Here is a 113100-nt window from a genome sequence, read left to right as displayed (position 1 = left end):
CACACCCACCCGTCGGCGGCGGCCGGGGGCTCGGCGATGAGCCTGGGCGACTCGGTCTACGAGTCGTTGCTGCGCGACCGCATCCTCTTCCTGGGCAGCCAGGTCGACGACGTGGTGGCCAACCAGCTCGCCGCGCAGATGCTGCTGCTGACCGCGGCTGACCCACACCGGGACATCCACCTCTACATCAACTCACCGGGTGGCTCGGTGACCGCGGGGATGGCCGTCTACGACACGATGCAGTTCATCCCGTGCGACGTCGCCACGTACGCCATGGGCATGGCCGCCTCGATGGGGCAGTTCCTGCTCGCCGCGGGCCACCCCGGCAAGCGGTACGCCCTGCCCAACGCGCAGATCATGATGCACCAGCCGTCGGCCGGCGTCGGTGGCACCGCGGCCGACATCGCCATCCAGGCGGCGATGCTGCGGGCGCTGAAGCAGCGGATGACCGAGATGCAGGCCCACCACTCGGGCCAGACCGTCGAGCGGATCCGCCAGGACGCCGAGCGCGACCGGTTCTTCACCGCCGAGCAGGCCCGCGAGTACGGCTTCGTGGACCACGTGCTCGGCGGGAGCAGCCCGGCGCCGGGCGGGCCGGACGCCTTCTCCCGTCCCTGACAGGTCTGCCCGCCGGGTGACGCCGTCACCGGGCATGCTGCCGGGCATGCGGATCGTCATCGCCCCGGACAAGTTCAAGGGCAGCCTGGACGCCGACGGGGTCGCCGGGGCCATCGCCGCCGGCATCGCCTCGGTGCTGCCGGACGCCGAGTTGCTGCTGCGGCCGATCGCCGACGGCGGCGATGGCACGGTGGCCGCCGCCGTCCGGGCCGGGCACCGCCCGCAGGTGGTCGCCACGACCGGCCCGGACGGCGCCCCGGTGCAGGCCACGATCGCGGTCGACGGCGCCACCGCGGTGGTCGAGCTCGCCACCGCCGCCGGGCTGGCCCAGGCCCCGCCGGCACCGCTGACCGCGACCACGTACGGGGTGGGGCGGCTGCTGGTGGCCGCGGTGGACGCCGGGGCGCGACGCATCGTGCTGGGCATCGGCGGCAGCGCCAGCACCGACGGTGGCGCCGGCATGCTGCAGGCCCTCGGCGTCCGGCTGCTGGACGACACCGGAGCCGAGCTGCCGCACGGTGGGGCGGCCCTGGCCCGGCTGGACCGGGTGGACGTCGGCGGCCTGGACGCCCGGTTCGCCGGCGTCGAGCTGGTGGTGGCCTCCGACGTGGACAACCCGCTGACCGGCCCGCACGGTGCCGCCCACGTCTTCGCACCGCAGAAGGGCGCCGACCCCGACCAGGTGCGGCAGCTGGACGCCGCGCTGGTCCGGTACGCGGCCGTGCTGCGGCGCGACCTCGGTGTCGACGTGGCCGGCCGGCCGGGCGCCGGGGGAGCGGGCGGCACCGCGGCCGGGGCGATGGCGGTGCTCGGGGCGTCGGTCGTGTCCGGGGCGGACCTGGTGTGCGAGCTGGTCGGGCTCGCCGACGCGCTGGCCGGTGCGTCGCTGGCGGTCACCGGGGAGGGCGCGCTGGACGCCCAGACCCTGCACGGCAAGGGGCCGGCCGGCGTCGCCGCCCGGGCCCGGGACGCCGGCGTCCCGTGCCTGGGGCTGGCCGGGGTGCTGCGGCTGGACCCGGCGCAGCTGGCGTCGGCCGGCTTCACCGCGGCCCACGCGCTGGCCGAGGTGGAGCCCGACGTCGCGGTCTGCCTGGCCGAGCCTGCCCGGCTGCTGACCCGGCTCGCTGCCCGGACGGTGCCCGCCCTGCTCTGACTCCTCACCCGCCCGCGATCGACTGCAGGACCTGGACCTCGGCGCCCGCCGGCACCGCGGTGTCCAGCCCGCCGGTGCGCCGCACGTCCTCCCCGTCGACGTAGACGTTGACGTGCCGGCGCAGCTCACCGGCCTCGGTGCGCACCCGGCGGTCGAGGCCCGGGTGCGCACCGGTGAGCGCGTCCAGCACCCCGCGCACGGTCGCGTCCGCCGGCAGCGGCAGCCGTACCTCGGTGGCGTCGCCCAGGTGCGCCGCCAGCGACCGGGGCACCCGCAGGCACACCTCGCCGGGGCTCACGGCAGCACGGCCGCCCGCACGGAGAGCACGTCGGGCAGGTGGTCGGCGACCAGGGCGAAGGTGCGGCCCTCGTCGGCGGAGGCGTACACGTCGCCGGCGCGGCTGCCCAGGTAGACGCCCACCGGGTCGCCGGCGTCGACCGTGGCGGCGTCCCGCAGCACCGCGTTGTAGAAGCCCTCGGGCAGGCCGGACTCCTGCCGCGTCCAGGTGCCGCCGGCGTCGTCGCCGCGGTGCACCGCCAGCCGGCCGCCGGGCGGCACCCGCTCGCCGTCGCTCTGCAGCGGCACCACCCAGATCGTGCCGCTGCGCCGGGGGTGGGCCAGCATCACGAAGCCGAAGTCGGTGGGCAGCCCGTCGGCGATGGACACCCAGGTGTCGCCGTCGTCGTCGGAGCGGTAGACGCCGTGGTGGTTCTGGGCGTACAGCCGGGTGGGGGCCACGGCGTCCCGGGCGACCTTGTGCACGCACTGGCCGAACTCCGGCTCCGGGCCGGGCAGGAAGTAGGCCGAGATGCCGGTGTTGCGGGCCCGCCAGCTGGTGCCGCCGTCGGTCGAGCGGTAGACCCCGCCGCTGCTCATCGCCACGTGCAGCTCGTCGTCGTCGGTGGGGTGCGGCACCACGGTGTGCGCGGCCGGCCCGCCGTAGCCGGCACCCCAGTCGCTGCGGTGCGGGTGGTCCCACAGGCCGCGCACCAGCTCGAAGTGCTCGCCGCCGTCGTCCGAGCGCCACAGCGAGATCGGCTCGCAGCCGGCCCACACCCGCCCCGGCCGGTCCTCGGTGTCCGGGTGCAGCTGCCAGACCCGCTCCAGCACCGCGCCGTCGTCGGCCCCGAACCGGACGGCGCCGTGTTCAGAGTCGCTCCAGGTGGCGCCCAGGTCGTCGGAGCGGGCCACCGTGGGGCCCCAGTGCTCCGAGCGGATGCCCGCCAGCAGCCGGGTGCGGCCCGCCCGGGTGTCCAGGGCGACGCTGGCCACCTCCTGGTTCAGGAAGTGCGGCGGGGACAGCGTCCAGCCGACCCGGTCGGGACTGGTGGCGAGCCAGAGGCCCTTCTTGGTGCCGATGGCGAGGACGGTGCTGCCGGACGTGACCACGGCCACATCGGACCACCGGGGTCCGACAGGATCGACGCCCGCCCGCACCGTCAGCTGATCGGGGGGCCCTCGGGCTCGCTCTGCCGCTCCAGGTCGTCGGCCAGCTCGGGGGTCTCCTGCTCCAGGGCGATGTCGCGCGGCTGCGGGTCGTCCTGCGGGGTGTCGGACGTCGGCGTCGTCATGCCGCCACCCTGCCGCAGCGGGCCGGGCGGGGCGAGTCCGTCGCGCGGCCGAGCCGCGTCATCTCTGGCGGCTGAGGCGGAGGATCTCGTCGACGACGTCCTGGAGCGGCAGGGTCGCATCGACGGCGATGCCCTCCGGGAGCCCTCGCCCGTCCGGTGCAGCCGGAGGACCAGGTCGCGTTCCGCCGGCCGCCCGCCGAACTCGTCGGCCGGCCGCCGGTCCAGCCGTTCCTGCAGTGTCGCGACGTTGACGTGCAGCACGAACACCGTGTCGAACAGGTGGAGGAACTGCGAGGAGTTCCGCGCCCCACCGCAGAAGTACGTTGCCCGATGACGGCGATCGGCCACGATCGACTCCACGCGCGCCACGTCCCAGGTGTGGTTGTCGTGCGTGGCGGTCTCCGTCGGGTGCCCGGTGACCGGGTCGCCCTGGTAGGCCAGCTCGGTGTCGCCGTTGATCGCGTGGAGGCCGCGCCGCTGCAGCTCCCGGCAGACCGACGTCTTGCCGGAACAGGAGACGCCGTCGACCAGGTGGTTGCGCAGGGCCATCGTCGAGGACTCCCGTCGCGGGGCAGGGGAGGGGTGTGGGGCGGGTGGGGCTCGAACCCACGACCCAGGGATTATGAGTCCCATGCTCTGACCGGCTGAGCTACCGCCCCGTGTGCTGCCGCGACAGCTTCTCAGACCGCTCGTCAGAGGTGCCCGCGCCGCCGCTCGATCGCGGCCAGCACCGTCTTCCGGCCCGAGCCGAGGTCGCGCTCCGCCTTCTCCGCCCGGTCCAGCTGGTCGGTGCTGTCCATCGAGGCCACCCGCTTCGTGGCCTCGGCCGCGGTCAGGTCGAGCAGCTCCGCGGTGTGCACGGCGTCGGTGGCTGCACCGGTGTTGGGCACGTGCTGCCCGGAGCCGGACTTCTTGGCCCGGTCGGTCGCCTGCTGCTCCTCGGGGCTCAGCAGTGCCCACGCGGCGTCGGGCAGGTAGCGCTCGGTGCCTTCGCCGTCCCGGGCGTCGGCCGAGCCGTCCCGGGTGTGCCAGTCCTGCTCGGTCCAGGTGTGCAGGTGCTGCTGGGCCTCGGTGCGCTCGCCCTCGTGCACGTAGCCGCCGCCCCGCGCCTCGTACTCGGAGGCGAGCAGCTGGCTCTTGCGGGCACTCCACTGCCCGGCTCGCCCGCCCCTGTCCCCGGCCTTGATCTCCTCCTTGAGCCGGGCGCGCAGCTCCGGCTCGGTGTAGTCGTCCTGGTAGTCCGCTGCCGACTTGCCGCTCATGCGGCAGGTCTACCCGCCCCGGACGCCGGCCACCCACCCGTCGGGCTCCGGCGGGTGGGTGGGGCACGCTGTGGGTGGGGCGGTCAGAGGTCGGCGAGCAGCTCGCACTCGTGGCAGATGCCGTTCGGGTCCTCGAACTCCGGCGGCCAGGTCGTGTCGTCGTCCTCGGCCACGTAGGCGCCGCAGAGGGACTTCTTGCCACCGCCGTTGGTGACGCGGGTGATGGTGGCGTGCGCAGGGCCGATGCGTCGCGGGGTCAGGCCGCCCGGCGCGCTGACCGAGCCGACCATCATCACCGCGTGGGCGGTCCGGTAGCGGAAGGCAGTCGTCATGGGCCCCAGCATGCTGTGAGCACGCGGCAACGATGCGTCACTGGATGGATCGTGTCCCGTGTCGTTCCCCAACAGCCCCGCCCGTCCCACCAGAACTGCCGGGCCGTGGTGGTGCGGAAGCCGAGCTGACAACGGAACCAGCTGGCCCCGGGGCGGATCCGGTGCAGTTCCTGCTCGCCGGGGAGGTGAGCGCTCACGATTTCCACCACTCTGTTCCCAGCGGGCGCAGCGGCCACAGGCCCACTGGCGTAAATGGGTGTCCGTCGGGCACACTGAACCGGCAAGCTCCTGAGTTGTCGTTCACGAGTCCACTGCATCGCGACACCGATCCGTTGGGGAAGACGAGATCAGTCGAGTCGATGGAGGTGCCCCGTGTCACGACGTTCAACCCAGGGTGTCGTCTTCGTGCACGCGTGCCCGAAGGCGCTCTGCCAGCATGTCGAATGGGCGCTCGAACGCGTCGTCGGCGCGCCGGTGTCCTTGACGTGGGCTGACCAGCCCGCGGCTCACGGTTCCTACCGTGCTGAGATCGCCTGGACGGGCGGGACCGGCACCGGGAGCCGGCTCGTCGCTGCTCTCCGGCAGTGGCCCATGCTGCGCTTCGAGGTGACCGAGGAGGCCAGCCACGGCAACGACGGAGAGCGGATGGCGTACGTCCCGGGTCACGGAGTGTTCCGTGCACCCATGAGCGCCAACGGTGACCTCATCATCACCGAGCAGCAGTTGCGGCACCTCGCCGCGACCGCGACCTCGGTGGAGGCGTTCCGCCACGGTGTCGACGAGCTCCTCGGCGCACCCTGGGACGCCGACCTCGAGGTCTACCGGCACGCCGGCGACAGCAGCCCGATCACCTGGCTGCACCAGGTCGTCTGAACCACCCGTCCTCCCTCGTGCGTCCACCACCCTGGCGGCCGACGGCGAGGAAGGTCATCGGTGACCCCCGGTGGGGGTCACCGACCCGAGCACGCAGTGGCCCGGCACCCGGGGAAGGTGCCGGGCCACTGTGTCGTGCACACGGACGTGTCGGGCACACGGACGCCGAGGGGCCCGGGACACGTGTCCCGGGCCCCTCGACGTCCGCCTGCGGTGCCTCCCCGCGGGGAGGCGCCGGCCGTCACAGCGGGATGTTGCCGTGCGCTCCGCGTCCGGGCGGGGCCGAGGCCAGGGCGGCGACCAGGCGGCGCCTGGTCTGCTCCGGCGCGACGACCTCGTCGACCACGCCGATCTCCTGCGCCCGGGCCACACCGCCGGCGATCCGCTCGTGCTCCGCGGCCAGCTGGGCGTGCAACGCCTCGCGCTCACCGGGCAGTGCCGCGGCGAGCTTCTTGCGGTGCAGGATGCCCACCGCCGCCTTGGCGCCCATGACGGCGACCTCGGCGCCGGGCCAGGCGAACACGCTCGTCGCCCCCAGGGAGCGGGCGTTCATGGCGATGTAGGCGCCGCCGTAGGACTTCCGGGTCACCAGCGTCACCCGCGGCACCACCGCCTCGGCGAAGGCGTGCAGCAGCTTGGCCCCCCGGCGCACCACGCCGTCCCACTCCTGGCCCACTCCGGGCAGGTAGCCGGGCACGTCCACCAGCACGACCAGCGGGATCCCGAAGGCGTCGCACATCCGCACGAAGCGGGCCGCCTTCTCCGCCGAGATGGAGTCCAGGCAGCCACCCAGGCGCAGCGGGTTGTTGGCCACGACCCCGACGGTGCGTCCGGCCAGCCGGCCCAGCACGGTCACCACGTTGGGGGCCCACCGCGCGTGCAGCTCCAGCATCGGGCCGTCCAGGACGGCGGCGACCAGCGGCTTGACGTCGTAGGCGCGCTTCGGGTTCTCCGGCAGCAGGGCCCGCAGGTCGACGTCCGGCTCGTGCTCGGCGGGGGAGAAGGTGCCCTGCGCGGCCAGCAGGTCGACGGCCTGCCGCGCGGTGTCCAGCGCGGCCTGCTCGGAGTCGGTGACCACGTGCACCACCCCGGAGCGGCGCCCGTGCGTGTCCGGCCCGCCGAGGCTCTCCATGTCGACGTCCTCCCCGGTGACCGAGCGGACGACGTCGGGTCCGGTGACGAACACCCGGCCCAGCGGGCCCATCACGACCAGGTCGGTCAGCGCCGGACCGTAGGCGGCTCCACCGGCGGCCGGGCCGAGCACCACCGACACCTGGGGGATGCGCCCGGAGGCGCGCACCATGGCGGCGAAGACCTCGCCGACGGCGTGCAGCGCCTCCACGCCCTCGGCCAGCCGGGCGCCACCGGAGTGCCAGATGCCGACCACGGGCACCCGCTCGCGCAGCGCGGCGTCGATGGCGTCGACGATGTGCCGGCAGCCGGCCAGCCCCATCGCCCCGCCCATGACGGTGGCGTCGGTGCAGTAGGCGATCGCCGGCGACCCGTGCACCGTCCCCCGCCCGGCCAGCACCCCGCTGGTGTCCCGGGAGGCGAGCGTGCGCAGCGACCCCGGGTCGAAGAAGGCGGCGAGCCGGGCTTCCGGGTCACGCGGGTCGACGGCGGGGGGAGCGGGCGCGGCGTGCACGGTCGTCACGAATGCCTCCGGGTGAGTGGCTGGAACGGCCTCCTTGCAGGGGCCCCGCGCCGAGCTTGCGAGGTGTGGGGGGGCAAGGGGGTCCTCTTTCAGGCGGTGGTGAAGACCAGGGCCATGTTGTGCCCGCCGAACCCGAACGAGTCGTTCAGGGCCGCGGTGAGCGGGGTGCGCCGCGCCTCGCGGCGGACGATGTCCAGCGCCTGGACGGCGGCGTCGTCGTCCGGGTCGTCGAGGTTGGCGGTGGCCGGCACGACCTGCTCGCGCAGCGCCAGGATCGTGAACACCGACTCCAGCGCACCGGCGGCGCCCAGCAGGTGCCCGGTCTGGCTCTTCGTCGCCGTCACCAGGGTGTGGTCGCCGACCGCGCCGAGGATGGCGGCGGCCTCGGCGGTGTCGCCCACCGGGGTGGAGGTGGCGTGCGCGTTGACGTGGCCGATGTCGGCGGCGGTCAGGCCGGCGTCCCGGATGGCGGCGGTGATCGCCCGGCCGGCGCCCTCGCCCTCGGGGTGCGGGGCGACCAGGTCGTAGCCGTCGGAGGTGGCACCGGCGCCGGCGAGCCGGGCGTGGATGCGCGCCCCGCGGGCGCGGGCGGCGTCGCCGCGCTCGAGGACCAGGCAGGCGGCGCCCTCGCCGAGCACGAAGCCGTCGCGGCCCTTGTCGAAGGGCCGGGAGGCCCGGTGCGGCTCGTCGTTGCGGGTGCTCATCGCGCGCATGGCGGCGAAACCGGCCATCGGCAGCGGGTGCACGCAGGCCTCGGTGCCGCCGACGATCACGATGTCGGCGCGGTCGAAGCGCAGCAGGTCCAGGCCCCAGCGGATCGCCTCGGCACCGGAGGCGCAGGCGCTGACCGGTGCGTGCACGCCGCCCTGGGCGCCGACCGCGAGACCCACGGCCGCGGCCGGGCCGTTGGGCATGAGCATGGGGATGGTGAAGGGGGAGACGCGCTTGGGGCCCTTGGCCTCCAGCACGTCGTCCTGCCCGAGCAGGGTGAGCGCACCGCCGATGCCGGTGCCGATGACCACGGCGATCCGCAGCGGGTCGACGCCGGACTCGGCGCCCTTGGCGTCGCGCCAGGCCTCCTCGGCGGCGACGACGGCGACCTGCTGGCTGCGGTCCAGCCGGCGGGCCCGGACCCGGTCGATCTGGTCGGCCGGGTCGACGGCGAGGCGGGCGACGAGCTGGGCGGGGAACTCCTGCACCCAGTCGTCGGTGATGCGGCTGACCCCCGACCGTCCGGCCAGCAGCGCGTCCCAGGTGGAGGCGACGTCACCGCCGAGCGGCGTGGTGGCCCCGAGGCCGGTGACGACGACGTCGGTCGACGACGTGCTCATGTTCTTCCTCCTGGAGGTGCTGGCCGGACGGCGTGAGGCGATGGAACGGCCCCGTCGCAGGGTCCCGGGCCGCGCGGAGCGTGGTCTGGGGGGCGGTGAGGGGCTGGAACGGCCCCGTCGCAGGGTCCCGGGCCGCGCGGAGCGTGGCCCGGGGGGCGACGGTGTCCTTCTACTGGTTCTTCTCGATGAAGCTGATCGCGTCGCCGACGGTCTTGATGCCGCCGAGTTCGTCGTCGGGGATGGCGACGCCGAACTTGTCCTCGACGGCGGTGGCGATCTCCACCATGGACAGCGAATCGACGTCGAGGTCGTCGGTGAAGGACTTCTCCGGGGTGGCGTCGGCAGGGGTGACCCCGGCGACCTCTTCCAGGATCTCTGCAAGGCCGGCCTGGATCTCGTCGCGAGTGCTCACGCAGGGTCCTCTCTCTGTGGGTACGTGCGGCGGGTGCCGCGGGCTCCGGGACGCGGTGTCCCGGAAGACTGGAGGGCCGGTCAGGGCAGGACGACGACCTGGCCGGCGAAGGTCAGCCCGGCGCCGTAGCCCAGCAGCAGGGCGGTGTCGCCGCTGCGGGCCTCACCGCTCTCCAGCAGGGCGTCGAGCGCCAGCGGGACCGATGCCGAGGACGTGTTGCCGGACCGGACGATGTCGCGCGCGATGACGGTGCTCTCCGGCAGGCCGAGCCGCTTGGCCATCAGCTCGATGATGCGCAGGTTGGCCTGGTGGGGGGCGAACACGTCGATGTCCTGGGGTGTCACGCCGGCGCGGTCCATCGCCTCGGCCAGCGTGGCGGTGAGCTTGGTCGTGGCCCAGCGGTACACGGACTGGCCGGCCATGCTCATCACCCGCTCGCCCTCCGGGATCGCGATGGCGGCGTGCAGGTCACCGTCGCTGCCCCACACGACCGGCCCGATGCCGGGGGTCTCGGCACCGGTGACGACGGCGGCGCCCGCGCCGTCGGCGAAGATCACGGCCGTCCCGCGGTCGGTGAGGTCGATGTGGTCGGTCAGCTTCTCCCCGCCGATCACCAGGGCGTTGCGTGCCGAGCCGGTGCGGATCGCGTCGGCGGCCGAGCTCAGCGCGTAGCACCACCCGGCGCAGCCGGCGTTGAGGTCGAAGGCACCCGGGCGGGGGACGCCGAGCTCGTGGGCGATGCGTGCGGCCAGCCCCGGGATGGCCGTCGGCGGGGTGGTGGTGGCGAGCACGACGAGGTCGATGTCGGCGGCGTCGAGGCCGCTGGCCGCCAGTGCCTTGCCGCCGGCGGCGACCGACATGTCGACCAGGGACTCGTCGGGGCCCGCCCACCGGCGCTCGGCGATGCCGACCCGGGACTGGATCCAGTCGTCGCTGGTGTCCATGGTGGCGGCGAGGTCGTCGTTGGTCACCCGGCGGCGGGGCCGGTAGCTGCCGAAGCCGCTGATCCGGGCGGCCGGGGAGCCGGTGGTCGTCTGCAGGCCGGTCATCGCGGTGCTCCCGGGTGGTGGGCGTGGTCGTGGGCGCTCATGCGGACTCCTCCGGGTAGAGACGGGCCAGCGGGTCCCCGGCGTCGACCAGGTCGCCGTCCTGCACGAGCCACTCGGCGAGCACGCCGTCGTAGCCGGCAGAGACGTTGACCTCCTCCCGGCGGCTGCTCACGCAGCCCAGCGGGGTGCCGGCCGGCAGCCGGGTGCCCTCGGCGACGTCGGCCGGCCGGACGGTGCCGCGCACCGGGGAGACCACCACCCGCCAGTCGGGCAGGTGCTCGGCCTCCGCGCGGCCGCGCTCGGCGGCGATCAGCTCGCGGGCCCGGTCCAGGTCGGCGGGGCCGGTCAGTGCCAGGTGCTCGACGTCGCCGCCGGCGGTGCCCTTCCAGTGCCGCTTGGCCAGACCCACCAGCGCGCCTGCCGGGGGCAGCTCGATGACGGCGCTCACGCCGAGCCCGCGCATGGTGTCCAGGCAGGCGTCGAAGCGGACGGGGCTGGTGACCTGGCTGACCAGCCGGGCCAGCGCGGTGGCGCCCGAGTCGACCGCGGCGCCGTCGGCGTTGGACAGCAGCAGGCGGCTCGGGTCCTCCGGGCGCAGGCCGCCGGCGAGGCCCTCCAGGTGCTCGCGGGCCGAGGCCATGTAGGGGGTGTGGAACGCCCCGGCCACGGGCAGCGGCATGACCCGCGCCTTGGCCGGCGGGTCGGCCCTGAGTGCGGCCAGGGCCTCGGTGGAGCCCGCCGCGACCACCTGGCCGCCGCCGTTGCGGTTGGCCGGCACCAGCCCGCGCGACTCGATCGCGGCCAGCACCTCGTCCGGGTCGCCGCCCAGCACCGCGGACATGCCGGTGGGGGTCTGCGCGCAGGCCTCGGCCATCGCCCGCCCGCGTACCGAGGCCAGCGCGATCGCGGCCTCCACCGACAGCACCCCGGCCAGCGCGGCGGCGGTCAGCTCGCCCACGCTGTGCCCGGCGATGACGACGTCGCGGCCGGTCTGCGGGGTGTGCGGCGTGCGGCCGGGCAGCCCGCCCAGCTCGCGGGCCACGAACAGCGACATCGCGACCACCAGCGGCTGGGTGACCGCGGTGTCGGTGATCGCCTCGGCGTCCCCGGTGGTGCCCAGCTCGACCAGGTCGGCGCCGGCGAAGGCACCCGCCCAGCGGAAGAACGACTCGGCTCCGGGGAGCTCGAGCCACTCGGTCAGCATCCCGGGCTTCTGGGCGCCCTGTCCGGGAGCGAGGATGGCCAGCACGGGTCCAACCGTGCCAGTACCCGGTCGCCCCCGGGGTGGCGTCTGGGACGAAAGACCGGGGCGGTCCTTTGGAGGATCCCTCCAAACGAGACGCCGGCAACTCGCCTCCATGCGGCGTGTTGGTGGTGGTCGCCACAGCCCGGGCACAGATCCCGGTGCCACTCAGTGCCAGAGCGAGCGCTCACCGCCCAGGTGGGTGAGGGCGAGCGCCACCTGCAGGGTCCAGCTGCCGCGCGGGTCGGTCAGCGAGCAGCCGGTGAGCTCGGCGGCCCGTTTGAGCCGGTACCGCACCGTGTTGGGGTGCACGAACAGCGCCCGGGCGCTGGCCTCCAGGTTGCCCCCGTTGGCCAGCACCGTCTGCACCGTCTCCAGCACCTCGCCGCCGGCGGCCTGCAGCGGCAGGGCCACCCGCTCGGACAGCGTGGTCCGGGCGAGCGGGTCGCCGTCCAGGGCGCGTTCGGGCAGCAGCTCGTCGGTGCCGACCGGCCGCGGCACCCCGGGCCAGGCGGGTGCGGCCCGCAGACCCGCCAGCGCCGCGGTCGCGGAGTCCCCGGCGCGGGAGAGGTCCTCCACGGCGGGCCCGGTGACCACCGGCCCGGGGCCGAACTCGACCGCGATCCGCGCGGTGGCCACCTCGAGGTCCTGCACGCCGCCCAGCACCACCACCAGCTGCTCGGCGTGCACCCCGAGCAGCACCTCGCAGCGCAGGGCCCGGGCCGCCCGGGTCACCGACTGGTGCAGGTCGCCGGGGCCCTCCGGGGTGGCGCCGACGACCACCACCACCGGGCTCACCCCGCCCCAGCCCAGGGCCGCGGCGCGACCGGGCAGCTCGTCGTCCCGCTCGCCGCGCACCAGCGCGTCCAGCACCAGGGCCTCCAGCCGGGCGTCCCACGCGCCCCGCTCCTCGGCGAACGTCGCGTAGACCCGGGCGCTGGCGAAGGCGACCTCCCGGCTGAAGTGCAGCACCGCCAGCCGCAGCGCCTCGGCGTCGCCGGGCTCGGCCAGGCTCTCCACGTGGGACTCGACGACGTCGACGGCGACGGTGATCAGGTCGACGGTCTGCTTGAGCCGCACGACGCGCACCAGGTCCCGGGGGGCGGCGCCGAACACCTCACCGGTCAGCCGGGGCGGCCGGCCCGGCTCGCGGCACCACTCCACCAGCGAGGCGACGCCGGCCTGCACCACCAGCGTCACCCAGGAGCGCTGGTCGGCCGGCATGGCCCGGAACCAGCTGAGCTCCTCGTCCATCCGGCTCACCGCGCGGGTCGCCAGCGAACCCGACGCGCGCTCCAGCCGGCGCAGCGTCGCCTCGGTCGGCGGCTGGGTGATCACCCGGCCAGCGTGTCACGACAGCGGGCGGCAGGGAGAGTGGAGCGGTGACCTCCTCCCCGTCGTCGACGACGACGCGCGGCCGCGCCGCCCCCGCCCCGGCGGTGGCGGCGACCGGCGTCGCACTGCTCGTGCTGGCCCTGCTGACCCTCGCCGTGGCCACCGGGTGGGCGCCGCTGGCCCGCCTGGACCGGTCGCTGAGCCTCGCCGCCTACGCCGGGGACGACCGCTCGCACCTGCACTCCGTGGTGCTGGAGGTGCTGACGGCACCCGGCCTGACCGCGATCCGGGCGCTGGTGCTGCTGCCGGTCGTGGTCTGGCTGCTGCTGCGCGCGGCGCGGGTGGCGGCGCTGTGGGTGGCCGTGGCCGGCACGCTGGTCGGGCCGCTCACCGCCGTGGGCAAGGAGGCGGTCGGCCGGGTCCGCCCGGACTTCCTGCGGGGCGGGGACCGTTACGACTCGTTCAGCTTCCCCAGCGGGCACTCCTCCGGGATCGCCACGCTGGTCGTCGTCGTCCTGGTGCTGGCGTGGCCGCGGCTGTCCCCGGCCGCCCGCCGGCCGGCGCTCGCCGCCGGCGTCGCGCTGGCGGTGCTGGTCGCCGCCACCCGGATGTGGCTGGGGGTGCACTACCTGTCCGACGTGGTGGCGGGCCTCGCGCTCGGGACGGCGTGGGCGCTGCTCACCGCCGCCGTCGCGGGCACCCTGCCGGGCGGGCGGACGCCGCTGCCGGGTGGGCCCGCCCCGCGGGCGGGTGGACCTGCGCCGCTGCCGGGTGGGCGGGCCCGGTGACCGCGGGGCTGGTGTCCCGGGTGCTGCACGAGGTCGCCGACGGCTCGCTCGGCCCGCTGCTGCGGGTCACCGAGGACAGTCTGGCGCCCGGTGCCGGCTACGGCCGGCACGCCCACCGCGACGTCGACGTGGTGGCGGTGGTGCTGGCCGGCGGGCTGACCCACGCCTGGTCCGGGGGCGCGGAGCTGCGTGCCGGCGACGTCGGCGTGCTGCGCGCCGGGACCGGCCTGGAGCACGACGAGGTGGCCGGCCCGGACGGTGCGCTGGTGGTGCAGACGTACCTGCGAGCGGCGGCCGCCGGACGTCCGCCGGCGCACGAGGTGCGCGCCGCGCCGTCCGGCTGGGTCGACCTCGACCGGGACGACGCCCGGCTCTGGCTGGGCCCGGCGGCGGACGCGCCGGGCGGGGTGCTGGTGCCGGCCGGCCCGGGCCGCGCGCTGGTCTGGCAGCTCGACCCGGCACGCCCCTCGTGGGCGTGCTGACCGTCCCGGGGTGGGCATCGGGCGCCGGGTGTTGAGCACTGCTACAGACTGTGCCCATGCCCGACGCCGCTGAGCTGTTGACCGCCGCCCGTGCCGACGCCGACGCCACCGTCGACCTGCGACGCCGGCTGCACCGCCGTCCCGAGATCGGGCTGCAGCTCCCCGCAACGCAGGCGATCGTGCTGGACGCCTTCGCCGACCTGCCGGTCGAGGTGACCACCGGCCGGGACACCAGCTCGGTGGTCGGCGTGCTGCGCGGCGCGCGCCCGGGCCCGACGTACCTGCTGCGCGGGGACATGGACGCGCTGCCCGTGCACGAGGACACCGGCCTGGACTTCGCCTCGGAGATCCCCGGCCAGATGCACGCCTGCGGGCACGACACGCACATGGCGATGCTGCTCGGTGCCGCGCGGCTGCTCTGCGAGCGCCGCGACCAGCTGACCGGGCAGGTCGTGTTCATGGTGCAGCCCGGGGAGGAGGGCTTCCACGGCGCGCGGTACATGCTGGACGAGGGCGTGCTCCAGGCCGTGCCGAACGCCCCGGTGAGCGGTGCGTTCGCGCTGCACATCAGCTCCAGCTTCACCAGCGGCTCGATCAACGTGCGCCCCGGGCCGCTGATGGCCGCCGCGGACCACTTCCGGATCACCATCCGCGGGCGCGGCGCGCACGCCTCCACCCCGCACCGCGGCGCCGACCCGGTGCCGGTCGCGGCCGAGATCGTGCTCGCCCTGCAGGCCATGGTGACCCGCCGGGTCGACGTGTTCGACCCGGCCGTGGTCACCGTCGGGCACATCGAGGCCGGCGCGGCCAACAACGTCATCCCCGACAGCGCCTTCATGCAGGGCACCGTGCGCACCCTGTCCGCCGAGCGGCGGGCCGACGTGGTCGCCGCCGTGGAGCGGGTCGCCACCCACGTCGCCGCCGCGCACGACCTGGTCGCCGAGTTCACCCGGGTCGAGGGCTACCCGGTGACCGTCAACGACGCCGGCGTCGCCGAGCAGGTGGCCCGCACCGCCGCGACGCTGCTCGGCGAGCAGGCCAGCCAGCACATGGCCGACCCCCTCATGGGCGCCGAGGACTTCTCCTACGTGCTCGAGCGGGTGCCCGGCGCCATGGCCTTCCTCGGCGCCTGCCCGCCCGGCGAGGACCCCGAGCTCGTGCCCGGCAACCACTCCAACCTCGTCGTCTTCGACGAGGGCGCCCTGCCCGCCGGGGTCGCCATGTACGCCCAGATGGCCCTCCACGCCCTCACCTGACCCCTTCCTCCCCCTCTGCCCTCAGCGGTGATCAGCTCAGCTGATCACCGTCCCGCCGAGCTCACCAGCGTTGCCGATCCTGGCCGGACGTTCGTGAGCCCGGCCGCCCGGCCGACGCGCGCTCAACCGCACGCGTCGGTCAGCTGGCGGCCGGTTGCCGACCCATCCGCACGCCGCCGCGCCACTGCTCCACCCGGTAGTGCGGCCGCGCGATCGGGCGCGGGGCGGCGAGCAGGGTCCGCAGGCGGGCGAGTTTGCCCGGCAACGGAGAGAAGAGGTCGGCCGGTGCGATCCGGACACCGCGCAAGTCCAGGTCCATCAGGTCGTCCTGGCGTCGTTTCTCGGCCCAGGCGACCTCGGCCGGTGAGCGGCCACGCCAGGGCTCGTCGTACTTGATCCTGCCGTCGCACTCCGCGAAGACGCCCTCGTCGGGCCACAGCATGTCCAGGACGGCGAGCAGCCGGTTGCCCACCAGGACGGCAGCCTGGAGCACGGGCTCAGGCAGGCCGGCTGCGTGGAACGCCAGTCTGGTGCGGGTCTCGTGCGGGGAGTGCGCGCCGACCCGGGCGAGCGAGAACGCTCGGGCGGCTCGACCCGCACCCACCCAGTGCGTCTGCCCCAGGGCCGCCGCAGTCAGGTCCGCCGTCGACAGACGCCCATCGGCGAGTGCGTCGTCCGCGGCCACGACCGTGTCCACGACGTCCCACTCACGGCCGACGTCGGCCAGGGTCCGGGGGACCGCCGTGGCACTCAGCCGGTCCAGCAGGACCACCTCGTGCTGCGGGACAGGGGCACGCCTGATCCGGTAGCCACGTCCCGATCGGAACTGGACCGGATCGGTGAGCCAGACACCCTGTCCCGCGCTCTCGGGCACCACGAGACCGTGCAGTCGGGCAGCCGAGGCGTGGCTGACGACCGACTGCCTGCGCCCGAGCCGGCGGATGACGGCCGCGCACTCGAGCAGGTGCAGCGAACCGGCCATCGCGTGCTCCTGCCACAGCGCCCGGGTCGTGTAGACCCCGTACCGCACGCGTCTCCAGTCGCCGGAGTGCACGAGCGCAGCGATCGCATTGCGGTCCATGCCGGCCGCCAGGGCGTCTGCAGCCGCAAAGACGCCGGAATGGCGGCGGAGCGCGGTCTCGATCACGGGATCCACACCGGAAGGGTGCGCTCGTCATAGCGCGTGGATCGGGTCGTCCAGGCAGATGTGGACGGCGACGTCCGTTGGGGACGACCGTTGGCGCCGTCCGGGTGGAGACGCTAGAACCCCTCAGCTCGCCCAGGATCAGCAACGTCCTGCCGGGCTCACCAACGCTGGTGAGCCCGGCAGGACGGTGATCAGCTCAGCTGATCAACGCTGGGTGCGCGCGCTGAGGGCAGGGTGGGCGAGGGCGGTCAGGTGGCGGGGTTGTCCTGCTCCATGTCGACCGGGGCCTTGCGGACGTCGGTCACCTGGTACTTCTCCACCGCCGCCCGGACGACGTCGCGGTCGACGTCGCCGCGCTGGGCGAGCTCGCTCAGCGTGCGGACGACGATCGACTCGGCGTCCACCCGGAAGTGCCGGCGCAGGGCCGGGCGGGTGTCGGAGAGGCCGAAGCCGTCGGTGCCCAGGCTGGCCAGGCCACCCGGGACGTAGGGCGCGATGAGGTCGGGGACCGCACGCATCCAGTCCGACACCGCCACGAACGGGCCCGGGGCGTCGCTCAGCGCCCGCGTCACGTAGGGCACGCGGCGCTCCTCGGCAGGGTTGTCCAGGTTCCAGCGGTCGGCCTCCAGGGCGTCGCGCCGCAGCTCGGTCCACGAGGTGACCGACCACAGGTCGGCCGACACGCCCCAGTCCTGGGCGAGCAGCTCCTGGGCCCGCATCGCCCACGGCACCGCGACACCGGAGGCCAGGATCTGCGCCTTGGTGCCGCTGTCGGTGGCCGGGCCCTCGTCGAGCCGGTACATCCCGGCCAGCAGCCCGGCGACGTCGACGCCCTCGGGCTCGGCCGGCTGCTGGTAGGCCTCGTTGTAGACGGTGAGGTAGTAGTACACGTCGGGCGAGCGCTCCCCGCCCAGCGGCGCGCCCGGGTCCTCGCCGTACATGCGGGCCAGGCCGTCGCGGACGATGTGGCCCAGTTCGTAGGAGAACGCCGGGTCGTAGGTGACCACGGCCGGGTTGGTCGCGGCCAGCAGCAGCGAGTGCCCGTCCTCGTGCTGCAGGCCCTCCCCGTTCAGCGTGGTGCGGCCGGCGGTGGCGCCGAGGGCGAACCCGCGGACCATCTGGTCGCTGGCCGCCCAGAAGGAGTCGCCGGTGCGCTGGAAGCCGAACATCGAGTAGAAGATGTAGATCGGGATCATCGGCTCGCCGTGGGTGGCGTAGGAGGACCCGACGGCGGTGAACGACGCCGTGGAGCCGGCCTCGTTGATGCCCTCGTGCAGGATCTGGCCCTGCGCGGACTCCTTGTAGGTGAGCATCAGCTCGCGGTCCACCGACGTGTAGTGCTGCCCGTGCGGGTTGTAGATCTTCGCCGTCGGGAAGATCGAGTCCAGCCCGAACGTGCGGGCCTCGTCCGGGATGATCGGCACGAAGCGCGGGCCGAGCTCCTTGTCCTTGAGCAGCTCCTTGAACAGCCGGACGAACGCCATCGTGGTGGCGACCTCCTGCTTGCCCGACCCCCGCCGGACGACGTCGAAGGCCTTGTCCTCCGGGGTCTTCAGCGGCGGGGCGGAGCTGCGCCGGCGCGGGACGGCGCCGCCGAGCTGGCGGCGGCGCTCCATCATGTACTGCATCTCGTCGGAGTCGTCGGCCGGCTTGTAGTACGGCGGCAGGGTCTTGTCCAGCGCCTCGTCCGGGATCGGCAGGTAGAGCCGGTCGCGGAAGGTGGCGAGGTCCTCGGCGGTCAGCTTCTTCATCTGGTGCGTGGAGTTGCGGCCCTCGAAGTGGTTGCCGAGCGTCCAGCCCTTGATGGTCTTGGCCAGGATCACCGTGGGCTGGCCCTTGTGCTCCATCGCGGCCTTGTAGGCGGCGTAGACCTTGCGGTAGTCGTGGCCACCGCGCTGCAGCTGCCAGACCTCGTCGTCGCTCATGCCCTCGACCAGCTTGCGGGTGCGCGGGTCGCGGCCGAAGAAGTTCTCCCGGACGTAGGCGCCGTCCTCGGACTTGTAGGTCTGGTAGTCCCCGTCCGGGGTCTGGTTCATCAGGTTCACCAGCGCGCCGTCGCGGTCGGCGGCGAGCAGCTTGTCCCAGCCGCGGCCCCACACCACCTTGACGACGTTCCAGCCGGCGCCGCGGAAGAAGGACTCCAGCTCCTGGATGACCTTGCCGTTGCCGCGCACCGGGCCGTCGAGGCGCTGCAGGTTGCAGTTGATGACGAAGGTGAGGTTGTCCAGCTCCTCGCGGGCGGCGATGCCGATCGCGCCGAGGGACTCCGGCTCGTCCATCTCGCCGTCACCCAGGAACGCCCAGACGTGCTGGTCGGAGGTGTCGGTGATGCCGCGGTCGTGCAGGTAGCGGTTGAACCGCGCCTGGTAGATCGCGTTGAGCGGGCCCAGGCCCATGGAGACGGTGGGGAACTCCCAGAAGTCCGGCATCAGCCGCGGGTGCGGGTAGGAGGACAGGCCGCCGCCGGGGTGGCTGACCTCCTGCCGGAAGCCGTCCAGCTGCTGCTCGGTGAGCCGGCCCTCGAGGTAGCCGCGGGCGTAGATGCCGGGGGAGGCGTGGCCCTGGAACCAGATCTGGTCACCGCCGCCGGGGTGGTCCTTGCCGCGGAAGAAGTGGTTGAAGCCGACCTCGTACAGCGAGGCGGACGACGCGTACGACGAGATGTGCCCGCCGACGCCGACACCGGGACGCTGCGCCCGGTGCACCATGATCGCTGCGTTCCAGCGGATGTAGGCGCGGATGCGGCGCTCGACGTCCTCGTCGCCGGGGAACCACGGCTCGCGCTCGGGCGGGATGGTGTTGATGTAGTCGGTGCTGCGCAGACCCGGCACGCCGACCTGCTGCTCGCGGCTGCGCTCGAGCATGCGGAGCATCAGGTAGCGCGCGCGGCCGCGGCCGGCGTGCCCGACGACGGCGTCGAGCGAGTCGAGCCACTCCTGCGTCTCGTCGGGGTCGGTGTCGGGGAGTTGGCTGGGCAACCCGTCGGTGATGACCGCTCGGGGGCTTCCTGCGTCGCGGGCGGGGTCGCCGTCCGACTGCTGCGGTGCGCTCATGCCCTCATCGTCTCCCGTCGGGGGCCTCGGCGTCACGTGGGCCCCGTCCGCGTCGGCGGCAGTCGTCTCACAGCGGGTGGTCGCCCGGTGTACGCACAGGCACTTGCACCTGCGCGCCCATGCCCTACGCTCTCGCCAACGGTGGCCCGGCGCGGCGTACCCGACCCGGCGACCACGGCGGCGAGGGCACGGCGGTCCACCCGGCGAGGGGGGTGGGATGGTCGGGCCGAGGCGGTACCCGCTGGTCACAGCGGTGTCCACGCCCCCCGAGCGTGCCGTCCCGGGTGCCCGCCCGCCGGGCCTCGCCGTGCGCCGCCAGGCCCCCGCGGCGCGCGCCGGGGCGCCGCGCCGCACCCCTGTCCGGACGGCCGGGTGCACCCGCCGTCGGTCGACCGGGCACGATGCCGTCGTGCAGCATCCACACAGGCCCACCAGCAACGACCACACGGAGGACGAGCAGGGATGAGCGTCGACTCGGGCAGCGCCAGCATGGCGGCCCGGCTGGGTGTCAAGCCGGGCATGGTCGTGCAGGAGCTCGGCTGGGACTCCGACGCCGACGAGGACCTGCGTGACTCCGTCGTCGACGTCTCCGGCGGTGAGATGGTCGACGAGGACTCCGACGAGGTCGCCGACATCGTCCTGCTGTGGTGGCGCGAGGACGACGGCGACCTGATCGACGCCCTCGTCGACTCCCTCGGGGCGCTCGCCGACGACGGCGTCGTGTGGCTGCTGGTGCCGAAGTCCGGACGGGCCGGCCACGTGGAGCCCGGTGAGGTCACCGAGGCGGCGCCCACCGCCGGTCTGCAGCAGACCAGCAGCATCTCCGCCGCCAAGGACTGGTCCGGCATCCGCCTGGTCACCCCGAAGGCAGCCCGCTCCAAGCGCTGAGGAACGATCTGCGGCATGAGTCTCTCCGTCGGCGACGTCGCGCCCGATTTCAGCCTGCCCGACCAGGACAAGCAGGTCGTCTCCCTCTCCGCCATGCGGGGCCGGCCGGTCCTGGTGGTCTTCTACCCCTTCGCGTTCTCCGGCACCTGCACCGGCGAGCTGTGCCAGCTCCGCGACGAGCTGAGCACCTACACCGACGCCGGTGTCCAGGTCGTGGCCATCTCCACCGACCCGGTGTTCAGCCTCAAGGAGTGGCGCACGCAGCAGGGCTTCGAGTTCTCGCTGCTGAGCGACTTCTGGCCGCACGGCGAGACCGCCAAGGCCTACGGCTCCTTCTTCGAGGCCGCCGGCATGCCCAACCGGGGCACGTTCCTCGTCGACGCCGAGGGGAAGATCGCCTTCGCCGAGGTCAACGGCCCCGGTGAGGCCCGCGAGCAGTCCGGCTGGAAGGCCGCCGTCGCCGAGCTCTAGGAGGACCTCCCCTCCCCCCACCACTCGCAGGCTCGCGGCGGGACCCTGAGGGGAGGCCGAGTCGGCCCGGGGTCGTGCGGTGCGAGCCGCACGTACCCTGGGCCACCGCCGGGCGCGTAGCTCAGTGGTAGAGCTCTCGCCTTACAAGCGAGCGGTCGCAGGTTCGATACCTGTCGCGCCCACCCCCGTCCGGCCCCGGACCCGGCAGCCGTGGCCGCCGGCGCCGCTGCCCGGGAGTGACCAGTCCGACCACGCTCGTGGCGGGGCCGGCACCCCGGCGCCGGTAACGTCGTCCAGATGACCCCTGCACCCGTCCCCGCCAGTGGGGCACCACGACGTACCGGGCTCTGCCGATGAAGGTCGTCTACCAGAGCTTCGAGGGCCGTTACTCCGACAACCCGCGCGCGCTGTTCGAGGCGTGGCAGCGCGAGCGCCCCGGTGACGAGCACGTCTGGTTCGCCGACCCCGCGCACCTGCACGGCTTCCCGGCCGGCACCACCACGGTGCCGCCGACGGGGCCCGAGGCGGTCGCTGCGCTGGAGTCCGCCGACCTGCTCGTCGCCAACACCCACACCGACATGGAGTGGCAGAAGCGACCCGGCGCCGTCTACCTGCAGACCTGGCACGGCACACCGCTCAAGCGCATCCACCACGACGTCCTGTGGGCACCCGAGGGCCGGCTGGCCCGGCTGGACCTCGACGTCGCCCGCTGGGACCTGCTGATCTCGCCCAACGCCGAGAGCACCCCGCGGATGCAGCGGGCCTTCGGCTTCACCGGCGAGGTGCTCGAGACCGGCTACCCCCGCAACGACCTGCTGAGCAGCCCCGACCGGGACGCCGTGCGTGCCCGGGTGCGCCGCGAGCTCGGCATCGAGGACGGCACGACCGCGGTGCTGTACGCCCCGACCTGGCGCGACGACGCCTACTTCGCCGAGGGCCGGCCGGACATGGTGCTGGGTCTGGACCTGCCGGGGTTGACTTCGGCCCTGGGTGGGAACCACGTGGTGATGTTGCGACTCCACTACCTCGCCTCCGACCGGCTGCCGCCACAGGAGGGGCCGGCGGTGCGCGACGTCTCCCAGCACCCGGACATCGCCGAGCTGTACCTCGCCGCGGACGTGCTGGTGACCGACTACTCCTCGACGATGTTCGACTTCGCGGTGACCGGCAAGCCGCTGGTCTTCTACACCTACGACCACGCCCGCTTCCGGGACGAGGTGCGCGGCTTCTACTTCGACCTGGAGGACGACGCGCCCGGTCCGGTGCTCGCCGACCAGGGTGCCCTGGCCGACGTGCTGCTCGACCTGCCGGCGCTGCAGCAGAGCCACGGCGACGCCTACGCGCGGTTCGCCGAACGCTGGTGCCATCTCGAGGACGGCGCCGCGACCTCCCGCGTGCTCGAGTGGTTGTGGGCGTCGTGAGGCCGCTGATGGACCGCTCCGGCCCGGCCGGGCTGCTGGCCACGGCGCAGGCCGCGTCGTCCCCGGCGCTGCCCACCACCGTGGTGATCCTGGCCGCGGGTCTGGGCACCCGGCTCAACCGGCCGCACCCCAAGCCGCTGACCCGGCTGCGCGACGGCCGGACGATCATGCGCCAGCAGCTGGACCACGTCGCGTCCGCCTTCGCCCGGCCGCCGGTGGTCTCCGTCGTCGTCGGGTTCGGCAAGGACCTGGTGATGGAGGCCGCCGGGGACGAGGCCACGTTCGTCTACAACGAGCGCTTCGCCCGCACCAACACCGCCAAGAGCCTGCTCAAGGCGCTGCGGCTCAGCGCGCCGGGCGGGGTGCTGTGGATGAACGGCGACGTCGTCTTCGTGCCCGGCCTGCTGGCCGAGCTGCTGGACCACTGCGCCGAGGGCTCCTTCGTGGCCGTGAACACCGAGCGGGTCGCCGACGAGGAGGTCAAGTACACCCTGGACGAGACCGGGCACGTCGCCGAGCTGTCCAAGGTCGTCGTGGGCGGGCTGGGCGAGGCCGTGGGGATCAACTACGTGGCCCCGGGCGACCGGGCGGTGCTGGAACGGCAGCTGGCCGCGGTCGGCGACCAGGACTACTTCGAGAAGGGCATCGAGGAGGCCATCCGGCTCGACGGCCTGCGGGTGCGGGCGGTCGACATCTCCCGGTTCGGCGTGGTCGAGGTCGACTTCGACGAGGACCTGGCGCGCGCCAACCTGCTCTGACCGGTCCGCCCGCCGGCGGGCGCCCGTTCCCTCAGCAGTGGGGTCACGGGGTCCGGTCGGCGGGGTCGGCCACCTGCCAGCGGCCGGGGGCCGACTCGCGCACCAGCCGGCGGGTGGTGTCCACCTCCCGGGCCACCGCGGCCAGCACGCCCTCGGCCAGCAGCTCGGCGTCGTCGGGCACGCGGTGGGCGCGCACGTCCTCCTCCAGCTGCCGCACCGCCCGGCGCACGACCTCCACCTGCGCCGGGTCCGGCGCCGGCTCCCCGGCCCGCAGGGCGATCACCGCCTCGGTGACGGCGTCGGCGGTGCGCTCCAGCTGCACGATCACCGGCCACCACGCGGCCGCGCGGGTGCTGATCGGCGGGGGCTCGGCCAGCCGGCGCTGCAGCTGGGTCTGCACCGCGGTCAGCGCCCGGTAGGTGGCCCGCCGGGCACGCCGGGTGTCCTCGGCGGAGCCGGTGAAGGCGCGGTCCAGGAAGGTGTCCAGGGCGGCGGTGACCTGGCGCAGCGCGTCGTCCAGCGGGGCGCGCCAGGTCTGCGGCCACAGCAGGTAGCCGAACACCAGCACGATGGCGCACCCGATGAGGGTGTCGACCAGGCGGGCGCCGACCAGGTCGGCCCCGCCCGGTGCCGCCAGGTCCAGCAGCATGATCACCACCGGGGTCTGGAACACCGAGAACAGCCCGAAGTTGGCGCTGCGGCCCCACGGCATCAGCCCGGCGGCGACGGCCATCGCCAGCAGGATCCAGCCGCCGCGGGGCACCACCGCCAGCAGGGCCGAGCCGATCAGCACCCCGAGCAGGGTGCCCGCGCCGCGGTGCACGGCCCGGGTGAACACCGAGCCGAAGTCCGGCTTGAGCACGATCGCCACGGTGAGCAGCACCCAGTAGGGCCGCTCGATCGGCAGCACCTGCCGGGCCACCTCGGCGATGCCCGTGCACAGCGCCAGCCGGACGGCGAACGCGCGGGTGTCCGGGTCGGCCACGGTGCGGTCCAGCAGCAGGCGCAGCCGGGTCCGCGGGCCGGGTCGGGGCAGCGGCACGGCGGCCAGGGCCCGTTCCTCCGGGTCGCCGACCACGTTCCACACCAGCCGGACGCCGTGCCGCACCGCGCGCCGCTGGGTGGCGCCGGTGCCCAGCGGGGGCGGGCGCTCCCAGCCGAGCTCGGTGCTGCCGTCGATCGCGGCGGCCAGCGAGCGGGCGGCGGTGACGTCGGCAGGGTCGGGCCGGACGCCGGCCCGGGCGGCGGCCACGGTGCCCTCGACCAGCGGGGCGGCGGCGTTGAGCACGCCGGCCAGCTCCGAGAGCTCCCGGCTGCGCCCGGCCAGGCGGCTGCGGGTGTGGATCACCCGGTCGTAGGCGTCGTTGAGTGCCCCGGTCAGCGCCCGCCGGGCCGCCTCGGTGCGCTCGTCGGGGTTGCCGTCGGGGCCCAGGTGGTCCGGCCCGCTGCGGTCCAGCAGGTCGGCGATCGCGATGAAGACGGCCGCCACCGCGGAGCGGTCGGGGTCCAGCTGCTCGGTGCGCGCCTGAACCAGGACCAGCAGCGTGGCCCAGGCGGCCCCGGCGAGGAAGAACGACACCTCGGCGACCGGGCCCAGCGTGGTGACCAGGCCGGAGGAGAGCGCGGTGTAGATCAGCAGCTGCAGGGCCCCGAAGGAGGCCACCGCACTGATCGAGCTGACCAGCGCGGCGACCGCGGACAGCGCGGCGACCACCAGCACCGGCACCCAGCCCGAGCCGCCGGCTGCCTGGCCGACGACCAGCCCGGTGGCACCGAGACCCACGCCGGCTGCGACCCGCCGCAGCCGGGTGCGCAGCGGCCCGCCCTGCGGCGCCAGCGTGGCGGCCAGCGCACCGGTCGTGCCGAACACGCCGGCGCCCAGCGCGGTGCTGGCGCCGTCGACCCCGCCGTCGACCAGCACGGCCAGTGCGAGCGGGGCGGGGAGGGACACGGCGAAGCGGGCGACGTCCCGCCACGGCACCGCCGGCGGGGTGGTGCGGACCAGGTCGACCAGCCAGGCCGGCGCACGGAGAGCGACGGCGGACACGACGTCCACCCTCCCATCCGCCGCCCCCGCGGACCCGCCACGGTGCGGAGTCGCACACTGGACGTCGTGCCCCGCCGCCTGCCCTGCCGTCCGACCCGGTGAGCGCGGACACCGGGCTGGCGGCGACGGACCGGACCGCGGGCACCCACGACCGTCAGCCGGGCGCCCCGGACGGGGGCACACCGCCGCAGGGCGGGTGGCTGCGCCGGCTGGTCGGCTACTGCCTGCGGCACCGCGGCGACCTGGTCGGCGCCTTCGCCGCGGCGCTGGTCGGGTCGGTGCTGGCCGCCGTCGTCCCGCTGCTGGTGCGCAGCGTCGTGGACGACGTGAACGGCGGTGGGGAGCGCTCGGTCACCCCGTTCGTCGTCGCGCTGGTGGCCGCCGGGGTGCTGCGGTTCGCGGCCGGCTTCGTGCGCCGCTACCTGGCCGGGCGGCTGTCGCTGGACGTCCAGTACGACCTGCGCAACGACGTCGCCGCGGCGCTGAGCCGGCTGGACGGGCCCGCCCAGGACAGGCTGCAGACCGGGCAGGTGGTCAGCCGCTCGATCAGCGACGTCACCCTGGTGCAGGGCCTGCTCGCCTTCCTGCCGAACCTGGCCGGCAACGCGCTGCTGTTCGTCGTCTCGCTGGCGATCATGGCGTGGCTGTCCCCGCTGCTCACCCTGGTCGCCCTCGCCGTCGGGCCGGCGCTGTGGTTCGTGGCGCTGCGCTCGCGCCGGGACCTGTTCCCGGCGAACTGGGCCGCCCAGCAGCAGGCCGGGGCGGTGGCCGGGGACGTGGAGGCCGCCGTCACCGGGGTGCGGGTGGTGAAGGGCTTCGGCCAGGAGGACCGCGAGCTGGACCGGCTCGACGCCGGTGCCCGCCGGCTGTTCGGCACCCGGATGCGGGTCGTGCGCTTCACCTCCCGCTACAACCCGGCGTTGCAGTCGATCCCGGCGCTGGGCCAGGTCGGGGTGCTGGCGTTCGGTGGCTGGCTGGCCCTGGACGGCGCGATCACCCTGGGCACGTTCCTGGCCTTCGCCACCTACCTGGCCGCGCTGGTGAGCCCGGTGCGCCAGCTGGCCGCGGTGCTCACCATCGGCCAGCAGGCCCGGGCCGGGGTGGAGCGGGTGCTGGAGGTCATCGACACCGAGCCGGTGCTGCGCCCGGGCACCGACCCGCTGCCGGCCGGGCCGCTGGCCCTGGAGCTGGACGACGTCACCTTCGCCTACGGCGGGGAGACGGGTGGGATCCGGGGGCAGGGCGGGGCGACCGCCGGGGACACCGGGCGCCCGGTGCTCACCGGCGTCTCGCTGCGGGTCGAGCCGGGGGAGACGCTGGCGCTGATCGGCACGGCGGGGTCGGGCAAGTCCAGCGTGGTGCTGCTGCTGCCCCGCTTCTACGACGTGACCAGCGGCGCGGTGCGGGTCGGCGGCGCCGACGTGCGCGACCTGGACACCGAGTCGCTGCGCGGGTCGATGGGCGTGGTCTTCGAGGACAGCTTCCTGTTCTCCGACACCGTGCGCGCCAACATCGCCTTCGGCCGCCCGGACGCCACCGACGACGAGGTCCGGGCGGCGGCGGTCGCGGCGCAGGCCGACGGGTTCATCAGGGCCCTGCCGGCCGGCTACGACACCGTGGTCGGCGAGCAGGGCCTCACGCTCTCCGGTGGGCAGCGCCAGCGGGTGGCGCTGGCCCGGGCGCTGCTGCCCCGGCCCCGCGTGCTGGTGCTGGACGACGCGACGTCCGCCGTGGACGCCGCGGTCGAGGCACGCATCCACGCCGCGCTGCGGGAGCAGGTGCAGGGCCGCACCACGCTGCTGGTCGCCCACCGCGGCTCCACCCTGGCGCTGGCCGACCGGGTGGCGGTGCTGGACGCCGGGCGGGTGGTCGACGTCGGCACGCCCGCCGAGCTGCAGCATCGCTCGCCGCTGTACCGGCTGCTGCTGTCCGGGGTGACCGAGGGCGTCCAGGCCGACGTCGAGCCCGCCCCGCCCGGCGGCACCACCCCGGCCGCCTGGCCCGAGCCGCCGGCGCCCGGCGGCGACGCCCCGGGGCAGGCCGTGATCGCCCGCGCCGCCGCCGGCTCGATCGGCGGACCCGGCTCCTCGATGACCGGGGCTCCGCCGACCGCGGCGCTGCGCGAGCTGGTCGCCGCGCTGCCGCCCACCGTGGACGAGCCGCAGGTGCCCGGCGAGCAGGCCCGCGCCGCCGACCCGGGGTTCGGGCTCCGGTCGCTGGTCCGGCCGTTCCGCTGGGCGCTGGCCGCGGCCCTGGTGCTGGTGGCGCTGGACGCCGGCGCGCAGCTGGCCATCCCGGCGCTGGTGCGCACCGGCATCGACGCCGGGGTGTCCGCCGGCTCGCTGTCGGTGCTGCTGGGCATCTCGGCGCTGGCGCTCGGGGTGGTGCTCGCCGACTGGGGCGTGTCGATCGCCGCCACCCGGCTGACCGGGCGCACCGGCGAGCGGCTGCTCTACACGCTGCGGGTCAAGACGTTCGCGCAGCTGCAGCGACTGGGCATCGACTACTACGAGCGCGAGCTCGGGGGCCGGGTCATGACCCGGATGACCACCGACGTCGACGCGCTGTCGGCCTTCCTGCAGACCGGGCTGACCACCGCGGTGGTCAGCGCGCTGACGCTGGTCGGGGTGCTGGTGGCGCTGCTGCTGCTGGACCTCACCCTCGCGCTGGTGCTGCTGACCACGGTGCCGGTGCTGGTGGCGGCCACGGTGTGGTTCCGGGCGCGCTCGGTGCCGGCGTACACCGAGGCGCGGGAGCGGGTCAGCGCCGTCAACGCCCGGCTGCAGGAGGACGTCGCCGGGGTCCGGGTCACCCAGGCCTTCGGCCGCTCGGAGCACTCCACGCAGGTGTTCCGGCAGTACGCCCGCGCCTACCGGGACGTGCGGCTGCGGGCCCAGCGCTACATCGCCACCTACTTCCCGTTCGTGGAGTTCCTGTCCGAGGTCGCGGCGGCCGCGGTGCTCGCGGTCGGCGCGGCCCGGCTGGGCGACGGCGCGATCACCGCCGGGGTGCTGATCGCCTTCCTGCTCTACGTGGACACGTTCTTCTCACCCGTGCAGAGCCTGTCCCAGGTGTTCGACGGCTACCAGCAGGCCGCGGTGGGCCTGCGCCGGCTGGCCGACCTGCTGCGGCTGCGCACGTCGACGCCCGCCGCCGCCAGCCCCCGCCCGGTGGGCCGGCTGCGCGGGGAGGTGCGGCTGGCCGAGGTGACCTTCGGGTACGCCGGGGCGCCGACCCCGGCGCTGCGGGACGTGTCGCTGGTGGTGGCGCCGGGGGAGACCGTGGCGCTGGTGGGCGAGACCGGTGCCGGCAAGTCGACCGTGGTCAAGCTGGTGGCCCGGTTCTACGACCCGACGTCCGGGGCGGTGTGCGTGGACGGCACCGACCTGCGCGAGCTGGACCTGCTGGGCTACCGGGCCCGGCTCGGGGTCGTGCCGCAGGAGGCGTACCTGTTCGCCGGCTCCGTGCGCGACGCGATCGCCTACGGCCGCCCCGACGCCTCCGACGTCGAGGTGGAGGCGGCCGCGCGGGCGGTGGGTGCGCACGCGATGGTCGCCGAGCTGCCCGAGGGCTACCGCACGCTGGTCGGGGAGCGCGGCCGCTCGCTGTCCGCCGGTCAGCGCCAGCTGATCGCCCTGGCCCGGGCGGAGCTGGTCGACCCGGACGTGCTGCTGCTCGACGAGGCCACCGCATCCCTGGACCTGGCGACGGAGGCGGCGGTGACGCGGGCCGCGGACGTCGTGTCCCGCCGGCGTACGACCCTGGTCGTGGCGCACCGGCTGACCACCGCGGCCCGCGCGGACCGGGTGGCCGTGCTGGACCACGGCCGGGTGGTCGAGGTGGGCACCCACGCCGAGCTGCTCGCCGCCGGCGGGGCCTACGCCCGGCTGTGGGCGGCGTTCACCGCCGACGAGGACGCCGACCCGCTGATGGACTGAGGGCGCAGGTGACGCCGATCACCCTGCTCACAGCTCGGTGGGGTGTCGTCCGGGCCGCGGGCGGGCAGGGTGGGGTGATGGGACACCTGAGCTCACCGCGCGCGACCGCACCGGGTGCCTGCCGGTCGGGCGCCGGGGCGCTCCGGTGACGGCCACGACACCACGCCCCGGCAGCCGCGGCCCGTCCGATCGGGCAGCTCGGCGCGAACGCCTGTCGATGTCCACGTCCGCGCACGATGCCGATGGCGCGGCGGTGCCGGTCGAGTCGCCGGGGACCTCGCCGGGGCACCCCCGTGGGCCCGCCGCGCAGTCGGCGGTCGTGGCACTCCCGGCGCACGACGACGTGCCGGCCGGGATCGTGCCCGACCCGATCGCCACCGTCCGCGAGCTGCCCCGGGCCGGCACCCGGCTGCGGGACGTCATCGCCGCGCTGGACGCCCGCTACGACCCGGCGCTGGCCGAGGACTGGGACGCCGTCGGGCTGGTCTGCGGTGACCCCGACGACGACGTCGTCCGGCGGGTGGTCTTCGCCGTCGACCCCACCGCGGCCGTCGTGGACGAGGCGATCGAGCTGGGGGCCGACCTGCTCGTCACGCACCACCCGCTGCTGCTCACGCCGGTGCACGGGGTGCCGGCCGACGACCCCAAGGGCCGGATCGTGCACCGGCTCATCCGGGCCGGCATCGGCCTGTTCGTGGCGCACACCAACGCCGACCGGGCCGCCGGGCACGGGGTCAACGACGCGCTGGCCGCCGTCCTGGGAGTGGGTGGGGTGAGCCCGCTGGAGCCGGTCGCGGCACCGCAGACCGACACGCTGGTCGTGTTCGCCCCGGTCGCGGACAGCGACCGGCTGGTCGACGCGCTCTCCGCCGCCGGCGCCGGGGTGATCGGCGACTACACGCACTGCGCCTGGCAGACCGACGGCACGGGCACCTTCATCCCGGGCGAGGACACCAACCCGGCGATCGGCTCCCGGGGCACGCTGGAGCACGTGCCGGAGACGCGCCTGGAGATGGTGGTGCACCGCGACCAGCGTGACGAGGTGCTCCGCGCGCTGCACCGCTGGCACCCCTACGAGGACCCCGGTTACGCGATCTTCGAGAACTCCGCGACGCCGTCCCGGGCCGGGCTCGGGCGGGTGGGCCGGCTCGCCGCGCCGCTGACCCTGCGCCAGTTCGCCGAGCGGGTGGCCGAGGTGCTGCCGGTGACCGCCGGGGGCGTGCGGGTGGCCGGCGACCCCGACCGGCTGGTGCGCACGGTGGCGGTGTGCGGCGGCAGCGGCGGGGGACTGCTGGGTGCCGCGGCCGCGGCCGGTGCAGACGTGCTGCTCACCGCCGACCTCGGGCACCACTTCGCCAGTGAGTCCCAGGAGGCCTCGGGCCCGGCCCTGTGTGAGGTGGCACACTACGCGTCCGAGTGGCCGTGGCTGTCCGTCGCCGCCGACGTCCTGCACCGGGACCTCGGGGGCATGGTGGACACTGTCGTCTCGGAACGGCGCACGGACCCGTGGACGTGGCACGTGGGCCAGGCCGAGAGAGCGGCCGACACAGCAGGGTGAACCCGGGGTCCGCCCCGGAGGGGGAGGACCCAGTGGCCAGCCCGATCGCACGACCCGGGGACGGCGGCGCGGACGCCCGGCGGGCCGTGCCGCTCGCGCCCCGGCGCAGTGACCGCAGCCCGTGGAACTGGCTGCTGGCCGTGCCGATCGTGCTGCCGCTGCTGGTCCCGCTGTACAACCGCGAGGACCCCACCCTGTTCGGCTGGCCGTTCTTCTACTGGTTCCAGCTGAGCCTGGTCGCCCTCGGCGTGCTCACCACCTCGCTGGTCTACCGGGCCGGCCGGCGCGGCTCCGCGGCCACGCACCCCAGCCCCGCCCCCGGACCCCACCCGCGCGACGAGCACGACGGGGGGCGCTGAGGCGTGGACGGCATCAACGCGGTCGAGCTCGGCGTCTTCGGCGCCCTGTTCCTGCTGGTCACCGTGCTGGGCTTCGCCGCCTCGCGCTGGCGCAGGGCGCAGGACCTCATGCACCTGGACGAGTGGGGCCTGGGCGGGCGCAGCTTCGGCACCTGGATCACCTGGTTCCTGATCGGCGGGGACATCTACACCGCCTACACGTTCGTCGCCGTCCCGGCGCTGGTGTTCGGGGCCGGCGCCGCCGGCTTCTTCGCCGTGCCGTACACCGTCGTGGTCTACCCGCTGATCTTCCTGGTGGTCATCCGGCTCTGGTCGGTCAGCCACGTGCGCGGCTTCGTCACCCCGGCGGACTTCGTGCGCTCCCGGTTCGACTCCCCGACGATGGCGCTGCTGGTGGCGATCACCGGCATCGTCGCGACGATGCCCTACATCGCCCTCCAGCTGGTCGGCATCGAGGCGGTGCTGAAGACCATGGGCGTCACCGGTGAGCTGCCGATCATCGTGGCGTTCGTGATCCTGGCGGTCTACACGTACAACTCCGGGCTGCGGGCGCCGGCGCTGATCGCCTTCGTCAAGGACGTCCTGATCTACCTGACGATCATCGTGGCGGTCATCGTCATCCCCACCAAGCTGGGCGGCTGGGACGTCGTCTTCGGCGCCGCGGAGGAGAAGTTCGACGTCGCCGGCACCGGCTCGGTGCTGCTGCCGGGCACCGGCCAGCTGCAGTACGCGACGCTCGCGCTGGGCTCGGCGCTGGCGCTGTTCCTCTACCCGCACTCGATCACCGGCGTGCTCGCGTCCAAGAGCCGGGACACGCTGAAGAAGAACATGAGCCTGCTGCCGATCTACAGCCTGGCGCTGGGCTTCATCGCGCTGCTGGGCTACATGGCGATCGCTGCCGGCACCACCCCGGTGGACGGCGACGGCAACACGATCGTGCCGGCCCTGTTCCAGCAGATGTTCCCCAGCTGGTTCGCCGGCGTCGCGTTCGCGGCGATCGGCATCGGTGCGCTGGTGCCCGCGGCGATCATGAGCATCGCGGCGGCCAACCTGTTCACCCGCAACATCTACAAGGAGTACCTGAAGAAGGACGCCACCCCCGGCCAGGAGGCGAAGGTCGCCAAGCTGGCCTCGCTGGTGGTGAAGTTCGGCGCGGTCGCGGCGATCGTCTTCATCGACCCGCAGTTCTCCATCGACCTGCAGCTGATCGGCGGCGTGATCATCCTGCAGACGCTGCCGGCGGTGGCGATCGGCCTCTACACCCGCTGGTTCCACCGCTCGGCGCTGGTCGCCGGCTGGTGCGCGGGCATGGCCATCGGCTTCCTGATGCTCTACAGCGTGCAGCGCGTCGGCCCCGACGGCACCGTGGTCAAGGAGCACTTCGGCGGGTCGGCGTTCTCCCTGGGCAAGCTCGGACTGGACACCACCACCACCGTCTACGCCGGTTTCCTGGCCGTGCTGGCCAACCTGCTGGTGGTCGTGCTGGTCACCCTGGTGCTGCGGGCGATCAAGGTGGACGACGGGGTCGACGGCACGGCGGACACCGACTACACCGCCGAGCGAGAGGACCCCTCGGTGCGCGACCTGCCCGACCCGCTGGACGGCCCGGGCCCCGCGGGCGGGGCGGGGGAGGCGTCGCCACCGTCGGTCGGGGACCCTGCCGCGCGCAGGTAGGTTGACCCGGTGAAGGCCGACCACTTCGACCAGCAGAAGCTGCTGGCACTGGCTGCCGAGGACATCGCCCTCGCGCAGCTCGCCCACCGCCGTCGCACGCTGCCCGAGGGCGCCGCCGTGACGGCGGCGGAGGACGCCGAGCGGGAACTGGCCGGGGACGTGGTGCGGGCCGAGACCGTGGTCCGCGACCTCGACCGGGAGCAGAAGCGGCTGGAGGCCGACGTCGACGTCGTCGCCCAGCGGGTGGCCCGGGACCGGCAGCGGCTCGACGGGGGCACGGCCTCGCCCAAGGAGATGACCGGGCTGCAGCACGAGCTGGAGTCCCTCGCCCGCCGGCAGTCCGACCTGGAGGACCAGGTGCTCGAGCTGATGGAGCGCCGGGAGACCGCGGACGCCGCGCTCGCCGAGGCCGAGGGTGGGCTGGCCACGGCGCGCGCGGCGCTGCAGCGTGCGGTGGAGGCACGCGACGCCGCCCTGGCCGACATCACCGAGGGCACCACCCGGCACGAGGCGGCCCGGGCCGAGGTGGCGGCCACCGTGCCGGCCCCGCTGCTGGCGCTGTACGACCGGGTGCGGGTGCAGACCGGCACGTCCGGTGCGGCCCGGCTGCACGCCCGCCGCTGCGAGGGCTGCCGGATCGAGCTGTACGGCAACGAGCTGTCCACGGCGCGCAACGCCGACCCGCACGAGGTGCTGCGCTGCGAGAACTGCAACCGCATCCTGGTGCGCACCGCGGACTCCGGCCTGTGAGCCGCCCCGCCCTCACCCTGCACTCGAGGTCGACAGTGGGGTGCCGGTGACCCGCCGGCTGGTCGTGGAGGCCGACGGTGGGTCACGGGGCAACCCGGGTCCGGCCGGCTACGGCGCGCTGGTCAAGGACGCCGACACCGGGCAGCTGCTCGCCGAGCGGGCGGAGTCGATCGGCCGGGCCACCAACAACGTCGCCGAGTACGGCGGCCTGGTCGCCGGGCTGCAGGCCGCGCTGGACATCGACCCGACTGCCGAGGTCGAGGTGCGGATGGACTCCAAGCTGGTGGTCGAGCAGATGTCCGGCCGCTGGCAGGTCAAGCACCCGGACATGAAGAAGCTCGCCGTACAGGCGCGCGAGGTGTCCCGGCAGCTGGGCCGGGTGCGCTACACCTGGATCCCGCGGGCGCAGAACAGCGCCGCCGACGCCCTGGCCAACAGCGCGATGGACGGCCGGCCGGTGCGCCGCGACGCCGGTGTCGACCCGGTCGAGCTGGTCGACGCCGCCCCGGCGGTCGAGGGCGGTCCCGCCCCGGCGGGGGAGCGGGTGGCCCGGCAGGACACCGCCATCGTGCCGCGCACCTCGACCACCACGCACCTGCTCCGGCACGGCCGCACGGTGCACACCGGGGAACGCCGGTTCAGTGGCCGTAACGACCTGCCGCTGTCACCCGAGGGTCGCGCCGAGGCCGAGGCGGCTGCCGCACGGCTCGCCGGCCTGGGCATCGAGGTGGTGATCTCCTCGCCGCTGCGCCGCACCCGGGAGACCGCGGAGATCGTGGCCGCCGCGCTCGGGCTGCCGGTCGAGCTGGACGACGGCCTGGTGGAGATGGACTTCGGGCTCTTCGAGGGGCTCAGTGGCGCCGAGGCGCGGGCCGCGCACCCGGAGGAGCACCGGCGGTGGGCCGGGGACGTCACGGTCGCGCCGCCCGGCGGGGAGAGCATCGCCGCCGTCGCCGACCGGGTGCGCGCGGCCCGGCAGCGCATCGTCGCCGCGCACGAGGGGCGCACGGTGCTGCTGGTCAGCCACGTCACCCCGATCAAGGTGCTGCTCACCGAGGCCCTGGGCGTGCCGCTGGACGTCGTGCACCGGGTGTTCCTGGAGGCCGCGTCGCTGTGCACGGCGAGCTGGACCCGCGAGGGCGGCAGCTGGGTGCAGCTGGTGAACGACACCTCGCACCTGCGCTGAGCCGCCGCCCTGCCGGGCGTGCTCGGCTCGTCGGTGCGGCCGGCCGCTGGTACGGTCGTGATCCGGAAGTGCACCTCCGGTTGACCGGGCGATGATGCCCACCGGGGGTGCGGGTGAGGTGAGGACGTGGCAGCACACCCCGGGGACGCCGGCCCCCGGACCCGGTCGGGAGCCGCCGCACCCACCGGGCAGGACGACGGGTGTGCCTCGGCGCGCCCGCTGCGGGCCGACGCGGAGCGCAACCGCAGGCGAGTCCTGGCGGTGGCGATGGACGTGTTCGCCGAGCGCGGGCTGGACGCCGGCTTCGACGAGATCGCCCGCCGCGCCGGCGTCGGCGTGGGCACCGTGTACCGGCGGTTCCCCCGCCGGGAGGACCTCGTGGTCGCGCTGTTCGAGGACCGGCTGCAGGCGGTGATCGGCATCGGCCAGGCGGCCGCGCTGGACCCGGACCCGTGGACCGGGTTGCTGGGCTTCGTGACCGGGATGGTCGAGCTGCAGGTGTCCGACCGCGGCCTGCGCGAGGTGATCTCCCAGACGGCGCCCCTGCCCTCGGCGTTCCGGGAGTCGATCGACCGGGTGCACGCGGTGGCCGGGGACCTGCTCGAGCGGGCCCAGCGCGCCGGGGTGGTCCGCTCGGACGTCGCGGTGTCCGACCTCGTGGCGCTCACCGGGATGCTGACCGCGGTCGCCGGCCCCGACGTGCCGGAGCTGTGGCGCCGCTACGCGGCACTCGTCGCGGCCGGCCTGCGCGCCGACGGCGCGCCCCGGGCCCCGCTCCCGCTGGCGCCCCCCGACCCGGACGAGCTGGACCACCTCATGCGGCTGGCCTGCGGGCGCCGTCCGCAGCCCTGACCGGTCCGGTCACAGCCGCCCGGCGTCGATGACCCGGGCGAGGAACTGCCGCGTCCGCGGCTGCACGGGGTCGCCCAGCACCTGGGCGGGCGGGCCGTGCTCCAGCACCACGCCGCCGTCGAGGAAGCAGACGGTGTCGGCGACCTGCTTGGCGAACCCCATCTCGTGGGTGGCCATCACGATGGTCATCCCACCGGCGGCCACCTCGCGCACCACCCGGAGGACCTCGCCGACCAGCTCGGGGTCCAGGGCGCTGGTGATCTCGTCCAGCAGCAGCAGCCGGGGCCGCACCGCCAGCGCGCGGGCGATGGCGACCCGCTGCTGCTGCCCGCCGGAGAGCCGGTCCGGGTACTCGGTGGCCTTCTCCGCCAGACCGATCCGGGCCAGGAGCGCGTGCGCCTCCTCCCGGGCCTCGGCGGCGGACCGGCCGTGCACCACGGTCGGTGCCAGGGTCACGTTCTCGAGCACCGACAGGTGCGGGAACAGGTTGTAGGCCTGGAACACCACGCCCATCCGGCGGCGCACCCGGTCGGCGTCCACCCGCGGGTCGGTGACGTCCTCGCCGTCGAGGAGCACCTGCCCGTCGTCCACGGTCTCCAGCAGGCTGGCGCAGCGCAGCATCGTCGACTTGCCCGACCCGGACCCGCCGATCAGCGCCACCACGCGGTGCTCCTCGACGGACAGGTCGACCCCGCGCAGCACCACGTTCGACCCGAACGCCTTGACCACGCCCCGGACGTCGAGCACCGGGCCCGCGCCCGGTGGGGTGTCGTTCACAGCAGGCTGCCGCTCTGCTGGCGCCGGCGGGCCCGGGCGCTGACGGCGTCGGCGATCCGCGCCGAGGGCACGGCGAGCAGCACGAACAGCAGCCCGGCGACGACGTAGGGCGTGAAGTTGAAGGTCTGCCCGACCACGATCTGCGCTGCCCGCACCGCGTCCACCACGCTGAGCACCGAGATCAGCCCGACGTCCTTCTGCAGGGCCACGAAGTCGTTGAGCAGCGCCGGGGTCACCGTGCGCAGCGCCTGCGGCAGCACCACGATCCGCATGCTCTGCCGGTGGGTGAGCCCCAGCGAGCGGGCGGCGGCCCGCTGGCTGGGGTGCACCGACTCGATCCCGGCCCGGAACACCTCGGCGACGTACGCCGAGTAGGTGAGCACGATCGCCGTCGTCCCCAGGACGAAGGGCGACGTCGGCGCACCCTGCAGCCCGAGCGCCGGGAACCCGAAGCCGACCAGGTACAGCACGATGATCAGCGGGACGCCGCGGAACAGGTCGACGTAGACGGTGACCAGCAGCCGGAGCGGGGCGAAGGCCGGGCCGCGCAGCGTGCGCAGCACCGCCAGCAGGAGGCCCAACGCGAGCACCAGCAGCCCACCGACCACCAGCACCTGCAGGTTGAGCCACAGGCCGGTGAGGATCTGCGGGAACGACCGGCGGGCGACGTCCAGGGAGAAGAACGTCGCCTGGACCCGTGGCCAGCCCGGCGCGCTGGTGACCACGAGATAGGCGACCACGAAGAAGGCCAGCGTCGAGGCCAGCGCCACCGCGGTGGAGCGCTGGGACCGCCGGGCCCGCCAGCGGCGGCGGTCGAGTTCCAGCGCGCTGGGCTCCGGCAGCCCGGGGCCCGGCGCGGCGGGACGGGGGGTCAGGAGAGGACCGGGGCGTCGGCAACCTCGGCCAGCCACTGCTGCTGCAGCGCGTCCAGCGTGCCGTCCTCGCGCAGCGCGTCGACGGCCCGGGTCACGCAGTCGGTGAGCGGGCTGTCCTTGGCCAGCAGCAGGCCGAACTGGTCGCCGGACTCCCCGGAGTCCGCGATCTGGCCGACGATCACGCCGTCGTCCAGCTCGGCCGAGGTGATGTAGAAGGCGGTCGGCAGGTCGACGACGATCCCGTCCACCTGACCGTTCTGCAGCGCCAGCTTGGCGTCGTCGTTGGTGTTGAAGACCGCCGGGTCGCTGTCCGGGGCGATGACGTCGGTGAGCACGTCGAGGCTGGTGGTGGCCACCTGGGCGCCGAGACGCAGGCCCTTCAGGTCGGCGATGCTGGTCGCCCCGTCGGCCGCGGAGCCCGCGGTCGTGATCACGGCCTGCGTGGCGGTGTAGTACGGCGAGGAGAAGTCGACGGCCTGCCGGCGCTCGTCGGTGATCGTGAACTGGTTGACGTCGAAGTCGAACGGCTTCGTACCCGGGGTGATCGCCGCGTTGAACTGCACCCGGGTCCAGGTGACCTGGTCCTCGGTGTACCCGAGCTGCTCGGCGACCGCGTAGGCGACGGCCGACTCGTAGCCCTCGCCGTTGGCCGGGTCGTCGTCGACGAACCAGGGGCCGTAGGCCGGCTGGTCGGTGGCGACCGTCAGCGTGTCCGCCTCCACCGTGTCCAGGTCGGCCGGCGCGCAGGACCCGCCGCCCGAGGGCGTCCCGGAGGCACCGGCACCGTCGGACGCGGAGTCCTCGGTGGCGCAGGCGCCGGCCGCGAGCAGGGCGGCGGTGAGCACGGCGAGAGCGAGCGGGGATGAGCGCATGAGGTCCTCAGGAGTCCTTGAGAGTCGAACGACCTGGGGATCGTAGGTGCTCAGGCGGCCGCTGACCGCACCGGGCGGGACGCAGTGACCGGACCGTTGTCAACGGCGGCTCAGCCTCCGTCGACCGGGCCAGCGTCCGGGCCGCCGTCGGGGCCACCGTCGGAGCCGCCGTCGGGGCCCAGCCGGCGCAGCACCGACTCGCTCTCCCGGCGGAGTACGATCTGGGCCAGCTCCCGCACCGCGGCCTCGGCCTGCCGGCCGACCAGCGGGGCGTCCACGGTGGCCTCCGCGGTGGTGGTGGACAGCGTCGAGCCGCCCGAGGCGGTGAGCACCGTCTGCCCGCGCAGGGCGGCCTCCCGGCCCATCACCGACGTGCTCACCGTCAGCTCCCCGCGGTGGCCGCCGGCGCCGTCCGGGCGCCAGGTGCGGGTGTCCAGCACCGTCACCTGCCCGCCCAGGAACCGGGTGAACACCGACGGCACGCCCGCGGTGGAGGCGCGCAGCCGTGCGGTGGTGCGCACCGTGTCGCCGTCCCGGGTGGTCGCCACGTCCTCCACGGTCGTGCCCAGCCCGGCGGCGTACTCCCGCAGGAACGACTCGTCGGTGAGCACCGCGAGCACCCGGTCGGGGTCGGCGGGGTAGCTGGCCGAGTGCTGCACGGGCACGGGGTCCTCCTGGGGTGGCGGGTACGGCGGTGGGTCCCCGGCGGGGACGGGGATGATGGGCGGTCCCGGGTGCGCCGCGCACGCCGCCCCGACCAGACGTCAGCCCCCGACCGCGGGAGACCCAGTGACCACCACCATCCCACCCGTCCAGCTCGTCGGCTCCGAGCGGACGATGACACCCGGCGAGTACGACGCCTGGGCGGTGCAGGTGCGCCGGCTGGCCGACGAGCGCGGCGCCGTCGTGCTGGCGCACAACTACCAGGTGCCCGAGATCCAGGACGTCGCCCACCACACCGGCGACTCGCTGTACCTGTCCCGGGTGGCCGCGGAGACCGACGCCCGCGAGATCGTGTTCTGCGGCGTGCACTTCATGGCCGAGACGGCGAAGATCCTCAGCCCGGACAAGACGGTGCTGCTGCCCGACCACGCCGCCGGCTGCTCGCTGGCCGACAGCATCACCGCCCAGCAGCTGCGGGAGTGGAAGGCCGAGCACCCCGGCGCCGTCGTGGTCAGCTACGTCAACACCACCGCCGCGGTGAAGGCCGAGACCGACGTCTGCTGCACGTCGTCCAACGCCGCCGACGTCGTCCGGTCGATCCCGGCCGACCGGGAGGTGCTGTTCTGCCCCGACCAGTTCCTCGGCGCGCACGTGCGCCGGGTGACCGGCCGGACGAACATGCACATCTGGGCGGGGGAGTGCCACGTGCACGCCGGCATCAGCCCCGCCGACGTGCGCTCCCAGATCGCCGCCCACCCGGACGCCGAGATCCTGGTGCACCCCGAGTGCGGCTGCACCACGTCCGTGCTGGACCTGGTCAGCAACGGCGACCTGCCCGCCGACCGCACCCGGGTGCTGTCCACCGGCGGCATGGTCGACGCCGCCGTCGCCACCCGCGCCGGGCAGGTCCTGGTGGCCACCGAGGTCGGCATCCTGCACCAGCTGCGCTCGCTCAACACCGGCACCGACTTCATCCCGATGAACGCCCGCGCCGCCTGCCGGTACATGAAGATGATCACGCCCGCCAAGCTGCTGCGCACCCTGCAGACCGGGGAGGGCGCCGTGGACGTCGACCCGGACACCGCCGCCCGCGCCCGCCGCGCCGTCGAGGCCATGATCGCGATCGGTGACCCCGGGCGCGGGGGCGAGTGAACGGAAGGACCCCCGTGCCCCCCACGCCACGCTCCGCGCGGCGCGGGGCCCTGCACGGGGGCCGAGGGCGGGCGGTGGGGCGGCGCTAGAGCTCCAGGGCCAGCCAGAGGGCGGTGGTGGCGGTGAGGAGGGTGAGGGGCACCGTGGCCAGGCCGACCAGGGAGTACCGGGTCGGGGTCGGGGCGTCGGGGCCCATGACGCGGCGCCACAGCAGGTTGGCCAGTGACCCGGCGTAGCTGAGGTTCGGGCCCACGTTCACCCCGATCAGCACCGCCAGCAGGGTGGGCGTGCCCCCGGCCGCGGCGACCGGCAGCAGGGCCAGGGTGGCCGGCAGGTTGTTCACCAGGTTCGCCGTCACCGCGGCCACCGCGGCGACGGCGAGCAGCGCCGGCAGCGAGCCGCCCACCGGCAGCAGGTCGGCCAGCAGCTCCTCCAGCCCCGCCCGCCGCAGCGCCAGGACCACGACGGCCAGGCCGAACACGAACAGCGCCAGCGGCACGTTCGCCGCCTCGACCAGCTCGGCGAGGCGGGTCCGCCGGCTGCGCAGCTGCTTCGCGGCGAGCACCAGCACACCGGCCAGCGCCGGCCACACCGGGGACACCCCGACCAGCGAGGCGGCCCCGAACCCCAGCACCGTGAGCCCCACAACCGCCAGCGCCAGCCGCGGCGCCGGCGGGACGTCGTCGACCGGCACGGGCACCGGGACGGCGAGCTCGGCGCGGAACACCCGGCGCAGGGTCAGGTGCTCCACGACCACCGCGGCCAGCCACGGACCGGCCATCAGCGCGGTGAAGTGCAGGAACGACAGCCCGGTCGCGGTGAACGCCAGCAGGTTCGTCAGGTTGCTCACCGGCATCAGCAGCGAGCCGCTGTTGGCCAGGTGACCGGTCACCCAGCCGTGCGGCCCGGCCGGCACCCGCATGCGCCGGGCCGCGGCCAGCACCACCGGGGTGAGCAGCACCACCGTGGCGTCCAGGCTGAGCACCGCGGTGACCAGGGCGGCGAGCCCGGTGACGGCGAGGAACAGCCGCGGCGCCGAGCGGCCGGCCCGCCGGGCGGTCACCGCGGCCGCCCAGCGGAACAGGCCCTCGGTGTCGGCCAGGTGCGACAGCAGCAGGATCACCACCAGGAACCCCACGGTGGGGGCCACCTCGCGCACCGCGGCCTCGCCGTCGGGCCAGCCGACCGCGCCGACCAGCGCCAGGTACACCGCGCCGGTGCAGGCCACCGCGCCCCCGGACAGTCGCGGGGAGTCGACGACCGCGGCCACCAGCGCGGCCAGCAGGACGACGGCGGCGACGGCGAACGCGACGGCGTCCATCAGTCGCCGGTCAGCCGCGCAGGAACAGGTACACCGCGACGCTGACGCCGAAGACCACGATGAGCACCCGCAGCGGGGTGGCCGGGATCCGGCCGGCGATCCTCGCGCCCAGGTAGCCGCCGGCCAGCGCGGCCGGCGCGCAGACGGCCACGTAGGCCCACTCCACCGGGCCGAAGACGCCGAACACGACCACCGTGGTGCTGGCGGTGACCAGCGACAGCATGCTCTTGATCGCGTTGGCCAGCTTCAGCCGGCCCAGGCCCAGCGCGAGCACCCCGGTCAGGATCACGCCGAGGGCGCCGCCGAAGTAGCCGCCGTACACTGTGGCCAGGTAGACGGCCACGTACAGCCACACCCGGTCGGTGGGGTCGGCGCCGGTGTCGCCCCGGCGCAGCCGGCGGGTGATCAGCGGCTGCACCCCGATGAGCAGCGAGGCCAGCAGCACCAGCACCGGGACGACGGTGTCGAAGGCGGAGGTGGGCGTGGTCAGCAGCAGCACCGACCCGGTGACCCCGCCCAGGGCCGCCACCACCGACAGCGAGACCAGCCGACGGCGCTGGCCGACGTAGTCCTGGCGGAAGCCGAACACCCCGCCCAGGTAGCCGGGCCACTGGGCGATGGAGTTGGTCACGTTGGCCGCGACGGTGGGCAGACCGAGGGCCACCAGGGTCGGGAAGAGGATCAGCGAGCCGCCACCGGCGATGGAGTTGACGACGCCGGCCACCAGGGCGACGCCGGCCGCGATCAGCAGGTCGGCGGCGGACACGGAGCGCCACCTTACGGTGGGCCGGTGACGACACGCAGATGGGCGCAGGGGCTGGCGGCGGCGCTCGGTGGGTCGGGGGTGCTGCACCTGGTGCGCCCGGCGACCTTCGCCCCGCTGGTGCCGCCGGAGCTGGGCAGCGCCCGCGGCTGGGTGCTGGCCAGCGGCGTCGCCGAGCTCGTCACGGCCGGGCTGCTGGCCGCCCCGCGCACCCGCGCGCTGGGTGGCCGGGCCGCGGCGGGGCTGCTGGTGGCCTTCGTGCCCGCGCACCTGCACACCTACCGGGTGGTGCCGCACACGCCGGTGCCGCTGGCGCTCGCCACGGCCCGGCTGCCGCTGCAGGTGGTGCTGATCCGGGGTGCGCTGCGGGTGGCCCGGGTGGGCTGAGCCACCCGCCCGCACTTCGGTTGCGCACGACGGACCCACAGCTGGCATGGTTGTTGGCATGCGCAAGTGGCTGCCCCTCGCAGCGATCTGTACCGGCACGTTCATGCTGCTCGTCGACGTCACGATCGTGAACGTCGCGCTGCCCGACCTCGCCGCGGACCTCGGCACCAGTTCCAGCCAGCTGCAGTGGGTGGTCGACGTCTACGCCCTCGCGCTGGCCGCCCTGGTGCTGGGCGCGGGCTCGCTCGCCGACCTGTTCGGACGGCGCCGGCTCTATCTCGGCGGGCTGGGGCTGTTCGCCGTCGCCTCGCTGGCCTGCGGGCTGGCGCCGAGCGCCGACCTGCTCGTGGCTGCCCGCGCCGTCCAGGGGGTCGGGGGAGCGGCGATGCTGGCCACCACGATCGCGCTGATCAACACCAGCTACGAGGGCCGGGACCGGGGGACGGCGTTCGGCGTCTGGGGTGCGGTCGTCGGGGCCGCGGCCGCGCTCGGGCCGATCCTGGGCGGGGCGCTGAGCGAGCTGTCCTGGCGGTGGATCTTCTTCGTCAACCTGCCCGTCACGGTGCTCGCCGTGGCGCTCACCCTCATCGCGGTCGAGGAGTCGCGGCGGGACGGCGCCCCGCGGCCCGACGTCCCGGGGATCGTGCTGTTCTCCCTCGGCATCGGCGGCGTGGTCTACGGCCTGGTCGAGGCCGGCGGCGGGTCGTGGGGCGACGCGCTGGTCTGGGGGCCGATCGCCGCGGGCCTGGTCGTGCTGGCCGCCTGGGTGCTGGTCGAGCGGCGGGTGGCCGCGCCGATGCTCGACGTGTCGCTGTTCGCCGAGCGGTCCTTCACCGGCATCATGCTGGGCGCGCTGCTGCTCAACGCCGCCGCGTTCTCCTCCTCGCTGTACACCTCGCTGTGGCTGCAGTCGATCCTCGGGCTGTCACCGCTGCAGGGCGGGCTGGTGTTCGTCCCGCTGTCGCTGGTCAGCTTCGTGGTGGCCGGTGCGGCCGGGCGTTTCCTGCAGACGCTGTCGCCCCGGCTGGTGCTCGGTGGCGGCCTGGTCGTGGTGGGTGCCGGCTCGCTGCTGCTGGCGCTGGTCGGGCCGGGCTCCAGCTGGCCGGTTCTCCTGCCCGGCCTGGCGGTGCTCGGGCTCGGCGTCGGCATCGCCAACCCGACGCTGGCCTCCGCCGCCCTGGCCACCGTCCCGCGGGAGCGCAGCGGCATGGCCTCCGGTGCGGTCAACACGTTCCGCCAGCTCGGGTTCGCCCTCGGCGTCGCCGTGCTGAGCACGGTGTTCACCGCCCGCGCGGCCTCCTCGCTCGCCGACGCCGGGACTCCCGACGCGTCAGGGTCCGCGGCCGGGCTGGTTGCCGGTCAGGCCGGGAGGATCATCGGCTCGGCGCCGGCCGAGGCCCGCGCCGGGCTGACCGACGCCCTGGCCGCGGCCTACGCCGAGGGCCTGCGCTCGGTGTTCCTGGTGTGCGGGTTGGGTGGGGTGCTCGGCGGCGTGCTGGTGCTGCTGCTGGTGCGCGCGGCGGCGCCGGGCCAGGAGCCCGAACCCGAGCGTGCAGCCGCGGACGGCGCCCGGGAGCCAGCCGCCCGGAGCTGATCCCTGCGGTGCGCCGCCCGGGTCCGGGGCCGGTCCGTGGCATCGTCGGGCCGTGAGCCGTCTGGTCGAAGCACTGGTGCCCGCCCGGCTCGGGGTGGGCTTCCGGTGGCTGCTGGCGTCCTCCTGGATCAGCCAGCTGGGGGACGGCATCGCGATCGCGGCGGGCCCGCTGCTGGTGGCCTCGCTCACCGACGACGCCCGGGTGGTTGCCTTCGCCGCCACCGTGCAGTGGCTGCCGCCGCTGCTGTTCGGCCTGCTGGCCGGCGCGCTGTCCGACCGGCTGGACCGGAAGCTGATCGTGGTCACGGTCGACCTGGCGCGGGCCGGCGTGCTGGCCGTGCTCGCGCTGGCCGCGTTCACCGACCGGGTGCCGGTGGCCGCGGTGCTGGCCGCGCTGTTCGTCGCCGCGACCGCCGAGGTCTTCGCGGACAACGCGACCCAGACCCTGCTGCCGATGCTGGTCGACCGGGACGACCTGGCGGTGGGCAACGCGCGCCTGATGACCGGCTTCGTCACGGTGAACCAGCTCGCCGGGCCGCCGATCGGGGCGGCGCTGTTCACCGTCGGGGTGTTCTGGCCGTTCGCCGTGCAGGCCCTCGTCGTCGCACTCGGGGCGGTGCTCGTCTCCCGGATCGCGATGCCGTCGCACGATCGGGACGCCGCGGCGCGCACCCGCATCCGGCACGACGTCGCCGAGGGGTTCCGCTGGGTGGTGCACCACGCCGCCGTCCGGACGCTGGTGCTGACCATCTTCATCTTCAACGTGACCTTCGGCGCGGCCTGGTCGGTGCTGGTGCTCTACGCCGGCGAGCGGCTCGGGCTGGGCGAGATCGGCTTCGGCCTGGTGACCACCGTCGGTGCGCTGGGCGGGCTGCTCGGGGTGTGGCGTTACGGATGGCTGACCCGCCGGTTCACCCTGGCCCAGCTGATGCGGATCGGGTTGGTGGTGGAGACCCTGACCCACCTCGCCCTCGCCCTGGCCAGCAGCCCGTGGGTGGCGCTGCCGGTGTTCTTCGTCTTCGGCGCGCACGCCTTCGTGTGGGGCTCCACGTCGGTCACCGTGCGGCAGCGGGCGGTGCCCGCGCCGCTGCAGGGCCGGGTCGGCAGCGTCAACCTGGTCGGGGTGTTCGGCGGTCTGGTCATCGGGTCGGGCATCGGTGGCCTGCTCGCCGACCGCTACGGCGTCACCGCGCCGTTCTGGTTCGCCTTCGCGGGCTCGGCGCTGTTCGTGGTGCTGATCTGGCGGCAGCTGGCGCACGTCGCGCACGCCGACGAGGCGCCGGCCGCCGTGGAGGACTGACCGGTCCGGTCGGTCAGCGCAGCTTGTCGGGGGCGACGTCGTCGACGATCGCGCGGAAGGTGCGGGTGTCGACCTCGTCGTCCACGGTGACCCGGACGATGTCGGTGACCTGCTGGCGGGACGTGGTGCGGGCGGCGCTGACCCGGGACGCGGCGATCAGCTTCAGCTGCTGCAGGCGGCTGGTGGAGCAGCCGGCGGAGTCGGGGATCCGGGGGAGTCGGTTCTCACGCATGGGCCGACCGTAGGCGGGTGCTCGGGGTCCGCCGGGGGTTTCGTCACGGGCGCGTCGCCTTCCGTTCACATCAGCTGTCCCACGGGTGTGCAGGCGTCCCCGGCGTGACCACTGTCCGGTCCGGCGCTCGGCTTGAGTAGGGTCCGGTGCACGACGGACGAGTCGGCTGGGCGGTCGCGTTGCCGGGGGAGACCCCGGTGCCGAGGAACGTCCGGGCTCCACAGGGCAGGGTGGTCGCCAACAGCGACCCGGGGCGACCCGCGGGACAGTGCCACAGAGAACAGACCGCCAGTGCCCGCACTGGTAAGGGTGAAACGGCGGTGTAAGAGACCACCGCACACCGGGTGACCGGTGTGGCTCGGTAAACCCCACCCGGAGCAAGGTCAAGAGGGACGGCGGTCCGCCGCCGTCCTGCGCAGGCGACCGAGGGCTGCCCGCCCGATGCCTGCGGGTAGACCGCTCGAGCCTGCCGGCAACGGCAGGCCTAGATGGATGACCGCCCATCGGGAGGCCGCGAGGCACCCGGGGACAGAACCCGGCGTACAGGCCGACTCGTCCGTCGCCCTCCGCCCGGGGGAGCGGTGCGGCGACCCCGCCGTCCTGTCGGTGGTCCTCGCTAGGGTGGCGCCGCTCACAGCCGCCCCCCACGAGGAGGACCCGCCATGGCCTCGCGCCTCAACCCCTACATCAACCTCGACCACGAGGCCCGCCAGGCCCTGGAGTTCTACCGCGACGTGTTCGGCGGTGAGTTCACCGCCATGACCTTCGGCGACATGGGCACCGAGGGCCCGGAGGCCACCAAGGTCATGCACGGCCAGCTGGAGACGCCGTCCGGCTTCACGCTGATGGTCTCCGACCGGCCCGAGGGCATGGAGCGCTCAGAGGGCAGCAGCATCTCCGTCAGCCTCAGCGGTGACGACGCCGACGACCTGCGCGGCTGGTTCGCGAAGCTGTCCGACGGCGGCAGCGTCAGCGTGCCGCTGGAGAAGCAGATGTGGGGCGACGAGTTCGGCATGTGCACCGACCGGTTCGGCGTCGACTGGATGGTGAACGTCTCCGAGCCGGCCGCCTGAGCCCCCGGTGCACATGAAGCTGGAACTGGTGCCGCTCCCGGTCGCCGACGTCGACCGGGCGACGGCCTTCTACGCCGAGCGGCTCGGGTTCGTCGTCGACGTCGACGTGCGGCCTGCCGACGGCGTGCGGGTGGTGCAGCTGACGCCGCCGGGGTCGGCCTGCTCGATCAGCCTGGGCACCGGCCTGGACGCCTACGGCGGGCAGCCGGGGTCGGTGCGCGGCCTGCACCTGGTCGTCGCCGACATCGCGCAGGCCCGCGCCGACCTCGTCGACCGGGGAGTCGACGTGGGGCCGGTGCAGGACGTCGGTGGCGGGGTGCTCTACGCGGGCTTCGCCGACCCGGACGGCAACGGGTGGACCCTCCAGCAGATGCCCTGGCGCACCGGCGACGCCTACTGACGCCGGCTCTGCGCGGCCGGGCCCGGTGGGGATCCGGGGAGCGGGGGCCCCACCGACGGCACTCCCGGGTCACCGTCGGCACGGCCGGACGCGCCGACGGTGCCCCAGGGCTGCGGGCGGCCGGGGGGTTGTGGCGGCTCCGCCCGGTCCGCGCTCACAGCTGGCACCCAGCCGGCACCCGGCCGGCGCCGAGCGCGGCCTGGGACCGTGGACGGCGTCCACCTGAGGAGTTGCACCGTGCCGACGCACGCACCGAGCCGGACCGACCCCGTCCCCGCCCATCCGGTCCTGCTCGTGATCGGCGGCCTGCCCGGCAGCGGCAAGACCACCCTGCTGCGCCGGCTGCTCGCCGACGCCCCACCCGGCGTCACCGCGCTGGACTCCGAGCAGGTGGCCGGCCGCGCCCACCGCGCCGCCCCCGGGGTGCCGTACCGGGTGCTGCGGCCGGCCGTGCACCTGCTGCACCGGCTCCGGGTGCTGCGTACCGTCGCCGGCCCGGCGCCCGTCGTCGCGCTCACCGACCCGTGGACCAGCCCGCGGTGGCGGGCCGCGGTGCTCCGGGCCGCCCGACGCCGCGGCCGGGTGGTGCGCCAGGTGCTGCTGGACACCCCGCCCGAGCTGGCCGCCGAGGGCCAGCGGGCACGGGGCCGCGTGGTGCCCACCCGGTCCATGCGGCGGCACACCACCCGCTGGCACCAGCTCCTGCAGGACGCCGTCCAGACCGCCGACCGGGCCTCCGACCAGCTCCAGTATCGACACGAACAGCCCGCCAAGATGGCCATTGTGGCGGGTTGGGGGCAGGTGGCGGGGCGGGAGCGGGCGGTGTGGGTGGTGAGTCGGGAGCAGGCGGCACGACTGGCCCTGGACGACGTCCAGGGGCTCGGGAGGGTCTGACCTCCCCGCCTCACCGAGCTGCCCGCCGACCTCGCGCGCCGGCCCGCCCCCTGTCCGGTTGGCCTTCTGCCGGGCTGGCCCCCGGCCGGGCCGGCCTCCCGTCGGCTGGCTGGCCGGCCGGCTGATCTCCCGGCCGGGTGAGGTGTCGGCGTGGTGCGGTGGGGGAGTGCCGGGTGCGTGGGACGCTCGGCGGGTGAGCCCGCTGAGCCCGCTGAGCCCGGACGCGGGGTCGTGACCCCTGTCCTGGTGGCCAGTGCTCTGGTCGCCGGTGCGGTGCTCGGGCGGGTCGTCGACCACCGGGCTGTCCGCTCGCTGAGCCCGGTCCCGGTGCCGGTCGGTGGACCGCCGGCCGCGCCGTCGCACCGGGTGCGGGTGGTGGGCGCCCCGCTGCCCGAGCTGGTGGGCGGCGTGCTCGCCGCGGTGCTCGTGCTGCGGCTCGGCGTGACGGTCGAGCTGGTGCCGTGGCTGTGGTTCCTCGCGGTCGGGGTGCTGCTGGCGATCGTCGACCTGGCTGAGCAGCGGTTGCCCAACCGTGTCGTGCTGCCCGGCATCGTCGTAGCGCTGGTGCTCTTCACCGGCAGCGCCGCGTTCGACGACGGCTGGCCGGCACTGCGCCGCGCGGTGCTCGCCGCCGGTGCCTGCTACCTGGTGCTGCTGGTGATGGTGCTGGTCGCGCCGACCGGCATGGGCATGGGCGACGTGAAGCTCGCCGCGTTCCTCGGCCTGTACCTCGGGTGGCTGGGGTGGCCGGTCGTGCTCGCCGGCTTCTGGCTGGCCTTCGTGCTGCAGGCGGTGCTCGCGCTGGGGCTGCTCGCCGCCCGGCGGGTGGGTCGCAAGGCCGACCTGCCCTTCGGCCCGGCGCTGCTCGGCGGCACCCTGCTCGCCCTGCTGCTGACCGACGGCTGGGCCCTGCTGCCCCGCTGAGCCGGTCGCCCGGGCGAGCTGCCCGCCCGTCGCCCGACCAGGTGGTGCGGGACTGCGCACCGTCACGACCGGGCCTCTCTCCTCCCGAGGGGTGAACTCGGACGGTCCCGGCTGTGGTCGGTGCCCGCACTGGTCGACACCAGTCGCGAGGCCGCGTTCCCGAGTCATCCCGACCCGGACCCAGCGACGGCTGCCACACCGCATGGAGATGACCGTGGTCACGCTGTTCCAGAGCCTGTACACCCTGTCCCTCGTGACCGCCGACCGCGTCAGCGGCCGGGTCGAGTCCCTCAAGGGCGAGCGCGGCGCCAGCGCCGTCGAGTACGCGCTGCTCGTCGGGCTGATCGCCATCGCCGTCGTGGTCGCCGTAGGCGCCTTCGGCGGAAAGTTGAAGACGCTGTTCGACGGCATCAGCATCGAAGCGCCGAAGGCCGTCCCGACCACCAGCACCGCGCCGACCTCCTGACGTACCGCTTCATCGGCTGCGCCTCGCGCAGCACAACGGGTTCAGCGGCCGGCTCCATCGTGAGCCGGCCGCCACGCCCGCGCAGAAGACCCCGTGCAGGACGTCACCACGAAGACCCCGAGAGGAACCCGACGTGACCGCCACTACTGCCGCTTGCCAAGCCACCCGGAGCCGCTTCGGCGCCCGGCTGCTCGGCGACCGCGGGGCTGCGGCCGTCGAGTTCGCGCTCCTCGTCCCGACGCTCTTCCTGATCGTCCTCGGGATCGTGGACCTCAGCCGGCTCATGCAGGTCCAGGCCTCGCTCAGCGCGGCCGCCCGGGAGGGCGCCCGGGTCATGGCGCTGACCAACGACACCGATGCGGCCGAGGAGGCCGTGCTCGTTGCGGCCGGCTCCCTCCCGGTCCTGGCCGGGGAGGTCGTCGTCTCCCCGGACCTCTGCCGTCGGGCCTCCGACGCCGATCCGGCCACGGTGCCCGCCGACCCCGACGCGACCCCCGGTCGCGAGGACATGGACATCACCCAGACCGTCACCGTGACGGTCACCTACGACCAGCCGCTCGCCTCCGGGCTCCTCGGGCTCTCGAAGGAACTCACCGGGACGGCGGTCATGCGATGCGGCGGCTGACCGCCACCGTCGGCGGAACACGGCTCGGCGGCCGGCTGGCCGAGGAGCGCGGCGCGATCGCGGTGTTCGTCGCCCTGGCCATGACCGTCCTGCTCGCGTTCGCCGCGCTGGCCATCGACACCGCGTCGGTCCGCCGGGACGCCCAGGTGCTGCGCAACGCCGCCGACGCCGCCGCCCTCGCCATCGCCCTGGAGTGCGCCCGCCCCGACCCCGCGGCCCCGGCCCTCACCCCGTCCGACGAGAAGGCCGCGCGCCAGCGGGTCGGCGCGAGCAGCTGCCCGGAGCCTGCCGACGTCACCGACCAGGTGGCGACCATGGTGGCCGAGAACGGCGGCGGCAGCGACCACGGCCACGGGCTGTCGGAGGAGAACCGGACGGTCACCGTGACCACCACCGCCATTCCCGACAGCACCATCATGGAGACGCTGGGCTTCACCCCCGACCCCGTCACGGTCTCCGCCACGGCCGTCTGGGCGCCGGCCACCAACGCGTACCCCGCGGCGCACCCGCTGGCCCTGTCCTACTGCCGTTGGCTCGACCTGCCCGAGCAGACGGTGACCACCGCGTCCGACGGGGTGGTGCTGCTCCTGCCCCCGCGCCAGGAGATCACCCCTGGCGACTGGACCGGCAACGACACCTGCACCGGCCCGGGCGACGTCTCGATCACCGTGCCGAAGAGCGTCATGACCCCCACCGATGACGGCGCCGAGTGCGGCACCACGTCGGCCAAGGGTCGCGACGTCACCGGCGAGACCTTCGAGCCGGTCACCTTCGACAAGCGGGTCTGCGTGGCCAGCGGCCAGTTCGGCGCCCCGGACGGCTGGGAGCACGGCGGCTACGAGATCGTCCTGCCGATCTACGCCGAGCGCTCGGGCGACCAGTACCGCGTCTGGGACCACATGGGCTTCCACGTCATGGGCGTCACCGACCGCGGCGGGGTGTGGGGCTTCTCCACCGGCCTCGCCGACCCGGCCCGGGCCACCGAGGTCCCGTCCGACGTCCGGCTGGTCGAGAGCCCGTGAACACCGACCCGTGAACCCCGGCCCGTGACGACCGGCCCGTGACCAGCGCCCGACCACCCCGCCCGACCCACCGCTCACTCCCGCTCACGACCCAAGGACGACCATCATGCAGCGCCGCCTCCTCGCCGCCGTCGCGGCGTTCCTCATCGCCGCCGTCGGAGCGGTCGTCCTCGTCGGCTACGTCAACTCGGCCGACGCCCGCGCCCAGGCCGGCGAGCAGCTGGTCCCCGTGCTGGTCGTGACCAGCCCCGTCCCGGCCGGCACGGACGCCGCCGCGCTGGCGGGCTCGGTCTCCACCGCCCAGGTGCCCGCCCGGCTCGCCGCCCCGGGCCGCGTGGCGGAGCTGACCGACCTCACCGGCCGGGTCACCACCGCCGCGCTGCTGCCCGGTGAGCAGGTGCTGGCCGAGCGCTTCGTGGACCCCTCGACGCTGCTGCCCGCCGGCACCGTCGCGGCACCGGCCGGCACGCAGGAGGTCAGCCTGAGCCTGCAGCCGCAGCAGGCGGTCAACGGTGCGGTCAAGGCCGGCGACCGGGTGGGCGTGCTCGTCTTCGGCGACGGCGTCTCTCAGGTCGTCGACGACGTCCTGGTCACCCGGTCCACCGGCGGGGACGGCGCCACCACGGTCACCGTCACCCTCGCCCTCGACGGCCCGCAGAGCACCGCCGTGATCGCCGGCATGCAGGACGGCACCGTCTGGCTCTCGCTGCAGGAGGCCGCCCGCCCGGGCTCCACGCCGGGCACCGTCACCCCCGACCCGGCCACCACCCCGACCACCGGAGAGCAGGCATGACCACCGTCCTGACCATCGGCGTGGGCGCCCCCCTGGCCCAGCACCTCGACGCCGTCAGCAGCGCCACCCACCTGGGTGTCGCGGCGCTGGAGGCCCCGGGCGGCCTGATGGCCCGCCTGGAGGAGGCCGGCCAGCCGGAGGTCCTCGTCCTCGGCACCGACGTCCCGCTGGACCGGGCCCTGGGCCTGGCCGCGCAGGTCGACGTCTGGGCGATCCCGCTCAGCGTGGTCCTGGTCGGGCCCTCCGACCCCGACCTGTGGGTCGCCGCGATGCGCTCCGGCGTCCGCGACGTGCTCGGCCCGGACGCCGGTCAGGACGACGTCGCCGCCGTGCTGCACCGCTGCGGCACCGTGGCCCGGGCCCGCGCCGAGGCCACCCGGCCCGTCGCGGGCCACGGCCCGGGCCCGGACCAGGGCCCGGACCACCGGGTCGTCGTCGTCGCCTCGGCGAAGGGCGGGGTCGGCAAGACCACCGTCTCCACCAACCTCGCCGTCGGCCTGGCCCGGTCCGGCCGCGGCTCCACCGTGATCGTCGACCTGGACATGCAGTTCGGCGACGTCGCGAGCGCGCTGGCCCTGGCGCCGGAGTTCACCCTGCCCGACACGGTGAACGGGGCCGCCAGCAGCGACCCGCTGGTGCTCAAGACGTTCCTCACCCGGCACCCCAGCGGGCTGTACGTGGTGGCCGGCAGCGACTCGCCGGCGGCCGGCGACGCCGTGACGTCGGCGCAGGTCGCGCAGCTGATCGCCACGCTGAGCACGGAGTTCCGCTACGTCGTCGTCGACACCGCGCCCGGCCTGTCCGACCACACCCTCACGGTGCTGGAGCAGGCCACCGACCTGGTGCTCATGAGCGGGGCCGACGTGCCCGGCGTGCGCGGCATGCGCAAGGAGCTCGACGTGCTCCAGGAGCTCGCCCTGGTGCCGGCCCGCCGCCACCTGGTGCTCAACATGTGGGACGCCGCCGGCGCACTGTCGACCGCCGACATCGAGACCACCATCGGCGCCCCGCTGGACGTCGTCCTGCCCCGTGCCGGCGCGGTGGCGCTGTCCACCAACACCGGGGTGCCGCTGCTGCAGACCGGTGGCCGGGACGCGGTGACCAAGGGCCTGCAGACGCTGCTCGGCCGCTTCCTGCCCGACGCGGCACCCAGCCGCCCGGGCCTGCTCGGCCGCCTGCGGGCCGGTGCCCGATGACCCTCACCGACCGCATCGCCACCGCGCGCGGGGAGCAGGTGCTCGGCCCGGACCCGGTCCTCCTCGCCCGCGCCGCGGCCGCGGTGCAGGCTCCGGCGACCAGCCTGGCAGCGCGGGTGGCCACCACCGTCGAGTCCGACGGTGGCCGCCCGGGCGGGTCGGACGCCGCGACCAGTGGGCCGACCGACGCCCTGAGCCGGCTGAAGGACCGCGCCAGCCGCGCGCTGTTCGAGCGCCTGGGCAACAAGATCTCCGACCCGGACCTGCCCGAGGACCAGCTGCACGCGCTGGTGCGCACCGAGCTGCAGCGCGTGCTGGCCAACGAGCAGACCGCGCTGTCCGGTGAGGACCGCCGCCGGCTGATGAGCGAGATCACCGACGAGGTGCTCGGCTACGGCCCGCTGCAGCCGCTGCTGGAGGACACCGACGTCACCGAGATCATGGTCAACGGCCCGGACCGGGTCTACGTCGAGCGGCGTGGCCGGCTCACGCTGACCACCACGTCGTTCGCCTCCGAGGCACACCTGCGCCGGGTCATCGAGCGGATCGTCTCCCGGGTGGGCCGCCGCATCGACGAGTCCTCGCCGCTGGTCGACGCCCGGCTGCCCGACGGCTCCCGCGTCAACGCGATCATCCCGCCGCTGGCCTTCAGCGGCTCCTCGCTGACCATCCGCAAGTTCGCCCGGGAGCCGTTGCAGGTCACCGACCTGATCGGCTTCGGCACCCTGTCCCCGGACATGGCCGAGCTGCTGCGCGCCTGCGTGGAGGCCCGGCTCAACATCATCGTCGCCGGCGGCACCGGCACCGGGAAGACCACCCTGCTCAACGTGCTCAGCTCCTTCATCCCGGAGACCGAGCGGATCATCACCATCGAGGACGCCGTCGAGCTGCAGCTGCAGCAGGAGCACGTCGTCCGGCTGGAGTCCCGCCCGGCGAACATCGAGGGCAAGGGCGAGATCGGCATCCGCGAGCTGGTGCGCAACTCGCTGCGCATGCGGCCCGACCGGATCGTCGTCGGCGAGGTCCGCGGCGGGGAGAGCCTGGACATGCTGCAGGCCATGAACACCGGCCACGACGGCTCGCTGTCCACGGTGCACGCCAACACCCCGCGTGACGCGATCGCCCGCCTGGAGACCCTGGTGCTGATGGCCGGCATGGACCTGCCGCTGCGCGCGGTGCGGGAGCAGGTCGCCTCCGCCGTGGACGTCATCGTGCAGATCAGCCGGCTGCGCGACGGCACCCGCCGGATCACCCACGTCACCGAGGTGCAGGGCATGGAGGGCGACAAGGTGACGCTGCAGGACGCCTACGTCTTCGACCACTCCGGCGGCACCGACCTCAACGGCCGGATCATCGGCCACGCCGTGCCCACCGGGGTGCGCCCGCGCTTCACCCAGCGCTTCGAGGAGCTCGGCATCTCCGTCTCCCCGCGCGTGTTCGCCGCCCCCGCCCCGCGCGCGCCGTCCCTGGGGCGTGGCTGATGCCCGCCGCCGTGTGGCTCGGCGTGGCGCTGGTCGCCCTCGCCCTCGCCCTCGGTGTGCTGGCCCTGGCCGGTCCCCGCCGCGCCCAGGTCCCGCTGTCCCGGCTGACGTCCGCGCCGTCGGCGGCGCCGGCGACCGGCCTCGCCTCGGCCGCCGAGGGCACCACCGCCCGCGTCGACCAGCTGCTGCAGCGGTCGGGCCGGCTCGACACGCTCGAGGCCGCGCTGGAGCGCGGTGGCATGCGCCAGCGCCCGGCCGAGGTCGTCGTCATCACCGGTGGGGCGGCGCTGGGCCTCGGCGCGGTCTGCCTGCTGGCCGGCGGCCCGCTGCTGGGCCTGGTCGGCGCCGCCCTGGCGCCGCTCGGCGCCTACGTGGTGGTCACCCGCGCCATCCGGCGCCGGCAGGCCGCCTTCCTGGACCAGCTGGACGACGCCCTGCAGCTCATGGCCGGCAGCCTCCGCGCCGGGCACAGCGTGCTGCGCGCGCTGGACACCGTCAGCCACGACACCCAGGCCCCGATCGCCGAGGAGTTCTCCCGGGTGGTGAACGAGACCCGCGTCGGGCGCGACCTCAACGCCGCCCTGGAGGAGGTCGTCGAGCGCACGCAGAGCGACGACTTCGCCTGGGTCGTGCAGGCCATCGCGATCCACCGCGAGGTGGGCGGCAACCTGGCCGAGGTGCTGGACCGGGTCAGCGGCACCATCCGCGAGCGCGGCCAGCTGCGTCGCCAGGCCCGCGCACTGTCCGCCGAGGGCCGCATCTCCGGCATCGTGCTGCTGGTGCTGCCCTTCGCCATCACCGGGGTGCTGCTGCTCGTCTCCCCGGACTACGTCGGCCGGCTCACCGCCTCCTCGGGCGGTCTCACCGCCCTCGCTCTCGCCGGCGTGCTCATGGTCGTCGGCGCCGTCTGGATCCGGAAGACCGTGGAGGTGGACTACTGATGGACGTCGTCGTGACATCCGCGGTGCTGGCGGTCGTGCTGCCGCTCGCCTGGCTGCTCCACCGGTCGCTGCGCAGCACCGGCCGCTCGACGTCGATCGCCCGCCGCAACCTCACCCGCGGCCTGGCCAGCACCGTCGTGGCGCAGACCGGGACACTGGAGTCCCGCGGCACCGGCTCCGGCGCGCTGCTGCGCACGCTCACCCCCGAGGTGGCGGCCCGGCGGGTGCGCCGCCTGCTCGACGTCGCGGGCTGGCCCCAGGGCTGGACGATGATGCGGGTGCTGTGGGCCAAGGTCTGGCTGGGCGTCGGTGTCGGCGCCCTCGCCGGGCTGTGGTTCCTCGGCTCGCCCGGCCCGCTCAGCGCGCTCGTGCTACTGCTGGCCCCGATCGGCGTCTACCACCTGCCCGAGCTCGTGCTCTCCGCGCGCGGCAAGGACCGGCAGCAGAAGATCGCCCGCCAGCTGCCCGACGTGCTGGACCAGATGGTGATCTCGGTGGCCGCGGGTCTGGGCTTCGAGGCGGCGCTGTCCCGGGCCGCCGCCAACGGCACCGGCCCGCTGGCCGAGGAGCTGACCCGCACCGTGCAGGACATCTCGGTGGGTCGTCCCCGGCGCGAGGCCTACGAGGCGCTGGTGCGCCGCTCGCACGTGCCCGACGTGCAGCGCTTCGTGGGCGCGGTGAACCAGGCCGACGCCTACGGCGTCTCGATCTCCGACGTGCTGCGCGTGCAGGCGGAGGAGATGCGCGTCAAGCGCCGGCAGCGGGCGGAGGAGGCGGCGATGAAGGTGCCGGTCAAGGTCACCTTCCCGCTGATGGTCTGCATCCTGCCCGCCCTGCTGATCGTCGTCGTCGGGCCCGCCGTGATGGGGCTGTCGGCCTCGCTGGGCTGACGCCGCACCGACGGGCACGCAGCCGCGCGCCGGACCGAGGACTCCTCGGTCCGGCGCGCGGCTGCGTGCTGCCGGCGTCCCGTCGCCACGTCGGACTCCGTGCCGACGGCAACGGCTGTGCCGGCCATCCCAGGGGCATGTGCAGGACGTCGCCCGCTGCGTCCGGTGGCGGCGGCACCTCGTGCTCTGCCCACGTCCGTCTGCCCCTCCGGACGTGGGCGGTACCGCGCGGTCCCTCCGGCCCCGGGCCGCGGGGGAGCGCAGCTCGGCAGCGCGTGAGCAGCTGGTCGTGGTCGGTGGGCGGGAGGGGCGAGGCGGGGTCGGGGAGGCGCCACGGCAGGTGCGGTGCCCCGCGTCCCGGCCCCGGGACGCTCCCACCGGTGTCGCCTCCCGCCTGGGCGACCCGAGGCAGTCGTCGTCCTGGGCCCGCGGGCCGGTCGCGGCCGCTCGTGCCGGGGCGTGCGGCCCCCGTTCCGTCGGGACCGGGCACCACCGACGGGTCACCGGAGGCCGATCGGCCCCGCGGGGTCACGGGCATCCGCCGAACAGGTCAGCCGCACCGACAGCGTCGAGCCGAGGAACTCCGCCGCGGCGCGGGTGGCCCGAGGGCTCCGCCCGGCGGGATCACAGGGCTCGGCCCGGTGGGATCAGTGGGCTCGGCCCGGTGGGTTCAGTGGGCTCGGCCCGGTGGGATCAGGCGGCCAGAGCGCGGCCGGGCCACCTGCGTCCGCCCGGAGGGGCAGGGGGTCCCCCGGCGCCACGGGCAGCCGCCGGACGACGCCAGGCGCACCCGGTACTACGCCAAGCGCACCCGGTCATGGGACCGGGTGCGCCTGGTCGGCGGCGTGCTGTCCTGCGGGGTCAGGCCCGCCGGCGGTGCAGGGTGCGCAGCGCCAGGGCGGTGGCGGCGCCGACCAGCAGCAGCGCGGTCGCCAGCAGGGCGGGCTGGCCACTGCCGGCCGGGGCGCCGGGGGAGTCGACCAGCGTCGCGGCCGCGGCCGGCCGCAGCTCGACGTCGATCGGCGCCGGGCCGGTCAGCAGCTCGGTGGGCACCAGCATCAGCGGCAGCACCGTCCGCAGGGCCCCGGTGGCCGGCGGCGTGCGCAGCTCGATGCCGCCGCCCCACGACCCGAGCGCCTGCACCGTGGTGGTCACCTCCAGCGCCTGCAGGTCGTCCGGCCCGACCCGCTGGGCGGCCGTCGCCCGGCAGGCCGTGGTCTGCCCGACCGGGAGGATGCCCGGCTGGCACGTCGTTGCGCCGGTCACCGCGGCACCCCCCGGGAGCACCGCGTCCAGGCCGCTCACCGGCACGTCGCCGGTGTTGGTCACCACGTAGGTCCAGAACACGAGGTCCCCGACACCGGCCCCGAGGGTCCGGCGGGGGTCGGCGATCGCCCCGATGACCGACAGCTGCAGCGCCGGCGCCCCGATCTGCAGGGCCACCTCGGCGGTGTTGTTCGCCGGGTCGGGGTCGGCCGTCGTCGGGGTGGCGACCGCGGTCACGATCGCCGCGCCGGCCGCCGCCGTCCCGGCGTCCAGGGTGCCGGTCAGGGTGACGGTCGTGCCGACGGGGATCGCGGCGAGGGTGCAGCCGGCGAGGCCGGCGCACGGGCCGCCGGCGTCCAGCGTGGCCCGTGCCCCGGCGGGCACCGCGATCGAGACCGTGGTGCCCCGCGCCGTGGCGGGCCCGTCGTTGGTCACCCCGAGGGTGAAGGTGGTCGAGCCGCCGAGCCGGACGTTGGTCGGGGCCACGTCGTCGGTGTCGCGCACCGTCAGCACCGCCCGGACGTCGGACGGCGTCGTGAGCGCGGTGGTCAGGCTGCGGGTGTTGTCACCGGTCTGCGGGTCGGCGGTGGTGCTGGTGGCCGTGGCCGTGCCGGTCAGGGCGCCGGGGCGGTCGGGCACCGTGCGGGTCACCAGGGTGACCGTGGCCGTCGCCCCGGGCAGCAGTTCGGGCAGGGTGCACCGGACGGTGGGCGCGGTGGCGGGTGCGACCACCTGCGTGGGGTCGGTCGTGCAGTTGCCGCCGGGCACCGAGCCGGTCACGCCGAAGCCGGCCGGCGGTGGTGCACCGTCGACGACGACGGAGTAGGCCAGCCCCACCGAGCGCGCCGTGGAGGGGCCGCGGTTGGCGACCACCGCCGTGTGGGTGACGTCCTGGCCGGCGACGGTGGAGCCGGCCACGGAGGTCAGGGTGACCCCGAGATCGGCCACGGTCGTCAGGTCCACGGGCACCGCGGCGGTGTTGTCGGCCGAGGACGGGTCGGCTGTCGCGGCGGACACCGTCACCGTGTTCATGACCTGCCCGGTGGAGCTGGGATCGGTACGCAGCACCACGGTCACCGTGGTGCTCTGCTTCCGCCCGAGGTCCGGCACCGGGCAGCGGAGCACGGTCCCGCCGACCTCCTGGGACGACGTGCAGTCGCCACCGGCGTAGGAGGTGCCCGCCGGCACGGCGTCGGTCAGGGTGATCGTGCGGGCCCGGGACGGGCCCTGGTTGGTGACCACGGCCGCGTAGGTGATGTCGGTGCCGGCCGCCGGACCGGAGGGTGTCGCGCCGAGCGTCACCCCGAGGTCGGCGGAGAAGGTGACCGGGTCGGTGACCGACGCCGAGTCGTTGGTGGCGTCGAGGTCGCGGCTGGCGGTGCTCGCGGTGACCCGCAGCTCCAGCGCGGCGCCGACCGGTGTGTCCTCGGCGGGGGTCCCGTCCACGGTCACCGTCCGGGTCTCGCCCTTGGCGATGGTGCCCAGCTCGCAGGTCAGGGTGCCGTTCGCGACCGTGCACGTGCCACCGGGCACCGTCGCGGTGACCGCGCCGAGGCCGCTGGGCAGCTGGCTGGTCAGCCGGGCGGAGAACGCGGAGGACTCCCCCCGGGGCTCGGCGGCCTGACCGGGGTTGGTCACGGTCGCCCGGTACCGGACAGGCGCGCCCGCGACCACCGGCCCGGGGCCGCTGCGCACCAGGGCGGTGGTCAGGTCGGCGAGCGGGTTGAGCGTGATGACGGCCGGGTTGGCCCGGGCGTTCTTCGTGCTGCCGGTCAGCGGGTCGAAGAAGCTCACCGTGGGTTCGGTGGTGGCGGTCGCGGCCGTGATCGAGGGGTTGACCACCACCTGGTAGGTGACGACCCGTACGTCGCCGCTGTCGAGTCGCCCGCCGGCCGAGCTGGTGGCGTCGGTGCCCAGGCGGACGGTGACCCGGCGGTTCAGCAGGTCGTAGTCGCCCACGTCGTCACCGGGCGCGTCGCTGAGCGCTGTGGTGACACCCCCGGACGTGACCCGGATCGACCCCGGGACGTAGCTGACGCCGGGCGGGAGCGTGCCGGTGAAGACGGCGCTGGAGGCCGGGTTCCCACCGCCGCTGCTCGCCGTGACGGTGTGGGTCAGCACGTCACCGGCCCGGGCCCAGGTGCCCCCGGTGGGGGAGGTGACCGTCTGGGTGGCCACCACGCAGGCGGCGGTGCCGAAGGTGACGTCGTCCAGGAAGTTCCCGACGCTGAGGCCGCCCCGGTGGGTGCTGACCGCCGCGAAGGCGAACCGGGTGGTGGTCTGGCCGGCGGGCACCGTGTAGAGGCCGGAGTGCGAGCCCCAGGCGTTCCTCCCGTCGGTGATCTGGCGCTGCTCGGTGAGCGTGCCGCCGGCGGGCCCGATGTTCACGGCCATGGTGTCGTTGCCCTCCCGGCCGCGGTGCCGCAGGCTCCAGCGCATCGTGGTGCCCGGGATGGTGGGCAGGTCCTGGTAGAGCGTGGAGGGCTGGGTGGCGTTCAGCTCGGCGAACTGCCGGCCCACGGCGGCCGGCACCTGGTTGAAGCCCGACCCCCAGAACTCGATGAAGGAGTCGGTCGCGGTGGTCAGCCAGCCGGGTACGACCGACTGGTCGAAGAAGCCCTGGCCTCCGAGCGGGAGGTACGGCACCTCGAAGCCGCCGTTGACCAGCCCGATCGCGTTGGTGCAGGCCACCGGGTCCTGGGCGGCGCGGGCGGGCGGTGTGCCGTGGACGACCGCCACGCCCGCTGCCAGCACGACGGCCAGCAGGGCGGACCACCCTGCCCGGACCGGACGGGAGGACTCGAGCGACACGACCACGACACTCCTCTGCGCGCTGCCGGCCCGCGCGCGGACCGGACCGGGAGCGGTCCCGGTGGCGGCCGCCACCGGGCACCTGCGCCCGTCACCTGGGCATCGGCGCCGCCGGGCCGCGCGTTGAGCCGGTGCCCGCGTCGCTGACCTCAACGGGTGAGGGCGCGGTGGCGCTGTGGGTGGGCAGACTGGGGCGGGGGGACCACCACGGCAGGAGGGACACCGGTGACCGAGCGCAAGCCGTCGGGGACGACGTTCGAGACGTGGGTCGACGAGCAGATCCGCGCCGCCCGGGAGCGGGGTGCCTTCGACGACCTGCCCGGCACCGGCCGCCCGCTGCCGCAGCGCACCGGCACCGAGACCAGCTACGACTGGGCCGTGGCGTGGGCCCGGCGCCAGGAGCCGGACCTGCGGGTGATGCTGCCGATGGGCCTGCGGCTGCGCAAGGAGTGGGAGGAGCTGCCGCTGACGATCGTGGGCCTGCGCAGCGAGCAGCAGGTGCGCCTGCTGCTGGGCGACTACAACGACCGGGTCCGGGCGATGTGGCGCCGTCCGCAGGACGGCCCGACCGTGGTCACCCCGCTGGTCGACGTCGACCAGCTGGTGGCGGACTGGCGAGCGGCTCGCCCGGTCCCGCCGCCACCGACGCCCGCACCGCCCGCGCGGCGGGGGTGGCTGCGACGCCGGGCCCGGCAGGGCGACGCTGGGTGACGAGGTCGGCCCGGGACCGCCCGTGCGGGTGGACGTGTCCACGGACGGGTCGGTCCGGCTCCAGGAGGCCGGGCCCGGTGCCGTTGCCCTGGTGACGCCCGCTGCGGGCGTCCACCGCACCGGACACCTGGAGCCCACCGTGACCTCACCCGCCGCCCTCGGTGCCTCGCTGGTGTGTACCGCCCAGCAGCGGCTGGACGCCGAGCGACCCGCGGTGCCCGCCCTGGTGTACGGCCTGTCCGTCGGGCTCGCCGCCGTGCTGGCCGTCGCCGGCATCGGCGCCGGCCTCTCCAGCGACGTCGTCCTCACGCTCCTGGAGAGCGTGCCCGCCGCCCGCTGACCGCGCCTGCGCTCCGCCTGGGGCCGGTGCACCGCCGGGCCGGGGCCGCCGAGCACCGCGCGGCACCTACCGGGGTTCGCCCCGGTAGGTGCCGAAGGACCACCGGTTGCCCTCCGGGTCCCGGACGGCGAAGTCCCGCGAGCCGTGGTCGGTGTCGTACGGCTCCTGCAGCACCTCGGCGCCGGCCGCCGTCGCCCGGGCGAACAGGCCGTCCGGGTCGTCGGTGACCACGTACACCCCGCAGGTGCCCGGCTCCAGTGCCCACCGGTCGGTGTCCGCCGGCCGCACCGACCCGAGCATGACGCCGCCGCCGGGCGGCCAGGACAGCTGCGCGTGCGCCACCAGGTCGCCGTCGGGGTACACCGCGGTCGCCTCGAAGCCGAACGCGTCGACGAGGAAGCGGATCAGCGCGTGGGCGTCGCGGGCGCGCAGCGTGGGCCAGACCTGGGGCGGGGGCGGGGTGCTCATGCCCCCAGCATCCCGCCGGCCCCGGGGCCGGTCTTGGACGGATCGGCGGGCTCAGCCCTCCGCCGGCGGGGCGCGCAGCTCCTCGGCCAGCCAGCGGGTGGGGGACAGGCCGGCGAGCGCGCGGAACTCCCGGGCCAGGTGCGCCTGGTCGTAGAACCCGCACCCCACCGCCAGCCCGGCCAGGGGCGCTCGGGGCGAGCGCTGCAGCTGCCAGCGGGCGCGGTGGAAGCGGGCCACCCGGGCCGTCGTCCGCGGCGACAGGCCCACGTCCACGGCGAACCGGGCCGACAGCCGGCGGGGGCTCCAGCCGAGCTCGTGGGCGACGGCCCCGACCCCCGCGCCGCGGAGCAGCAGCTCCCACGCCAGGGCCAGGTCGGCGTCGGGCGCCGGGTGGCGGAGCAGGCGCAGCAGGACGTCGTCCACGGCGGCGAAGCGTGCCGCCCAGTACGGTGCCGCGGCGAGCCGCTCGTGCAGCTCGTGGGCCGCCGGCCCGAGGACGGCGTCGGCGGGCAGGTCGCGCCCGGCGAGCTCGCCGGCCGGCAGCCCCAGCAGTGCCCGCGCGCCCAGCGGGTGCAGGGCCAGCTGCACCCCGGCCTGCCGCCCGCCGTGCGCGACCAGCGCCGGCCGGGTGTGCAGCCCGCCGAGCAGCGTGTCGAAGGTGCCCGCCGGCTGCGCCGGGTCCGGGTGCTCGCGCACCTGCAGGGGCTCGTCGACCGTGATGATCAGCGTGAGCCACGGGGACGGCAGGCCCCGGTGCACCGCCGGGGCCACGCCGTCCTGCCGCCAGCCGGAGTACCAGCCCACGTGCCGGCGCAGCGGCGGCGCGGGCCGGCGCCGCACCCACTCGTCCACCACGGTCATGCCGGCAGATGGTGGCCCACCCGCCCCCCGTCGGGGAAGACCGGTGCGGGCCGGCCGGACGCCCGGGTGTGCGGACGGCGACCCCGGGTACCGGAGCGAGTGGCGCGCCGGCGGCCGCCCCACACCCGCAGGGCACCCGCCGACCATCCGCTCACCGACCACCAGGAGACACCCGTGACCGACCCCCACCAGTCCGCCACCTCCCCGGGCGTGGACCAGTCCGACATCGACCACCGCACCGCCCTCGCCGAGCACCTGGGCAAGGAGGTGTGGCCGGCCGACCGGGACGCCCTCGTCGCCAAGGCGACCTCCGACGGCGCACCCGGCGCCGTGCTCGGGCAGCTGCAGCGCCTGCCCGCCGGCCAGCAGTTCCAGAACGTGCAGGAGGTCGCCGTGGCCCTCGGCATCGGGACCGAGCAGCACCGCTTCTGAGGCACGCTCTCGGGGCTGGCGGTAGGAAGGTCCCATGACCACCCACAAGGACCCCAGCCCCGAGGCGCTCGCCAACCTCACCGAGGAGAACGTGCACGCCCGCGCCCGGCTGCTCCCGGAGGAGACCTCGGTCGACGACGGCGGGGCGGTCGGCGGCACGCTGGACCCCGAGGTGCAGGCCGCCGCCATCCTGGCCGAGTCCGAGGAGCGCACCGAGCACGCCGACCCCGACGACGCCCAGGGCGGCCACCGCCGCTCCGAGGACACGGTCTGACCGTGCGGCACCAGCACCCGGTCCAGCTGCGGTGGTCCGACCCGGACATGCTGGGCCACCTCAACCACGCCCGCGCGCTGAGCCTGGTCGAGGACGCCCGGGTGGCGATGACCTCCGAGCCGGTGGTGGACGGTGGCGTCCGCGGAGGCGGGTTCATCCTGCGCCGGCTGGAGGTCGACTACCTGCGCCAGCTGTACTACCGCCCGCACGAGCACGTGCAGGTGGAGACCTGGGTGACCCGGCTGGGCACGAAGTCGGTCACCCTGCAGCAGGACCTGCGCCAGGACGCGCACGTCGCACTGTCCGCCGTCGCGGTGCTGGTCGCCTTCGACTTCGAGACCGACTCCTCCCGCCCGTTCACCGAGGACGAGCGCGCCTTCTGGACGACGTATCTGGAGTGACGGCCCGGGCGCAGGGGTAACGCCGGGCCATGCCGAAGACCACGACGAGCGGGAAGCCGATCGAGGACGAACTGCCCAGCACGCTGCTGCGCTCGGAGGAGAAGGCCCAGCGCACCTTCGCCAAGGCGCACGACGCGGCCGAGGAGTCCTACGACGGCGACGGGCAGCGCGCCGCCCGGGTCGCCTGGTCGGCGGTCAAGCACAGCTACGAGAAGGTCGGTGACCACTGGGAGCCCAAGGACGAGAAGGGCCCCTCCGACGCGCACGCGGAAGGCGGCGCCGACGACGACCGGCTCACCTCCGGCGGCGTCGACGCGCACGCGACCAAGCGCCACCTCTACGAGCTGGCCACCGACGCCGGCATCGCGGGCCGGTCGTCGATGAGCAAGGACGAGCTGGTCGAGGCCCTGCAGCGCAGCAACGACCGGGCGACCCGCCGGGCCCGCGAGGCCGACTGAGCGTGGGGCCACGACGGCCCGCCGGATCCGGCATACCCTGGGGGGGTACAGGGACGGTCGTGGTCGCTGCCCGTCCCGCCGTCATCCCCGGAGGTCCGCATGACCCGCACCACGCTCGCCGCCCGCCTGGCCGCCGCCGTCGTGACCGGCGGTCTGCTGCTCACCGGCTGCTCGGCGGGGCAGGACGCGCCCGCGGCCTCGAGCAGCCGGCCGGCCGGGGTCGCCGAGGCCGACGTCACCTTCGCCCAGGCGATGCTGCCCCACCACCAGCAGGCGGTCGAGATGGCCGGCCTCGCCGACGGCCGCAGCCAGGACCCTGCCGTCCTGGACCTGGCCTCGCGCATCGCCGCGGGTCAGGAGCCGGAGATCGACGTCCTCACCGGTTGGCTCGCCGACTGGGGCCAGGACGTCCCGTCCGGCGACGGCATGGCCGGGGTGGACCACGGCGACTCCGGCCACGGCGGCGCCGACGGCATGATGACCGACCAGGACACCGCGGCCCTGGAGGCAGCGTCCGGACCCGAGTTCGACCGGCTGTTCCTCGACCAGATGATCGAGCACCACACCGGGGCGGTCACGATGGCGCGCGCCGAGATCGAGGACGGCGAGTTCGCCGACGCGGTGGACATGGCCACCGGGATCGCCGCCACCCAGGACGCCGAGATCGCCGAGATGGAGCGGTTGCTCGCCGCCGTCGACCGCTGACCCCGGAGACGGCTTAATACCCCTGGGGGGTAGGGGTACCCTCGGGTGCGTCGTCCGAGAGCAGGGGGTTGCACGTGGTCGGGTACGCGAGTTCCAAGGACGACCAGCTGAAGCGGTTGCGCCGCATCGAGGGCCAGGTGCGCGGGCTGCAGCGGATGGTCGAGGAGGACACGTACTGCATCGACGTCCTCACCCAGGTGTCGGCGGCGACCAAGGCGCTGCAGTCGGTGGCCCTGGGCCTGCTCGAGGACCACATGGCGCACTGCATGGTCGAGGCCGCCCGGGTCGGCGGCGCCGAGCAGGAGGCCAAGCTGCGCGAGGCCGCCGACGCCATCGCCCGCCTGGTCCGCAGCTGACCCGCGGCGCGGACCACCCGTTCCCGGCACCCGTTCCCAGCACCCGTTCCCAGCACCCGGCCGCCCACCGGCGGCCCCACACCGGAGGAGACCGGCCATGAACACCGCCACCTACACCGTCACCGGCATGACCTGCGGTCACTGCGTCACCAGCGTCACCGAGGAGCTGTCCGAGCTCGACGGCGTCCAGGAGGTGCAGGTCGACCTGCCCACCGGCGCGGTCGTCGTCACCAGCCAGGAGCCGCTGCCCGAGTCCGCCGTCCGCGGCGCGGTGGAGGAGGCCGGCTACCAGTTGACCTCCGCCTCGTCGTGAGCCGGCCGTGAACCCGACCCCGGACACCGGCCGGACCAGGCCGACCCTCGACGGCATCGGCGTCCCGGCCCGGATCGGCGGCTTCGTCCTGGGCCTGCTGGTCGTCTTCGCCGCCGCCACCGGCGTCGGCGCGGCCGTGGGTCCCGTCGACGAGCCGGCCGGCCAGCACACGACGGGCCACTCCACGGGACACACGCCGTGAGCGCGCCGACCCGGCCGACCGCCGCGCCGCCGGTGCAGCTGGTGATCGGTGGCATGACCTGCGCGTCCTGCGCCAACCGGGTGGAGCGCAAGCTGAACAAGCTGCCCGGGGTCACCGCGACGGTCAACTACGCCACCGAGAAGGCCACCGTCACCCTCGGCCCGGACGCCGCGCCGGAGCTGTCCACCGCCGACCTCGTCGCCACCATCGAGGCCGCCGGGTACACCGCCACCGTGCCGGCCCCGCCCCGGGCCGCCGCGTCCGGCGACGCCGAGCCGACCGCGGAGGACCCGATCGCCGCGCTGCGCCGGCGGCTGCTGGTCAGTGCCGCGCTGAGCCTGCCGGTCGTCGTCCTGGCGATGGTCCCGGCGCTGCAGTTCCCGAACTGGCAGTGGCTGTCGCTGACCCTCGCCGCGCCCGTGGTGGTGTGGGGGGCCTGGCCGTTCCACCGCTCGGCCTGGACCAACCTGCGCCACGGCACCTCGACGATGGACACGCTGGTCTCGGTGGGCACCCTGGCCGCGTTCGGCTGGTCGCTCTACGCCCTGTTCCTGGGCACGGCCGGCGTCACCGGCATGACGCACGCGTTCAGCTTCAGCGTGCAGCGCGGGTCCGGGGCGGGCAACGTCTACCTCGAGGCCGCCGCCGGGGTGACCACCTTCGTCCTGGCCGGTCGCTACGCCGAGGCGCGGGCCAAGCGCCGCTCCGGTGCCGCGCTGCGCGCGCTGCTCGAGCTGGGCGCCAAGGACGTCGCCGTGCTGCGCGGCGGGGTCGAGCAGCGCGTCCCGGTCGAGGAGCTGACCGTCGGCACCTGGTTCGTCGTCCGGCCGGGGGAGAAGATCGCCACCGACGGCGTCGTGGTCGAGGGCAGCTCCGCCGTCGACGCCGCCGCCGTCACCGGCGAGTCGGTGCCGGTCGAGGTCGGCGTGGACGACGCCGTCACCGGGGCCACCGTGAACGTCGGCGGCCGACTGGTCGTGCGCGCCACCCGGGTCGGCGCCGACACCCAGCTGGCCCAGATGGCCCGGCTGGTCGAGGACGCGCAGAACGGCAAGGCCCAGGTGCAGCGGCTGGCCGACCGGGTGTCCGGGGTCTTCGTGCCCGTCGTGATCGCCCTCGCCGTCGCCACGCTGGGCTTCTGGCTCGGCGCCGGCGGTGGCGCCGAGGCGGCGTTCACCGCCGCGGTCGCCGTCCTGATCATCGCCTGCCCGTGCGCGCTCGGGCTCGCCACGCCCACCGCGCTGATGGTGGGCACCGGCCGCGGCGCCCAGCTCGGCATCCTGGTCAAGGGCCCGGAGGTGCTGGAGAGCACCCGGCGGGTGGACACCGTGGTGCTGGACAAGACCGGCACCGTCACCACCGGCGCGATGGCGCTGGTCGACGTCGTCGCCGGCGCCGGGGTCGACCCTGACCGGGTGCTCCGGCTGGCCGGTGCCCTGGAGGACGCCAGCGAGCACCCCATCGCCCGCGCCGTCGCCACCGGCGCCCGGGAACGCGTCGGCGACCTGCCCGCCGTCAGCGGGTTCGCCGCCCTGGAGGGCCTCGGCGTGCAGGGCGTCGTCACCGACGGCACCGGCGCGCACGCGGTGCTCGTCGGGCGGCCGCGGCTGCTCGCCGAGCGGTTCGCACCGCTGCCGGCCGACCTGGAGCGGGCGCACGCCGACGCCCAGCAGCGGGGCGCCACCGTGGTGGCGGTCGCGGTGGACGGCGTCGCCTGCGGGCTGCTCGTGGTCGCCGACACCGTCAGGCCGACCAGCGCCGAGGCCGTGCGCCGGCTGCGCGCGCTGGGGCTGAGCCCGGTGCTGCTCACCGGCGACAACGCCGTCGTGGCCCGCGCCGTGGCGGCCGAGGTGGGCATCGACGAGGTCGTCGCCGACGTGCTGCCGGCCGAGAAGGCCGACGTCGTGCGGCGGCTGCAGGCGCAGGGCCGGACCGTGGCCATGGTCGGCGACGGGGTCAACGACGCCGCCGCGCTCGCCCAGGCCGACCTCGGCCTGGCCATGGGCACTGGCACCGACGTGGCCATCGAGGCCAGCGACCTGACTCTGGTGCGCGGTGACCTGCGTGCGGCGGCCGACGCCATCCGACTGGCCCGGCGCACCCTGTCGGTGATCCGCAGCAACCTGTTCTGGGCGTTCGCCTACAACGTGGCGGCCATCCCGCTCGCCGCGGCCGGGCTGCTCGACCCGATGATCGCCGGCGCGGCGATGGCGCTGTCCAGCGTCTTCGTCGTCACCAACAGCCTGCGGCTGCGGCGCTTCGCACCCCTCGCGGGCAGCTGAGCCACCCGGCGGCCGGCCCGACGCCGGCCGCCGGGTGCGGGGCGGTCCTCCTTTGGGGGTGCGGGTCCACGCGATCGGACTGTGCGGTACCTCTGCTGGCCTACCGTCGCAGGCCACACCGCCGACCCGCGAGGAACCCTCATGCGCTTGACCACGACCGCCCGGATCGCCGGCGCCACCGCCGCCGTCCTGATCGGGCTCTCGGCCTGTGGCTCGGAGACGGCCGGCACCATCGCCCGCCAGGAGGACGCCGCGGACTCGGCCGCCTCCTCGGCCTCCGAGGCCGCGGCCTCGGCCAGCGAGGACGCCGAGGACGCCGAGGAGAGCAGCTCGCCCAGCCCCTCGGACCCCGCGCCCACCTCCGACCCGGCCGAGGCCGGCTCCGGCACCGCCGCCTTCGGTGACACCTACGAGTGGGAGGACGGCCTCGCCGTCACCATCAGCCCGGCCCGGCCCTACACCCCGGGCGAGTACGCGCTGGTGCCCGAGCCGCCGCCGGCCGCCTACGTCGCCTTCGACGTGACGATCACCAACGGGACCACGGCGAACTTCGAGCCCACGATCTTCCTGACCTCGCTGCAGAGCGGCGGCCGGGAGCAGGATGAGGTCTACGACGGCGAGGTGGGCGGCTCCCCGGACACCACCCTGCTCCCGGGCCGCGACGTCACCTTCACCGTCGCCTACGGCGTCGCCGACCCTGCCGACCTCGTGCTCGAGGTGCAGCCGGGCTTCGACTACGAGTCCGCCCTCTTCGCCACCCCCTGACCCCACCCCCCTCTGGCCATTCCCGCGGAAGTGGCCCCTCGAGGACGGCCCTTCCCGCGGAAGTGGCCGCCCGAGGTCGGGCCGTTTCCGCGGAAGTGGCCGCTCGAGGACGGCCCTTCCCGCGGAAGTGGCCGCTCGAGGTCGGGCCCTTCCCGCGGAAGTGGCCGCTCGAGGACGGCCCTTCCCGCGGAAGTGGCCGCCCGAGGACGGCCCTTCCCGCGGCAGTGGCCGCCCGGGGGTGGGTCAGGAGGAGGGGATCAGCAGGAGGTCGGTCTGCCGGCCGTCGAGGTACTCCACGCCGCGGTCGGTGAAGGCGATGCCCTGCTCCAGGGCCATCCGCACCAGCTGCCCGTCCCACTCGGCGACCGGGACGCGCACGCACAGCTCCAGCGCGTAGACCGTGTCCGGGTGCAGCGGGTGGTCACCGGTGCCCGGGATGCCGTCCTGGGCGTCCCACATGCCGATGGTCGGGCCGGCCGCGTGCCCGTGGAAGCCCACCGGGTGGGAGTAGACGTCACCGGCGATGCCCTCGGCGGCCGCTGCCGCCCGCGCCGCGGCCAGCACCTCGTTGCCGGTGCGGCCGACGGCGAAGGCAGCGGTGGTCAGGTCCTGCATCCGGTTGCCCACGGCCATCGCCGCCACCAGCCCGGCCGGCGGCGCGGTCTCGCCCGGGCGCAGCACGTAGCCGTTGCGCTGAGTGTCGGTCTTGAGCCCCAGGCTGGTGAGGCCCACGTCGCAGTGCACCAGGTCGCCCGGCTGGACCACGGCGTCGTAGGGCACCCCGGGCAGCACCGTGCCCCGCTCGTCGGCCAGCGGGCAGCCGGCGCGCTGCAGCCCCACCGTCGGCTGGAACCACGGCTCCACGCCGAGGTCGTGAAAGCGCTGCCGGATCCACCAGGCCACGTCCAGCGCCGTCGTCGTCCCGACCTGGATGACGGCAGGGGAGTAGGCCTCGGCGATCACCCGGTGGGCGAGGGCGTTGAGGCCGTGCATGGCGTCGATCTCCTCGGGCAGCCGCGTCTCCAGCCACCGCACCGCCAGCTGCTCGGCCGGCACCATGCGCTCGGCGTAGGGGCCCAGTGCCTCGGTGAGCAGCCGGTGCTCGGTGTGCGACAGCCCGTCGGCCAGGGCGAAGGTGGCCGACACGTCGACGCCGACGGCCCGCGGGTCGGCCTGCTCGACGATGCGCCGCACCGCCGCCCACTGCGACTGCTCGGGGCTCGCGCCGGGGAACTCGTCGGCGTCCCAGGCGGCGACGAACTGGCCGACCGGGTACCGGGACACCGCCATCGGGCACACGCCGTCGTCGCTGCGGTGCAGCACCAGGATCGTGCGCCGCCGGGCGGACAGCCAGGTGGCCGGCAGCATCGTGGGCAGCACCGGGTCCTCGTTGTACTCCCGCCCCACCACGATCCACAGGTCGATGCCGGCCCGGTCCATCAGGTCCGGCAGCAGGTCCAGCACGCGCTGGGTCAGCCAGCGGTCGCGGACGTCGGCCTGCTGGCGGAGGGGCAGGGGTGCGGGGAGCCGGTGGAGTGAGGTGGCGCTGGTCTGCACCGTCGTCGTGCCCATGCAGGCAGGAAAGCAGATCGGCGCCCGCGGCACCCGGTGAGCGTCCCGCGGACGGGCGACCCGGCCGCACGGGTGCCACGCTGGGGTGTCACCGCCCCGACCCGGAGGTCCGCCCGATGCCGCAGGGACCGTTCTTCTTCTGCCTCAAGCACCACACCGTGGAGCCCAAGGACGGCTGCGCCGAGCGGCACCGCCTCGGCCCCTACGCCACCCAGGCCGAGGCGGAGCAGGCGTTGTCCACGGTCGCCGAGCGCAACGCCCAGCAGGACGCCGAGGACCGGCGTTGGGCACAGGGCGGGATCCGGGGGCAGGGCGGGGGGCAGGGCGACCGCTGACCGGCCTGTGCCCCGGCCGGTGGAGGCGACCGGGCCCCGGGGCATGATCGGAGGTGCGGCGCCCCCGGCCGGCGGGCGGCACGGAACAGGAGTCGATGTGACCAGCGAACGTCCGGTGGAAGACCTCGTCGTCGGTGTGCTGGGCGGCACCGGGCCGCAGGGCCGCGGCCTCGGGGTGCGGCTCGCCTCGGCCGGACAGCGGGTGCTGCTGGGCTCCCGGGACGCCGAGCGGGCCGCCGAGGTGGCCGCGACCGTCGCCGCCCGGGCGGCCACCGCCGCCGCCGACGGCGTGCAGGTGTCGGTCACCGGCGGCTCCAACGCCGACGTCGCGGGAGCAGCCGACCTGGTCATCGTGGCCGTCCCGTTCGCCGGGCACGCCGAGCTGCTCACCGAGCTGGCCGGCTCGCTGGCCGGCAAGGTCGTCATCGACTGCGTGGTGCCGATGGGCTTCGACGAGCTCGGCGCGTACGTGCTCGACGTCGCCGAGGGCAGCGTCACCCAGCAGGCGGCGGCGCTGCTGCCGGACAGCCAGGTCGTGGGCGCGTTCCACCACCTGTCCGCGGTGTCCCTGGAGGACCTGTCGCACCCCACCCTGGAGGGCGACGTCATGGTCGTCGGCGACGTGCGCGCCGCCACCGACCTGGTGCAGGCCCTCGCCGGCCGGCTGCCCGGCATGCGCGGGGTGTACGCGGGCCGGCTGCGCAACGCCCGCCAGGTCGAGGCGCTGACGATCAACCTGGTGTCGGTCAACCGCCGGTACAAGGTGCACGCCGGCATCCGCGTCACCGACGTGTGAGGGGGGACGCGGCGAGCGCGTCCCCGGGGCCCGTCCACCTGCCTGCGCAATCCAGCTGACGGACGTCGCCGCTGCTGGCACGGTGTGCCGGTGACCGGCCCCGTCCGCGTGATCCGCGGTGACACCTCGCTGCCGCCCGGCTTCGACCACCCGCACGCCTCCGAGCAGGCCCGCCGCATCGCCGAGCAGGGCACCGTGCTGCGCGTCCAGGTCGGCTCCGGCGTGCACGGCACGTCGGTGGGCGGTCAGGACGACCGGGACGAGATGGGCATCTGCTTCGAGCCCGCCCGCTTCGTGACCGGCCTCGCCCGGGTGCCCGCGGGCCGGTCGGCGACCGCCACCGTGGAGTTCGAGCAGTACCAGCGGCACACCGTCTGGGACGCACCCGGCGGGCTGGCCAACCGCTCCGGCGCCGGCGACCTCGAGGTCGTCGTGTACTCGGCCCGGAAGTGGGCCCGGCTGGCCCTCGGCGGCAACCCGACCGTGCTCCTGCTGCTGTTCGTGCCCGACGCCGAGGTGGTGCACCGGGACGAGGTCGGCGCCGAGCTGGTGGCCGGGGCGCACCGCCTGGTCTCCCGGCAGGCCGCGGCCCGCTTCCTGGGCTACCTGCAGGCGCAGCGCGCGGCGATGACCGGCGAGGTCGGGGCGCACACCAACCGGCCCGAGCTGGTGGCGGTGCACGGCTACGACACGAAGTACGCCATGCACGCGCTGCGGCTGGGCCTGCAGGGCGTCGAGCTGCTCGGCACCGGCCGGATCACGCTGCCGGTGCCCGAACCCGGCCTGTCCCGGCTGCGTGCCGTCCGGCGCGGTGAGGTGCCGCTGGCCGAGGTGGTCGCCGAGGTCGCCGAGGCCGAGGCGGCGCTGGTGCGGCTGCAGACCTCCGCCGACGTCCCGCCCGAGCCGGACCGGGCGTGGGTGGACGACTGGCTGCACCGCGGCTACCAGCGGGCATGGGCGAGCTGACCCGCCGGCCGACCCGACTCCGGGCCGGGGCCCGGCCCGGCCCGGACCCAGGGTCGGGCCCCGGGGCCCGGCCGCCGGTCGTCACTCGAAGGCGTGCTCGGCGGCCGGGAAGGTGCCGTCCCGCACCTCGGTGGCGAACTCCTGGGCCGCGCGCAGCAGCTCACCGCGCAGGTCGGCGTACCTCTTCACGAAGCGCGGCACCCGGCCGGCGGTCATGCCGGCCATGTCCGGCCAGACCAGCACCTGGGCGTCGCAGCCCACCCCCGCGCCGATGCCGATGGTCGGGATGCTCAGTTCCGCGGTGACCTGGGCGGCGATCGGGGCCGGCACCATCTCCATCACCACGGCGAACGCACCGGCCTCCTGCACCGCGTGCGCGTCGGCCAGCAGCTGCTCGGCGCCCGCGCCCCGGCCCTGCACCCGGAAGCCGCCCAGGGTGTTCTCGCTCTGCGGCGTGAACCCGATGTGCGCCATCACCGGCATCCCCGACTGGCTGAGCAGCCGGATCTGCGGCGCCACCCGGGCACCGCCCTCCAGCTTCACCGCCTGCGCGCCGCCCTCCTTCATCAACCGGACGGCGGTGTCGAACGCCTGCTGCGGGCCGGACTCGTAGCTGCCGAACGGCAGGTCGGCCACGATCAGGGCGCGCCGGGTCGACCGGGTGACCGCCTTCGTCATCAGCAGCAGGTCCTCGACCGTCACCGGCACGGTGGACGTGTGCCCCAGCACGACGTTGCCCGCCGAGTCGCCCACCAGCAGCACCGGGATGCCGGCCTCCTCGAACACCTGCGCGGCGTAGGAGTCGTAGGCGGTGAGCATCGCCCACCGCTCGCCGCGCTCCTTGGCCTGCTGCAGGTGCACCGTGCGCACCCGCGCCGTCGACGTGCCGCCGTAGAGGACGGACTCGGTCATGCGTGGGCTCCTTCAGGCAGGGGCGGGCGGGTGGTCGGGCGCACACGTCGTGGTGACGGGTGGGACTGCTGGACGCTCACGCGTGCCAGTGTGGTCGGTGGGAGGGCGCGCCGGGGAGGCGGCAGTCCGGGCGGGTGTCCGGGGCTGTCATCATCTGTGGCGGAGCCGGCAGAACAGGCACAACTCTGAGCACCAGAACTCTGAGCACCAGGAGTCCACGATGGTCGAGCAGCTGAACCGGGGTCCACGGCCGTGGCCGGCCCGCAGGTCCCGACGGCTAGTGGCCTGCGTCGCGCTGCTGGCCGTGCTGCTGCTGCCGGCCTGCCAGGCCGGGGCCGAGGCCACCGCCGCCCCCACCCCGGACGCCGCCCCACTGGCCACCGCCCGGCCGGTGCCGGCCGCGGTGATCAGCACCGACCCGCCGCTGGGTGCCCGGGACGTCGCCCCGGTGACGCCGCTGGTGGTCAAGGCGGGCAACGGCGACCTCACCGCCGTCACCGTCACCGCTGCCGACGGCACCCCGCTGCCCGGCACGACGAGCCCAGACAACCGCTCCTGGACCGCCAGCGAGCCGCTGGCGTACGGCACCAGCTACGCGGTGCAGGCCTCCGCCCGCAACGTCGAGGGCACCCCGGTGGAGGTGTCCGGCTCGGTCGGCACCGTCACCCCGCGCACGCTCGCCATGCCCTCGGTGTTCCCCGACGAGGACACCCCGGTGGTGGGCGTCGGCCAGCCGATCACCGTCACCTTCGACGAGGACGTCACCGACCGGGCGGCGGTCGAGCGCGCGCTGCGCGTCACCACGACCCCGCCGGTGGTCGGCGCCTGGTCCTGGGTGGGTGACCGCGCGGTGCACTACCGCCCGCGGGACTACTGGCCGGCACGCACGCACGTGGTGGTGGACGTCGACACCTACGGCGTCCCGATGGGCGACGGTGTCTCCGGGCAGGCCGACCGGCACGTCGAGTTCGACATCGGCGCGAAGAAGGTAGGCGTGGTGGACGCCGACGAGCTCCAGCTCCGGCTCTACGTCGACGACCAGCTGGTGAAGACCATGCCGACGTCGCTGGGCAAGGCCTCCAGCCCCACCCCCAGCGGCACCTACGTGGTCATGTCCCAGCACCGGGACTACACGATGCGCTCGGCCACCTACGGCGTCCCGGCCGACTCCCCGGACGGCTACGAGACGCCGGTCCGGTACGCCTCCCGGCTGTCGAACTCCGGCATCTTCGTGCACGGCGCCCCGTGGTCGGTCGGCGACCAGGGCCGGCGCAACGTCTCGCACGGCTGCCTCAACGTCTCGGTGGCGAATGCCGGCTGGTTCTACGAGAACTTCGGCCGCGGCGACGTCGTCGAGGTGGCCGGTGCCGGTCCGCGGCTGCAGACGTGGGACGGCTTCGGCGACTGGAACACGACGTGGGACCAGTGGCTGGCCGGCTCGGCCCTGCCGCAGCCCGCCGCCTGAACCGACGACCGCGGCCGGGCCCACCGGGCCGGCTGCGCTCACCAGACCCGAGGTGCCCCGTCCGGGGCGACCCGCGGCACGTCCACTCGCCAGCCCCCACCCGGACGAGGCAGGCTGGGGGTGCTTTACACGACCGACACGAGGGAACGCGATCATGGCGACCATGGACAGGCAGCAGGAGTTCGTCCTGCGCACCCTCGAGGAGCGCGACATCCGCTTCGTGCGGCTGTGGTTCACCGACGTGTCGGGGTACCTCAAGGCCGTCGCGGTCGCGCCGGCCGAGATCGAGGCGGCCTTCGCCGAGGGCATCGGGTTCGATGGCTCGGCGATCGAGGGCTTCGCCCGCGTCTTCGAGTCCGACATGCTCGCCAAGCCCGACCCGGGCACCTTCCAGGTGATGCCCTCGGCCAACGGCGGCGCCAGCGACACCGCGCGGATGTTCTGCGACATCACCCAGCCCGACGGCTCGCCCGCCTGGGCCGACCCGCGGCACGTGCTGCGCCGGGCACTCGGCAAGGCCGCTGACATGGGCTTCACCTTCTACACCCACCCCGAGATCGAGTTCTTCCTGCTCAAGGACCTGCCCAGCGACGGCACGCCGCCGGAGCCGGCCGACGTCGGGGGCTACTTCGACCTGTCCACGCACAACGTCGCGCACGACTTCCGCCGCGAGGCCGTCTTCGCGCTGGAGGCGATGGGCATCTCGGTGGAGTTCAGCCACCACGAGGTCGCCCCCGGCCAGCAGGAGATCGACCTGCGGTACGCCGACGCGCTGTCCATGGCGGACAACATCATGACGCTGCGGCACGTGGTGCGGGAGGTGGCGCTCGCCCAGGGCGTGCACGCCACCTTCATGCCCAAGCCGTTCACCGACCTCGCGGGCTCCGCGATGCACACCCACCTGTCGCTGTTCGAGGGCGACCGCAACGCCTTCCACGACCCGGCCGACCCGCTGAAGCTGTCCACCACGGGCAAGCAGTTCATCGCCGGCCTGCTGCACCATGCCCGGGAGATGACGGCGGTCACCAACCAGACCGTCAACTCCTACCGGCGGCTGCTGGCCGGCACGGAGGCGCCGACCGCCGCCACCTGGGGCCGGGCGAACCGCTCCGCACTGGTGCGGGTGCCGTCCTACAAGCCCAGCAAGGCCAACTCGGCCCGGGTCGAGGTCCGCTCACCGGACTCCGCGTGCAACCCCTACCTCACCTACGCCGTGCTGCTCGCCGCCGGGCTGCGCGGCATCGAGAAGGGCTACGAGCTGCCCCCCGAGGCCGAGGACGACGTCTGGTCGCTGACCGACACCGAGCGCCGGGCCGCCGGCTACGAGGACCTGCCGGTGTCCCTCGGTGAGGCGCTGACCGCGATGGAGAACAGCGAGCTGGTCGCCGAGACCCTGGGCGAGCACGTGTTCGACTTCTTCCTGCGCAACAAGCGCGAGGAGTTCGACTCCTACCGGCGCAACGTCACCCCCTTCGAGCTGCGCCGCTACCTGCCCGGCCTGTAGCCGGTCACCCCGGCTGCACCTCACCGAGCACGCCGGACGTGATGCACATCTGCACCCCGGGGGTGCGGGTGGTGACCAGGAGTCGGTCGCCGGGGCCGGTGAGCCGCAGGTAGACGGTCTGCAGGCCGGCCGGGAGCCGGGTCTGGACGGCGGGGCCCTCGCCCAGCGCCACGGACACGTCGGCCTCCCGGTCGGTCAGGTAGTTCACCTGCACCGTCCAGTCCAGCCCGATCGCGTTCCCGCTCAGCGGCACCTCCAGCGACCCGCCGCCGGTGTACCAGCCGCAGTCCGGCACCGGGCCCGGTGCCACGGTGAGCACCGGGGTCACCGTCGCCGGCACCAGCCGGCCCTGCTCGTCCAGCAGCTGCAGGCGGTCGGTGGCGTCGGCGAACCGCGACGGGCCGGGCAGCGGGGCGAACACCTGGGAGGCGAGGTTGTTCGGGCTGGTCAGCGGACCGAGCACGTCGGCAGGGACCTCCTGGTCCAGCAGCGGCGCGTCGCTGGCCGCCAGGGACGCCGTCGCCGTCCGGACGTAGTCGCGGGTGCGGTCGTCGTGGCCGGACGTCGCGAACGTGTACGTGGACGCCAGCGACCCGGCCACGAACGCGGTGGCCGCCGCCGTGACCAGCAGCTGCCGCAGTGCCCGGGAGCGCCGGATCCGCGCCCGCTGCTCCCGCACCCAGACGCGCGGGGGCCAGTCGTCGGGCAGCAGCCGCTCGGTGGCGCCGGGCGCTGCAGCGGCAGGTGCCCTGCGCGGCTCGTCCGGCGCCGACCGGGCCGGCAGCTGGAGCAGCAGCGCGACGGCGAGCGCCACCACCACGGCGCTGTCGGGGAACCAGCGCAGCGTCAGCCCCAGGACGGTGTCGTCGTCGGAGCTGACCCGTCCGCGTGCGGCGACGGCGGTGCTGAGCAGCACGTAGCCGGCCGCCAGCCACCAGACGGCCACCGCCCCGCGGCGCCGGCGCGTCGTCCAGGACACCGCGGCGACCAGCACGACGATCGCGGCACCGACCAGCAGCAGCGACGGGGCCGCGTACGGCATCCCGGGCGGCACCCGGTCCCACGTCCACGGGCCGCCCACCAGCGGCGGGAGCGCGCCGCGCACCAGGCCGTCGTTGACCGCACGCACCAGGCTCAGCCAGCTGGGCCGCCGCTCGACCTGGTCGATGGAGCTGACGTAGAGCACCGCCCACACCGCCAGCACGGCCAGCGACCCCAGCCACAGCGGCCGCGCACGACGCAGCACCGCGCGCAGCGGCGAGGGCACGCCCTCCTGCCGGAGCAGCAGCACACCCACCAGCGCGGCCAGCGGGGCGACGAACAGCACCTTCTCGCTGAACGCCGCGGTGACGGCCAGCGCGAGCACGCCGCTGACGGCGTGCCGTGCCCGCCCGGTGCGCAGCAGGCGCACCGTCGCGGCGACGAACCAGGCCAGCCCGGCCTGCAGCGGGAGGGTGTTGAGCGCGACCGCCCACCAGGTGGCCCCGGGCAGGGTCAGCGGGGTGAAGAGGTACAGCGTCAGCGGCAGCAGCAGGACGGGCCGGGAACCGAGCAGCGCCCGGAGCAGGTACAGCACGGCCAGCGAGGCCAGCGCCTGCATCACCACCATGGACGTCGCCACCGGCCCCCACTCGAAGGGCCACACCCGGGTGAGCAGCGCGGCCAGCGCGAAGCCACCGGGCATCAGGTGGCCGTCCTGGTCGTGCAGCAGCAGGTCCGCCGAGGTCAGCGGGAAGCTGGCGCCGCGGCCGGTGAAGATCAGGTCGTCGTAGTAGAACCAGCTCTCCGACGCGGCCCAGGCCCGGGTGGCCAGCTGCAGCACCACGAGGGCGACGGCGGCCAGGGTCACCTGCCGGGCCACGGACCGCCCCGGGGCTGCGGGGGTCGGTGGCGCGACCTGTTCCTGGGCCAGGACCGTGTGGCTCACCGCGAGGAGCTCCCAGCTGTTGGACGACGGGACACAGCACGGTTCCCCGAGTCCGGGCGCAGCGCAAGTCGCCCGGTCGGCACGGCGGGACCGGCGTCGACGGGTGGGCGCACCGCGGTGGTCACTCCGGCGCGACGTTCCCGATCAGCCCGGAGGTGACGCAGAGGGCCATCCCGGGGGTCTGCCGGGTCAGCTGCAGGCCCGCCCCACCCCCGTTGACGGAGACGAAGAGCTGGTTGGAGCCCTGCGCGATCGGCACGGTGATGGGCTGGCCGAGCCCCAGGGCGATGCCGAGGGTGCCGGCCCGGTCGGACACGTAGGTGATCTGCAGCGTCCAGGCCCAGTCGAAGACCGGCTGCTCCAGCAGGAGCCCGACGTCGTCCGGGCCGAGCAGGTAGCCGCAGTCCTCCACCGGGCCGGGGGCGACGAAGACCCCGGGCTGGACCACGCCGGGGCGCAGTTCGCCGTCCTCGTCCAGGACCCGCAGGTCGGTGGTGGAGGACACGAACTCCGGCCGGTCGGGCAGCGCCGCCAGCGCCCGGGAGGCCATGTTGTTCGGGTAGGCCAGGGGCCACAGCACGTCCGGCGGCACGGCCTGGTCCAGCAGCGGCTCGCTCCCGGCGGCGGCCAGGGAGGACCGTGCGTTCGCCAGGTAGTCGCCGACCCGGCTGCTGCCCCAGGCCTGGAGGTAGGTGGCGGTGGACACCAGCGAGCTGGCCACGAACAGCAGGGCCGCCAGCGGCACGAGCACCCGGCGCCGGGTGTCGGTGGGCATCGTCCAGCCGACCCGGGCCGGGCCCCGGCCGGGGTCGCCGGCCGGGGCGCGCAGCAGCAGGGCACCGGCGAGTGCGAGAGCCACGGCGTCGCCGGCGTAGTGCCGGAACGCCAGCGGCGGGATGCTGTCGTCGATCACCCCGGCCCGGCCGATGCCGACCAGCACCAGCCCGGCCGCGGTGTGCAGGCCGGCCAGCACCCACACCGCCGTGGCGCCCCGTCGGGTGGTCGAGGTGTGCCACGCCGCGACACCGACGAGGGCCATCGCCGCCAGCAGCAGGGCCAGTGGCGGGTCGGCGATCGGCACGCTGCCCGGCTCGGACGTCCATTGCCACGGCCCCCCGACGAGGCCGGGGAGCACGGCCTCGGTCAGCCCGCTCCACGCCAGCTCGGCGACGTCGCGCGGGGTGGCCGAGCCGACGGACTCCGAGGGCACGACGGCGAGGTAGGCCCACAGCCAGCCCACCGTCACCGCGATCGACCCGAGCCACAGCTGCCGGCCCTGCTGCCAGGCGACCGGCAGCACCCGGCGCTCGCCGTCCATCAGCAGCAGCACCGCCACCGTGGCGAAGGCCAGCGGGGCGATGAGCACGGCCTTCAGGTAGAAGCAGTAGGTGAGCGCCAGCACGAGCAGGCCGGTGGCCAGGTTCCGCTTCCGGCCGGTGCGGCAGAACACGATCGCGTCCGCCACGAACCAGGCCAACCCGATCTGCAGCGGCAGCGAGTTGATGGCCGACGCCCACCACGCCGAGGGCCCGAGGCTCAGCGGGGAGAAGAGGAAGAAGCCGAGGGGCAGCAGCAGGCGGGGGGTGTCGCCGAGCACCGTGCGCAGCAGCCGCAGCACGGCCAGCGCGGCGAGGGCGGCCAGCACGACCAGCGCCACGGCCTCGGGCCACCACTGCAGTGGCGCCACCTGGTCGACCAGCCCGGCCAGCAGGAAGGCGCCGGGCATGAACTGCCCGTCGAAGTCGCCGAACAGGTAGTCGCCGGAGAACGGGGACGTGAGTGCGGCCCGGCCGGCGATCAAGAGGTCGTCGCCGTAGAAGTCGCGGCTGGCGGCGATCCAGCCGCGCACCGCCAGGTGGGCGACCACCAGCAGCCCCGCGGCGACCAGGACCTGCCGCCCGGTCAGCTCCCCGAGCCGCCCGAGCACGCGCCGCCACGCCGGTTCCTGCCCGACAGCGGGCGGATCGGCTCTCTCGACCTGGCTGGTGGCGATGATCCGCTCCTGTGTGGTGGTCGGCCGCTGACGGGGTCCGGGACCCGCGAGAGTGTAGGCACGCGCGGCCGGTGGCCGTCCAGTCGCTGTGAGCCGGCGGCACACCTATCGTCCGGGGACGCCCACCGTGTCGTCCGGGGACTCCCGCGGTGGGCCGGGCGGAGGGGGCCCGCGGCTAACCTGCTGGGCGTGGCCCGCCTGCTCGTGATCGTCCCCTCCGACACCGACCCGCCCGCCCGGCTGGGCGGCTGGCTCCGGGCCGCGGGCCTGGAGCTCGACGAGCGCCACCTGTCCCTCGGCGAGCCGGTGCCGGCCGACCTCACCGGGCACGACGGCCTGCTGGTGCTCGGCGGGCCGCAGTCCTCGCTGGACCCGGCCGACGTGTCCCCGGAGCTGGTCGGCGTGCGTCACCTGCTCGCCCAGGCCCTCGCCGCCGACCTGCCCACCCTGGCCATCTGCCTGGGCGCGCAGCTGCTCGCCCAGGTCGGCGGCGGCAGCACCCGGGTCGGGGTGGACGGCCCGGAGGTGGGTGCCGCGCTGGTCGCCAAGCGGGACGCCGCCGACGGCGACCCGGTCTTCGGGCCGGTGCCGCTGTCCCCGGACGTGATCGAGTGGCACCACGACGAGATCGACCGGCTGCCGGCCGGGGCGACCCTGCTGGCCAGCAGCCCGGCCTACCGCAACCAGGCCTACCGGGTGGGCCGGCAGGTGTACGGCCTGCAGTTCCACATCGAGACCGACGAGGCCATGGTGCGCGGCTGGGCCGAGACCGACCCGGTGGGGGTGGCGTCCACCCCGTTCGACGTGGAGACGATCTGCGCCCGGGCCGGCGACGTGCACCCCGACCTGGAGGAGGTCTGGGCCCCGTTCGCCGAGCGGTTCGCCGGGCTGGTGCACGCGCAGGCCGCCGGTCGCAGCGGCCCGGGCTGATCAGCCCGCGGTCACCAGCCCGACCGAGCCGGACCGGATGCAGGCGCGCGTGCCGCCGACGGTCGGGCTGGCCACCCGCAGCTCGGTGCCCTCGTCGCCGGCCAGCCGCACGTAGACGGTCTGCACGCCCTGCCGGACCGGCACGGCCACGGCCCGGCCGGTGCCCAGGGCCACGGTGAGCACGCCGTCCGCCTCGGCCGCCACCTCCAGCTGTGCCGTCCAGTCGTAGGCGATCATCGGGCCGTCGAGCGGCAGGGTGGCCGACATGCCGGGGACGGCGGCGTGCCCGCAGGACGGCGACGGCCCCGCCGTCACCCGGCGGGCCGGCTCCACCCGGGCGGGCAGCACGTGGCCCTGGTCGTCGACCAGGCGCAGGTCGTCGGTGGCGTCGGCGAAGCCGGGGCTGCCCGGCAGGGACGCCAGCGCCCGGGACGCCAGGTTGTCCGGCGCGGCCAGCCCCCACAGCAGGTCGGCGGGCACGGCCTGGTCCAGCATGGGGGAGCGGCCGGTGGCCGCCAGGTCGGTGCGCACGGTGGCCAGGTAGTCGCCGACCCGGTCGGACTCCCACTGCTGCCGGTAGGCCACCGTCGAGAACAGCGAGCTGGCCACGAACAGCACCGCCAGCCCGACCGGGACGACGTGCCGGGCACGGCCCCGCGGCAGCGCCGCCCGCACCTGCTCGACCGCCGGGGGCACCTGCTCGCGCAGTGGCAGCACCATCAGCAGCGCGCCGGCCAGCGCCAGCACGACGACGTCGCCGGCGAAGTGCCGCAACGCCAGCGGCGGCAGGGAGCCGACCAGCTCGGTCGTCCGCCCCACGCCGACCACCACCAGGCCCCCGAAGGAGTGGGCGGCCGCGAGCACGCACACCAGCAGCCCGCCCTCCCGGGTGGCCCGGGCCCACAGCACGCCCATGGCCACGACCGCGGCCGCGGCGACCAGCAGCACCCCGGGCGTGCTGGCGTACGGCGTCGAGCCGGCCTCGTGCCCCCAGACCCACGGACCACCGACCACCCCGGGCAGCACCGCGTGCAGCAGGCCGTGCCAGGCCAGGTCCAGCACGTCCTCGGGGGTCCCGGTGGCGGAGTCCGAGCCGCCCACCGTGCTGCGGTAGGCGAGCGCCCAGACGCCGGTGACCACCGCGGACCCGGTCCAGAGCCGGCGCCCCCGCTGCCAGGCGGCCGCCAGCGGGCGCGGCTCGCCGGCCGCGCGCAGCAGCACCGCCACCGCCGCGAACGCCACCGGCGCGATCAGCACGGCCTTGACGTAGAAACAGTAGGTGAGGCCCAGCACCAGCCAGCCGGTCACCGCGGAGCGCCGGTCGCCGGTGCGGACGTGGCGCACGGCGTCCCCGACGAACCACGCCAGCCCGATCTGCAGCGGCAGGGAGTTGAGCGTGGCGGCCCACCAGCTGACCGCGCCCAGGGTGAGCGGGACGAAGAGCGCGAAGACCAGCGGCAGCAGCAGTCGGGGCCCGTCGCCGAGCACGATCCGCAGCATCCGCAGCACCGCCAGCGACGCCAGCGCCTGCAGCAGCAGGCACACCAGCACGACGGCGGTCCAGTTCATCGGCGCCAGCCGCTCGAGGATGCCGGCGACCAGCATCGAGCCCGGCATGAAGTGGCCGTCGAACCGGCCGACCAGGTACTCCGGCGACCACAGCGACGACGTCGCGGCCCGCCCGATCAGGCGGAAGTCGTCCTGGTGGTAGGTGCGTCCGGACAGCAGCCACGCCCGCAGCGCCAGCTGGGCGAGCACCAGCACGCCGGCGACCACCAGCACGCCGCGCGGACCTGCCCCGGACCGCCGGGGGCGGTCCTCCGCGGTGAGCGCGGGCGGGGGCGCGTCGATGGTGGTGGTGATGGGGTCCTCCGCGATGGCCGGTACGGTGCGCCGTCCCGGGCACCGGCGGCCGACGGAGCGTAGGGGTCTCGGAACCCGTCGGCCCAGCTCTGTCCCCCGTTCGGGTCAGCTGCTCCGGCGGCCCCGGCGCGGTCGCGGTCACCGGTGTCAGCGGCCGCGGCTAGCCTCAGCGGGTGGCCATGGTCGACCTGCAGGACGTGCCCCGGGGGGCCGTCGTCCGGCTGGCCCGGCTGGGGTTCGAGGACGGCGCGCGCGCCGCGCGGCTGCTGTCGGACCCGGCGGTCGGGCTCTGGGACCTGGCCAGCAACGGCCCCGCCGACCCCGAGGCGGCCCCGGTCGTGTCGGCGATGGCGCGGGCCGGGGACCCCGACCTCGCCGCGCTGTCGCTGTGGCGGCTGGTGGAGGCCCTCGACGTCGCGGACCCGGCGGGTGGCTCCGCGGCCGCGCTGCTGGCCCGGCTGCGGGGGTCGGCGCCGCTGCGCGGGCGGCTGCTGTCGGTGCTGGGGGCCAGCTCCGGGTTCGGTGACCACCTGGCCGGTCACCCGGGCGACTGGACGGTGCTGGACGACGACGGCCGCGGCCCCTCGCGGCCCACCCCGCTGTCGCTGGAGCGGCAGATGCTGGTCGCGGTCGGTGCCGACCCCGACGACCCGCCGTGGGGCGTCAAGCTGGGCCGCGCCGCACCGGACGCGTCACCGGAGCGGGTGCGGGCGCTGCGGCTGGCCTACCACCGGGCGGTGCTCTCGCTCGCCGGTCGCGACCTGGCCGACGACGGGCTGCCCACCGAGGACGTCGCCGGTGAGCTGGCCGACCTCGCCGGTGCGGTGCTCACCGCGGCGCTGGCGATCGCCGTCGCCGAGCAGCCCGCCGACGCCGCCGCCTGCCGGCTGGCGGTCATCGGCCTGGGCAAGTGCGGCGGCCGGGAGCTCAACTACGTCAGCGACGTCGACGTGGTGTTCGTTGCCGAGGCGGTCGACCCGCACGACGAGGAGGGCGCCGCGCTCACCTCGGCCACCCGGGTGGCCGCCGCGCTCATGCGGATCTGCCGGGAGGCGGCCTGGGAGGTGGACGCGGCGTTGCGCCCGGAGGGCAAGGCCGGGCCGCTGGTGCGCACCGTCGCCGGGCACGAGGCCTACTACCACCAGTGGGCCAGCACCTGGGAGTTCCAGGCCCTGCTCAAGATGCGCCCGGTCGCGGGCGACCCGGCCCTCGGTGCGGCCTACGTCGACGCACTGTGGCCGCTGGTGTGGAAGGCCGGTGACCGCCCCGGGTTCGTGCCCGACGTGCAGGCCATGCGCCGGCGGGTGGAGGAGAACATCCCGGCGGCGCAGGCCGGCCGGGAGCTGAAGCTGGGGCCCGGCGGCCTGCGCGACGTGGAGTTCAGCGTGCAGCTGCTGCAGCTGGTGCACGGCCGGGTCGACCCCACGCTGCGCACCGGCGGCACCATCCCGGCCCTGGACGCGCTGTCCGCCGGCGGCTACGTGGGTCGTGACGACGCCGCGACGCTGCTCGCCTCCTACCGCTTCCTGCGCACCGTCGAGCACCGGCTGCAGCTGCTGCGGCTGCGGCGCACCCACCTGCTGCCCACTGACGAGACCCAGCTGCGCTGGCTGGCGCGCGCGCTGGGCTACCGGCCCGACCACCGCGGGCAGGCCACCGACGTGCTGGCCGCCGAGCTCGCGCTGCACACCCGCGAGGTGCGCCGCATCCACCAGAAGCTCTTCTACCGCCCGCTGCTGGCCGCCGTCGCCCGGGTGCCCGGTGAGCAGCTGCAGCTGGGGCCCAAGGCCGCGGGGGAGTGGCTGCGCGCGCTGGGGTTCGCCGACCCGGACGGCGCGCTGCGGCACCTGGCCGCGCTCACCGGCGGGCTGTCCCGCTCGGCGTCCATGCAGCGCTACCTCCTGCCGGTGCTGCTGCAGACCTTCGCCGGCTGCGCCGACCCGGACGCCGGGCTGCTGGCCTACCGGCAGGTGAGCGAGGCCCTGGGCGGGCACCACTGGTACCTGCGGCTGCTGCGCGACGAGGGGCAGGTGGCCGAGCGGCTGGCGCAGCTGCTCGGCTCCAGCCAGTACGTGGCCGGGCTGCTCACCCGCACCCCGGAGGCACTGCGCATCCTGGCCGACGACGCCCAGCTGGAGCCCCGCTCGGTGACGGCGCTGAGCTCGGCATGGCGGCAGGCGGTGGCCCGCGCGGCCGAGCCCACCGAGGGCATCGCGGTGCTGCGGGCGCTGCGCCGCCAGGAGCTGCTGCGGGTGGCCTGCGCCGACCTGCTGGGGCGCCTGGACGTCGTCCGGGTGGGGCGGGCGCTGCGGGACATCGCGGTGGCCACCCTGCAGGCGGGGCTGGACGCCGCGGTGCGCGCGTGGGCCGAGGGTGCGAAGACGTCCGCGGCGGCGGTGCCGGTGGACGTGGCGGTGATCGCCATGGGCCGGCTCGGCGGGTCGGAGATGTCCTACGGCTCCGACGCCGACGTGCTCTTCGTGCACCGGGCCCGGCCCGGGCACACCGAGGCCGAGGCGTCCCACGCGGCGACGACGATCGCGCACACGCTGCGCCGGCTGCTCGGCGCGCCCGCCCCGGACCCGGCGTTCGAGGTGGACGCCAACCTGCGCCCGGAGGGCCGCAACGGTGCGCTGTCCCGCAGCCTGTCGGCGTTCGCCGAGTACTACGAGCGGTGGGTGGCCGTCTGGGAGGTGCAGGCGCTGCTGCGGGCCGAACCGGTCGCCGGGGACGCGGAGCTGGGCCGGGCGTTCACCGAGCTGATCGACCCGATCCGCCACCCGGACGGCGGTCTGAGCGCTGACCAGGTCGCCGAGATCCGCCGGATCAAGGCCCGGGTGGAGAGCGAGCGGCTGCCGCGCGGCGCCGACCCGGCCACCCACACCAAGCTGGGCCGGGGTGGGCTGGCCGACGTGGAGTGGACGGTGCAGCTGCTGCAGCTGCAGCACGCGCACGCCCAGCCGGCGCTGCGGGTCACGCCCACCGTCGACGCGCTGGTCGCGCTGGCCGGCTGCCACCTGCTCGACGACGAGCAGCGCAACGCCCTGCAGTCGGCGTGGGAGTTCGCCAGCCAGGCCCGCAACGCCGCCTTCCTGGTGCGCGGCCGCCCCAGCGACCAGCTGCCCCGACAGGGCCTGGAGCTGGCCGCCGTCGCCCGGGCCTGCGGGTACGGGCCGGAGATCCAGCCGGGTCAGTTCCTGGACGACTACCGGCGCACCACCCGGCGCGCCCGCGGCGTGGTGGAGCAGCTCTTCTACGACCGGCCCGTCTCCGACGCCTGACCGTGGCCGAGCCAGGCGGTTCGCCACCTGCCCCGCGGGGCAGGGGAGCGGGCATGTCCAGCCCCGACCAGCCCGCCGCCACCCCTCCCGCAACCGACCGGCCCGGTGCCGACGCCCGCACGACCGGGCAGCGCGGCGCCACGATCACGCCCTACCGGGACGGCCCGCTGATCGTGCGCGGTGACTTCACGCTGCTGGACCAGGACGGCACCGAGATCGACCCCGGCCGGGAGACGGTCGCGCTGTGCCGCTGCGGCAAGTCCGGGCTCAAGCCGTTCTGCGACGGCACGCACAAGACCGCCGGCTTCCACGCCGGCAGCGCACCCACCCGGCCCCGCCCCGCCGCCGCCATGACCCGCGACGACTGACCTTCCCGGCACTTTCTGTACAGAAAGCCCAGGGGGTGACGCCGGCCGCACCCCACACCGCCGCACATTCTGTACAGAAAGCGCGGGGGGTGACGCCGGCCGCACCCCATACCGCCGCGCTTTCTGTACAGAAAGTGCAGGGGGTGAGGCCGGCCGCAGCCCAGGGGGCTGCGTGCGGGGTCAGGCAGCGACGGCGGGCCGGCCGACCAGGGCCGAGCGGCCCTCGGCCCACGCGCCCAGCAGGTGCTCGGCGGTCAGCGCGTCCAGGGCCAGCGAGCACTGCGCACCGAAGAGCACGTCCCCGGCCAGCTGCGGGTGGTCGGCCACGAACGAGCCGCACATGTCCACCGAGGCGATCTGCTCGTGCACCGCGTCCGCCTCCACGTGCTCGTCGTAGAAGACGGTGGTGCGCTCGTCGTGGCCCAGCCGGCGCAGACCGGCGGAGTAGCGGCGACTCGGCGCCGACGACGTCATCTCCACCGCGGTCAGGTGCCCCAGGCAGGCGCCGCGCCACCGGCGGTGCAGGCCCAGCAGGGACATGGTGTTGACCGCTGAGAAGGCGACCGCCGGGGCGACGTCCCAGAGCGCGCCGTAGCCGGCGTCCAGACCGAGGTCGGTCATGAGACCGGCGAACAGCTGGCTGTGCATGCGCCCCGGCGCGCCGCCGCCGTACTCGTCGGCCTGGATCTCGACCGCCGCGGCCTTCGCCCGGCCGCCGATGCGGGGGATGACCCAGGTGTGCGGGTCGCCCTCCTTGAGGTGGTAGACCGAGCGCACCGTCAGGTACTCCCGCCACTGCTCCGGGGTGCCGCGCTTGGCCATGTGGGCCGAGAGCGAGGGCCCGTCGTCGGCGGCGATGACCGCGGCCAGCTGCTTCTCGATCGGCTCGTCGGTGACCACGAGGTCGTCGACCAGGGCGCGCAGGGCGTCGGTGTGCCGCTGCTCCAGCACCGTCCGCAGGGCGATGAGGTCCGGCCGCCACTCCCAGTCGTCGCTGACGTCGTCGAAGCCGCGGTAGTGCAGCTCGTAGCAGACGGCGAGGGCCAGTTGGAGGTCGTCGTCGGTGAGCACGGCGCGCGCGGAGTGGGTCGCCACCGACACCGTGGCACGGGCCAGGTGCAGGGTGCGGGCGCTGATCGCGGCGCCGGAGACGAGGTCGGTCATGAGCTGGGCGCCGAGCGGACCCCGTGGCGTGGGCAGGTGCATGCCAGGACCATGCCCAGCTGCGAGCAGATCGAACACCGACCGGGTGCACGTCACCCGGTCGCCCTCCACCGGTCGCCTCCGCGCGGGGACGGCGCCCACGCGCGGAGGCAGCTCACTGGCCGGTGATCTGCTGGGCCATCCGGGCCTGCTCCTCCAGCACGTCGCCCATGCGGGCCTGCACGGCGTCCAGCTCGCCGATGATCCCGCTGGTCGCCAGGATGCCGGAGGACACCGACTGGCTCGTGGACTGGATGCTGGCGATCTGCTCGGCCACCTTGCTGGTCGCCCGCGCGGTCTCCCGGGCCAGGTCCTTGACCTCGCTGGCGACGACGGCGAACCCGCGTCCCAGGTCGCCGGCGCGGGCCGCCTCGATGGTGGCGTTGAGGGCCAGCAGGTTCGTCTGGTCGGCGATCGCAGAGATGATCTTGATGACCTCGCCGATCGCGGCCGACGCCGCCCCGAGGGCCTCCACCTGGGTGGTCATCGACGCAGCCTGGCCGACCGCGTTCGCCGCCACGCTCCCGGCGTCCCCGGCGGCCTCGCGGAGCCGGGTCACGGTGTCCAGCAGTCGCCGGGCCTGCTCGGCGTCCTGCTCAGCGCGGCGCAGCATGTCCATCCGCTGGGACACCAGCTGGGCGACGTTGCGCAGCGCCTCGGCACGGGAGGCGGACAGGTCGATCGTCTCGGTGGTGAAGAAGTCCATGGTGCCGATCACGGCGCCGCCGACGACGATCGGGAAGCAGACGCCGGACCGGACGCCGGCCCGCTGCGCCGCCGGTGCCCGGACGCAGTCGGTGAGCTCGGCGAGGTCGCTGACGAACACCAGGTCACGAGCCCGCCAGGCGCGCCCGGAGAGGCCGACGCCCTCGGCGAAGCTCGCGGCCAGGGTGACCTCGCGGAACTCCGCGCCCGCCGAGCCGGACTCCACCTCGAAGCGCAGCACGCCGGCGGCGTCGTCCATGCACCAGTAGGAGCCGTAGGCCCAGCCGAACGCCGTCCGCACCGTCTCCAGCGCCAGGTGCGCGGCCTGGTCCAGGCTGGTCGCCTCCCCGACCCGGCTCACCACGCTCGTGACGGCGAGCCGGTCGTCCAGGGTCTCCTTGAGCTGCGTCCTGTCCAGGGCCGCCTGGCGGGCGTGTGCGGCGACCCGGCCGATGGCCTTCCACTTCTCGCCGCGGCCGCCCTCGAACGGCAGCACCCGGGTGCTGTGGTACTCCTGCAGGGCGGTCACGGTCCCGGCGTGCACGACCGGCAGGAAGCAACCGTGCTGGGCGCCGGCGGCGCGGGCCGCCTGCCACCGCTCGTCGCCCTGGGCGTCGGGGTCGGCGCAGATCTCGGGCTGCATGCTGGTCAGGGCCCGGCCCGGGGTGCCGATGCCGCGGCGCAGCGAGCCGCCGCGCGTCCACGCGGCCCGCATCTGGCCGACCATCGGCCCGGCCTCGGCGCGCAGGGTGAACGACCCGTCGGCGGTGGGCAGCCAGACGGCGCCGTACCCCAGGCCCAGCTCCTCGACGAGGGTGGACACCACCTTGCTGTGCGCGTCCAGCTCACCGGTCACCCCCTGGTCGAGGGCGGCGAGCACACGCTCCAGGGCCTCGACGTCACGGGGCGCGGGGCCGTCCGTGGTGGCCGGGCCGTCCTGGGTGCTGCCGCGTCGCCACATGCCGGTGTCCTCCGAGGTCGCTGGCCCGCCGGTGGCGCGCGCTGGTCTGCCGTTCCCAGGGGTCTCGGGCCCGGCTCCTCCTCCATCGGCAGTCCCGGCGCCCGTCGGACCCGGGCTCTGCCGGAGCGCCCCCAGTCGTCACCGGGGCGGAACGTGTCCGGTGCAGCGGCTTCCTGGCGTGCCGGGATCGGGCCCCGCTCCAGCGGGCCCGGCCCGGGTGCCGAGGAGTCGTCGTGAGTGACCAGCCCGGCCGACGTGCTGGAGGACCTCAACGGCGACACGCTGAGCATCTCCACCGTCGTCGTCTCGATGACCGGTGACGCGCTGGACCACAAGGTGCCGCTGCCGCGCCCGCAGCAGGCGATGGTCGAGCACGCCGGGCGGGTGCTGCAGCCGATCGGGAACACCGCGCCGGACGCGGTGGTGAGCTACTGCGGCGCCGAGCAGGAGTGCGTCCTCGTCGACCGGCACTTCTCGCTGGCCCGGCCCGACCTGCTCGACGCCGGTCGCACGCTGTTCGGCAGCAGGTCGCCCGAGGGCCAGGAGTTCGACGACCACTGCTTCGGCGCCATCCCCGAGTGGGTGCTGGGCGCCATGACGGACACCGAGCGGGAGCTGGTCACGCTCGGCATCGCGGCCGAGACCCGGCACGACGAGGTCGCCCCCGGCTGGTTCGCGATCGCGCCGGTGTCCGAGCGGGGCAACGTCGCCGCCGGCCACCAGCAACTGTGATCAGCACCTCCCAGCGGCTGGCGCAGGAGCACGGCATGGAGTGCCTGTTCCACGAGCCCCTCGAGGGCATCGGGCGAGCACGTCGACTCCTCCCTCGGGAACGCCACCCAGGGCGACCTGCTGCTGCCGGGGGACACCCCGCACCAGAACCTGCCGGTGCTGCCCACCGACCCGGGCGACCGCGTCCGCACCAGCCCGTTCGCCTCCACCGGCAACCGCTTCGAGTTCCGGCTGCTCCGAGGACTGGCAGGTCGGAGCGGAGGCACGCGGGCTGCCGAACCTGCGCACCACGCTGGACGCGCTGCCGGAGCTGGTGTCGGAGTCGGAGTGCGCTCCGCGGCGCGGAAGTGGCGGCGGACACCGCCCCGCTGGACGAGGTGTCCGCGCCGATCGCCGACCTGCGGGCCGGCCTGGCGACGCTGCGGGCGGCGCCGGGCCACCACGGAGCCGACTCGACCCTGGCGCAGGCACAGCAGGCCCGGGACGTGCTGCTGCCGGCGATGGCCACGGTGCGGGCCGCCGACCTGCTGGAGACCCACGTGGCCGACGACCTGCGGCCGCTGCCCTCCTACCAGGACATGCTCGTCGTCCTCTGACGCACACCCCGGACACCCGGCCCCCGACCTCGCCGAGGTCGGGGGCCGTGTGGTCGTGCGGGCCGCGGTGCCGGGGTCAGCCGGCTTCGCGGGCCAGCGGACGGGAGGTGCGCGCCGCACCCGACGGGCGGGCGAGGGTGCGCATCCGGTGCAGGTGCCAGGCGCTGCACTGGGTGCAGCTGGCCACCCAGGTGGCTCGGGGGTGACGCAGGCAGGGATCGGGAGTGGTCATGAGGGTCCTCCGGAGCGAACGGCATGCGATGTGGACACCTCGACGGAGCACGTCGTCGGCCGTCCCCTCCATGGTGGCGCCTCCGGGCCGTGATCGCCGCGGGATGCGATGACGTCCTGGTTACATCCTGACGACGTCGGTACCGGTCCGCGTCCGACCATCCGGGACGGCGGGCGTTGCCCTGCGACCTGGGTCACTCCTACGGTCGGGTCACGCCACCCAGAGGAGCCAGTGTGAAGAAGCTGATCAACGACCCGGCCGACGTGGTCGCCGACGCGCTGCGCGGCATGGACGCCGCCCACCCCGAGCTGCAGGTCGACCACGAGAACAGGGTCGTGTTCCGGGCCGACGCGCCGGTGCGCGGCAAGGTCGGGATCGTGTCCGGTGGCGGTGCCGGGCACGAGCCCATGCACGGCGGGTTCGTGGGGCTGGGGATGCTGGACGCCGCGTGCGCCGGGGAGGTGTTCACCTCCCCGGTACCCGACCAGATGGTCGCCGCGACCCAGGGCGTCGACGGCGGTGCCGGCGTCCTGCACGTGGTGAAGAACTACACCGGCGACGTGATCAACTTCGAGATGGCCGCCGAGCTGGTCGCCGCCGAGTCCGGCACCGAGGTGGTCACCGTCGTCACCGACGACGACGTCGCCGTGCAGGACAGCACCTACACCGCTGGACGGCGCGGCGTCGGGGTGACCGTGCTGCTGGAGAAGCTCGCCGGTGCCGCCGCCGAGGAGGGCCGGCCGCTGGCCGAGGTCGCCGAGGTCGCCCGCCGGGTCAACGGCCAGGGCCGCAGCATGGGCATGGCGCTCACCTCGTGCACCGTCCCGGCCGCGGGCCGCCCGACCTTCGACCTGCCGGAGGGGGAGATGGAGATCGGGGTCGGCATCCACGGCGAGCCCGGACGGCGCCGGGTGCCGCTGGCCCCGGCCCGGGAGGTCGCCGAGATGCTGGTGGAACCGGTGCTGGCCGACCTGGACCTCACCGGCGGCGACGGCGTGATCGCCTTCGTCAACGGCCTGGGCGGCACGCCGCTGATCGAGCTGTACGTGGTCTACGCCGAGGTGCGCGCCGTGCTGGAGAAGGCCGGCGTCGGGGTGGCCCGCTCGCTGGTGGGCTCGTACATGACCAGCCTGGACATGGCCGGCTGCTCGGTGACGCTGCTGCGCGCCGACGAGGAGCTGCTGCGGCTGTGGGACGCCCCCGTGCGCACGCCCGGGCTGCGGTGGGGCGTGTGAGCGCGGTCGGCACCGAGCAGGCCGCGGCCTGGGTACAGGCGTTCGCCGAGCGGGTCGCCGAGCAGCGCGACCACCTGACCGAGCTGGACTCGGCGATCGGCGACGCCGACCACGGCACCAACCTCGACCGCGGGATGACCGCGGCACTGGCCGGGCTGCAGGCCACGCCGCCGGCGGACGCGGCGGCGCTGCTGAAGGCCGTGGCGATGACGATGATCAGCAAGGTGGGCGGCACCAGCGGGCCGCTCTACGGCACCTTCTTCCTGCGCATGTCCACCGCGCTGGGCGACGGCCGCCCGGCCGAGGTGGCCGCGGCGTTCCGGGCCGGGGTGGACGGCGTCGTCGCCCGCGGCAAGGCCGAGCCCGGGGACAAGACCATGGTGGACGCGCTGCTGCCGGCCGCCGAGGCGCTGACCGACGCGGTCGGGGCCGGGGAACCGCTGGACGCCGCGCTGCGCTCGGCGGCCGAGGCCGCTGCCCGCGGCCGGGATGCGGTCACCGCCTCGGTCGCGCGCAAGGGCCGGGCGAGCTACCTGGGCGAGCGCAGCGCCGGCCACGTCGACCCGGGTGCCGCCTCGGCGGTGCTGCTGGTCGAGTCCGCCGCCGCGCTGGCCGGGGGCTGAGCGGTGGGCGTCGAGGGCACGGTGGGGATCGTCGTCGTCTCGCACAGCCGGCCGCTGGCCGAGGCGGCGGTCGCGCTGGCCCGGCAGATGCTGCCGGGCCGGGAGCTGGCTGTCGAGGTCGCCGCCGGCACCGACGACGGCGGGCTGGGCACCGACGCCGTCGCGGTGTCCGAGGCGATCACGGCGGCCGACTCCGGTGCCGGCGTGGTGGTGCTGATGGACCTGGGCAGCGCGGTGCTGTCGGCGGACACCGCCCTGGAGCTGCTGGACGACGACCTGCGGGCCCGGGTGGTGCTGAGCCCGGCACCGTTCGTCGAGGGCCTGGTGGGCGCGGTGGTGGTCGCCGCCGGGGGAGCGGACCGCGACCGGGTGGCCGCCGAGGCGCTGCGCGGGCTGGCCCCCAAGCAGGCGCACCTGGGCGCTCCCGGCTGAGCGCGCCGGGGCGGCCGCTGCGCTGCGGCCGCCCCTCGGCCGCCGTCAGTGGTGCGCGTGGACGACGGCGTGCCCCCGGCCCCGGGCGATCAGTGCCCGGTTCACCGGGACGGTGGCGAGGAACGCCACCGCCAGCGCGACCGCCAGCGAGCCCCAGAACAGCGGTGAGGTCACGCCGGACTCCATGGCACCGGGCACGGCGAGCATCACGGCGTTGTCGACGATCTCCATGACGGTGATCGACAGCGTGTCCGCGGCGAGCGCGACCCGCACCGCCGCGCGCAGCGGCAGGCCCGAGCGCAGCACCGGCGCGATGGTCAGCGCGTAGCCGAACGCGAACGCCAGCCCGACCGCGAGCGCGATCGTCGCACCGTCCGACCAGCCCCAGGCCGTGCCCAGCACCATGCCGAGCACCTCGCCGACGGCGCACCCGGTGAGGCAGTGCAGCGTCGCGCTGACCGCCAGCCGGGTCAGCGCTCGCCGCGCCGCCGGGCTGCCCGGGTCGACGTCCTGGTCGACGTCGTGGTCGCCGTGGTGGACGCCGTGGTGGTGCTCGTGCGTGGTCATCCCTGGTCCCTCCGCCTGCCGTGCGGCCGCCGTGGCCGGGGAGCGGGTGCTCCCGGGGGGACGAACGCCGTACCCCCGGGGGGTATGCCCGACATCGTGGGGGACGGGCCAGGGGACCGGGACCGCGCCGCCGCGCAGGCCCGACGTGGTGCGCGGCCGGGGCCGGTGCGGCACGGTCCCGGCGCACCGGGGCGTGCCGGGTCAGGGCTGCCGGCGGCCCTCCTGCTCGGCGTAGGTGTCGAGCAGCCGACCCGGATGCCGGTCAGCCGGCCCTCGCGTCCGGCCCGGACGGCTCGCGCTGGATCTTCTACGCCAACGTGCCGATCGGCGTGCTGGCGCTCGTGCTCACGCTGCGGCTGCTGCCCCGGCGGAGCGCCGGCGGCCACCGGTCTATCGGCGTCCCGAGCGTGCTGCTGGGTTCCGGGGCACTGCCGCTGCTGCTCCTCCTGGTGCAGGCGGAGTCCGATGGCCTGACCCGGCTCCGGTGCTGCTTCCCGGTGGGGGTCGTGCTGCTCAGCGGCTCCGTGCTGTGGGAGCGACGCGTGGTGGCGGCCGACCGGGTGCCGGCGTTCGACCCCCGGCTGCTCACCCGCACCCGCGGCCACGTGCCCGGCGTCGCACCGGGCGTCGCCGCGCGAGTCACGGTCGTCGCGGCGACGAAGCAGCGCCAGTGGACGCCGCCACGGCCGTCTCGTGCCGAGGACCATCGCCGACGCGAGTTGCGCCACCACGCCCCGGCCTGCGCGGACAGCCGGTCAGAGAGCCTGCGCCAGCCCGACGACGATGCCCTCGGGGCCGCGCACGTAGCAGAGCCGGTAGCTGTCCTCGAACTGCACGACCTCCCCGACCAGTTCCGCGCCGCCGGCCAGCAGGCGTTCCACCGTCGCGTCCACGTCGTCGACGGCGAACATGGCGCGGCGGGTACCGAGCGTGTTCGCCGGTGGCCTCTCGGGCTGGGAGCGGATCGCCTCCGGCGCGCGGAAGTGGACGAGTTCCACACCGCCGAGCCCGTCCGGGGTGCGCAGCATCGCGACGTCCTGGTCGACGCCCTCCAGACCGATGACCCGCTCGACCCAGGAGCCGTTCAGGGTCTGGCTGCCGGCCAGCTGCAGACCCAGCCGGGTGAAGAACTCGACGGCGCCGGTGAGGTCCTCGACGACGATGAGGACGTTGTCCAGGCGCAGCACGGTCACGGGCCGACCGTAGCCAGGTGACACCCGCCCGGTCGACCCGCCGGCGGGAATGGCCCGGGCCCGACGTGGTTCTGCGGTGTGCAGCCGGGCCGCGGGCCGTCTACATGAGCCCGGGCTCGGTCACCGAGCGGCCCACTTCTACGCAGCCCCCTACACCGCCGACGACCGCACGGGTCCCGGTGGCGGGCTGCTCGCCGAGGGGGAGGACATCGAGGTCCTGGAGGTGGCCTTCGACGAGGCACTGGCCATGGACCGTGACGGCCGCATCGCCGACGGCAAGACGAACATGCTCCTGCAGTGGGCCGCGCTGGACGGTCCGTTCCGCCGGGACGCCGTGACCCCCACCTGACGGCCGGCACGGCGCAGCCCCCGCCAGGGAGGCCCTGGCGAGGGCTGCGTGGACGTGCCGGTCGAGCGGTGGGACTCAGATGTCGTAGTACATCGCGAACTCGTGCGGGTGCGGGCGCAGGCGGATCGGGTCGATCTCGTTGACCCGCTTGTACTCGATCCACGTCTCGATCAGGTCGGGGGTGAACACCCCGCCGTCGAGCAGGTACTCGTGGTCGACCTCGAGCCGGTCGAGCACCGCGTCCAGGCTGGCCGGCACCTTGGCGATGTCGGCGGCCTCCTCGGGCGGCAGCTCGTAGAGGTCCTTGTCGACCGGGGCCGGCGGCTCGATCCGGTTCTTCACGCCGTCCAGGCCGGCCATCAGCATCGCCGAGAACGCCAGGTACGGGTTCGCCGACGGGTCGGGGACGCGGAACTCGATGCGCTTGGCCTTGGGGCTGTCGCCGGAGATCGGGATGCGGCAGCAGGCCGAGCGGTTGCGCGCGGAGTAGACCAGGTTGATCGGCGCCTCGTAGCCGGGCACCAGGCGGTGGTAGCTGTTCACCGTCGGGTTGGTGAAGGCCAGCAGCGAGGGCGCGTGCTTGAGCAGGCCACCGATGTAGTGCCGCGCGGTGTCCGACAGGCCGCCGTAGCCGGTCTCGGCGTGGAACAGCGGCTCGCCGTTCTTCCACAGGCTCTGGTGGCAGTGCATGCCCGAGCCGTTGTCGCCGAACAGCGGCTTGGGCATGAACGTGGCGCTCTTGCCGGCGGCCCAGGCGGTGTTCTTCACGATGTACTTGAACAGCATCAGGCTGTCGGCCGAGCGCAGCAGCGTGTCGAACTTGTAGTTGATCTCGGCCTGGCCGCCGGTGCCCACCTCGTGGTGGCCACGCTCCAGCTCCAGCCCGGCGCTGGCCAGGTTGAGCATCATCGTCGAGCGCAGGTCGCTCTGGTGGTCGTAGGGCTCGACCGGGAAGTACCCGCCCTTGGGCCGGGTCTTGTAGCCCAGGTTGGGGCCGCCGTTCTCGCCGGTCAACGAGCCGGTGTTCCACGAGCCCTCGACCGCGTCGATGTGGTAGTAGCCCTCGTTGATCGCCGTGTTGTGGCGGACCGAGTCGAAGACGTAGAACTCGGCCTCCGGGCCGAAGTAGGCGGTGTCGGCGATGCCCGAGCTGGCCAGGTAGGCCTCGGCCTTCTTCGCCACGTTGCGCGGGTCGCGGCTGTAGGCCTCGCGCGTGATCGGGTCGTGGATGAAGAAGTTGACGTTCAGCGTCTTGTGGATGCGGAACGGGTCGAGGTAGGCGCTGCTGGCGTCGGGCAGCAGCAGCATGTCCGACTCGTTGATCGCCTGGAAGCCGCGGATGGAGGAACCGTCGAAGCCCAGTCCGTCTGCGAACGTGTCCTCCCCGAAGGTCTCCGCGGGGATGGTGAAGTGCTGCATGACGCCGGGGAGGTCGCAGAAGCGGACGTCGACGAACTTGACGTCGTTGTCGCGCACGTACGCAGCGACCTCGTCGGGGCTGTTGAACATCGATCCTCCGGATGTGGACGGACGGTTGGCACGGAAGCTACGAGCGGGCAGTTGCTCTTGGGTGACTCCGGTGTTTCGTCCCGGTAACGCCGCCCCCGGCGTGTCGGCCGGGCCCGTGACGCGCGGCGCGCCCCGCAGGTGCTCCGGGACCCTCCTACGCTGGCTGGCATGGACGGGGACGAGCGCTCACCCTCTCAGGCCGACCCACAGCGCCGCGCGCGTGGTGCGGGCCTGGGCCTACCGGCCGACGGCCCGGGGTCGCTGGCCGGGTTCGGGCCGAGGATCGGGGCCTTCCTCGTCGACGCCATCGCCTCGGCCCTGGCGGCGGGTGCCTTCACCGCCCCGGACCTGCCGGGCAACTGGAGCCTGGTGACCTTCGCGGTCATCACCGTGGTGTCGCTGGTGTGGCTGGGACAGACCCCCGGCATGCGGTTGTTCGGCTTCCGGCTGGCGCACCCCCGCCAGGGCGCGCGGCTGGCGCTGTGGCGGGCCGTCGTGCGCACCGGGCTGCTGATCCTGCTCGTGCCGGCCCTGCTGGTCGACGCCGACGGGCGCGGCCTGCACGACCGCATCTCCGGCACCGCCGTCATCCGCGACTAGCGGCGGCGGACCTGCCGCTGGCTGATCGACATCTGCTTGCCGCCGGGCAGCGGACCGCCGGGGATCGGCATCTTCGGGCCGCCGAGGGCGCTCATCCGCCGTCCCAGCGCGTTGACCTCGCCGGCGCTGAGGTTGCGCGGCAGCTTCATCACGTGGCTGCTGAGCTTCTTGAGGGGGACCTGGCCCTCCTCGTCGCCGACGCTGACGTCGTAGATCGGGGTCTCCCCGACGACGCGGGCGATCTTCTTCTTCTCCTGGGCGATCAGGCCGCGCACCCGCTGCGGGGAGCCCTCGCCGACCAGCACGATCCCGGGCCGGCCGAGCACCCGGTGCACCGAGTCCAGCTGCGGCGTGCCGGCGACGGCGGTGCTGACCCGCCAGTCACCCCGCATGCCCTCCAGCACCCACGCGGCCGCACCCGGCTGCCCGTCGACCTGCCGGTAGGCCGACCCCTGCGCCCGCCGGCCGAAGACGACCAGCGCGGCCAGCAGACCGACCATGATCGCCAGCGGCAGGAGCAGCAGCGGGGAGTCCAGCAGCACCGCGATCAGCTCGACGACGGCGAACGCGACGACGAAGGTGATCAGCAGGTACCAGGGCAGCTTGCGGTCGTTCTTGTACGTGAGGGTGTACGCCTGCCGGATCTGCCCGAAGGTGGTCTTGATCCGCTTGATCCGCCCCACCTTGGGCTTGCCGTCCTTGCCCAGCTTCGGCGCCTTGGCGGGCTTGCCGGCCTTCTGCTCACCGCGGCCCGCGGCACCCTTGCCGGCCGCCGTCGCGCCGGCCGCCGTGGCCCCCTTGCGGCCGGGGGACGCCCCGCCGGGGCCGGTGCCGGCCGTGCCGGCGGGTGCGGAGGAGTCTGAGGACTTGCTGCGGGCCATGCCCACAGGATAGGCACCCCGCACCACCGACGGAGCCGGGCACACGGCCCGCGACCGGCCGGTCAGCGACCGGCGGTGAGTCCCCGCGCCTCGGCGGCCTGCTGGTAGAGGCGGCCGGCCCGGTAGGAGCTGCGCACCAGCGGACCGGCGAGCACACCGGGGTAGCCCATCCGCTCGGCGTCGGCTGCGAACCCGACGAACTCCTCGGGCTTCACCCACCGGACGACGGGGTGGTGCCGCGGCGAGGGGCGCAGGTACTGGGTGATGGTCAGCAGGTCGCAGCCGGCGTCGCGCAGGGCCTGCATGGTCTCCACGACCTCCTCCGGCTCCTCGCCCATGCCCAGGATCAGGTTGGACTTGGTGACCAGGCCGGCCTCCCGGGCCGCGGTGATCACCGCGAGCGACCGCTCGAAGCGGAAGCCGGGCCGGATGCGCTTGAAGATGCGCGGCACGGTCTCGACGTTGTGCGCCAGCACCTCCGGCCGGGAGGAGAACACCTCGGCCAGCTGGTCGGGGTCGGCGTTGAAGTCGGGGATGAGCAGCTCGACGCCGCAGCCGGGCACCGCGGCGTGGATCTGGCGCACCGTCTCGGCGTACAGCCACGCCCCGCCGTCGGGCAGGTCGTCCCGGGCGACGCCGGTGATCGTCGCGTACCGCAGCGACATGGTGGCCACGCTCTCGGCCACCCGGCGCGGCTCGTCGGTGTCGTAGTCGGCGGGCTTGCCCGTGTCGATCTGGCAGAAGTCGCAGCGCCGGGTGCACTGGTCGCCACCGATGAGGAACGTCGCCTCCCGGTCCTCCCAGCACTCGTAGATGTTGGGGCAGCCGGCCTCCTCGCACACCGTGTGCAGGCCCTCGCGGCGCACCAGCGACTTCAGCTCGGTGTACTCCGGGCCGGTGCGCAGCCGGGTCTTGATCCAGTCCGGCTTGCGCTCGATCGGGGTCTGCGCGTTGCGCACCTCCAACCGCAGCAGCTTCCGGCCGGCCGGCTCGATCGGGGACGTCGCAGTCGGGTTCGTCGCCGTCTCGCTCATGCCTGCACGGTACTCCCGGGGGGTGACGTGCCCGGACGTGCAGCAGGGGCGGCCCCGGTGGTCCCGGGGCCGCCCCTGCGCAGGCCCCGTCCAGAGGCTCGCCCTGAGCTTGCGAAGGGTGAGGAGGACGGGGTCCTCCATCAGGCCTGGTGCTTGCCGCCCTGCGCGTCGGGCAGGACGCCGCGGTTGGCCACCGGGGTGCCGGCCGGCCCGAGGTCGGCCTCGGTGTCGTTGGTCGCGTCGGTGGTCGGCGACCCACCGCTGGCGCCCTCGACGACGTCGCCGGCCGGGCCGGCGGTGCTGGTGGTCAGCGTCTCGTCGTTGGGCGTGGAGCTGCCGGGCTCGGCGGCGTTGCGACCGCCGGGCTCGCCGCCCAGCTGGTCGGTCCAGGTGCCGAGGTCGCTGTCCGGCGGCATGGCGTCACCGGGGGCGGTCTCGGCGGCGGACACGGTCTTGCCCGAGGACTGCGGGGTGTCGGTGCCGCCGGCCGGGCGGGGGGTGCTGGGCATGGGGTCCTCTCGGTAGCTGGGCACCGGGCCGTTGCCGGCCGGTGCGGGAGTCCAGGAGTCGTCGGAGGTGCGGCTGCGCCAGAACACGACGCCGCCGGCGAGCACGGCCAGGACGGCGAGCACCCAGGGCCACCGGCGGGGGGCCGGCTCGGGCTCGACGCCGATGCGCTTCTTGATGGAGTGCGCGGTGGAGGCGGCGACCGCGTCGAACTGCTTGCGGCTCTCCGCCGCTCGGGCCCGGGCCAGCTCGGCGTTGGCGAGCGCCAGCGCCCTGGCCTGCTGGGAGCTCTTCTCCGCCTGCTTGCGGGCCTTCGCACCGCTGACGGCGGCCTGCTTGCGTGCCTTCTCGGCGCTCGCGGCCGCCTGCTTGCGGGCCTTCTCGGTGCTGGCGAGCACCTCGCTGCGGGCGGTCTCGACCCCGCTGGCGAGCACCTCGCGGGTGGCCGCCACCCGGGGGGCGGCGTAGGCGAGCGCGGCGGCCTGCGCGGCGCTGGCCCGGGGACCGGCGGCGTCGCGGGCGTTCTCGAACTGCTCGACGGCGGCGACCAGGCCGGCGTCGACGGCCTTCTGCGCGGCCTCCAGCCGGGGCGCCGCAGCGGTGCGGGCGGTGTCGATCCGCGGGGCGAGGGCGTCGATCGCCGCCTCCACCCGCGGTGCGACGGCGGTCGTGGCGGCGACGAGGCCGGCGTCGATCGCCTTCTGGGCTGCCTCCAGGCGCGGGGTGGCGGCCTCCCGGGCGGCGTCGACCCGCGGGGCGAGCGCGTCCTTCGCGGAGCTGATGACCGGTGCGGCTGCCGCGACGGCGGCGGCGACCCGGGGGCCGGTGGCCTCGCGGGCCGCCTCCACGGCAGGGGCCAACTGCTCCGCGGTGGCACGGCCGGCCTCGGTGAACGCCGAACCGATGTGGCTGAAGCCCTCGGCCAGCTCGGCGCCGATGACCTCGGCGTGACTCTTCCTGCGGAACACTGCATGCACCTCCGGGTAGATCGTCCTGGTGATCCATCCTGCCCGGTCCCGGCCACGAGCACACCCCGAGGGTCTCCCCGGCGCCGCTGGTCGGGGCCCGTCGGGCGGGCGGTGCCGCGGGCCGGTCGCCTAGCGTCGGGCCCGTGGACCTCAGGATCTTCACCGAACCCCAGATGGGCGCGACCTACGACGACCTCCTCGCCGTCGCCCGGCGCACGGAGGAGACCGGCTTCGACGCCTTCTTCCGTTCCGACCACTACCTGACCATGGGCGGGGACGGGCTCCCCGGCCCGACCGACGCGTGGCTGACCCTGGCGGGGCTCGCGCGGGAGACCAGCCGCATCCGCCTGGGCACGCTGATGACCGCGGCCACCTTCCGGCTGCCCGGGCCGCTGGCGATCTCGGTGGCCCAGGTCGACCAGATGAGCGGCGGCCGGGTGGAGCTCGGGCTCGGTTCCGGTTGGTTCGACGACGAGCACAGCGCCTACGGCATCCCGTTCCCGCCGCTGGGGGAGCGCTTCGACCGCTTCGAGGAGCAGCTGGCGCTGATCACCGGCATGTGGACGACGCCGGTGGGCAGCACGTACGACTTCGCCGGCGAGCACTACCGCGTGAGCCGGTCGCCGGCCCTGCCCAAACCGGTGCAGGCCGGCGGCGTCCCGATCCTGGTCGGCGGCCGGGGGAAGGTCCGCACGCCCCGGCTCGCCGCCCGGTACGCCGCGGAGTTCAACGTGCCGTTCGCCTCGGCCGCGGACAACGCCCAGCTGTTCGACCGGGTGCGGTCGGCCTGCACCGAGGCCGGCCGCGACCCGTCGTCGGTGGTGTACAGCTCGGCGCTGGTGCTCTGCGTCGGCCGGGACGACGCCGAGGTGGCCCGCCGGGCGGCGGCGATCGGCCGGGACCCCGAGGAGCTCCGGGCCGACGGCGTCGCCGGGTCGCCGGCGCAGGCGGTGGACACCCTGGGCCGGTTCGCCGAGGCGGGTGCGAGCCGGGTCTACCTGCAGGTGCTCGACCTCGCCGACCTGGACCACCTGGACCTGGTCGCCGCCGAGGTGGCTCCCCAGCTGACATGACGGAGGCGGTCCGCCGGTCGCGCGCGCTACCCTCTGGGCGTGACCGGCGGACTGCTCCTTGCACGGCCGTGCTGACCTGACCTGCTCAGGCTGCACGGCGACCCCTCCTGCGTGAGGGGTTTTTTCATGTCCGCCTCCGGTACGTCGATCCAGGAGCACCAGCGATGAGCCAGCCCACCGACCAGTCGACCCCCGCAGCCACCGGCGACGGCGTGCCCGCGCACCGCTACACCGCGGCGCTGGCGCAGCAGATCGAGCTCGCCTGGCAGGACCGGTGGGAGGCCGAGGGCACCTTCCACACGCCGAACCCGACCGGCCGGCTGTCCGCGGGCTTCGAGCGGGTGGCCGATCGGCCCAAGGCCTTCGTGATGGACATGTTCCCGTACCCCTCGGGTGCGGGGCTGCACGTCGGGCACCCGCTGGGCTACCTGGGCACCGACGTCACCAGCCGGTTCCTGCGGATGGACGGGCACAACGTGCTGCACCCGATGGGCTACGACGCGTTCGGGCTGCCGGCCGAGCAGTACGCCGTGCAGACCGGGCAGCACCCGCGGGTCACCACCGAGGCCAACATCGCCGCCATCGCCGCGCAGCTGCGCCGGCTGGGGGTCGACCACGACCAGCGGCGCACCTTCGCCACGATCGACCCCGGCTACTACCGGTGGACGCAGTGGATCTTCACCCGGCTGTTCGAGGCCTGGTTCGACCCCGAGCAGGACAGGGCCCGGCCCATCGCCGAGCTGGTCGCCGAGCTGGACGCCGGCACCCGCAGCCCGGCGCCCGGCACCGACGACAGCGGCCTGCCGTGGGCGGAGCTGGACCGGGTGCAGCGCCGCCGGGTGGTCGACGCGCACCGGCTGGCCTACCTGAACCAGGCGCCGGTGAACTGGTGCCCGGGCCTGGGCACGGTGCTGTCCAACGAGGAGGTCACCGCCGACGGCCGCTCCGAGCGGGGCAACTTCCCGGTGTTCCGGCGGCCGCTGACCCAGTGGATGATGCGGATCACCGCCTACGCCGAGCGGCTGCTGACCGACCTGGACCGGCTGGACTGGTCGGAGTCGCTGAAGCTGATGCAGCGCAACTGGATCGGCCGCTCCACCGGCGCGCGGATCCGCTTCGCCTCCTCCGGCGAGCCCGTGGAGGTGTTCACCACCCGCCCGGACACGCTGTTCGGGGCCACCTACCTGGTGCTGGCCCCGGAGCACCCGCTGGTGGGCTCGCTGACCGCGGCGGCCTGGCCGGCCGACGTCGACCCCCGGTGGACCGGTGGGGCGGCCACCCCGGGTGAGGCGGTCGCCGCCTACCAGCGGCAGGCCTCGCGCCGCTCGGAGCTGGACCGGCAGGCCGAGGGCCGGGAGAAGACCGGAGTGTGGCTGGGCACCACCGCGGTGAACCCGGTGAACGGCGCCCGGCTGCCGGTGTTCATCGCCGACTACGTGCTGACCGGCTACGGCACCGGCGCCATCATGGCGGTGCCCGGTGAGGACACCCGCGACTTCGAGTTCGCCGAGGCCTTCGGCCTGCCCGTGGTGCGCACCGTGCAGCCGCCGGCGGACTTCGCCGGTGGTGCCTACACCGGGCCCGGCTCGATGATCAACTCGTCCAACGAGGAGATCTCGCTGGACGGGCTGGGCAAGGCCGAGGCGATCGCCGCCGTCACCGGGTGGCTGGTGGCGCACGGGCACGGCGAGGCGACGACCACCTACAAGCTGCGCGACTGGCTGTTCAGCCGGCAGCGCTACTGGGGCGAGCCGTTCCCGATCGTCTACGACGCCGACGACCTGCCGGTCGCCGTCCCGGAGTCGATGCTGCCGGTGCTGCTGCCGGAGGTCGACGACTACTCGCCGACGACCTTCGCCGACGACGACGCCACCTCGGCCCCGGAGCCGCCGCTGTCCCGGGCGACCGAGTGGACGACGGTGACACTGGACCTGGGTGACGGCCCGCAGCAGTACCGGCGCGAGACGAACACCATGCCCAACTGGGCGGGGTCGTGCTGGTACCACCTGCGCTACCTGGACCCCGCCGACGACGAGCAGCTGGTCGACCCGGAGCTGGAGCGCTACTGGCTGGGCCCGCGGTCGGCCGGCGACACCGGCGGCGTCGACCTGTACGTCGGCGGGGTGGAGCACGCGGTGCTGCACCTGCTGTACGCGCGCTTCTGGCACAAGGTGCTGTTCGACCTGGGGTACGTCTCCAGCGAGGAGCCGTTCCGCCGGCTGGTCAACCAGGGCTACATCTCCGCGTTCGCCTACACCGACGACCGCGGCTTCCACGTGCCCGCCGCCGACGTGGTGGAGCGGGACGGCCAGTACCTGTACGAGGGCCGCCCGGTCACCCGCGAGTACGGGAAGATGGGCAAGAGCCTGAAGAACGTCGTCACGCCCGACGAGATGATCGAGGCGTACGGCGTGGACACGTTCCGGGTCTACGAGATGTCGACCGGGCCGCTGGACCAGTCCCGCCCGTGGGAGACCAAGGCCGCGGTCGGCTCCCAGCGGCTGCTGCAGCGCATCTGGCGGGTGGTGGTCGACGAGGTCACCGGCGCCGTCCGGGTGGCCGACGACGTGCAGCCGGACGACGACACGTCCCGTGCGCTGAACCGGGCCGTCGACGGCGTGCGCGAGGGGATGGGCTCGCTGCGGTTCAACGTGGCCATCGCCCGGATCACCGAGCTGACCAACCACCTGACCCAGGCTTACGCCGGGGAGCGGCCGGTGCCCCGGGCGGTCGCGGAGGGCCTGGTGCTGCTGGTCGCTCCGCTGGCACCGCACCTGGCCGAGGAGCTGTGGTCCCGGCTGGGTCACCCGGAGTCGGTGGCCTGGGCGTCGTTCCCGCACGCCGAGCAGCGCTGGCTGGTCGACGACACCGTGCAGATCGTGGTCCAGGTCAACGGCAAGGTGCGTGCCCAGGTGGCCGTCCCCGCCGACGCGGACGCGGCTGCCCTGGAGGCGGCTGCGCGCGCCGACGAGCGGATCGCCGGGCTGCTGGACGGCGCCACCGTGCGCCGGGTGGTCGCCGTGCCGGGGCGGCTGGTCAACTTCGTGCTCTGAAGGAGGACCCCGCTGCCCCCCACGCCACGCTCCGCGCGACGAGGGGCCCGGCAGCGGGGCCGGGGCCGTTCAGTCCGGGCGGATCCAGATGACCGTGTGCCGCGGTGTGCCGCGGGCGGTGAGGCGACCCCACAGGTGGGAGGGCCAGCGGACGAGCTGGAAGCGCAGGCCGTACCGCCTGCTCATCGCGGCCAGCGCGGCCGGCTCGTCGGCCGGGTCGAGCAGCCCCGCGGTGGCCTCGACGGCGTCGCCCAGCAGCCGCCCGCGGGCGTCGCACGGGGCGACGGTCACCCGGCTGGTGTGCCGCAGGCGCTTCACCTTGCCGGAGTCCGCGCGGGTCCAGACAACCAGCATCGGCTCCCCGGACCCGTCACCGGTCACCGAGCCGGCGTTCGCGGCCGGGCCCGGCCGGTAGGGCGCGGCCCAGACCGGGGTGGCGACGGGCTGCCCGGTCCGCCGGAAGGTGGTCAGGCTGACGTACTCCGCGGCGGGGAGAGCCCCGGTGCCGGTCACCTCGCGGCGGCCGGCACCGGCCGGAGCACCCGGCGGACAGCGGCCTCCACCCGGTCGACGACCTCGGCCACCGGGACGTCCCGGCCGAGTTCGGCGGACAGCGAGGTGACCCCGGCGTCCAGGATCCCGCAGGGCACGATGGCGCCGAAGGCCCGCAGGTCGGGGTCGCAGTTCAGCGCGAAACCGTGCATGGTCACGCCGCGCGCCACCCGGACGCCGATCGCGGCGATCTTGCGCTCGGGCCGCGCACCGGGGCCCGGGGCGTCGGCCGCCACCCAGACCCCACTGCGGCCCTCGACCTGACCGGCGGCCACGCCGAGGTCGGCACAGACCTCGATCAGGGCCTCCTCCAGCCGGCGGACGTGGGCCACCACGTCGATCGGGTCGGGCAGCGCCACGATCGGGTACCCGACGAGCTGCCCGGGCCCGTGCCAGGTGATCTTGCCGCCCCGGTCGACGTCGACGACGGGGGTGCCGTCCTGCGGCTTCTCGTGCGCCTCGGTGCGGCGGCCGGCGGTGTAGACCGACGGGTGCTCCAGCAGCAGCATCGTGTCCGGGCCCGTGCCGGCCACCCGCTGCTCGTGCAGCTCGCGCTGGCGCGCCCAGGCGGTCTCGTAGTCGACGGTCCCCGCGCGCACCACCACCAGCTCGTCCATGCGCTCCAGCCTATGCCCGTCCACGCCGGTCGAGGTGCTGGTCACCGCAGCCGACGCGGCACCAGCGGGGTCTCCACGGCCTGGCCGTCGGGCCCGCGGTACACCCGGTAGGCGCCCGCGTCCCTGCGGTCGGCCACCGCCTCGACCAGCTCGGTGCCGCGGTAGACCAGGCCCGCGCCGTCGTCGGTGGCGTGGCCGGGTGGGAGCGTGCCGTCGGCGACCAGCCGGAGGTACAGCGGCCGCCGCTCGGGCTCGGAGTCGTGGTGCACGCCGTTGGACCAGGGGAGCAGGGCCAGCCCGTTGGTGACCGGGCGCAGCTGCGGGCCGAAGGAGTCGGTGGTGCCCCCGACGTGCCAGCAGATCGACCCGGCGGACACCCCGGCGAGCACCACACCGGCGCGCCAGCACTCGGCCAGCACCTCGTCCAGCCCGTGCACCCGCCACACCGCGAGCAGGTTGGCCACGCTGCCGCCGCCGACCCACACGACGTCCTGGGCGAGCAGGTGGGTGCGCACGTCCGCGACCGTCGGCATGGGGGACAGGCTGAGGTGGGAGGCGCGGACCTCGCTGCCGGCGAAGGCCCCGTAGAAGCCACCGACCCGGGCGGGATCGTCCCCGGTCGCGGTGCCGAGGTAGCAGATCCGCGGCCACTGGGGCTGCCCGGCGAGCTGCACGGCCAGGTCGAACACCGGGCCCGGGGCCCAGTCGTGGGGGCCGCGGCCACGGGAGTCGAAGCCCATGCTGGTCGCCAGGATCGTCGGCCCGGTCGCGGGCATCAGGGCCGCCCGGACCGGGCGGCTGCCCCGAGGGTGTCGGAGCCGTCGGGCCCGTCGCCGGCAGGGCGGCCCTGCAGGGCCAGCAGGTCGGGGCGGGGCCGGAGCCGGCGCAGCACGGCCCGGGCGGTGCGGGCTCCGCTGGCCATCGCGCCCTGGATGGACGGGGTGTCCCGGTGGTCGCCGCAGACGAACAACCCCTCGCCCAGGTCGACCGGCCGGCGCAGCTGGAGCGGCACCGTGGCCGCCGGCTGGGCGCCGAGCACGGTGACCGAGGTCAGGTGGTCCAGATCGGCGGGGGACACGCCGTGTGCCCGGGCGATCTCCTCCCGCACGTCCTCCGGCCGGGTCGGGGCCAGGGTCGAGCTGGCGACCAGGGCGCGGCCGTCGGGACTGTAGGCCGGCTGGGCGTCGGTGAGCACCACGGTGTTGACCAGCTGGCCGCCCGGCCGGCCCAGCACGAGCAGCGGCGAGGGCCAGGGCGAGGCCGGCAGCACGTGCAGGTGCGTGGTGACCTGCCGGGGTGCGCTCGCCTCCAGGCCCGGCACCAGCCGGGCGGCCGTGTCGGGGTCGGTGGCGACCACCACGGCGTCCGCGCGGACCGTGCCCCGGTCGGTGTGCACCTGCCCGTCCTCGCCGAGCGCGGACACCCGCACGCCGTGGTGCAGGCGCTCGGCGGGGAGCTGGTCGGCGAGCTGCTGCCCGACGGCCTGCATGCCCTCGGCGGGCAGACCGATGTCGCCCCGGACGAAGCTGCGCCACAGCAGGTCCAGGTAGCGGCTGGAGGTGGCGAGCTCGGGCTCCAGCAGCACCCCGGCGAGGAACGGCCGGAAGAACCGCTCGACCGCGGTCGAGCCCACCCCGGCGGCGAGCAGCGCCTGCCCGGCGGTGGTCTCCGGTGCGCGCAGCAACCGGTCCACCGGCCAGTACCCGGCGCGGGCGGAGAAGGCGCCGATGGCCGCCTTGCGGGGCAGGGACCCCAGGGGTGCCCGGACGGTGTCCCACGCGGCCTGCGGACGGCGGCGCGGGTCGGCCACCCGGGAGGTGCCCTCGTCGGTGCGCAGCAGCGCCCCCGGCCAGAACCAGCCCATCCGCAGCGCCGGCACGTCGAGGTCGGCGACCCGGGGGTAGCCGGTGTTCAGCACCTGGAACCCGCGGTCGACGACGAAGCCGTCCACCCGCTGGGTCGCCAACCGCCCACCGGCGGCAGCGGAGGCCTCCAGGACGTGCACGTCGCACCCGGCTGCCGCCAGCCGGGTGGCGGCGGAGAGCCCGGCCAGCCCTGCGCCCACGACGACGACCTCGACCCGCTGCGGCACCTGCATGCCTCGAACGTAGGGCCTGTCCGACCGGCGTGGCGGCCGGGGCACCGGGTCGGGGACGGTGCGGCTGCCTGTGGACAGCCGCGGCGGGGCACACCGCCGGGCACCTACCGTGCCCGCCATGCCTGCTCGCCCTGCACCAGGTCCCCGGGACGACCGGCGGCCCGATCCCCGGAGACGGGCCCGCGGGTCCCGCCCCGACCCCTCCGGCGCCGGACCGGCGGCCGAGGAGGCGTCCACCCCAGCGCCGGACGCCGTCGACCGCCCGGCGGGCAGCGGCACGCGGGCGGGGTCGGCCCCGCGCCCGCCGGTCGTCCCGGGCTACGTGGTGGAGGAGCTGCTGGGCCGCGGTGGGTCCGGCCAGGTGTGGCGGGCGCGGCCCCGGTCCGGTGGCGAGCCGGTCGCGCTGAAGGTCCTGGTCCACGGCGACCCGGGCCGGCAGGCCAGGGAGGCCACCATGCTGGGCGAGCTCGACCACCCGCACCTGGTGCACCTGCACGACGTGGTGCGGCACCGCACGCGCCGCGGTGAGGAGCAGGTGGCGCTGGTGCTCGACCTGCTCGCCGGGGGCAGCCTGGCCGCACTGCTGGCGCGCCGGGGTCGGCTGCGCCCGGGTGAGGTGGTCACGGCGATCGCGCCGGTGGCCGCGGCCCTGGCCCATGCGCACGAGCGCGGCGTGGTGCACGGGGACCTGTCCCCGGCCAACATCGTGTTCACGGCCGAGGGCCGGCCGGTGCTGACCGACCTGGGCGTGGCCCGCGTGCTCGGCGACGCGGCCCGGGCGGAGGTCACCCCGGCCTACGTCGACCCCACCGTCGCCCGCGGGGGCGCGCCGGGTCCCGCCTCCGACGTGTTCGGCGTCGCGGCCGCCGCGTTCCACGCGCTCACCGGCGTCGCTCCCTGGAACGCCGCCGGGCCGTGGGAGACGCTGCACGTGGCAGCGTCGGGCGAGCTGCCCGACCTGGACGTGCTGGCCCCCGAGGCGCCCGCGGAGCTGCGCCGGGTGATCCGGCGGGGGCTGTCCGCGGAGCCGCACGCCCGCGGGTCCGCGGCCGCCTTCGCCCTCGACCTCCGGCACTCCTGCCGACCCGAACCGGTGCGGCTGCCGGAGGCGGGGGTGCCGGACGCCGCGCTCGGCGAGACGGGCCGGGGGCCGCGCACCGAGCTCACCCACCAGGTCCCGGGACGCCGGCCCCGGGCCGTGCACGCGGCGCCGGTGCCGCCGTCCCGGTGGGCGCGCCTGCGCGGGGACGGCGACCGGGGTGAGCGGCTGGCGCAGCTGCTCCGGTCCGGCTCACGGCGGGTCGGCGCCCTGGTGCTGGTCGGCGCGGCCCTGCTGGGGGCGGGCTGGCTGGGGACGCGGTGGGGCGGCACGGGGGAGGAGCCGGCGGTGGCGGTGGCCGGGGCCCAGCAGTCCGCCACGGCCGCGGCGCAGGGCCCGGCGGCGCCGGGCTCCGACCCGGGCCCGGCCGGTGCTCCGCCGGTGCCCGAGTCGCCCGGACCCGAGTCGCCCGGGCCGCAGTCGCCCGTGCCGTCGACCCCGGAGCCCTCGGCCGCCCTCCCGCCGGCGCCGAGCACGGCACCGACACCCGACCCGGTCGCCGTCCCCGCACCAGGGCCGGCGCAGGACCCGGATGCGCCTGCTACCGGTGACCTGGCCGGCTGGCGGGACCTGGTGAACGGCCTCTACGAGCAGCGTGCCCGGGCCTTCGTGGAGGGCCGCCCGGACCTGCTGGACGGGGTCTACCCGCCCACGAGCGGACTCGCCGGCACCGACCGTGCCCGGATCGAGCAGCTCGCGGCCGCGGGTGAGCGGCTGGACGGGTTCGCGCCCACGGTCACCGAGGTGGTGCGCGCCGACGTGACCGGCGACCGGGCCGAGCTGGACCTGGTCGACTCGTTCCCCGACTACCGGGTGGTGCGGGCCGGCAGCGGGCCGGGGGTCGAGACCACCCGACCGGGACGAGCCGGGCAGCAGGTGCGGATGGTCCTGGTGCACACCGCGTCCGGCTGGCTGCTGGAGAGCGCGGTCCGCTCCGGGCAGCCGGAGTCGTGAGCGTGCCGTCCCGCGTCCCGGCAGCTCGGCCGCGAGCCGGGCGCCCCGCCCGGGACGGGGAGCCGCCGGGCCGTCCGGCCCAGGACGGGGAGCCGCCCGGGCCGCTCAGCCCAGGGCGGAGCGCAGCGCCGAGGTCACGTCGGTGTCGGCGTGCCGGAAGCCGGCGGCGGCCAACGCCGCCGGGACGGCCCGCTGCCCGCCCAGCACGCCCTCCTGGGCGAAGTCGCCGAGCACGATGGACAGCGCGAAGCCGGGCACCTGGACGACGGCGGGCCGGTGCACGACCGAGGCCATCGCCGCGGTGAACTCCGCGTTGGTGACCGGCACCGGCCCGGTCAGGTTCACCGGACCGCTGACGGGGTGCTCGAGCAGGAACCTGATCGCGGCGACCTCGTCGCGCAGGCTGATCCACGGCCAGTACTGCGCGCCGGAGCCCAGCTTGCCACCCAGTGCGAGCTTGAACAGCGGGGCCAGCTTCTTCAGCAGCCCGCCCCGGGCGAGGACCAGGCCGGTGCGCAGCAGGGCCACCCGCACCCCGGCCGCCTGGGCCGGCTCCGTCGCTGCCTCCCACTGCCGGCACACGTCGGCGAGGAAGCCCGTACCGGAGGGCGCCGTCTCGTCGACCGTGCGGTCGCCGGTGTCGCCGTAGTAGCCGACGGCGGAGGCGGAGAGCAGGGTCCGTGGCCGGGACGGGTCGGCGCGGACCGCGTCGGCGAGAGCCTGGCTGATCGTGGCTGTGCTGTCGACCCGGCTGTCCAGGACCTCGCGCTTGTAGGACGCCGTCCAGCGCTTGTCACCGATCCCGACGCCGGCCAGGTTGACGACGGCGTCGACGTCGTCGAGCAGGCCCGCCGGGACCTGCCGGTGCGCGGGGTCCCAGCGGTGCTCCGTGGCCGTGCGCGGGGTACGCCGCACCAGGGTGATCACGTCGTGCCCGTCGGCGCGCAGCGACGCGGTCAGCTCCGTGCCGATGAGACCCGACGAACCGGTGACGGCGATCTTCATGCGGGGTGCTCCCTGGGTGCGCGCTCGGTGGAGGAGAGGTGCGTGCCGCCCGGCGTGCGCCGGGCCGGGTCCCTGACGCACCCGGCCACCGGGTGCGGCGGTGGCCGCACCCGGTGGCCGGGTGGTCGGGAACGACGGTCAGGCGAGGCCGACGTCCCCGTGGAACGACCCGCCCTCGAGGCGCTCGCGCACCGTGGTGAGGAACCGGGCGGCGTCCGCCCCGTCGACGATCCGGTGGTCGTAGCTGAGGGCCAGGTACACCATCGAGCGCACCGCCACCACCTCGCCGAGCTCCGGGTCCGTGACCACCATGGGCCGCTTGACGACCGAACCCACGCCGAGGATGGCCACCTGCGGCTGGTTGATGATCGGGGTGTCGAACAGCGCCCCCCGGGACCCGGTGTTGGTCAGCGTGAACGTGCCGCCACCCAGCTCGTCGGGGGTGATCTTGTTGGTCCGGGTGCGCTCGGCCAGGTCGGCGATCTTGCGGGCGATGCCGGCCAGGCTGAGGTCGCCCGCGCCCTTGATCACCGGCACCAGCAGGCCGCGCTCGGTGTCGACGGCGACGCCCAGGTTCTCGGCGTCGTGGTAGGTGACCGTGCCGGCCTCCATGTCGATCGAGGAGTTGACCGACGGGTGCACCGCCAGGGCCTCGATCGCAGCCTTGGCGAAGAAGGGCAGGAAGGAGAGCTTGACGCCCTCCCGGGCGGCGAAGTCGCCCTTCACCTGGTCGCGCAGCCGCGCGATCCGGGTCACGTCCGCCTCGACGACGGTGGTGAGCTGGGCGCTCACCTGCAGCGACTCGACCATCCGCTTGGCGATGACCGTGCGCAGCCGGGACATCTTCTCGGTCCGGCCGCGGAGCTTCGGGTCCTGGGTGGCCGCCGGGGAGGGTGTGCGCGCCGAGGTGGCGGCCGGTGCCGACGCAGCCGCCGGTGGGGTGGCCGCCGGGGCGCTGGCGGACGAGGAGGACTCGGCGGCAGCGAGCACGTCCTGCTTGCGGATCCGGCCGCCGACGCCCGTCCCGGTCACCGACGCGAGGTCGACGCCACTGTCGGCGGCGAGGCGACGCACGAGCGGGGTGACGTAGGCGCTGCCGCCGTCGGAGGACACCGGCGTGGGAGACGACTTCGCCGCCGCTGCCGGAGCGCTCGGCGCCGGGGCGGCGGCCTGGGGCGGGGCCTGGGCCTGGGTGGTCTCGGCGGCGGCATCGGGCCCGCTGTAGTCGTTCGTGCCGGATCCGTCGGTCGACACGTCCGCCGGGGTCACGGACCGGGCCGGGGCCGCGGGCTGCTCCGCGGGAGCGGGCTTCTCGGCAGCCGGTTTCGCCACGGCCGCCGGGACGGCCTGCTGGGGCGCCGCGGCGGCCGAGCCGCCGATGAGGGCCAGCTGGGCGCCGACCTCGACGGTCTCGTCCTCGGCCACGAGGATCGTGCGGAGCACGCCGGCCGCCGGCGACGGGATCTCGGTGTCGACCTTGTCGGTGGACACCTCCAGCAGCGGCTCGTCGACCTCGACGGTGTCGCCCTCGGCCTTCAGCCAGCGGGTGACGGTGCCCTCGGTGACGCTCTCGCCCAGCGCCGGCATGGTCACCGGCGTGCTGTCACTGCCGTCGTCGCCCCCGGTCGGGGGAGCCTCGGCAGGGGCCGCGGCCCGGGCGGGC

Annotated in this window: 107 protein-coding genes, 2 tRNA genes, 1 other RNA gene and 1 pseudogene (2 of these 111 only partly in view); 66 read left to right on the top strand and 45 right to left on the bottom strand. The window is 75.1% G+C overall.

The window, feature by feature from the left end; translation table 11 throughout:
- Both G1H19_RS06275 and G1H19_RS06270 read left to right on the top strand, forming a co-directional pair.
- Positions 1-618, top strand: partial view of an ATP-dependent Clp protease proteolytic subunit gene (locus G1H19_RS06275; RefSeq protein ID WP_152728511.1) — the 3' portion only. 12 nt of this gene lie to the left of the window's left edge; 618 of the gene's 630 nt are visible here — the last part of the coding sequence; its start codon lies off the left edge, out of view; the stop codon is at positions 616-618.
- Between the two features lie 46 nt (positions 619-664).
- Positions 665-1771: a glycerate kinase gene (locus G1H19_RS06270; RefSeq protein ID WP_152728513.1), complete on the top strand. Its 1107-nt coding sequence runs from the start codon at positions 665-667 to the stop codon at positions 1769-1771.
- A 4-nt stretch (positions 1772-1775) separates the two neighbouring features.
- Here G1H19_RS06270 and G1H19_RS06265 read toward each other — a convergent pair whose 3' ends face one another.
- The 6 genes from G1H19_RS06265 to G1H19_RS06240 form a co-directional block, all read right to left on the bottom strand.
- Positions 1776-2069 carry a ubiquitin-like small modifier protein 1 gene (locus G1H19_RS06265; RefSeq protein WP_162392606.1) on the bottom strand — a complete coding sequence of 98 codons (294 nt, stop codon included), beginning with the start codon at positions 2067-2069 and terminating at the stop codon, positions 1776-1778.
- Positions 2066-3160, bottom strand: coding sequence for a WD40/YVTN/BNR-like repeat-containing protein (locus tag G1H19_RS06260; RefSeq protein WP_174278019.1), 1095 nt, complete (start codon positions 3158-3160; stop codon positions 2066-2068). Before G1H19_RS06260 ends, G1H19_RS06265 begins: the two co-directional genes overlap by 4 nt.
- Before the next feature lie 50 nt (positions 3161-3210).
- Complete coding sequence (locus G1H19_RS06255; RefSeq protein ID WP_202925884.1) at positions 3211-3891, bottom strand: hypothetical protein; 681 nt, start codon at positions 3889-3891, stop codon at positions 3211-3213.
- A gap of 36 nt (positions 3892-3927) precedes the next feature.
- Positions 3928-4001: transfer RNA gene (locus tag G1H19_RS06250), tRNA-Ile, on the bottom strand.
- 33 nt (positions 4002-4034) lie between these two features.
- A complete protein-coding gene (locus tag G1H19_RS06245) occupies positions 4035-4604 on the bottom strand; it encodes a hypothetical protein (protein ID WP_152728517.1) in 570 nt (189 codons plus the stop codon).
- A gap of 83 nt (positions 4605-4687) precedes the next feature.
- Entirely contained in the window at positions 4688-4936 is a 249-nt protein-coding gene (locus tag G1H19_RS06240; RefSeq protein ID WP_152728519.1) for a hypothetical protein, read from the bottom strand.
- Between the two features lie 405 nt (positions 4937-5341).
- On the opposite strand from G1H19_RS06240, the gene G1H19_RS06235 reads away from it, so the two are divergent.
- The gene (locus G1H19_RS06235) at positions 5342-5809 is read left to right on the top strand and encodes a DUF3145 domain-containing protein (RefSeq protein ID WP_235928019.1); all 468 of its coding nucleotides are present in this window, start codon (positions 5342-5344) and stop codon (positions 5807-5809) included.
- Between the two features lie 241 nt (positions 5810-6050).
- On the opposite strand, the gene G1H19_RS06230 is transcribed toward G1H19_RS06235, so the two are convergent.
- From G1H19_RS06230 to G1H19_RS06205, 6 genes are all read right to left on the bottom strand, one after another.
- Entirely contained in the window at positions 6051-7463 is a 1413-nt protein-coding gene (locus tag G1H19_RS06230) for an acyl-CoA carboxylase subunit beta (protein WP_162392603.1), read from the bottom strand.
- A gap of 89 nt (positions 7464-7552) precedes the next feature.
- Positions 7553-8794 (bottom strand): beta-ketoacyl-[acyl-carrier-protein] synthase family protein, encoded by a 1242-nt coding sequence (locus G1H19_RS06225; protein WP_152728525.1) that lies wholly within the window; start codon positions 8792-8794, stop codon positions 7553-7555.
- A gap of 169 nt (positions 8795-8963) precedes the next feature.
- Positions 8964-9206, bottom strand: coding sequence for an acyl carrier protein (locus G1H19_RS23840; protein WP_162392602.1), 243 nt, complete (start codon positions 9204-9206; stop codon positions 8964-8966).
- An 80-nt stretch (positions 9207-9286) separates the two neighbouring features.
- Complete coding sequence (locus G1H19_RS06215) at positions 9287-10255, bottom strand: beta-ketoacyl-ACP synthase III (RefSeq protein ID WP_174278018.1); 969 nt, start codon at positions 10253-10255, stop codon at positions 9287-9289.
- Between the two features lie 37 nt (positions 10256-10292).
- Entirely contained in the window at positions 10293-11504 is a 1212-nt protein-coding gene (locus G1H19_RS06210) for an acyltransferase domain-containing protein (protein WP_162392601.1), read from the bottom strand.
- Between the two features lie 162 nt (positions 11505-11666).
- Positions 11667-12836, bottom strand: a complete 1170-nt coding sequence (locus G1H19_RS06205; RefSeq protein WP_235928018.1) for a PucR family transcriptional regulator — start codon at positions 12834-12836, stop codon at positions 11667-11669.
- Positions 12837-12880: 44 nt separating this feature from the next.
- Here G1H19_RS06205 and G1H19_RS06200 point away from each other — a divergent pair, with 44 nt between their 5' ends.
- Genes G1H19_RS06200 through G1H19_RS06190 form a run of 3 tightly spaced genes read left to right on the top strand, consistent with a single transcriptional unit; the run spans position 12881 to position 15359 of the window.
- A complete protein-coding gene (locus tag G1H19_RS06200; protein WP_174278017.1) occupies positions 12881-13621 on the top strand; it encodes a phosphatase PAP2 family protein in 741 nt (246 codons plus the stop codon).
- Complete coding sequence (locus G1H19_RS06195) at positions 13618-14103, top strand: pirin family protein (RefSeq protein WP_162392600.1); 486 nt, start codon at positions 13618-13620, stop codon at positions 14101-14103. Before G1H19_RS06200 ends, G1H19_RS06195 begins: the two co-directional genes overlap by 4 nt.
- A 56-nt stretch (positions 14104-14159) precedes the next feature.
- Positions 14160-15359: a M20 metallopeptidase family protein gene (locus G1H19_RS06190; protein WP_152728531.1), complete on the top strand. Its 1200-nt coding sequence runs from the start codon at positions 14160-14162 to the stop codon at positions 15357-15359.
- Positions 15360-15498: 139 nt separating this feature from the next.
- Here G1H19_RS06190 and G1H19_RS06185 read toward each other — a convergent pair whose 3' ends face one another.
- Positions 15499-16515 (bottom strand): type IV toxin-antitoxin system AbiEi family antitoxin domain-containing protein, encoded by a 1017-nt coding sequence (locus tag G1H19_RS06185; protein ID WP_152728533.1) that lies wholly within the window; start codon positions 16513-16515, stop codon positions 15499-15501.
- 239 nt (positions 16516-16754) lie between these two features.
- A complete protein-coding gene (gene aceE, locus G1H19_RS06180; RefSeq protein WP_152728535.1) occupies positions 16755-19559 on the bottom strand; it encodes a pyruvate dehydrogenase (acetyl-transferring), homodimeric type in 2805 nt (934 codons plus the stop codon).
- Between the two features lie 462 nt (positions 19560-20021).
- Between aceE and G1H19_RS06175 the strand changes: the two genes are divergently transcribed.
- From G1H19_RS06175 to G1H19_RS06155, 5 genes are all read left to right on the top strand, one after another.
- Entirely contained in the window at positions 20022-20447 is a 426-nt protein-coding gene (locus G1H19_RS06175; protein ID WP_152728537.1) for a DUF3052 domain-containing protein, read from the top strand.
- A gap of 15 nt (positions 20448-20462) precedes the next feature.
- Positions 20463-20918 (top strand): peroxiredoxin, encoded by a 456-nt coding sequence (locus G1H19_RS06170; RefSeq protein WP_152728539.1) that lies wholly within the window; start codon positions 20463-20465, stop codon positions 20916-20918.
- A gap of 110 nt (positions 20919-21028) precedes the next feature.
- Positions 21029-21100: transfer RNA gene (locus G1H19_RS06165), tRNA-Val, on the top strand.
- 171 nt (positions 21101-21271) lie between these two features.
- A complete protein-coding gene (locus G1H19_RS06160; RefSeq protein WP_152728541.1) occupies positions 21272-22339 on the top strand; it encodes a CDP-glycerol glycerophosphotransferase family protein in 1068 nt (355 codons plus the stop codon).
- Entirely contained in the window at positions 22336-23097 is a 762-nt protein-coding gene (locus tag G1H19_RS06155; RefSeq protein WP_202925837.1) for a phosphocholine cytidylyltransferase family protein, read from the top strand. The genes G1H19_RS06160 and G1H19_RS06155 overlap by 4 nt, the downstream gene beginning before the upstream one ends.
- A 43-nt stretch (positions 23098-23140) precedes the next feature.
- Here the strand turns inward: G1H19_RS06155 and G1H19_RS06150 are convergent, their stop codons facing one another.
- Positions 23141-25144, bottom strand: a complete 2004-nt coding sequence (locus G1H19_RS06150) for an FUSC family protein (RefSeq protein ID WP_162392599.1) — start codon at positions 25142-25144, stop codon at positions 23141-23143.
- Positions 25145-25242: 98 nt separating this feature from the next.
- Between G1H19_RS06150 and G1H19_RS06145 the strand changes: the two genes are divergently transcribed.
- The 7 genes from G1H19_RS06145 to G1H19_RS06115 all read left to right on the top strand — a co-directional run bounded on the left by G1H19_RS06145 (position 25243) and on the right by G1H19_RS06115 (position 35461).
- The gene (locus tag G1H19_RS06145; RefSeq protein ID WP_235928017.1) at positions 25243-29082 is read left to right on the top strand and encodes an ABC transporter ATP-binding protein; all 3840 of its coding nucleotides are present in this window, start codon (positions 25243-25245) and stop codon (positions 29080-29082) included.
- 319 nt (positions 29083-29401) lie between these two features.
- A complete protein-coding gene (locus G1H19_RS06140) occupies positions 29402-30640 on the top strand; it encodes a Nif3-like dinuclear metal center hexameric protein (RefSeq protein ID WP_235928016.1) in 1239 nt (412 codons plus the stop codon).
- Positions 30641-30672: 32 nt separating this feature from the next.
- The gene (locus G1H19_RS22990) at positions 30673-30999 is read left to right on the top strand and encodes a DUF3311 domain-containing protein (RefSeq protein WP_202925836.1); all 327 of its coding nucleotides are present in this window, start codon (positions 30673-30675) and stop codon (positions 30997-30999) included.
- Positions 31000-31002: 3 nt separating this feature from the next.
- On the top strand, positions 31003-32673 hold the full coding sequence (mctP, locus tag G1H19_RS06130) for a monocarboxylate uptake permease MctP (protein WP_235928015.1): 1671 nt from the start codon (positions 31003-31005) through the stop codon (positions 32671-32673).
- A gap of 9 nt (positions 32674-32682) precedes the next feature.
- Positions 32683-33423, top strand: a complete 741-nt coding sequence (locus tag G1H19_RS06125; protein ID WP_162392598.1) for a zinc ribbon domain-containing protein — start codon at positions 32683-32685, stop codon at positions 33421-33423.
- Positions 33424-33469: 46 nt separating this feature from the next.
- Positions 33470-34609 (top strand): bifunctional RNase H/acid phosphatase, encoded by a 1140-nt coding sequence (locus tag G1H19_RS06120; protein WP_162392597.1) that lies wholly within the window; start codon positions 33470-33472, stop codon positions 34607-34609.
- Between the two features lie 126 nt (positions 34610-34735).
- Positions 34736-35461, top strand: coding sequence for a TetR/AcrR family transcriptional regulator (locus G1H19_RS06115; protein ID WP_152728553.1), 726 nt, complete (start codon positions 34736-34738; stop codon positions 35459-35461).
- Positions 35462-35470: 9 nt separating this feature from the next.
- Here G1H19_RS06115 and G1H19_RS06110 read toward each other — a convergent pair whose 3' ends face one another.
- The 4 genes from G1H19_RS06110 to G1H19_RS06095 form a co-directional block, all read right to left on the bottom strand.
- Positions 35471-36238 carry an amino acid ABC transporter ATP-binding protein gene (locus tag G1H19_RS06110; protein ID WP_322099354.1) on the bottom strand — a complete coding sequence of 256 codons (768 nt, stop codon included), beginning with the start codon at positions 36236-36238 and terminating at the stop codon, positions 35471-35473.
- Positions 36235-37008 (bottom strand): amino acid ABC transporter permease, encoded by a 774-nt coding sequence (locus G1H19_RS06105; protein ID WP_202925835.1) that lies wholly within the window; start codon positions 37006-37008, stop codon positions 36235-36237. The genes G1H19_RS06110 and G1H19_RS06105 overlap by 4 nt, the downstream gene beginning before the upstream one ends.
- Before the next feature lie 101 nt (positions 37009-37109).
- Positions 37110-37985 carry an ABC transporter substrate-binding protein gene (locus tag G1H19_RS06100; protein WP_152728555.1) on the bottom strand — a complete coding sequence of 292 codons (876 nt, stop codon included), beginning with the start codon at positions 37983-37985 and terminating at the stop codon, positions 37110-37112.
- 110 nt (positions 37986-38095) lie between these two features.
- Entirely contained in the window at positions 38096-38650 is a 555-nt protein-coding gene (locus G1H19_RS06095) for a DUF2505 domain-containing protein (protein ID WP_162392595.1), read from the bottom strand.
- 124 nt (positions 38651-38774) lie between these two features.
- Between G1H19_RS06095 and nadA the strand changes: the two genes are divergently transcribed.
- Entirely contained in the window at positions 38775-39800 is a 1026-nt protein-coding gene (gene nadA / locus G1H19_RS06090; RefSeq protein ID WP_235928014.1) for a quinolinate synthase NadA, read from the top strand.
- An 85-nt stretch (positions 39801-39885) separates the two neighbouring features.
- Here the strand turns inward: nadA and G1H19_RS06085 are convergent, their stop codons facing one another.
- Positions 39886-41121 (bottom strand): SLC13 family permease, encoded by a 1236-nt coding sequence (locus tag G1H19_RS06085; protein ID WP_152728559.1) that lies wholly within the window; start codon positions 41119-41121, stop codon positions 39886-39888.
- 10 nt (positions 41122-41131) lie between these two features.
- A complete protein-coding gene (locus tag G1H19_RS06080) occupies positions 41132-41887 on the bottom strand; it encodes a sulfite exporter TauE/SafE family protein (protein WP_162392594.1) in 756 nt (251 codons plus the stop codon).
- A gap of 24 nt (positions 41888-41911) precedes the next feature.
- Here G1H19_RS06080 and G1H19_RS06075 point away from each other — a divergent pair, with 24 nt between their 5' ends.
- Genes G1H19_RS06075 through G1H19_RS06065 form a run of 3 tightly spaced genes read left to right on the top strand, consistent with a single transcriptional unit; the run spans position 41912 to position 45165 of the window.
- Positions 41912-42271, top strand: a complete 360-nt coding sequence (locus tag G1H19_RS06075) for a DoxX family protein (protein WP_235928013.1) — start codon at positions 41912-41914, stop codon at positions 42269-42271.
- Positions 42272-42329: 58 nt separating this feature from the next.
- Entirely contained in the window at positions 42330-43865 is a 1536-nt protein-coding gene (locus G1H19_RS06070) for an MFS transporter (protein WP_152728561.1), read from the top strand.
- A gap of 52 nt (positions 43866-43917) precedes the next feature.
- Positions 43918-45165 (top strand): MFS transporter, encoded by a 1248-nt coding sequence (locus G1H19_RS06065; protein WP_162392593.1) that lies wholly within the window; start codon positions 43918-43920, stop codon positions 45163-45165.
- Positions 45166-45178: 13 nt separating this feature from the next.
- On the opposite strand, the gene G1H19_RS06060 is transcribed toward G1H19_RS06065, so the two are convergent.
- Positions 45179-45397, bottom strand: a complete 219-nt coding sequence (locus G1H19_RS06060) for a hypothetical protein (protein ID WP_152728563.1) — start codon at positions 45395-45397, stop codon at positions 45179-45181.
- Positions 45398-45555: 158 nt separating this feature from the next.
- On the opposite strand from G1H19_RS06060, the gene rnpB reads away from it, so the two are divergent.
- The 13 genes from rnpB (at position 45556) to G1H19_RS05995 (ending at position 56102) form a co-directional block, all read left to right on the top strand.
- Positions 45556-45956: RNase P RNA component class A (gene rnpB, locus G1H19_RS06055), an RNA gene on the top strand.
- A gap of 103 nt (positions 45957-46059) precedes the next feature.
- Positions 46060-46470: a VOC family protein gene (locus G1H19_RS06050; protein ID WP_152728565.1), complete on the top strand. Its 411-nt coding sequence runs from the start codon at positions 46060-46062 to the stop codon at positions 46468-46470.
- A gap of 13 nt (positions 46471-46483) precedes the next feature.
- Positions 46484-46870, top strand: a complete 387-nt coding sequence (locus G1H19_RS06045; RefSeq protein ID WP_152728567.1) for a VOC family protein — start codon at positions 46484-46486, stop codon at positions 46868-46870.
- 237 nt (positions 46871-47107) lie between these two features.
- The gene (locus G1H19_RS06040) at positions 47108-47764 is read left to right on the top strand and encodes an AAA family ATPase (protein WP_162392591.1); all 657 of its coding nucleotides are present in this window, start codon (positions 47108-47110) and stop codon (positions 47762-47764) included.
- Between the two features lie 231 nt (positions 47765-47995).
- A complete protein-coding gene (locus G1H19_RS22985) occupies positions 47996-48688 on the top strand; it encodes a prepilin peptidase (RefSeq protein WP_152728571.1) in 693 nt (230 codons plus the stop codon).
- 214 nt (positions 48689-48902) lie between these two features.
- Positions 48903-49154, top strand: a complete 252-nt coding sequence (locus G1H19_RS06030; RefSeq protein WP_162392590.1) for a Flp family type IVb pilin — start codon at positions 48903-48905, stop codon at positions 49152-49154.
- Between the two features lie 133 nt (positions 49155-49287).
- Positions 49288-49779, top strand: a complete 492-nt coding sequence (locus G1H19_RS06025; protein ID WP_235928012.1) for a TadE/TadG family type IV pilus assembly protein — start codon at positions 49288-49290, stop codon at positions 49777-49779.
- Positions 49767-50801, top strand: coding sequence for a pilus assembly protein TadG-related protein (locus G1H19_RS06020; RefSeq protein WP_152728573.1), 1035 nt, complete (start codon positions 49767-49769; stop codon positions 50799-50801). The genes G1H19_RS06025 and G1H19_RS06020 overlap by 13 nt, the downstream gene beginning before the upstream one ends.
- A gap of 106 nt (positions 50802-50907) precedes the next feature.
- Positions 50908-51594 (top strand): CpaB family protein, encoded by a 687-nt coding sequence (locus tag G1H19_RS06015; RefSeq protein WP_152728575.1) that lies wholly within the window; start codon positions 50908-50910, stop codon positions 51592-51594.
- A complete protein-coding gene (locus G1H19_RS06010) occupies positions 51591-52790 on the top strand; it encodes an AAA family ATPase (RefSeq protein WP_152728577.1) in 1200 nt (399 codons plus the stop codon). The genes G1H19_RS06015 and G1H19_RS06010 overlap by 4 nt, the downstream gene beginning before the upstream one ends.
- On the top strand, positions 52787-54271 hold the full coding sequence (locus G1H19_RS06005; RefSeq protein ID WP_152728579.1) for a CpaF family protein: 1485 nt from the start codon (positions 52787-52789) through the stop codon (positions 54269-54271). Before G1H19_RS06010 ends, G1H19_RS06005 begins: the two co-directional genes overlap by 4 nt.
- A complete protein-coding gene (locus tag G1H19_RS06000) occupies positions 54271-55212 on the top strand; it encodes a type II secretion system F family protein (RefSeq protein WP_152728581.1) in 942 nt (313 codons plus the stop codon). Before G1H19_RS06005 ends, G1H19_RS06000 begins: the two co-directional genes overlap by 1 nt.
- Positions 55212-56102 (top strand): type II secretion system F family protein, encoded by an 891-nt coding sequence (locus tag G1H19_RS05995; protein WP_152728583.1) that lies wholly within the window; start codon positions 55212-55214, stop codon positions 56100-56102. The genes G1H19_RS06000 and G1H19_RS05995 overlap by 1 nt, the downstream gene beginning before the upstream one ends.
- Before the next feature lie 861 nt (positions 56103-56963).
- On the opposite strand, the gene G1H19_RS05990 is transcribed toward G1H19_RS05995, so the two are convergent.
- Positions 56964-60185: a DUF11 domain-containing protein gene (locus G1H19_RS05990; RefSeq protein WP_152728585.1), complete on the bottom strand. Its 3222-nt coding sequence runs from the start codon at positions 60183-60185 to the stop codon at positions 56964-56966.
- Positions 60186-60404: 219 nt separating this feature from the next.
- Between G1H19_RS05990 and G1H19_RS05985 the strand changes: the two genes are divergently transcribed.
- Entirely contained in the window at positions 60405-60890 is a 486-nt protein-coding gene (locus tag G1H19_RS05985; protein WP_152728587.1) for a DnaJ family domain-containing protein, read from the top strand.
- Positions 60891-61029: 139 nt separating this feature from the next.
- Positions 61030-61230: a hypothetical protein gene (locus G1H19_RS05980; RefSeq protein WP_152728589.1), complete on the top strand. Its 201-nt coding sequence runs from the start codon at positions 61030-61032 to the stop codon at positions 61228-61230.
- 66 nt (positions 61231-61296) lie between these two features.
- Here the strand turns inward: G1H19_RS05980 and G1H19_RS05975 are convergent, their stop codons facing one another.
- Positions 61297-61698: a VOC family protein gene (locus G1H19_RS05975; RefSeq protein ID WP_152728591.1), complete on the bottom strand. Its 402-nt coding sequence runs from the start codon at positions 61696-61698 to the stop codon at positions 61297-61299.
- A gap of 51 nt (positions 61699-61749) precedes the next feature.
- Positions 61750-62559 carry a helix-turn-helix domain-containing protein gene (locus G1H19_RS05970; protein ID WP_152728592.1) on the bottom strand — a complete coding sequence of 270 codons (810 nt, stop codon included), beginning with the start codon at positions 62557-62559 and terminating at the stop codon, positions 61750-61752.
- Between the two features lie 174 nt (positions 62560-62733).
- Here G1H19_RS05970 and G1H19_RS24420 point away from each other — a divergent pair, with 174 nt between their 5' ends.
- The 10 genes from G1H19_RS24420 to G1H19_RS05920 all read left to right on the top strand — a co-directional run bounded on the left by G1H19_RS24420 (position 62734) and on the right by G1H19_RS05920 (position 68747).
- Entirely contained in the window at positions 62734-62991 is a 258-nt protein-coding gene (locus tag G1H19_RS24420) for a DUF2795 domain-containing protein (protein ID WP_162392589.1), read from the top strand.
- Positions 62992-63025: 34 nt separating this feature from the next.
- Positions 63026-63265, top strand: a complete 240-nt coding sequence (locus G1H19_RS05960) for a hypothetical protein (RefSeq protein ID WP_152728595.1) — start codon at positions 63026-63028, stop codon at positions 63263-63265.
- 2 nt (positions 63266-63267) lie between these two features.
- A complete protein-coding gene (locus G1H19_RS05955) occupies positions 63268-63666 on the top strand; it encodes an acyl-CoA thioesterase (RefSeq protein ID WP_162392588.1) in 399 nt (132 codons plus the stop codon).
- Positions 63667-63695: 29 nt separating this feature from the next.
- Positions 63696-64124, top strand: coding sequence for a ChaB family protein (locus tag G1H19_RS05950; protein ID WP_152728598.1), 429 nt, complete (start codon positions 63696-63698; stop codon positions 64122-64124).
- A 99-nt stretch (positions 64125-64223) separates the two neighbouring features.
- Positions 64224-64829 (top strand): DUF305 domain-containing protein, encoded by a 606-nt coding sequence (locus G1H19_RS05945; RefSeq protein WP_152728600.1) that lies wholly within the window; start codon positions 64224-64226, stop codon positions 64827-64829.
- Positions 64830-64903: 74 nt separating this feature from the next.
- Positions 64904-65185, top strand: a complete 282-nt coding sequence (locus tag G1H19_RS05940; protein ID WP_162392587.1) for a metal-sensitive transcriptional regulator — start codon at positions 64904-64906, stop codon at positions 65183-65185.
- A 97-nt stretch (positions 65186-65282) separates the two neighbouring features.
- On the top strand, positions 65283-65498 hold the full coding sequence (locus G1H19_RS05935) for a heavy-metal-associated domain-containing protein (protein ID WP_152728604.1): 216 nt from the start codon (positions 65283-65285) through the stop codon (positions 65496-65498).
- Between the two features lie 7 nt (positions 65499-65505).
- Positions 65506-65700 carry a hypothetical protein gene (locus tag G1H19_RS05930; RefSeq protein ID WP_152728606.1) on the top strand — a complete coding sequence of 65 codons (195 nt, stop codon included), beginning with the start codon at positions 65506-65508 and terminating at the stop codon, positions 65698-65700.
- A gap of 53 nt (positions 65701-65753) precedes the next feature.
- On the top strand, positions 65754-67982 hold the full coding sequence (locus G1H19_RS05925; RefSeq protein WP_152729035.1) for a heavy metal translocating P-type ATPase: 2229 nt from the start codon (positions 65754-65756) through the stop codon (positions 67980-67982).
- Between the two features lie 147 nt (positions 67983-68129).
- Positions 68130-68747, top strand: coding sequence for a hypothetical protein (locus tag G1H19_RS05920; protein WP_152728608.1), 618 nt, complete (start codon positions 68130-68132; stop codon positions 68745-68747).
- Between the two features lie 243 nt (positions 68748-68990).
- Here the strand turns inward: G1H19_RS05920 and G1H19_RS05915 are convergent, their stop codons facing one another.
- The gene (locus tag G1H19_RS05915) at positions 68991-70319 is read right to left on the bottom strand and encodes a M24 family metallopeptidase (protein ID WP_152728610.1); all 1329 of its coding nucleotides are present in this window, start codon (positions 70317-70319) and stop codon (positions 68991-68993) included.
- Positions 70320-70435: 116 nt separating this feature from the next.
- On the opposite strand from G1H19_RS05915, the gene G1H19_RS05910 reads away from it, so the two are divergent.
- The 3 genes from G1H19_RS05910 (at position 70436) to G1H19_RS05900 (ending at position 72416) form a co-directional block, all read left to right on the top strand.
- Complete coding sequence (locus tag G1H19_RS05910) at positions 70436-70654, top strand: hypothetical protein (RefSeq protein ID WP_152728612.1); 219 nt, start codon at positions 70436-70438, stop codon at positions 70652-70654.
- Between the two features lie 97 nt (positions 70655-70751).
- Positions 70752-71450 carry an NADPH-dependent F420 reductase gene (npdG, locus tag G1H19_RS05905; RefSeq protein ID WP_162392584.1) on the top strand — a complete coding sequence of 233 codons (699 nt, stop codon included), beginning with the start codon at positions 70752-70754 and terminating at the stop codon, positions 71448-71450.
- 90 nt (positions 71451-71540) lie between these two features.
- The gene (locus G1H19_RS05900) at positions 71541-72416 is read left to right on the top strand and encodes a DNA polymerase beta superfamily protein (protein WP_202925834.1); all 876 of its coding nucleotides are present in this window, start codon (positions 71541-71543) and stop codon (positions 72414-72416) included.
- Positions 72417-72497: 81 nt separating this feature from the next.
- On the opposite strand, the gene panB is transcribed toward G1H19_RS05900, so the two are convergent.
- On the bottom strand, positions 72498-73328 hold the full coding sequence (panB, locus tag G1H19_RS05895) for a 3-methyl-2-oxobutanoate hydroxymethyltransferase (protein WP_152728616.1): 831 nt from the start codon (positions 73326-73328) through the stop codon (positions 72498-72500).
- A gap of 280 nt (positions 73329-73608) precedes the next feature.
- Here panB and G1H19_RS05890 point away from each other — a divergent pair, with 280 nt between their 5' ends.
- Both G1H19_RS05890 and glnA (G1H19_RS05885) read left to right on the top strand, forming a co-directional pair.
- On the top strand, positions 73609-74793 hold the full coding sequence (locus G1H19_RS05890; protein WP_162392583.1) for a L,D-transpeptidase: 1185 nt from the start codon (positions 73609-73611) through the stop codon (positions 74791-74793).
- A 163-nt stretch (positions 74794-74956) separates the two neighbouring features.
- The gene (glnA, locus tag G1H19_RS05885) at positions 74957-76297 is read left to right on the top strand and encodes a type I glutamate--ammonia ligase (RefSeq protein ID WP_152728620.1); all 1341 of its coding nucleotides are present in this window, start codon (positions 74957-74959) and stop codon (positions 76295-76297) included.
- Between the two features lie 4 nt (positions 76298-76301).
- Here glnA (G1H19_RS05885) and G1H19_RS05880 read toward each other — a convergent pair whose 3' ends face one another.
- Positions 76302-78224: a hypothetical protein gene (locus G1H19_RS05880; protein WP_152728622.1), complete on the bottom strand. Its 1923-nt coding sequence runs from the start codon at positions 78222-78224 to the stop codon at positions 76302-76304.
- Positions 78225-78345: 121 nt separating this feature from the next.
- The gene (locus G1H19_RS05875) at positions 78346-80151 is read right to left on the bottom strand and encodes a hypothetical protein (RefSeq protein ID WP_152728624.1); all 1806 of its coding nucleotides are present in this window, start codon (positions 80149-80151) and stop codon (positions 78346-78348) included.
- 255 nt (positions 80152-80406) lie between these two features.
- On the opposite strand from G1H19_RS05875, the gene G1H19_RS05870 reads away from it, so the two are divergent.
- The gene (locus G1H19_RS05870) at positions 80407-81147 is read left to right on the top strand and encodes a type 1 glutamine amidotransferase (RefSeq protein WP_162392582.1); all 741 of its coding nucleotides are present in this window, start codon (positions 80407-80409) and stop codon (positions 81145-81147) included.
- Here the strand turns inward: G1H19_RS05870 and G1H19_RS05865 are convergent, their stop codons facing one another.
- Positions 81148-82929: a hypothetical protein gene (locus tag G1H19_RS05865; protein ID WP_152728626.1), complete on the bottom strand. Its 1782-nt coding sequence runs from the start codon at positions 82927-82929 to the stop codon at positions 81148-81150.
- Positions 82930-83189: 260 nt separating this feature from the next.
- Between G1H19_RS05865 and G1H19_RS05860 the strand changes: the two genes are divergently transcribed.
- Entirely contained in the window at positions 83190-86291 is a 3102-nt protein-coding gene (locus G1H19_RS05860) for a bifunctional [glutamine synthetase] adenylyltransferase/[glutamine synthetase]-adenylyl-L-tyrosine phosphorylase (protein ID WP_152729041.1), read from the top strand.
- A 53-nt stretch (positions 86292-86344) separates the two neighbouring features.
- Positions 86345-86659, top strand: coding sequence for a CDGSH iron-sulfur domain-containing protein (locus tag G1H19_RS05855; protein WP_152728628.1), 315 nt, complete (start codon positions 86345-86347; stop codon positions 86657-86659).
- A gap of 180 nt (positions 86660-86839) precedes the next feature.
- Here G1H19_RS05855 and G1H19_RS05850 read toward each other — a convergent pair whose 3' ends face one another.
- Together G1H19_RS05850 and G1H19_RS24415 are read right to left on the bottom strand one after the other, a co-directional pair.
- On the bottom strand, positions 86840-87865 hold the full coding sequence (locus G1H19_RS05850; RefSeq protein ID WP_152728630.1) for an iron-containing redox enzyme family protein: 1026 nt from the start codon (positions 87863-87865) through the stop codon (positions 86840-86842).
- Positions 87866-87977: 112 nt separating this feature from the next.
- Positions 87978-89528 carry a methyl-accepting chemotaxis protein gene (locus G1H19_RS24415; protein WP_152728632.1) on the bottom strand — a complete coding sequence of 517 codons (1551 nt, stop codon included), beginning with the start codon at positions 89526-89528 and terminating at the stop codon, positions 87978-87980.
- A 237-nt stretch (positions 89529-89765) separates the two neighbouring features.
- Here G1H19_RS24415 and G1H19_RS22530 point away from each other — a divergent pair, with 237 nt between their 5' ends.
- The 3 genes and pseudogenes from G1H19_RS22530 to G1H19_RS22525 all read left to right on the top strand — a co-directional run bounded on the left by G1H19_RS22530 (position 89766) and on the right by G1H19_RS22525 (position 90856).
- A complete protein-coding gene (locus G1H19_RS22530) occupies positions 89766-90260 on the top strand; it encodes a glutamine synthetase III family protein (RefSeq protein ID WP_193616478.1) in 495 nt (164 codons plus the stop codon).
- Positions 90261-90300: 40 nt separating this feature from the next.
- Positions 90301-90543 (top strand): annotated as a pseudogene (locus G1H19_RS24850) (hypothetical protein); the annotation flags it as partial.
- A 64-nt stretch (positions 90544-90607) separates the two neighbouring features.
- A complete protein-coding gene (locus G1H19_RS22525) occupies positions 90608-90856 on the top strand; it encodes a hypothetical protein (protein WP_193616479.1) in 249 nt (82 codons plus the stop codon).
- A gap of 76 nt (positions 90857-90932) precedes the next feature.
- Here G1H19_RS22525 and G1H19_RS05835 read toward each other — a convergent pair whose 3' ends face one another.
- On the bottom strand, positions 90933-91088 hold the full coding sequence (locus G1H19_RS05835; RefSeq protein ID WP_162392581.1) for a hypothetical protein: 156 nt from the start codon (positions 91086-91088) through the stop codon (positions 90933-90935).
- 233 nt (positions 91089-91321) lie between these two features.
- Between G1H19_RS05835 and dhaK the strand changes: the two genes are divergently transcribed.
- From dhaK to dhaM, 3 genes are read left to right on the top strand one after another with little or no spacing between them, the layout of a single operon-like run.
- Positions 91322-92323, top strand: a complete 1002-nt coding sequence (dhaK, locus tag G1H19_RS05830) for a dihydroxyacetone kinase subunit DhaK (protein WP_162392580.1) — start codon at positions 91322-91324, stop codon at positions 92321-92323.
- Entirely contained in the window at positions 92320-92946 is a 627-nt protein-coding gene (gene dhaL, locus G1H19_RS05825; RefSeq protein ID WP_162392579.1) for a dihydroxyacetone kinase subunit DhaL, read from the top strand. Before dhaK ends, dhaL begins: the two co-directional genes overlap by 4 nt.
- Before the next feature lie 3 nt (positions 92947-92949).
- Positions 92950-93378: a dihydroxyacetone kinase phosphoryl donor subunit DhaM gene (gene dhaM / locus G1H19_RS05820; protein WP_174278015.1), complete on the top strand. Its 429-nt coding sequence runs from the start codon at positions 92950-92952 to the stop codon at positions 93376-93378.
- 45 nt (positions 93379-93423) lie between these two features.
- Here the strand turns inward: dhaM and G1H19_RS05815 are convergent, their stop codons facing one another.
- Both G1H19_RS05815 and G1H19_RS05810 read right to left on the bottom strand, forming a co-directional pair.
- Positions 93424-93945 (bottom strand): DUF4396 domain-containing protein, encoded by a 522-nt coding sequence (locus G1H19_RS05815; RefSeq protein ID WP_152728634.1) that lies wholly within the window; start codon positions 93943-93945, stop codon positions 93424-93426.
- Between the two features lie 755 nt (positions 93946-94700).
- Entirely contained in the window at positions 94701-95138 is a 438-nt protein-coding gene (locus G1H19_RS05810) for a VOC family protein (protein WP_174278014.1), read from the bottom strand.
- A gap of 76 nt (positions 95139-95214) precedes the next feature.
- On the opposite strand from G1H19_RS05810, the gene G1H19_RS05805 reads away from it, so the two are divergent.
- Positions 95215-95487, top strand: coding sequence for an NUDIX hydrolase (locus G1H19_RS05805; RefSeq protein ID WP_202925833.1), 273 nt, complete (start codon positions 95215-95217; stop codon positions 95485-95487).
- 75 nt (positions 95488-95562) lie between these two features.
- Here the strand turns inward: G1H19_RS05805 and glnA (G1H19_RS05800) are convergent, their stop codons facing one another.
- Positions 95563-96996, bottom strand: a complete 1434-nt coding sequence (gene glnA / locus G1H19_RS05800) for a type I glutamate--ammonia ligase (protein ID WP_152728635.1) — start codon at positions 96994-96996, stop codon at positions 95563-95565.
- Positions 96997-97164: 168 nt separating this feature from the next.
- On the opposite strand from glnA (G1H19_RS05800), the gene G1H19_RS05795 reads away from it, so the two are divergent.
- A complete protein-coding gene (locus G1H19_RS05795; RefSeq protein ID WP_152728637.1) occupies positions 97165-97596 on the top strand; it encodes an RDD family protein in 432 nt (143 codons plus the stop codon).
- Here the strand turns inward: G1H19_RS05795 and G1H19_RS05790 are convergent.
- The 3 genes from G1H19_RS05790 to G1H19_RS05780 form a co-directional block, all read right to left on the bottom strand.
- Entirely contained in the window at positions 97593-98477 is an 885-nt protein-coding gene (locus tag G1H19_RS05790) for a DUF4191 domain-containing protein (RefSeq protein WP_152728639.1), read from the bottom strand. The genes G1H19_RS05795 and G1H19_RS05790 overlap by 4 nt on opposite strands.
- 62 nt (positions 98478-98539) lie before the next feature.
- The gene (gene lipA, locus G1H19_RS05785; RefSeq protein ID WP_152728641.1) at positions 98540-99511 is read right to left on the bottom strand and encodes a lipoyl synthase; all 972 of its coding nucleotides are present in this window, start codon (positions 99509-99511) and stop codon (positions 98540-98542) included.
- A gap of 140 nt (positions 99512-99651) precedes the next feature.
- Entirely contained in the window at positions 99652-100986 is a 1335-nt protein-coding gene (locus tag G1H19_RS05780) for a hypothetical protein (RefSeq protein ID WP_152728643.1), read from the bottom strand.
- Positions 100987-101129: 143 nt separating this feature from the next.
- Here G1H19_RS05780 and G1H19_RS05775 point away from each other — a divergent pair, with 143 nt between their 5' ends.
- Both G1H19_RS05775 and leuS read left to right on the top strand, forming a co-directional pair.
- The gene (locus G1H19_RS05775) at positions 101130-102059 is read left to right on the top strand and encodes an LLM class F420-dependent oxidoreductase (RefSeq protein ID WP_162392578.1); all 930 of its coding nucleotides are present in this window, start codon (positions 101130-101132) and stop codon (positions 102057-102059) included.
- A 164-nt stretch (positions 102060-102223) separates the two neighbouring features.
- Entirely contained in the window at positions 102224-105112 is a 2889-nt protein-coding gene (gene leuS / locus G1H19_RS05770; protein ID WP_152728645.1) for a leucine--tRNA ligase, read from the top strand.
- Positions 105113-105181: 69 nt separating this feature from the next.
- On the opposite strand, the gene G1H19_RS05765 is transcribed toward leuS, so the two are convergent.
- Genes G1H19_RS05765 through G1H19_RS05750 form a run of 4 tightly spaced genes read right to left on the bottom strand, consistent with a single transcriptional unit; the run spans position 105182 to position 108379 of the window.
- Positions 105182-105625 carry a PPOX class F420-dependent oxidoreductase gene (locus tag G1H19_RS05765; protein WP_162392577.1) on the bottom strand — a complete coding sequence of 148 codons (444 nt, stop codon included), beginning with the start codon at positions 105623-105625 and terminating at the stop codon, positions 105182-105184.
- Entirely contained in the window at positions 105622-106281 is a 660-nt protein-coding gene (gene lipB / locus G1H19_RS05760) for a lipoyl(octanoyl) transferase LipB (protein ID WP_152728647.1), read from the bottom strand. Before lipB ends, G1H19_RS05765 begins: the two co-directional genes overlap by 4 nt.
- 41 nt (positions 106282-106322) lie before the next feature.
- Positions 106323-107057, bottom strand: a complete 735-nt coding sequence (locus G1H19_RS05755) for a Type 1 glutamine amidotransferase-like domain-containing protein (protein ID WP_152728649.1) — start codon at positions 107055-107057, stop codon at positions 106323-106325.
- Complete coding sequence (locus tag G1H19_RS05750; protein ID WP_152728651.1) at positions 107057-108379, bottom strand: NAD(P)/FAD-dependent oxidoreductase; 1323 nt, start codon at positions 108377-108379, stop codon at positions 107057-107059. Before G1H19_RS05750 ends, G1H19_RS05755 begins: the two co-directional genes overlap by 1 nt.
- Positions 108380-108497: 118 nt before the next feature.
- On the opposite strand from G1H19_RS05750, the gene G1H19_RS05745 reads away from it, so the two are divergent.
- Complete coding sequence (locus G1H19_RS05745) at positions 108498-110432, top strand: serine/threonine-protein kinase (RefSeq protein WP_193616480.1); 1935 nt, start codon at positions 108498-108500, stop codon at positions 110430-110432.
- Between the two features lie 105 nt (positions 110433-110537).
- Here the strand turns inward: G1H19_RS05745 and G1H19_RS05740 are convergent, their stop codons facing one another.
- Together G1H19_RS05740 and sucB are read right to left on the bottom strand one after the other, a co-directional pair.
- The gene (locus G1H19_RS05740; RefSeq protein ID WP_152728653.1) at positions 110538-111437 is read right to left on the bottom strand and encodes a TIGR01777 family oxidoreductase; all 900 of its coding nucleotides are present in this window, start codon (positions 111435-111437) and stop codon (positions 110538-110540) included.
- Between the two features lie 138 nt (positions 111438-111575).
- A protein-coding gene (gene sucB, locus G1H19_RS05735) for a 2-oxoglutarate dehydrogenase, E2 component, dihydrolipoamide succinyltransferase (RefSeq protein WP_152728655.1) crosses the window boundary here: on the bottom strand, positions 111576-113100 show its 3' portion. Its footprint extends 323 nt past the window's final position; only the last 1525 of its 1848 coding nucleotides appear in the window; its start codon lies beyond the right edge, outside the window; the stop codon is at positions 111576-111578.

The sequence above is a fragment of the Goekera deserti genome (assembly GCF_010685995.1).
Classification (GTDB): Bacteria; Actinomycetota; Actinomycetes; order Mycobacteriales; family Geodermatophilaceae; genus Goekera; species Goekera deserti.
The sequence above is the reverse complement of the archived record's forward strand: the minus strand, read 5'-3'. Positions and strand labels throughout refer to the sequence as shown.

Coding starts and splice junctions, on each gene's coding strand:
- G1H19_RS06270 (WP_152728513.1), top strand. CDS start 665: ATGCGGATCGTCATCGCCCCGGACAAGTTCAAGGGCAGCCTGGACGCC.
- G1H19_RS06255 (WP_202925884.1), bottom strand. CDS start 3,891: ATGGCCCTGCGCAACCACCTGGTCGACGGCGTCTCCTGTTCCGGCAAG.
- G1H19_RS06245 (WP_152728517.1), bottom strand. CDS start 4,604: ATGAGCGGCAAGTCGGCAGCGGACTACCAGGACGACTACACCGAGCCG.
- G1H19_RS06240 (WP_152728519.1), bottom strand. CDS start 4,936: ATGACGACTGCCTTCCGCTACCGGACCGCCCACGCGGTGATGATGGTC.
- G1H19_RS06225 (WP_152728525.1), bottom strand. CDS start 8,794: ATGAGCACGTCGTCGACCGACGTCGTCGTCACCGGCCTCGGGGCCACC.
- G1H19_RS06215 (WP_174278018.1), bottom strand. CDS start 10,255: ATGACCGGCCTGCAGACGACCACCGGCTCCCCGGCCGCCCGGATCAGC.
- G1H19_RS06190 (WP_152728531.1), top strand. CDS start 14,160: ATGCCCGACGCCGCTGAGCTGTTGACCGCCGCCCGTGCCGACGCCGAC.
- aceE (WP_152728535.1), bottom strand. CDS start 19,559: ATGAGCGCACCGCAGCAGTCGGACGGCGACCCCGCCCGCGACGCAGGA.
- G1H19_RS06175 (WP_152728537.1), top strand. CDS start 20,022: ATGAGCGTCGACTCGGGCAGCGCCAGCATGGCGGCCCGGCTGGGTGTC.
- G1H19_RS06170 (WP_152728539.1), top strand. CDS start 20,463: ATGAGTCTCTCCGTCGGCGACGTCGCGCCCGATTTCAGCCTGCCCGAC.
- G1H19_RS06160 (WP_152728541.1), top strand. CDS start 21,272: ATGAAGGTCGTCTACCAGAGCTTCGAGGGCCGTTACTCCGACAACCCG.
- G1H19_RS06100 (WP_152728555.1), bottom strand. CDS start 37,985: ATGCGCTCATCCCCGCTCGCTCTCGCCGTGCTCACCGCCGCCCTGCTC.
- G1H19_RS06085 (WP_152728559.1), bottom strand. CDS start 41,121: ATGGACGCCGTCGCGTTCGCCGTCGCCGCCGTCGTCCTGCTGGCCGCG.
- G1H19_RS06070 (WP_152728561.1), top strand. CDS start 42,330: ATGCGCAAGTGGCTGCCCCTCGCAGCGATCTGTACCGGCACGTTCATG.
- G1H19_RS06060 (WP_152728563.1), bottom strand. CDS start 45,397: ATGCGTGAGAACCGACTCCCCCGGATCCCCGACTCCGCCGGCTGCTCC.
- G1H19_RS06050 (WP_152728565.1), top strand. CDS start 46,060: ATGGCCTCGCGCCTCAACCCCTACATCAACCTCGACCACGAGGCCCGC.
- G1H19_RS06045 (WP_152728567.1), top strand. CDS start 46,484: ATGAAGCTGGAACTGGTGCCGCTCCCGGTCGCCGACGTCGACCGGGCG.
- G1H19_RS06020 (WP_152728573.1), top strand. CDS start 49,767: ATGCGGCGGCTGACCGCCACCGTCGGCGGAACACGGCTCGGCGGCCGG.
- G1H19_RS06015 (WP_152728575.1), top strand. CDS start 50,908: ATGCAGCGCCGCCTCCTCGCCGCCGTCGCGGCGTTCCTCATCGCCGCC.
- G1H19_RS06010 (WP_152728577.1), top strand. CDS start 51,591: ATGACCACCGTCCTGACCATCGGCGTGGGCGCCCCCCTGGCCCAGCAC.
- G1H19_RS06005 (WP_152728579.1), top strand. CDS start 52,787: ATGACCCTCACCGACCGCATCGCCACCGCGCGCGGGGAGCAGGTGCTC.
- G1H19_RS06000 (WP_152728581.1), top strand. CDS start 54,271: ATGCCCGCCGCCGTGTGGCTCGGCGTGGCGCTGGTCGCCCTCGCCCTC.
- G1H19_RS05995 (WP_152728583.1), top strand. CDS start 55,212: ATGGACGTCGTCGTGACATCCGCGGTGCTGGCGGTCGTGCTGCCGCTC.
- G1H19_RS05975 (WP_152728591.1), bottom strand. CDS start 61,698: ATGAGCACCCCGCCCCCGCCCCAGGTCTGGCCCACGCTGCGCGCCCGC.
- G1H19_RS05970 (WP_152728592.1), bottom strand. CDS start 62,559: ATGACCGTGGTGGACGAGTGGGTGCGGCGCCGGCCCGCGCCGCCGCTG.
- G1H19_RS05960 (WP_152728595.1), top strand. CDS start 63,026: ATGACCACCCACAAGGACCCCAGCCCCGAGGCGCTCGCCAACCTCACC.
- G1H19_RS05950 (WP_152728598.1), top strand. CDS start 63,696: ATGCCGAAGACCACGACGAGCGGGAAGCCGATCGAGGACGAACTGCCC.
- G1H19_RS05945 (WP_152728600.1), top strand. CDS start 64,224: ATGACCCGCACCACGCTCGCCGCCCGCCTGGCCGCCGCCGTCGTGACC.
- G1H19_RS05935 (WP_152728604.1), top strand. CDS start 65,283: ATGAACACCGCCACCTACACCGTCACCGGCATGACCTGCGGTCACTGC.
- G1H19_RS05925 (WP_152729035.1), top strand. CDS start 65,754: ATGACCTGCGCGTCCTGCGCCAACCGGGTGGAGCGCAAGCTGAACAAG.
- G1H19_RS05915 (WP_152728610.1), bottom strand. CDS start 70,319: ATGGGCACGACGACGGTGCAGACCAGCGCCACCTCACTCCACCGGCTC.
- G1H19_RS05910 (WP_152728612.1), top strand. CDS start 70,436: ATGCCGCAGGGACCGTTCTTCTTCTGCCTCAAGCACCACACCGTGGAG.
- panB (WP_152728616.1), bottom strand. CDS start 73,328: ATGACCGAGTCCGTCCTCTACGGCGGCACGTCGACGGCGCGGGTGCGC.
- glnA (WP_152728620.1), top strand. CDS start 74,957: ATGGACAGGCAGCAGGAGTTCGTCCTGCGCACCCTCGAGGAGCGCGAC.
- G1H19_RS05860 (WP_152729041.1), top strand. CDS start 83,190: ATGGTCGACCTGCAGGACGTGCCCCGGGGGGCCGTCGTCCGGCTGGCC.
- G1H19_RS05855 (WP_152728628.1), top strand. CDS start 86,345: ATGTCCAGCCCCGACCAGCCCGCCGCCACCCCTCCCGCAACCGACCGG.
- G1H19_RS05850 (WP_152728630.1), bottom strand. CDS start 87,865: ATGCACCTGCCCACGCCACGGGGTCCGCTCGGCGCCCAGCTCATGACC.
- G1H19_RS24415 (WP_152728632.1), bottom strand. CDS start 89,528: ATGTGGCGACGCGGCAGCACCCAGGACGGCCCGGCCACCACGGACGGC.
- G1H19_RS05835 (WP_162392581.1), bottom strand. CDS start 91,088: ATGACCACTCCCGATCCCTGCCTGCGTCACCCCCGAGCCACCTGGGTG.
- G1H19_RS05815 (WP_152728634.1), bottom strand. CDS start 93,945: ATGACCACGCACGAGCACCACCACGGCGTCCACCACGGCGACCACGAC.
- glnA (WP_152728635.1), bottom strand. CDS start 96,996: ATGTTCAACAGCCCCGACGAGGTCGCTGCGTACGTGCGCGACAACGAC.
- G1H19_RS05795 (WP_152728637.1), top strand. CDS start 97,165: ATGGACGGGGACGAGCGCTCACCCTCTCAGGCCGACCCACAGCGCCGC.
- G1H19_RS05790 (WP_152728639.1), bottom strand. CDS start 98,477: ATGGCCCGCAGCAAGTCCTCAGACTCCTCCGCACCCGCCGGCACGGCC.
- lipA (WP_152728641.1), bottom strand. CDS start 99,511: ATGAGCGAGACGGCGACGAACCCGACTGCGACGTCCCCGATCGAGCCG.
- leuS (WP_152728645.1), top strand. CDS start 102,224: ATGAGCCAGCCCACCGACCAGTCGACCCCCGCAGCCACCGGCGACGGC.
- lipB (WP_152728647.1), bottom strand. CDS start 106,281: ATGGACGAGCTGGTGGTGGTGCGCGCGGGGACCGTCGACTACGAGACC.
- G1H19_RS05755 (WP_152728649.1), bottom strand. CDS start 107,057: ATGCCCGCGACCGGGCCGACGATCCTGGCGACCAGCATGGGCTTCGAC.
- G1H19_RS05750 (WP_152728651.1), bottom strand. CDS start 108,379: ATGCAGGTGCCGCAGCGGGTCGAGGTCGTCGTCGTGGGCGCAGGGCTG.
- G1H19_RS05745 (WP_193616480.1), top strand. CDS start 108,498: ATGCCTGCTCGCCCTGCACCAGGTCCCCGGGACGACCGGCGGCCCGAT.
- G1H19_RS05740 (WP_152728653.1), bottom strand. CDS start 111,437: ATGAAGATCGCCGTCACCGGTTCGTCGGGTCTCATCGGCACGGAGCTG.